A 107,739-nucleotide genomic window follows, 5' to 3' on the forward strand; every position below is an offset into this window, starting at 1 on the left:
AGGGAGCAGGGGAGCAGGGGAGCAGGGGGGAATGAAGGTACTCTCTCCCCTGCCCCTCTGCCCCTCTGCCCCTCTGCCAGCCACCACGCAAAGTTATCTTGGCAGACTACTAGTTTCTTATTGATTCCCTCTTTTGCCTTTGATAGTTCAGTCGCCGTGATTTTTTGGGCTTTATGTCAAGGAAGTCAACTGGTGTTATTAACTGAGGGTTTTCAACGAGATATTTGGCAAATAGCCAAGGTAATTACTCAACATCAAGTTTCACATTGGTTGAGTGTTCCTTCACTTTATAAAACTCTACTGGCTACTATAGACCCAGCACAACTTGTTTCATTACAAACAGTTATTGTTGCTGGAGAATCTTGTCCTACAGAATTAGTGGAACGCCATCGTCAACTACTGCCTGATACATCCTTATTTAATGAGTATGGCCCAACAGAAGCCACCGTTTGGAGCAGTGTATACAATTGTCAAAATCAGGATTTAAATCATTCTGTGCCAATTGGTCGTCCAATTACCAATACTCAAATTTATTTACTAGATACTCATCTGCAACCAGTACCAATTGGTGTGGCTGGAGAAATATATATTGGTGGTTTGGGTGTGGCGCAAGGCTATCTGAATCGACCAGAACTAACCGCCCAAAAATTTATTTCTCATCCATTGAAAAATTCAACATCAGAACGTCTTTATAAAACTGGGGATTTAGGGCGTTATTTGCCAGATGGCAATATTGAGTTTTTGGGACGTATCGACCGTCAGGTAAAGATGCGCGGTTATCGGATTGAACTAACAGCGATTGAGGCAATTTTACTCCAACATCCTGTGGTTCAAGAAGCGATCGCCACAGTTATCGAAGACTCAAATGGCAAACGCTTAATTGCCTACATCGTACTACAACAAAAACCAGCACCTACAACTCAGGAATTTCGTAGTTTCTTGCGGCAGAAGTTACCAGAATATATGCTTCCTAGTACTTTTGTCATCTTAGAAGAATTGCCCTTAACTCCAAGTGGCAAAGTTGACTATCGCCGTTTGCCAACATCCACACAGGTACAATCCGATGAGGAAAAAATTGCTTATATCGCACCCCGCACGGTAGTAGAAGAGATACTAGAAGCAATCTGGAGTCAGGTTTTAGGAATTGAGCAGGTAGGTATCTACAACAACTTTTTAGAGTTGGGAGGAGATTCAATTCAAAGTATTCAAATTGCAGCTAAAGCTTACGAAGCAGGATTGAAATTCAGTATTAATCAGCTATTTGAATATCCCACAATTGCAGAATTAGCCACAGTTGTGGAGATAATTTCCCCTCCCCAGGAAGAAGTAGCGCCCATTGCTAATTTATTGTCCAGCGATACATTAAACTTCAAACCTTCCGACTTTCCAGAAGCTGAATTAACTCAAGAAGAACTAAATCAGCTTTTTTTAAACAATAAGTAGAAAATTCAAGCTATGGAAGCGAAAAACATCGAGGATATCTACACACTCTCACCCACTCAACAGGGTATGCTGTTTCACATTCTCTCGGCTCCAGATGGGAGGATGTATGTAGAGCAAACAGTATGTACATTACACGCAAATCTCAACATCTCAGCTTTTGAGCAGGTTTGGCAACAAATAATAGACCGACATCAGAGTTTAAGAACAGCTTTTGTATTGCAAGGTGTAAATCAGCCAGTCCAGATAGTACACAGACAAGTTAAACTGGCGATCGCGCAATATGATTGGCGTGAGCTTTCCACAACTCAACAACAAGCGCAACTACAAAGTTACCTGGAAGTAGACCAAAAAAGCGGCTTCGATTTGGCTCAACCCCCCTTAATGCGGCTGACTTTAATCCAAACAGATGTAGATACTTACCAATTTATTTGGAGTATTTGTCACTTAGTCGTAGATGCGTGGTGTGTTAATACAATTCTCAAAGAGTTCTTGTCCTGTTACGAGGCACTTTGTCAAGGCCAAATTCTCCAGTTACCACCAAGCCGCCCCTATCGAGACTACATCAGTTGGCTAAAACAGCAAGATTTATCAGAGGCGGAGGTTTTTTGGCGAAAATATCTTCAGGGCTTCACAACACCAACCGCTTTGACAACAGATGGAAACAATCAACAAGAAGGTTTCCATCAACAACAAGTCCAACTTTCGCCAGCCACCACACAAGCACTGAAATCTTTAGCACAACAACATCATTTAACTCTCAACACCTTGATACAAGGAGTTTGGGCGCTGCTGTTAAGTTATTACAACAATGAAGCAGATGTGGTGTATGGCACAGTTGTCTCTGGACGACCACCAACATTATTGGGGGTTGCGTCAATGGTGGGACTTTTTATCAACACCTTACCAGTGCGCGTATTTGTTTCTGGTGAAGCATCATTGATATCTTGGCTGAAATCACTTCATGCTCAACAACTGAGTTTACTTAAATACGAATGTACCCCCTTAGTTCAAATCCAAAGTTGGAGTCAAGTACCTCCTGGCATACCTTTATTTAATAGTATTTTGGTATTTGAAAACGCCTCAGCCAATCTTGCTAATTTACCTACCAAAAACTTAAAAATTGCTCAAGTTCGCTCTTTTATCAACTCTAACTATCCACTGGTTTTATTAGTTAAACCTTGGTCGCAGTTATCTTTGAATATATTTTATGACTTACGTTACTTCAATCAAATGACAGTAGATAGAATGTTAAGTCATTTAGAAATACTGCTAAATAATATAGTTGCCAATCCTGACACAACACTAGCAAAGTTAACCCGTAGCATTGTTGATATTGAACAACAAAAACTACTTATTGAATTTAATAATACAAAAATAGATAATGTTAATGATAAGTGTATCCATCAATTAATTGAAGAGCAGGTAAAACGTACCCCAGAAAACATAGCTGTGGTGTTTAAAAATCAACAACTAACTTATAAAGAACTAAACACCAGAGCCAATCAATTAGCACAATATCTTCAAGCTTTGGGAGTTGCACCCGATGTATTGGTGGGGATTTGTATAGAACGTTCTTGGGAAATGCTAGTAGGGATATTAGCCATTCTCAAAGCTGGAGGAGGATATGTACCAATTGATCCTTTGTATCCTCAACAGCGATTGAATTATATTTTGGCAGATTCCCAAGTATCAATCATCTTGACCCAAGAACGGTTAGTGAAAAATTTACCTGATATTGAAGCGAAGGTACTTTGTTTAGATACTCTTTGGGATGTAATTACTCAAGAAAGTGATGAAAATCCTCAAAATCAAGTAAAGCCTGAGAACCTAGCTTACTTAATTTATACTTCTGGCTCTACAGGAAAACCCAAAGGAGTGCAAGTTACTCATCAAAATTTAGTTCACTCGACAACTGCTCGGATGCGTTATTATGAACAATCAATAACAGGTTTTTTGTTAACTTCACCTTTTGCTTTTGATAGTTCTGTCGCTGGGATTTTTTGGACACTTTGTCAAGGTGGTTTTGTATTTATTTTACCTGACAACTGGCAATTAAATATTCAACAGATAATAGAGGCGATCGCTCAACAAGAAATCTCTCATTTATTATGTCTACCATCTCTTTACAAGCTGATTTTAGAGCAAGCACAACCACAAAAACTACTCAGCCTCAAAACCGTAATTGTTGCGGGTGAATCTTGTCCCAAGGAACTTGTTAAGCAGCATCGTGAATTATTGCCTAACGTCGCCTTATTTAATGAATATGGCCCTACAGAAGCCACCGTTTGGAGTAGTGTATATAATTGTCAAAATCATGATTTAAATTATTCTGTTCCCATTGGTCGCCCAATTGCCAATACTCAAATTTATGTACTAGATGCTCATCTCCAGCCAGTTTCAATTGGAGTTGCTGGAGAAATATATATTGGTGGTTTAGGTGTAGCGAAGGGCTATCTGAATCGTCCAGAACTAACTGCTCAAAAGTTTATTCCCAATCCATTTAGCGATCAACCAAATGCACGTCTTTATAAAACTGGAGATTTAGGGCGTTATCTTCCAGACGGTAACATTGAATTTCTCGGTCGGATTGATCAGCAAGTAAAGATTCGTGGATATCGAATTGAGCTACCTGAAATTGAAGCTGTTTTGCATCAACACCCAGCCGTACAACAAGCGATCGCGATCGCCCCAGAAGATATCAACACTCACCGACGTTTAACAGCATATATTGTCCCCAAACAAGAGCAAGTACCCACAATTGATGATTTACGTAGCTTCTTAAAAAATTACTTGCCAGATTATATGCTGCCTTCAGTGTTTGTAATGCTAAAAACACTTCCACTAACTCCCAATGGCAAAGTAGATCGTCAAGCCCTTCCCATCCCAGACCAAGCAAGACCAAATCTAGAAGCAGTATTTGTCCCGCCCAGCACTCCCATTGAAGTAGCACTAGCAGAGATTTGGTCACAAGTTCTCAGCATAGAAAAAGTGGGCATTCACGACAACTTTTTAAAGTTAGGCGGAGACTCACTTCGCAGTATTCAAGTATTATCCAGAGCTAATAACCGAGGATTAAATTTTTCTTTACAAGAGTTCATTCAACATCCGACAATTTACGAACTTTCCCAAGTTATTAAAACTAATCAGGAACTACAAATACCTGCCATCAAGCCAGTATCTCGTGACCAATACCGATTGAAATAAAAAACCCTTTCCCCCTCTCTTAGCTTTGCGCCCTACCCTGCGGGAAGCCGCTATCGCGTCTATGCGCTCTTTGTGGTTCGTTTCCTAATTCTTCTATTCCTATCTAAGTATGACAGAAAAACTATTTATTTTTCCTACATCTTTTGCCCAGCAAAGACTGTGGTTTTTGCATCAGCTAGAACCAAATAGTTCAGTATATAACCTGCCTTATGGCTTACGAATCACTGGGAATTTGCAAGTAGAAGCTTTACAACAGGCTTTAGAAAGTATCATCAATCGTCACGAAATTTTGCGTACTAACTTTACCACAGTGGATGGAAATCCAGTGCAAATCATTGCCAAAAGCCAAAGTATAGTTATACCTGTAGTGAATCTGACTCAATGTTCAGAAATAGACCGTACAGCCCAAGTCCAGCAACTAATTACCAAGGAAGCAGAATACTTTTTTGATTTGGCACAGGACTCGTTAGTGCGTGTTACCTTGCTCCAATTAAGCGAAAATGAATATCTCCTGTTGCTAACCCTACATCACATCATCTTTGATGGTTGGTCGATGGGAGTTTTCATCCGCGAATTAATAGCCCTCTACACAGCCTTTTCAACTGGGACTGCTGCACCACTTCCCGAACTGCCCATACAATACGCTGACTATGCTATCTGGCAACGAGAGTGGTTGCAAGGGATGGTACTGCAAACTCATTTAGATTACTGGAAACAACAGTTAGCAGGTTCTTTACCCGTCTTAAAACTGCCCACAGACCGCCCTAGGTTAGCAGTCCAGAACTTTCAAGGTGCAACCGAGTCTTTTTCCTTGTCTGCTGATTTATCCCAGACACTCAAACACATTAGCCAGCAGGTAGGAGTTACCTTGTTTATGACTCTGCTGGCAGCATTTAAAACATTACTCTTCCGCTATACAGGAGAAGGGGACATCATCGTAGGTTCACCTACTGCTAACCGCAACCGCCCGGAAATCGAAGGATTAATCGGGTTTTTTGTTAATACGCTTGTCTTACGTACTTACCTTGGGGATAACCCTAGTTTTCGGCAGTTGCTTTTAAGAGTACAAAAAGTCACTTCCGGGGCATTTGACCATCAAGACTTGCCCTTCGAGAAGCTGGTAGAAGAAATACAGCCAGAACGCAGTCTTAGCCATACGCCACTGTTCCAGGTGATGTTTGTCCTGCAAAACGCCCCGATGCCACCCTTGGAGTTGCCAGAACTGATTTTGAATCCTGTGATAGTGGAGAGCAAGACAGCTAAGGTTGATTTGTCTTTATCGATGACAGATACACCGCAAGGACTAATTGGGAATTTAGAATACAACACTGATTTGTTTGAAGCAGCCACAATTAAGAGAATGGTCGGGCATTTGCAAACTTTGTTGACAAGTATTGTGGTTAATCCTGACCAGAGTCTCAGGGACTTGCCAATTTTGACAGAAACAGAATTGCAGACTTTATTGGTAAAGTGGAACAGCAAAAAAACAGAAAATTTGCCAGATTTGTGTATTCATGAGTTGTTTGAAGCTCAAGTAGCGCAAACACCGGATGCTGTTGCAGTCATCTTTGGAGAGCAGAAATTAACATATCGACAACTAAACGCCAAGGCAAATCAGTTAGCACGTTACTTACATTCCCTTGGTGTGAAACCAGAAGTGCTGGTGGGTATTTGTGTCGAGCGATCGCTTTCCATGATTATCGGGTTATTAGGCATTCTCAAAGCTGGAGGTGCTTATGTACCCTTAGATCCCACCTATCCCCAAGAGCGATTAACTTGGATGTTATCAGATTCACAAGTATCAGTCCTCTTAACTCAGAGTGATTTGTTGGTAAAACAAGAGTTTGCTGGAATGCACATAGTTTGCTTGGATACTGATTGGCAAGTAATTGCGCTTGAAAGTGAAGAGAATTTCATAAGTAGTGCGACACCAAAAAATCTGGCATATATCATCTATACATCAGGTTCTACAGGCAAACCAAAAGGAGTGATGATTCAACATCAGTCTTTAGTGAATTTCACTCTGGCGGCAATTGTTGAATATGGGTTTACCCAGTCTGACAGTATTCTACAGTTTGCCTCTATTAGCTTTGATACAGCAGTCGAAGAAATTTATCCTTGCCTCATCTGTGGTGGCAAACTGGTGCTACGTAATGAACAGATGTTAATTGATATCCCGAATTTTCTCAAACAATGTCAAGCATGGAAAATTAGAGTATTAGATTTACCTACAGCATATTGGCATCATTTGACTTTTGAATTAACGACGGCAAAACTCAAACTACCTGAATCATTGCGTTTAGTCATTATTGGCGGAGAACAGGCACTACTAGAACAAGTAAAAATGTGGCAAGAATATGTGGGTGATTACCCGCAGTTATACAACGGATATGGGCCTACAGAGTCAACTGTAGTGGCAACAATTTACAAGTTACCAAAAGCTCGATTTTCGTCAGAAAGTATATTATCAAGAGTGCCTATTGGTAAGCCTATTAATAATGTTCAAATATACGTCCTAGATAACAACTTACATCCTGTTCCCATTGGCATTCAGGGGGAAATTTATATTGGCGGTGCTGGTTTAGCCAGAGGTTACTTAAATCGTCCAGACTTAACTGAAGAAAAATTTATTCCTAACCCTTTTAAAAATTCAAAATTAGCATCAGAAAGTCTATACAAAACTGGAGATTTAGGGCGTTATCTTCCAAACGGTAACATTGAATTTCTCGGTCGGATTGATCAGCAAGTGAAGATTCGCGGCTTTCGCATCGAGCTTGGCGAAATTGAAGTGATGCTGACTCAACATTCAGAAATTAAGGAAGTTGTAGTCATCGCGCAACAAAATGCTACAGGCGACCAATACTTAGTAGCTTATGTGGTTCCCAAGCAAAATTCAGTTCCCAATAGCCGTGAATTACGTCGCTTTCTCAGGGATAGGTTGCCAGAATATATGCTGCCAAAATTCTTTGTCATGTTGGAGTCACTACCACTTACTCCTAATGGCAAAGTAGACCGGAAAGCGTTATCAATAGCTAACGAAAATCCATATAATGACGACACAATTTACTTAGCGCCACGGACATCAACTGAGGAGAAATTAACGGCAATTTGGGCTGAGTTACTAGTTCGGGAAAAAGTTGGTATTAATGATAACTTTTTTGAATTGGGTGGTCATTCTTTACTGCTGACTCAGATGATTTTTCGAGTACGAGAAACTTTTCAAGTAGAGTTACCCTTGCGTAGTCTATTTGAAATGCTGACTGTAGCCAGTCTTGCCGAAAGTATTGAGATGCTGCAAACAACAGGTGGTTCTAATACTATTGTTCGGGAAAATGTTGTGGATCTGCAAGCCGAAGCTGTTCTCGATCGCACAATTTTTCCTGAATCTCTCCCCAGAAATTATACAACCGAACCAGCTAGGATTTTATTAACAGGAGCAACAGGTTTTTTAGGAGCTTTTTTACTTGCTGAACTGCTGCAAAAAACTTCAGCAGATATTTATTGTTTGGTACGTTCTAAGGATGCTGAATCAGGTAAAAACAAGCTCTGCCAAAACTTGGAAATATATTCACTTTGGCAGGAAAATTTTAGTTCTAGAATTATTCCGATTGTGGGAGATTTATCTGAGTCATTTTTTGGACTGGCTCAGGAAGAGTTTTTGCTATTGGCAAATAATATAGATGTGATTTATCACAATGGTGCTTTAGTTAATTTTATTCATCCATACGAGCAGCTAAAGGCAGCTAATGTTCTCGGAACCCAGGAAGTTTTGAGATTAGCAAGTCTCATTAAAATTAAACCAGTGCATTATGTTTCTACCCTTTCTGTGTTTCCCTCACAAAGCGATTCTGAAGTGCAAGTATTTCGAGAACAAGACTATTGGGAACAGGGAGAAATCCTCGAAGGTGGCTATGCTCAGAGTAAATGGGTAGCAGAAAAATTAGTAGCGATCGCACTTTCGAGGGGACTACCTGTGACTATCCACAGACTAGGAAGAATCACAGGAAACAGCAAAACAGGCATCTGGAATACAAGTGATTTTATGTTCAATATGATTAAATGCTGTATCCAGCTTGGTAGTGTGCCGGAAATTACTGGTTTCGTGGATATGACTCCTGTAGACTATGTAAGTCAGGCGATCGTTTATTTATCTCAGCAAAAAGAATCAATTGGTGAAGTTTTTCATTTACTTAATCCCCAACCAATTAAACTGCAAGAACTGATCGATTGGGTACGTTCTTATGGCTATCCACTGCGGTTAGTGACTTATGAACAATGGCGACAAGAATTGATCACGGCTGCAAAACATTCTTCAGATCCAACCTTGTATGCCCTTTTACCTTTGTTTCCAGAAAACAGAGTCAACACAAAAATGGTACAGTTCGATTGCCAAAACACCCTTGATAAACTGGCAGATACCTCTATTGTCTGTCCGGCGATCGATGACGAACTTCTGAAAAACTACTTCTCTTACTTTACTCATCAAGGTTTCCTGAATCACCCACATCTCTAGAATGCGAATATTTACCCTGATTTGGTTTGGGCAACTTGTCTCATTGATTGGCTCTGGGCTGACTCAATTTGCTTTAGGTGTTTGGGTATACCAAAATACGGGGTCAGTCACGCAATTTGCTCTGATTTATTTGTTCACAATATTGCCAAGTATTTTGTTGTCACCCTTGGTTGGTGTGCTGGTAGATCGCTGGAATCGGCGTAATTGTATGATATTGAGTGATGTGGGAGCCGGAGTGAGTACCCTAGCGATCGCGCTGTTGCTGGTAATTGGTAAGCTGGAAATTTGGCACATTTACTTAGCTGTAGCAATCAGTTCCATCTTTAACGCCTTTCAGTGGCCTGCTTATGCGGCTGCAACTACAATGCTTGTCCCCAAGCAACATCTTGGTCGAGCCAGTGGTATGGTGCAACTAGCAGAAGCAACTTCACGGCTACTTGCACCGATGTTAGCAGGTGTGTTGGTTGTAACTATTCAGATTCAAGGCGTAATCTTGATTGACTGCGTTACTTTTCTCGTTTCCCTAGTGACGCTTTTAGTTGTTCGATTTCCTGAACCGAAAACAACCACAGACAATGAAGTCAAGAAAAGTTGGCGCTTGCAGGAGTTCACCTATGGGTGGACATACATCACCGCACGTCCTGGACTTCTGGGATTATTGATTTTTTTTGCTGTGATTAATTTCTTAACGGGAGTTGTCAGCGTACTAGTTACACCACTGGTATTAGCATTTGCCACTGCTAATGTATTGGGTACAGTGCTATCTATTGGTGGAAGCGGGATGCTGGTTGGTGGTTTGGTGATGAGCGTTTGGGGAGGCCCGAAAAACCGCATCCTTGGTGTGTTTGGTTTTAGCCTATCAGGTGCATTGTCCATCATACTTGCAGGGCTGAGACCTGCTGTGCCGGTTTTCTTTGCAGCTGCTTTCATCTACTATTTTGGGGTGTCGATGATTAATGGCTGTGACCAGGCCATCTGGCAGAGAAAAGTTGCACCCACTGTCCAGGGGCGTGTGTTTGCCGTGCGAAGTATGCTGGCTTTCGCATCACTACCGCTTGCTTATTTAATTGCAGGGCCTTTAGTAGATGGAGTTTTCGAGCCATTACTTGCCCCTCATGGTTTATTAGCTGGAAGTGTTGGCAAGTTGATTGGTGTCGGTCGAGGATATGGTATTGCTTTTTTGTTTGTTGTCGTCGGAATTTTGAATATGATCGCGATCGCTTTTGGTTATTTGTATCAACCTCTACGACGGCTAAACCAGCAACTACCAGATGCAATTGCTGATATTGTATGAGAAAGTTACAACTTCCTACCGCCGCCGACTGGAGATAAACCCAAGGGGCCACGAGTGACACCCAACTGATTTTGTAATTGCAACTCTCGCCAAAGTTGGGAACCGGAAATTTCGCCTTGGAGTAGCTGACGGTAACGCTGTATAGTTTTTGTCACTTGTTCTGGTGTTTCATTGACAAACTCAATGCGGAAGTGGCGTAAACCCAGTTCTATCAGACGCTGTACGTATTCGGCTCCAGTTTGGGCTGTACCATTAAATACGGTGTTTCGACAACCGGCATCAGCTTGGAGGATATGTTCACTACCAACGCGGTCGCGTAATTTGACTTCATGTTGCTCACAAGGTCTGCCACAGTTGGTATAATCAGTACCTTCAGAAAGAAAGGCACAAAAAACACAATGTTCCATGTGAAACATTGGTATACGCTGGTGAATTGTCACCTCAAACCATTGCGGTGGACAACTGCTCAGTAAGTCTTCTAATTGATGAATATTTAAATCGTAGGATGCAGTTAGTCTTTCTAAACCAAAGTGCTGCTGATAATAATCTGCGGTTAAAGGGTTGGCAACGTTGAGTGAGAAATCGCCAACGCATCTATCTGCACCAAAGAATTGTAACTGATCATAATTCCGCACCAAATAACCATCGGCATTTGCCGCCCGCACTTGTTGTAAAATCCAGTTTTCCCCAGGTTTGGTAATGCGGGGAGGTGCAACCCATATTTGAGGGAGTGGGGAGTGGGGAGTGGGGAGTGGGGAAGTTCTGTGTTGATGTACTAGTTCTACGGCCTGGCGGTAGGTGCGGGGGTCTTCAAATTCACAGTAGAGAGTTTCCACACCAGTATTCAAGGCGGCTTGGAGTTGCTTGAGGTTGCGGACTAGAACTATGAGTGCGGGAGATGTGGGAGATGGGGGAGAGACAGCCGGAAGTAAGTCTTGTAAAGATACATCCGGACGTAATTCCCAGGGTTTGGGTTGACTGCGTAACTCTTCTAACTGGGCGACAATTTCTCGACGCATCCGGTTTAACTCACTGACGGGAACCATGACAGCGCCCTGGAGATGATTAGTTAAAGTTCCCAGAGAAAAGGGGGTGTTACCCAAACGACCGAACTGTTCCCGCAAACGGTCTGTGTCTAAAGGTTTGGTGTGTGCCTCGACTAGTGCGATCGCAGATTCTACTTGTACGATATTACCAAGTTCATCGCGGGCGATCGCCATCAATAATTGCCCAACTTCGCCATAAATTTCCAACGATATCGGCCGCTGAAATTGGGGGTTGTCACCAGCAAAACTTTGACGCAGTTGTTTATCCAATTCTGGGTCGCTGGTTTTCCAAACTTTATCACCGATATGCACCCGCCGGAAGTTGAGGCTATCTTTGCCAAAAGTCAGTACAACTTCCTGACCTTTGGGTGTCACCGTGTAAACCCGACCGCCTTCTTCCTTCGCCTCTGGATGACCGCAATCAAATACAATTCCATCTCCTGGTTTCACAGGTGCTTCTAACTTAATCGTTACTTGTTCGTTACGAATGCGAGTAACTTCCCCCAAATAAACCCCGCGCTTTTTCCCAAACCGCGCATGAACTAATTCTTGATTATTAATTCCCTTAAACCAGCCAGTATATAGTCCACGGGAAAACGCCATTTCTAAGTTGTATTGTTCTTGACCTCTCCCCTCTCCGCTTCGGGGAGTTTTAATTCCCCCTTCCCTACTAGGGAAGGGGGTTAGGGGGTTAGGTCTTTCCAATTCCGCCATCACCTTATCTAATGCTTCTCGATAAACGCGGGTGACATTTGCAACATATTCCGGCGCTTTCAAGCGCCCTTCAATCTTGAGACTAGTTACCCCAGCCTTCACCAAATCTGGTAATACATCTAACCCCGCCAAATCTTGGGGACTGAGTAAATATTTGCGTTCTTGTAAATCAACAATTTCACCATCAACGATTAAATCATAAGGCATCCGACAAGCTTGGGCGCATTCACCCCGATTTGCCGAACGTCCACCCAAAGCTTCACTCGTCAAACACTGACCAGAATAGGCAACACACAAAGCACCGTGAACAAAAACTTCTAATGGTAAAGTGGTGGCTTGCTGAATTTTCTGAATTTCTTTAATCGAACATTCCCGCGCCAGCACTACCAACTGACAGCCGAGAGATTTAGCAAATTCCACCCCAGCAGCACTGGTAATAGTCATCTGAGTGGAAGCATGGATAGGAAAATCTGGTGAGAGGTGACGAATTAGACGGCAAATACCAACATCCTGGACAATTACTGCATTTACACCAGCCGCAATAATTGTACGGAGATATTGCTGTGCCTCGGCTAATTCTTGCGGAAAGATGAGAGTATTTAAAGTAACATAGCCTTTTACACCCCGCAGATGTAAAAACTTCATTAATTGCGGTAAATCAGCTTCAGTAAAATTTTGCGCCCGCATTCTGGCGTTAAACCTATCTAAACCAAAATAAATCGCATCAGCCCCATTTTCAACAGCAGCTTTAGCACATTCCCAGTTACCTGCTGGCGCAAGTAGTTCAGGACGTTGAACAGAAATTTGTGGGTTTTGTGTGCGATCGCTTTTCATCAGGCTGAGATAGATTTAAATATCACCATAGCGATTCTATCAATAAAAACTTGCAGCGATAGATCCCCAGATTTTGCTGTATTTGGAGGGTTAGCTAGTTTTTATCTTGCGGCACCATCTCGCAGTAGCGATGATAAAGTCAAATATATGTGGAAGTGGGAATTATGACTCAAACCCTACCCAAGTTAGCAACTTTTGAACAATTTATTGATTGGTATCCCTCAAACGGGGTGCAATATGAACTACATCAAGGAGTTATTGTTGAAATGCCGCCCCCAACTGGTGAACACGAAAATGTTGTTGGATTTTTGGCAGCACAGATTACTTTTCAGTTTTTACAAATGGGACTTCCGTTTCGCATTCCCAAAACTGCCTTGATCAAAATTGAGGGCAATAACTCAACCTATTCTCCCGACATTTTAGTATTAAATCACGACAATCTTGTTAATGAACCACTGTGGAGCAAGCAATCGACTGTGATTCAAGCTGCATCTGTACCAATTGTTATCGAAGTCGTTAGCACCAATTGGCGAGATGACTACTACGACAAGTTCAGGGACTATGAGGAATTGGGAATTCCTGAGTATTGGATTGTGGACTATGCTGCACTCGGTGGCAAAAGATTTACTGGTAATCCTAAACAACAAACTATCACCATTTGTAATTTAGTTGATGGAGATTATCAAATGACTGTGTTTAGGGGAGATGATGTGATGATCTCGCCTTTATTCCCCCAATTCAAATTGACAGCACAACAAATTTTTGATTCGGCTTTGTAAGCTGGCGCATCATGCAGACTAATTATATTGTCACGCAAATTGCTCAGTTTTTAGTTACAGTCGCATCCTTGTGACTAGTAGAAGGACGACGAGTCGCGTATTTTTTCATTAATTCTTTGACTTGAGTGGCTACTAATGGATGTGTATCTTGTTGTAATTTTGGCAGGAGTTCTAAAAGCACGCGATGGGAAACTACATTTAAATATGCGATCGCAGCTTCGCGCACAAAGCCTGTAGGATGACGTAAAGCTAGTAAAATTTCGTGACTAGTTAAACGGATGCGGCTAACTTGCGCCAGATGCAAACAGCAGGCAAAACACCAATCAGATAGGAAATTATCTAAACTTAGCATTCTCCGCAATCTTTCACTGACTGGCATTGGTTCATATTTTACCAATTCGGCTTCTACGAGATAATGCAGTTTTTCTTGGTGCGATCGCTTATCTAAAATATTCAACAACAAAGATTTGACGGGCAGTGTCACTGTATGCTCTAAAATTTCTAAACCCCGTGCAATATTCACCCCAGAATTAGACCTTAAATTAAAGGCGGCGGCTTGCATTTTTTCTGCTGAATAAAGCAATTTTAACAGCAACAGTAACCGTTCTCGTCCATCAATTTCTAGTTCTAACAACGCTTTTTGTAATAAATCACAAACAATGGCGGCTCTTTGGGATGTGTCATAATTATCGAGAGTTTGTGGTTTTTGTAAGTCCAAATACGCGGCGTAAATTTCTCCTAAAAACTTCAACTCTTGGTCAATTAAAGTTTCAACTCGCGTTTGATAAAAACGGTCTACTCTGCTGTTAGTTTCTGGTTGTTTTTGGACTTTGAGTAAACTACGCAAAATTTGATATCTCGTCGCACCCCAAGATTTTTCTAAATGTAACCAGAGAACTTCTGTTGCTTGTAGGGTGGGAATTTGGGCAATGGTTCGCCACGCATACATCCGTACTATTTCTGGCTTATAAGTATCCGTCGCCAACTGCAACAGCATATCCAAAGCATCATTTTCCAGTTTGGCTAAGGCACGCATCGCCGTGGTGCGAGTTGATTTATAGTAGAGTGCGGCAATTAAAGCAGAATAGTAATCTTCTAAGCGAGTGGCTGCAATCATTTCCAACACAGCACAGCGCACCCGCAAAGATTCATCCTGCAATAAATTCGGGATATGAATCCGCAAGGCTTGGAGGTATATTGTTTCTCTGAGGGCTTTGACTCCATTAATGCGTTCTCTTTCTTGTTTATGGGTCAACATTCTTTGCAGTGTTTTGGTGGCTGCTACCTTTTGAATTGGCGTTCCCTGACGCAAGATTAAAGCGGCGGCGGTGGCGCGAATTAAAGAATGGTGTCGCGCCTGTAAATATTCTTCTAATTGACTCAAGTTAGGATTGTCTTCCGCCAGCCACACATAACGCAACGCTAAAGCCAGCACTTCTGGATCAATTTTTTCTGGGGGTTGTTCAATTACCAACCGCACATCCCCAGCATAAGCAGGATTCGCCCCACCAATAAACATGACTTCCAAACTTTGGCGTTGTAATTCTGGCGGTAACTTTAACAGCAGTGGAGCTAAAACTTCGGCGGCTCCATGTGGATCAATTTGTGCTAAAAGTTCAATACAAGAATGTTTATCTGTGGTACTGCCTTTTTCGCCTAAAGCCTTGACTACCCCTTGTTTAAAGACACGTAAACCAACATTGGAAGCACTGAGTTCGCCTCGTTCTGCACTTAAAACTAACAAATCAACATAACGCGATCGCAGTACCCAAACTACCCTTAAACAAGTAGCAGCCGCCAATACTGTTTCGCCGACAAACACCCATTCTTGTAATCCAGGGGGAACAAATCGATTACATACAAACAAAGTCGCCAAAATCAGTAATCCCGCCCCACCTGTCGCAATTGCTTCGGCTGTTCCACCCGATAAGGCTTGTGCGTGGCTGCGTAGGCGTTCGGGGATGGGTTGGTATAATACTGGCCCACTACTGACAACAAAGGTGTAGCGCAGCAGTTCATCGCAGAATTTTAACCCCACCAATCCCCAGAAAATGCCATAGGAATGCAAAGCCGGGAATAAATTTAATAAAGCGATCGCACTAGGAACAACGAAACCAACACTAATTGGTAACAGTGCGGCGGTGAAAAATACACCAATTCTTTCAATCAGGCGGCTGGAAACAAACCATTGAGTAGCTAACTCACACAAACCGACGATTCCGCCAAATAGACCTAAAAAACTCGCCAGGTCGCGATCGCCTAAATTAGATTTCAGTTCGCGGAGATATTGAAAGTCAACCAACAATCCTATAACTTGCAACAGCCCCACAAAGGCAAATAACTGCCATGTGTAGCGGCGTAGAGGCGCTTGAATCCGCCGATATCGAGAAGCCTGTTCATGGGGAACTTGACGTTGGGGCGCATCAGGAAAGGCGGCGCGATATTGATTACTTAAATAAGCTAAGATAGCTGACCCTAAAACAATCAATGCACAAGCAATCAGGATGACTTTCTCTAGTTTGATGAATTGCAAAATCCACGGCAAACTAAAGCCACTCATCACATCCGCTACTAATAAGCCACTGCTAACTAGCGGGTAAGTACGTTTAATTTCGCGGATATTGAAAATTTGATTAGCAACAATAGAGGTGTTAAGGTCGTTGACTACATAAAGTGCATCGACCCACAGTCGCAGGATGAACACCAAAATTACTGCTAGGTATGAAAGATGTAATCCTTCACGCAATAATACCAAGAGCGTTAGTGGCACAACCATACAAGGTGCGATCGCCACTACCACCCAACGCAAGGGAAAAATCTTTTGTAACCAAGAATAAACAAAAACTAACCCTGCACCCATCGCCGCACTAGCAATGTACATCCAAGGTAACGGCCCCGCACCATATTGATCTAAAAACAGTGCAACCGTACTATCCTCAGCCCATCGCAACCCAATAGATACAGTTGTGTAAAAGGCAAACATGATCAAAGTCCGTTCGCCTTCCTCCGGCCGCAGATTTACCCACTGTAGCAGTCGTGAAACAACACCTTTATTGACAACCAACGAGTAGTTTTTCAGTTCCATGCAGTTTAGTTTTCTGATATCACCCTGCAACAATTCAATTAAAAATTGCACTCAGCTCTCAGCACTTAAAAAGCAAGAGTCCTGAGCAACTGAGTATTATGTTTCCCACTCAGCTCTCAGGACTATCAATTTTTGATAAACTTATTTGACCTTTAGGTCTTTATGCTGTTTTCAGCAGTGAATTGTCCGTTGTGTTTCGCAAAGTCAAAGGTTACTTTTTCGGCGAAATCAGCATCATCATATTTCTCCCCTCTTTTTTCGGTGCTTGTTGCACTTCACCAAAGGGTTCTAGGTCTGTCGCCATACGTTTGAGTAAATCTTCTGCTAAGTCACTGTGTTGAATTTCCCGACCCCGAAACATGACAGTCGCTTTAACTTTATCACCGTCCTTCAAGAAACGCTCTGCTTGTTTCACACGCACGTTGTAGTCGTGTTCCTCAATTTTGTAGCGCATCTTGACTTCCTTGACATCGGCCGTGTGCTGCTTCTTCCGGGCTTCCCGCGCCTTCTTCTCTTGTTCAAACTTGTATTTCCCGTAGTCCATAATTCGGCAAACTGGCGGGTCGGCCTTATCACTGAGCAGCACTAAATCTAGCTCTTTTTCTTCAGCTAATTGCAGTGCTTCCTGAGGAGTGATAATTCCTAATTGGGAGCCATCAGTATCGATGACTCTAATTTTAGGGAAGCGGATTCTTTCGTTGATTTGGGGCAGATCGCGAGTTCTTTTTTTCTCAATCACAGGCATTATGATTTTTGGAAGCTCTCTTTTTAGAATGTGGTTTGGTTTTGCTTGGTATGCCTCAGAAGCACAATACTTAAAATAACTGAGGACTTAACAACGGGTCTTGGGTAGTAACTAACCTATAGCCTAGTTACTAATGGCTGTATTTGTCATTCTACTCATAATGAAGAGAATTTCTCTGCAATAGTTAACTTAAATTACACAATCAAGCGAAGTGTTATCCATTTTAACAATTATTTTTTCGATTATTGACAAATTGGTATAAATATACATTTGCTAGAGTGAGGGAGTAGGGGCTAGGGGCTAGAGGCTAGAGCATGGCTTAATAAATACAGTTGTCCCATCAATCCTTATACCCTTACACCCTCACACCCCTCCACTCCCCACTCCCCACTCCCCACTCCCCACTCCCCACTCCCTACTCCCTACTCCCCACTCCCTAACATCAATGGAGGTAAACTTGACAACAGCGATACACTGGCAGCAACGAGTTGGTAATCAACGAGATTGGGTTTGGCGAGGTTGGCAAACACGTTATACCTACATCCGTCCTCGTGACACTAACCTTAATTCAACGCCTTTGATTTTGCTACATGGATTTGGAGCTTCCATTGGTCATTGGCGACATAACTTAGAAATTTTAGGTGAATCTCATACAGTTTATGCTTTAGATATGCTAGGTTTTGGCGCTTCCGAAAAAGCCCCAGCTAACTACAGCATCGAACTCTGGGTTGAGCAGGTGTATGAGTTTTGGCAAGCATTTATCAGACAACCTGCTGTATTGATAGGTAATTCTAATGGTTCATTAATTTCTTTGGCGGCGGCGGCGGCGCATCCTGATATGGTCAAGGGAATCGTAATGATGAGTTTACCTGATCCATCATTAGAACAAGAAGCCATACCCCCGATTTTGCGACCAGTTGTCAAAACCATCAAAAATCTTGTGGCTTCCCCATTGATATTGCAGCCAGTCTTTAAGTTTGTGCGTCAACCCAGCGTCTTGCGGCGCTGGGCGAGTTTGGCTTATGCAAATCCCGAAGCCATTACCGATGAACTAATCGAAATTTTGGCAGGGCCTCCCCAAGATAGAGGTTCGGCGCGGGCTTTTAGTGCCTTATTTAAAGCGGCGATCGGTGTGAATTTTAGTCCGAGTGTCAAAGCTGTATTGCCAACATTAACAATTCCAATGCTGTTAATTTGGGGACAAAAAGACCGATTTGTACCGCCTATATTGGCTAGTCAATTTGCTCAATACAACGAAAAACTAGAACTACTCAATTTAGAAAATGTCGGGCATTGTCCCCATGATGAGTGTCCCGAACAAGTCAACCAAGTCATTTTAGATTGGATGACTCGCTGTTTTGGCGATCGCCAGCCATAAAATCCAGGCAGCATATTTAGCCAATTTGTACTTGTGTCGTGTCCACGTTGGTGGCTCCATTCACCGCACGAGCTACAGAAACCATTTTATTCAGAATCTCTTGGCTCGGAACTTTGCCTTTGAGAACCACAGTACCACCAGTCTGAGCCACCCAAAGGGTATTGATATCATCAAGCTGCTTGTCTTGATCAAATGCTAAGGCGACACGCTTGGCTAAACCACTTTGGTCATATTCCCCATTCAAACCAATCCGTTCTGGAGGGATAGATTGAGTGGCTGTTGGTGCAGCATTAGCCGCCTGTGGTACTGGCTGCGGCGCTGGATTCACTTGGGCATTTTGTGGTTTTTCTAAGCCAAATAATCTTTGTAACCAACCCATAAATACTAATCTCCGATGAACATTCCATAACATTATGAAGATAAAGGGTTTTGTTCATCATCTTCATCTGTCAAGAAAAAGATTTGTCTTGCTCAGGCTTGCCACTTTGGGTATGATTTGCCGAAAACTTCTGTGTAGAACGTGTAGTGAGTGCAGGTATAAGTTTAAAATAGAAAATCACACTTATCAAAACATTTAATTTAACAGTACGTGTAGGGTAGCCATTAGCTAGTGTTTGCGTTAGTCATAATGCTACCTGAGCCTGTGTTGGCAAAGATGAAACATACCCTTTCTGTTCTGGTAGAAGACGAAGCGGGTGTTCTTTCCCGCATTTCTAGTTTGTTTGCCCGCCGTGGCTATAACATAGAAAGCCTTGCTGTTGGCCAAGCTGAACAGGGAGGAGTCTCCCGCATTACAATGGTTGTCGCTGGTGACGATCGCATAATCGAGCAGATCACCAAGCAACTATATAAGCTGGTCAACGTCCTCAAAGTTCAGGATATTACGGAAACTCCTTGTGTAGAGCGAGAGTTGATGCTTTTGAAGGTGAATGCTAGTAGCAGCAACCGTTCTGAAGTCATTGAACTGGCTCAGATTTTCCGAGCGCGAGTTGTAGATGTCGCCGAAGATTCCCTCACTTTAGAAGTGGTGGGAGACCCTGGAAAAATGGTAGCAATTGTCCAAGTGCTACAAAAATTTGGTCTCAAGGAAATAGCCCGAACTGGTAAAATCTCCCTGACTCGTGAATCTGGTGTGAATACTGAATTACTCAAGTCTTTGGAAGCCAAGGTCTAATTTTCTGCGATCGCATTGCTGTGTACTTGGTAGCTTAAATAATCAAACTACCCCAAAAATTATCGCAGCTATTACCCCGGCAACTTGGCGGGGTTTTTTCATGGTCTAGGTTAAAAGAGGTATGGGTGCAGGAGGGAAAGAATTAAAAGCCAATGAATTTGTATCAAGATTTTCGTGAAATGGTATTACTTATGAATCTTTTGAATCTTTTTTAATAGTTGCTCACTGATTTTTTTCGTAAATAGCCTTGTGTTTAAGATAACTTTTTTATAAAAAAAATACTTAAGTCAGTATACTTAAATCAATAACAGCTAGTATTAATACTTAAATCAGTCTTAACATAAACACATAAAGTTCACACAATCAATACAAATTCACGGTAGTCATTGATGAAATTTTCACTAAACTCCGTTTGTAAAGACTGTGATGACGAATGAATCTAAAGCAGTTAAACTGTTTCCCAAGAGATTAGAGATTAGGTAAAGAGCTGAAGTTGTAAGATATCAGCTTTTCAAATAGGGTTAGAGTTCAGTAATCTACATAGAAAACCGTAGCAGTTCCCCTACGGTTTTTTTATTATGTGAAATACTGCGTAAAAAGACTTAATTTGGCTTGATTTCAGATGTATCAAAAAGTCAATTTGACTGCTAAAAATAGCGCGGTTTTGCATATAAATAGATTTATATAAGCAAATTTTCCAGTGATTTTACCGCACCAAAAATCAAGTAAATGTGAATAAAAAAGAATATATAGTTCAACAAATTTACAGCCTATGTTTTTAAAGAGCTTTGGTGGCGTTGTAGTAGCAATGACATTGTTAGTAGGTAATACAGCTATTGCTCAAACTACTGATACCCAGTTAGCGTTTCATATACAAGTAGGCTCTGATAATGATGGTAATCCAATTATTTTAGATGCAGGATCAGTGCAAGGAAGTGAATACACGATTTTACAAAAACAAGGTAATGGTGTAACAAAAACTACTTTTCGTGCGTCTTGTGCTGAGGGACGCTTGTTTTCTGAAACTGCTGCTAACTATAGTGCAGACGGTCAGTTAGTTAGTGAAAAACCCACTAAGCAAGAAATTACACCCCAACCTGGAACTCCCGAAGCTAATTCGATGGAGATTGTTTGTCAAAGCGCCAGTAAAGAAGGTAATCAGTAAGCATCCATAATATGAAACTTTTCCGAGATTTCATCAGTCTGAAGTTTCAAATTCTGTAATAAAAATATCAATGTCATCTTCTAATCAGGGTATTCCTGGATTACCTGATCTGACTCATCCAATAGAACTACTCCAGTTTGGCGACCAACTGCTCAAAGCATCAATTTTATTAGTTTTTTTAGTGATAGCTTTGGGTATTGCGATCGCACTTATGAGTTTCGCCTTGCGTCGCCATCAGCAAGAAAATGTAATTTTTCTTGATCAGTGGGTGGTGCATTACTCCCAAATTTTACGGGGATTACAGCACCTCACCTTGGTATTAGTTCTATTGGTAGTCGGATTTTTTCTTTGTTCAACTTTAGGTAATCGCTATCATCACTGGGAACAAGCCAAGGTTGTGCAAGTTGCTCAAACAGTGGATGGGGATAAATTAGAACAAGTTGCACCCCAAATCCGCTATGTAATTCAAGAGCCATTCACCTATAACAACCAAGTCAACGGCAAAATCGTCAAGGTCAATGATACAAGGGAAGTTACCCGGTTTCTGGCCTTGGCAGGATCGCAGATTCAAGTCAAACTTGAGCAGAACACAGATGTGCAAGGTCGTAGCGCCGTTTATCGCATAGATTACAGCGCAGATTATAAAGTCGTCAATCGACTCAAAGATAATCAAAGTTTTTTCTTTGAAGCACCACCACCCGACGGCTATTCACTGCTGGCTAACTACAAAGTAGAACGTTCTGGAACTCGACTGGAACCGCCTAACCCTGGAGACTATGCCTTTCCCTTTCGTTTGTCACCAGGAGAAACTGCTAACTTTCGTGTTAGCTATCAAGCTCAAAGTGGGCCGCGCTGGGTTTACAATGCGACGGGACAAATGCTGACTAATTTCCGCCTGACAGCAACGGCGAATTTTGCACCTGTGGAATTTGCCAGTGGGATTGTACCTAATGAAATTAAAGCTGATGGTCGTAGCACTCAGTATAGTTGGATATTCAATGACAATGTTTCGGTAAAAAATCCCTTTGGCGTTTTTACCAACACTGCACCTATCCGTAATACGGGAATTATACCCAGGTTGTTATTATTAGCACCAGCAATATTTTTCTGGTGGATCTTGCTGTTATATTTATCAGTACCCATGAGCTTGAAAAATGTGGCGATCGCATCTGGGATGTTCTTTGCCTGCATTTTAACCTTGACTTACCTAGCTCGCTTCATGAATCCTGAACTAGCCTGGACAATGATTTCCCTGATTTTCCTCACGTTAAGTTGGGGATTAGGCTCAAACCGGATCGCTGCTATTGCAGTTATTATCTGTTCGATTGCTGGGGCGGTGTTACCTGTGTTTGGATTGTTAGTTCCATTTAGTGGTTTAACCTTAAGTGGAGCAGCTTTGTTGTCAGCAGTGTGGTTAGCAGTTCGTCACTGGTATAACTGGTACAGTTTTCCTCTAGAAGACAGAGTGAAGTAAGAGGAAATGGGACTTAGTGAACGAAACAGACAAGGGAGACAAGGGAGACAAGGGGGATGGAAGTTTGTGTGTAGGTGGGTGAATAAAAAATCTTAAACCCTTACACCCTCCTACGCCGTTCGGCTGATGCTCATAGCGAAGCCCTTACACCCATTCTTAACACGACTATCTTGGTGTGTCAGTCCTGGTTTTTCCAAAATTTCCCAGCAAAACACTTGACACTCACCCACCTCGGACTGCTATATTAACAGAGGTGAAGCGATGGGGCGTCGCCAAGTGGTAAGGCAGCGGGTTTTGGTCCCGCCATCCCTAGGTTCGAATCCTAGCGCCCCAGTAATTGAAAGGGTAGATTTTTCTACCTTTTTTTATGTTTAAGATTACTGACTAATATTATTTAGGCGACAGCTTGTGGCTGGTGTGATTTTTTCCAGAAACTTTAGCTTTCATACTTTTACCATCAACTGCCCACTAGTCTCCTGTATTTTTAGATATTTTTAACTTGATTCAAATCAGTTCTTAAATATCTGCTGTCATCCTGAGTTTGATTGATCATTCAGGGTGAGAATAGATGATTTGGAAAAAAGTTTTGCTGATGGCGATGGGGATGATAGTAGCAATTGCCCTTGGGACTTTAACAGAGTTGAAAGGAATTGCCCAAACTCCCACTGATTTAGATTTAGCGGCTTATCATGCGCCAATTCACTATCAAGATACGGACAGTACCAAATATAGCGGTGACTATATTACGCGGTTTAACTATGACGGAGATTGGCTCGGAACAAATAATTGGGATAATCTGGCGGCTTATCCCTTAAATGCTTATGCTTACTATTCTGTGGCTGAGACTTGTACTCACAGATTTATCACCTATTCTTTTTTCCATCCCCAAGATTGGACTGATACTCCTTTTGATCAAGAACATGAAAATGATTTAGAAGGTTTACTGGCGATCGTGCGTAAGGATGGTTCTACTTATGGCAAACTCGAAGGTGTTGTCACTGTCTTTCATACCGACTTTTATTCCTTTACGCCCAGTGGTAGTCCTTTAACAAATGGTTCCGAAAGTATTGATGGAAGCCTGACGCTAAGTAGTTATAACGGTTCTCTGCATCCGTTGACGACTCAGGAAGCCAAAGGACATGGCTTGAAAGCTTGGCCTTACGCCGGAAATTTTGATGGAAACAGCAGTGCAGATGGCATTATCTACTATCCTTCTAAAACTACTGCGGAAGTACCCGCATCGGGTAACGATCGCAGTGTACTTTATTCCTTAATTGATGTCTTTGCCTCTGGTGGTTTGTGGCAAAATCAATTAAATCAAGCCTCTAATTCTACAGGGATAACTTATGCCAACTGGGGAACTTTCAGAGGAGATTCTAGCGGTGGTTGTGGTGCTGGTTTACCAACTTGTAGCAATAATTCTGCCAATACACCTTGGGGTTGGGATGATTCCAATGATGGCGCAGTTTATAGAGGTGAAATGGCTTTAGATCCGGCTCACCTAACGGATGTATATTTTAATGGTTTGGGTAACTTTGATACTACTTATATTCGTAATCGCTATATTCAAGATTTACGCGATCGCGGGTACAATTCCAGTAATCTTCCTCTAGGCTGGCCTAGCCAAATCAATCTCAATACCTTAATTGGTAAGCTCAAAACTCAATGTTGATTTGACAGTATGAAACCCAACATGATTAAAAATTTGTTGGGTTCCTACATCTAGTGTATTAGGACTTACGCATCAAAACGAAAAATCAATGGTTTTGGTGAGGGTGTAGGGGTTCAGGGGTATAGGGGAGCCACTGGCGTGGGCGGGTTTCCCGACTTGAGCCAAGTGGCGTGTGTACTTATTCAAAATTCTTACACCCCAAACCCTTTCACCCAATCTCCACGAATAATCTTTGTGCATAAGTCCTGTGTATTTCTCAATTACAAATTAATTACCAATGACAAATGACCAATGACAACCTTGAGTAGTTAGCTTGATTTGTACCAACATACTTACAGAGGAATTTCAATTAACATCTCACAACCCTTTCCTGGTGGAGAAACACACTTGATGTTACCACCATGTTTATCTACAATAATTTGGTAGCTGATGGATAAACCTAAACCTGTACCTTGTCCTGGTTGCTTGGTGGTAAAGAATGGTTCAAAAATGCGCGATCGCAAATTATGGGGAATACCACAACCATTGTCCGCAATTTTGATTTGAATAGTATTTTCTTCTATAACTTTTGTCCGAATCCAAATTTTTGGCTTGTCTATAAGTTTGCCGTTTGTCACCGCATCTTCGAGCGCATCAATCGCATTATTGAGAATATTCATAAAGACTTGATTCATCTGCGCCGCATAGCAAACTACACGGGGTAATTCACTATATTCTTTAATAATTTCAATTCCTGAAGAATTTTCATTTGCTTGCAGGCGATGTTGCAGAATCAACAAAGTGCTTTCAATTCCTTCATGCAAATCCACAGGTTTTTTTTCTGCTTCATCCAATCTAGCAAAGGTGCGTAAAGATAAAACCAATTGCGAAATTCTATCTGCTCCCATTGTCATGGAGTTGAGCATTTTTGGCAAATCATTAGTAATAAAATCTACATCTATTTTTTCACCAAATTCTCTAATTTCGGCTTTGGCTCTGGGATAATGTTTCTGATACATCCCCAGCAAGGTGAGTAAGTCTTCAGTATAGTCGTGTAAATAACTAATATTGCCAAAAATAAAACTAATTGGGTTATTAATTTCGTGGGCTATGCCTGCAACTAACTGCCCTAACCCAGCCATTTTTTCACTTTGAATTAACTGGCTTTGAGTTTGCTGTAATTCTTGGAGAGTTTGCCGGAGTTCTTCTTTTTGCCTTTGAGTTTGTTCTAATAATTCTGCTTGCTGGAGTCCGACACCTAATTGATTACCAATTTGTACTAATAAATCTATTTCATCTTCTTTCCAATTGCGGGCGGCTGTGTTGTGATAAGCCGCTAGTAATCCCCAAAGTTTATCACCTTGGAAAATCGGCACAATCATATAAGAACGCGCTTCCATTAACTGACTCAAAGATATATATTTATGCGCCTCTTGATTGTTATAAATATCTCTGACTACCAGAGTGTGTCCTTTAGCAAAATCTCCGCCTTGGGTTGTTTGTAAGTAATCATTGGCAATCACACTTAAAAGTTTACGGACTGAAGCCCAGCCTGGGGCGGCTGACTCAGCCACAAATTCACCACTCCAATCAGGACGAAAACGATAAATTGTCACCTGATCTACTTCTAACAATCGCTGCACTTCTTTGGTACTGGTGACAAAAATGGTGTTCAAGTCCAGAGATTGCCGAATTTTTTCGACTGTAGTGGCTAAGGCTTTTTCTCTTTGGGCGGCTTTGCGTTCGCGTTCAGCTGCTTTTGCTAGTTGTTCAGCTTGCAACTGCACTTGTTTTAAAGCTTCTGCTTGCTGTAATGCAACGCCTAACTGTATACCAACCTGCGCGAGTAAGTTGATTTCTTCATCTTGCCAATAACGAGGGTGGGAGTTTTGATAAGCTACCAATAATCCCCATAACTTTTCGCCTTGGGATATTGGCACAAACACTTCATGACGAGGATATTTACCAGCTTGGGTTTCTTTTAATAAGACACGTTCTGTCACTGGCTGGGGTTTAACAACTGGTGTCCAACCATCCACAATTGAATCAGCGACAAATTCACCACTCCAGTCAGGGTAAAAGCGATAAATTGCGACTCTTTCCACATCCAAAAGTCTTCTCACTTCTTGGGTAGTGGTTTTAAAAATTGCGTCAATATCTAGGGATTGGCGAATTTTTTCGACGGTATTTGCCAGCGCCCTTTGACGTTCAGCCGCTTTACTCAGTTCTGCTGCTTGCAGCTGCATTTGTTGTAAAAATTCGGCTTGTTGTAAGGCGACACCTAGTTGAGTACTAACTTGAGTGAGTAAGTAGACTTCATCTTCTTGCCAATCGCGGCGATCGGAGTTTTGATAAACTGCCAATAAACCCCACAGTTTTTGACCGTGGTAAATGGCAATAATTACATAAGCTCTAGCTTGATAGCTTTCTAAAACTTTGATGTAACAGTCGGTGAAGCCATAATCATAAATATCACGACAAATACGATAGACTTCGCTTCTGGCAAACATCCCCCCTTCTGTATCTTGTAAATACGTATCCATGACGGGGGTTTCAGCTAAATCTTTGACGCTACACTCGCTGACATTTTCTTTTAATTTTGGTTGATTTGACTGTTCATCAATCAGCGAAATCCAACCTTCGGCTACTGATTCAAAGACAAATTCACCACTCCAATCAGGATTAAAGCGATAAATAGCGACGCGATCGGCATTTAGTAACTGTCTGATTTCGACTGTGCTGGTGTGGAAAATGCTGTCTAAATCTAGAGATTGACGAATTTTTTCGACGGTGATGGCAATGGTTTTTTGCCATTCTGCTGCTTTTGCCCTGGCTTGTGCTTGTGCTAGTTGTGTTGATTGTATTTTTACTTGTTCAAGATAATTGGCTTGTTGTAAAGCAACGCCTAAATGTGCGGAAATAAGTTGCACAAACTCAATTTCTGATTCTTCCCATTGGCGAGGGTTACTACATTGATGAATACATAACAATCCCCATAAATCTTTGCCTTTCATTAAAGAGGCTACAATGTTAGCCCGGACTTGGAATCGCTCTAAAATCTGGACATGGCAATCGCTCACACTCGCTTGATAGATATCTGCCATTGCATGAATTCGCCCTTCTTGATACAGTCCAGCAAATTCCGCAGCAAAGCAATGATCGCGTAGTTTAGCCGATAGTGCTGAAACCCATTCGGAACCGACATCTTCATAGATGAATTCTCCCTCCCATCCCAACTCAGGATAAAAACGAAACACACCCACACGATCAGTTTTGAGTAATTGTCTGACTTCTGTAACTGTAATTTTAAATATGGTATCTATGTCTAAAGTTTCTCGAATCCTGGCGATGACTCCAGATAAGGCTTTTTGCTTCTCACTCTGAACTGAGGAGAATGGGTTTTCTGATGAATATTCTGTTTGTTTGGAATCTGATTTTATGGTGTAAGAGTTTTCCATTCCTGGTAGGACTTTAAATATTGAAAGTCTTCTATTGTAGAGTTCCCTAATTTCTTAAAAAGATAACAGTCAAAGACTCAAGTTATTGCTAACTTCATTGATGATGATTTACGTGAATTAAAAGTTACTCAGTAAGAATCAAGTTGCTCATTTTAGCTTTGATTATCCAGTCTGAATATTGCTCAGAATTTTTTCGTGCGTTACAAGTTACTACAACACAGCCGAAAATTTAAGGTTTACTTAATAAATCATCTCTAAGTTGAATTTAATGATAGGACTCTGACTTGATTAATCAAAAAATCTGTATTACCAAAAAGTCATCTTTACAAGTCCTTCATCCTAAACTATACGAATAATTTAAACAATCAAAACAGATTTTAAGAGATTTTATGTCAACTTAACAAATTGATTAATAAGTTATGCAGTTAACCAGTAAAAGAGTAGGTTCACTATAAAAATTAAGATTTGTATTAGTTGATTTTGGTGCTAGTAAAGCAGTTTTGATTACTATCGAAATGGTTCAGGAATTTTGTTGGCGATCGCTATTTACATTGAAATACCTGCAAACAAGACAGGAATGCGATCGCTAATATCGCATTCCTGTAAGAAAATAATTCAACTGCGATCGCATTATCGCTTTTTGGGCGATGCGCGGCGTTGTTCGCGTTTTTCGACTTCCCGAAGACGGCGATCGCGCCAGTCTGCCAAGGTTAAGTAGCCAACGCCACCAGTAACTGCGATTAACAGTACTAACGCCAGTAATGCCAGAATACTCAGAAATGGACTTTCCACGATTCCCCTATAGTCCGTTGCGTCCCCAAACTACCATTGCGATCGACCAAGTGAACACAACTAACAGTGATACCCATCCCAATGTCAAAATTCCCATAGTCTTAAATTTGGCAAATCATTACAAAAGGTCTCTAATATTTATCATACCTGGAACTGGATACGAGGAAGTCTGAAGTGTGAAGTCTGAATCAGATTCTCCCTACTCCCCATTCCCCACTCCCCATTGAGACAATGAACAGAATTTCCGATCCACTACTGATGACTGAACGCTTAGAGTCTCTCAAAGCAGGGATAATTGGCGGTTTAACGTTGGGTGTTATCTGCTTGATGACAAGTTTACTCAACACTCTGGTGTTGGCAAGATATTTTGAGATATTGATTAGTTTACAAGTGAAGTGTGATTGGCAGTTGTTGATCAGTTGGGCGATCGCCACGTTCTCTGGTTTACTGTTTGGTGTTACTTACCGTTATATCATTCGCCAAGACCAAAATCTGCAACTCAAAGCTGGTGGGGTGATGGCTTTTGGTTTAGTGCGGGGGTTAGCACAGCTAGAACTTGACTGGAGTTTGGCGGGTGTTGTGTTAGCCGGGGAAAGTGTGCTGTGGTTTATTGTAGCTGCGATCGTTTTAGATCAAGCTATTCAATTAGGCTGGGTTAAAGCTTTTCCATCTACGTAAAGATATCCAAGATTTATGAGCCAAATTTTGTTCATACGCGCTACCTCAGCGTTTACCAGGAAGAATCTTGTAAGTTTATAAATTTTTCACTTAACTCATGAGTCACAATAACTAAAAATTAACTCTTTTTAGCGATCGCTCGTAAAAAATAGAATACACGGTTATTAACTAGTTATATTTTTTCGAGATAATTACTATATTTTTCTATACAAATAATTGTAATTTGCAAATGTTAGTAAAAGATATTTTTACAACATTGAACATCGAATATTTTTGTTTTTTACTTAGCCAAACCAAGTCTGATATTAGATATTAAGCTTATTTTACTCATGTTTGAGTGAGATATATAAGTATTGTTATTTACTCGGCTTAACTCAAATTGACAGCAATATATTTTGCTACTGTAATACCAGCATTATTTATCACTACCAGGATATTGTGATTTAAATTATCCTAGTTGTAGCAAAATTTTCATTAGTAGCATCTAATGAAGATTTAGCGAGAGTATTGACTATTGGCTTTGAATTATTTACGCTCAAAAAATATTTTATTGAATCCATAGATTCATAAGTGTCGAAAACTCTACCAAATTAAATTACATAAGTTGATTCTTTGCTTGATGAGAATCAAACGTTTTTGTAATTACTAAAAATATTCCTGGATTTGATTCTGGTGAATTGATTAAATAAGTAAATATTTCGTAGAGGCTAAGATGATTTTTAATCAACAGCAAATTACTCTAAACTTACCATTCCACAAATTTAATATTAAACAAGTATCTGCTATTTTGCGTCGTCGGCGCTATTTAGTATTAGGTGTTTCTTGTGCAGTGATGTCTGTGATTAGTTTAGTTGCGATTAACACTAAAACTAATTACCAAAGTTCTATGCAGTTGCTTGTGACTGCTGATGCAAATGCAGGTAACACAGCTAATAATATTATGAATCTTGCTGGTAGTGATATTGTGGGATTAAACTCACCAGTTGTAGATTACACAGCACAGATGAAAATGCTGTTGAGTCCCCAACTCATTGCAGAAGCTGTATCTTTACTAAAAGCTGAATATCCAGATATTACAATCGAAGATATTAACGGCAAGCAAGCCAAGCTTTCGATCACAAAGTTAGATGAAAAAACAATCTCTAATAATCTGCCCTTACAAATATTAGAAGTGACCTTCAATGATGAAGATCCAGTTAGAAGCCAGAAAGTTTTACAAGCACTACAGCAAGTTTATCAGAATTATCAGATCCAACAACAAAAAGAACGTTTAAATAAAGGTCTGGCTTTTATTAATGTTCGTATACCGCACATGAAAAAAGAGGTGAATCAAGCAGAAAAAAACTTAGAGCATTTTCGCCGAAAACATAATCTACTTGATCCAGAAGTACAAAGCAAAATTTTAATTGAATCTTTGGCGGCGGTACAACAGCAACTACAAATCACCCGCGCCCAAATTCAAGATGTCCAAGCTCGCTATAATAACTTACAGCAAGAAGTTGCTACTTCATCGCGCAAAGCGAGAATGGCGGCTCAACTAAATCAATCAAGTAGCTACCAAACACTATTAGATGATTTTAAAAAGACGGAACTTGCTTTAGCTAGAGAGCAGAAACGTTATACAAATGAGTCTCCCATCATCCAACAACTGAAAGAACAACGCCAAAATCAGTTAGTACTCTTAAAAAGAGAGTCAAATCAATTATTAACAGATATCAGACAATCTACTGATAGTTCAGTACAAACAGAAGGTGCTGATCCGCAATTATTACAAGAGTTAATTCAAGTCCAAACTACAGCTTTAGGACTAATAGCTAACGAAAAAAGTTTAGCCGAAACCGAACAAAAACTCAGATTTGAATTTAGCCAATACCCAAGTTTATTGGCACAATATAACCGTTTATTGCCAGAAGTACAGGCTAAACGTAAACAACTAGAACAATTATTACAAGCTCAACAATCTTTGGGTTTGAAAATTGCCCAAGGTGGTTTGGGATGGGAAGTATTAGAGGAACCGAGTTTAGGCAAACTAACAGGAATTAACAGATTATCACTGTTGTTAGGAGGTGTCGTACTGAGTCCAATTTTAGGAATTGCGATCGCCTTAAGTTGGGGAATGTTTACCCGCACCATTTATTCTACAAAAGAATTACAGCAGTCAACCAATTTACGGTTACTAGGTTCTGTGCCGAAACTAGCCCCCAGAGGCTTGACAAAATGGCTACCAAATATTTCAGGTCATAAACAAAATAATATTGCTTCTACTTTTACCGAAACTGACAGTTGGTTGCCTTGTCATGAAACCTTAGATATTCTCTATCAAAATCTGCAAATATCTAAGTCTCCTTTGCCTTTTAAATCTTTGATGTTTACCTCTGCTTTATCAGGGGAAGGAAAAACGACTGTGTTACTCGGATTGGCGGCTAGTGCAGCCAGAATGCACCGACGCATTCTCTTAATTGATGCCAATTTGCGGTATCCCCATTTACATAAAATGCTGCAATTATCCAATGATTGGGGTTTATCTCTATTATTACTGGATGAAACAAGCAACCACATTCATAATTATATCCAGCCTGTTCACCCGTCAATTGATGTGTTGACGGCTGGGCCAAAACCAGATGATACTATCAGATTACTCAATTCTCAACGAATGAAAGAACTGATCAAGGGATTTGAGCAAAGCTATGACTTAGTGTTAGTTGATGCGCCGCCAATTTTGGGTACAGCCGATGCGAGAATTTTAGCTGGATATTGCCATGAAATTGTTATGGTAGGACGAATGGGTCAACTAACTCAAGGTGATTTAATGCAAGCTCAAGAAATTTTGAGCCATTTAAATTTAATTGGTATTATTGCTAATGGCGTAAGAAGCCACCAGCAGGTTTAATTATAGTCATTTACCATTAATTTTCTGCTCTGTGCTTTTTTGGTTGCCTACTAAAAATACATTGCATAATTGATAGGAGGCGGCAACCTCCTATGTTGGAGAACTGTCTCATCTTGAGTGGTAGATGCCAAAAGCGTCAAGCAGATACTAGTGTGATTAGATGATCAGCATGAAATTCCAACTGTTTTTAGGCTCTTTATTTTCTCAGTTTAAATTCCGGCATTGGTGGATGGGTATCCTCTTGTGGATTGTTTTGGTTGCTCCTGCTCAAGCATCAGTGATTTTACGAGTGGCGATTGAGAGGGGAGTTAATCAAGTTAAAGTCGGTAGTTCTACGGCTGCCTTGGTAAAGGATAGTACGGGAAAGACTTTAGGACAATTGCCCGCTATGAGCGCCTATTACGCCCAGTCAGTTCCGGGGGGAGTGGCTTTAGATAAGTGGCAATCTGGTTTATTTTGGATTGAGCCAACTGGTAAAGGATTTGTTTATATTGGCGATCGCTGGTATCGTGGAAGAACCTTAGTTGCCCCCACAGAAAAAGGTTTAACGGCAGTTAACTGGGTAGATGCGGAAGAATACCTCTACAGTGTTCTAGGCGGCGAAATGGATAGCAGCTGGCCCCAGGAAGCTTTGAAAGCCCAAGCGATCGCAGCTCGCACCTACGCTCTCTACGAACGGGAAAAACAACGCAATAACCCCATCTACGATTTAGGTGATAGTCCCGATCGCTGGCAAATTTACAAAGGAGTCATGAGTGAATCTCCTTCTACTTACGCAGCAGTTGATAATACGGCGGGACAAGTCCTAACTTATAACAACAAAATTATTCTCTCTGTTTTCCATGCTTGTTCGGGCGGACATACCGAAAATGTGGAAGATGTCTGGGGAAATACTTTGCCTTACCTGCGGGCTGTGCAGGACTACGATCAAGATATCAAAGAATGCAATTGGGTAAAAACTTTTTCCCCTGCGGAAATTAGCGCCAGAATTTCTGGTGTCGGCAATGTTAAGGAAATCATTCCCGAAAAATTCTCACCTTTCCGCAGTGTCAAAGCTTTAAAAATTGTGGGTGATAAAGGTACAAAAGTCTTAGAAGGTGAGGCGGTACGTACTACACTCAAGCTAAGAAGTACTCGTTTTAATGTCAGTAAAAGTGCAGATGGTAGTTTTGTGCTGCAAGGCTTAGGCTTTGGTCATGGATTAGGAATGAGCCAATGGGGCGCATACAACCTAGCTCGACGCGGTATCAACCACCTGCAAATTTTGGGTCATTATTATCAAGGTGTAGCCCTCACACCGATTAAAGCGAAGTAATGAGGGAGTAGGGAGTGGGGAGTGGGACAGGACTATTGTCTATGAAGATTGGGTGTAAGGGTGCAAGGGTGTGGCGTAATATATATACCCCTACTCCCCACTCCCCATCTTAGTTTTTTCTTACCCTACTCCCTATTCCCGACTCCCGACTCTCCATCTTTAGCAGCTTCGATTTGGGCAGAGTTCTGAATTTCCTGTTCTAATAAGTCGGTTTCGGTGGTATATACTAAATCTTTGTTTTCGATGATTTTTTCAGTGGCAAACTGTTGGGCAAAGTCAATTTTTTGCTGTAACTTGGCATCTAAATCGGTTAATAGTCTGGCACGAGATAAGCGATCGCGGTTACGTGCTGTAATTTTTTGATTACGCCACTGAATCCAGAAATAACGTACTAGTGGTACGCCCAAAAATCCTATACCATAAGCCAACAGCAGCCAATAAATTCCTTGGACAAAAGCAACTAATCCGCCTAATTGTGCAGCCGCAATCCCATCTCTGATTAAATTTCCCAGGATTAAAGCACCGACAAAATTGAGGACTCCTAAGCCAGCACTTAGCATAATTTGTCCAGAATCAGCTTGACTAAAACGCCAAGGTGATTCTTCTAAATAAGGTTGTACTGACTGACGATTTTTTTGACTGGCTTGAACTTGTAATTCGGGAAAATAGTAAATTATTTCCCCTTGGGAACTCACTTTTGGTTCCCCGTTAAAGCGCAACAGTACAGGCAGCATATAATCTTCGTACTCTTGTCTATAACTGGGGCCAAGGTCATCTAAATATGGCGCAATTTGTTCTGCTGCGACTGCACCACCCTGACGGCGAATGACAGTGGCTATTTCTTGCCAACGGCGTTCTTCTAATTTGGCATTAGGATTACCATCACCAAATAAAAAGGAAAACACCGCTTCAAAGAAATTCATTTCACTACCTCTACCTTGGCGGCTGTTTTGTCGCCTTTGTTGGTAGGAAGTATCGTAGTAGTTGGGACTAAAATACCAAAATAAATCGGGGAAAAAGAAGAAGCCGCCGCCGCGATCGCTACTGCCGCGATTGTCGTTATCGCGATCGGAATTAGCCGCAGTGATAATTATAATGATGCTAATAGTAATTAGCGCGATCGAAACAACTAAAAATATCCCAAAAGAAATGCGAATCAGGTAGAAAAGAACTTTCCAAATTTTTTGCCACCATTCTTGCAAACGTAACTGAAAATATTTATTCCGTAAAATTGCTCTAAAATTTTGTGGAAATAGGTAAACAATATCACCTGTTTCTGCTACTTGCAAATGTCCACCAGCATCAGTAGCTAAAGCCAATAAACCTTGATTGGCTTCTGCAATTTTTAAGCCTGCTTGGGTGGCAACATCACCAATGGTAACTCGATAACCCAGTTGCTCCACAGCATTCATGATCGCTGGATTTGGAGCCATCGCTCTCCCCTCCTGTTTCAATTTATTCTATCTTTCTCTAGTATAAAGTTTTATTTTTGGAGACTTGAAAGAATACTGATTAACTCCTGATTGATTCACCCAACCAACAACAAGAATAATTAATTTTTCAATCTAAAAGATATTAATCGCCACTTTTACCATGTTAAAATTATTTGCCTTGGCTTGGTTAATCAGCAAATTTTCTGTCCTCAAATATGGTTCAGTACACTCTCGCCCAAAGCCCAGAAATTATCCTTTCCGTTCCTGGCAAAGATTCTGCTAAAGCTCGTGATAAAGCAATGGATCAGTTGATGGAACTGATGGATGCGGGTAAACTCCCCACGGAATTAGAAGAAGGATTCGGCCCGCAACAATTAATTGAGGTCAAAGAATCAACCAGTGACCATAACAATAGTGAAGATGCTATTACTCAAGCAGTCCAAGTGTTAAGTAATTTAGCGACACTCAAGTTAAAAGTGCAAGAATCCCGCACGGAAGCCTTAGAACTTCGCAAAGCTGTTGATATTTTGTTCTCTGATAACTCTGTCACCGAAGAAGAAATTACGCGTCTGAAAGAAGGCTTTAAAGTTCTGAAAAATTTCGCTCAAGCAAATCTGCGTTACCAAGAAGCACGAGCTAAAGCAGAACAGGCGAGGCAAGTCTTAGACCAAGCTTTAAAATCGCCAGATGCGTAAATAGTTGCTGAAGTTGTCATTAGTCATGGGTATGGACAAAGGACTAATGACAACCTTTAATTTAGCGTCGTCTGATGCCTCTAAAAACAGAGTTAGCTTGTTCGTCGCTATTTGGTGTTTCTACTTCGACAATTTCAGCACTGGTACTCTTTTTGTAATATTGCTGATAGTAGTCATGGGAAACAGGTGTGGAATCTTTTGATTTGTTGGCTATCATCCCTAACAGGGGTGTACCAGAAATTTGAATTTCTTCTAATACTTGCTTGAGGGCAGTACGTTTCAAATGACCCAAGCCAGCTACCATAACAATACCATTGGTGTTAGATGCTAACAGGTAAGCATCAGCAAATCCTAGCAATGGGGGAGTGTCATAAATTACTAAATCAAAGTTGCTTTGCAGTTCGTTCATTAAATCCTGCATTTTCTTAGAAGCTAGTAATCTGACAGAATCGGGAGGTGTCGGCCCCGCAGTCATCACAAATAGATTATCTTCTATTGGCGATCGCTCAATCACATTTTCCCAATCTAAATCTTGGGCAATGACATCAGTCAAACCTTGAACATTCAATACACCCAGACGCTGGTGCAAACTAGGACAACGCAGGTTAGAGTCTACTAATAACACTCTCTGACCCATTGCCGCAGCGGCCTGTGCTAAATGTACAGCCACCGTAGATTTACCATCTCCCTGGCCAGCAGAGCTAATTACCAACGAGCGAATCGGGTCATCAGAACCCAATAACATGATATTGGTGTAGAGCGATCGGTAAATTTCAAAGAAAGAAGCCCGATTAGTTTGTTGTAAACCTCTAGATAAAGTTGATTGTGGTGCTGATTCTAGTTCTTTTCTTAAAGGTACAATTCCTAGTAATGGCAACTTAGCACTGTTCTTCAACTCTTGAACAGTGTAGAAAATATTACTCAATTTATCAACAATCAAAGCTGCCCCTATACCCAACACCAACCCTAAAATGCCACCAATAGCTAAGTTTAGCTTGGCATTGTTAGAAATTGCACTTGGTTTATCAACTGATGCTAATTTAGGATCAAGTAATCGCCAAGGTTGTTGTTTTTGAGCTTTTTCAATTTCTAGTGCTTGTTGTTTAGTAGTAAATTGCGTCAGAGAACTGTTAGAAATTTCTAATTGTTGCTGAATATTACTATAGGTACGAGTCAGAGTCGCTAAGTATCTGACATCGTTATTCAGAGTTGTGATTTTGTCATACAAAAATTTATCACGGGCGGAAACAGACCGAATTTGGCTTTGCAATTCTTTTTGCAGACGCATTTCCTCACCAGCCAATAAAGGAAGCAAATAAGCTCTCCTATCTGTTAGCGTCACCATAGCTGGGTTATCTGGTGTATATACTGCTGCCTTTTGGGCAATTTCAATATCAACGGCTTGGATTTGATCTAGTATCTTTTGATAACGCCCATTTTCACTCAGTAAAGAATTACCCGCCTTTTCACCAGGGTTTCTGGCTAATTCTCTTTGTAAATCCTGATATCTGGCGACTAATTGTTCTAGTTGTAGGCGATTTTCGATGCGCTGTTGTCGCAACCCAGCCAGTTGACCAGCTAATTCTTGCGCTCTTTGGGCTGGATCAATTAAATTATTTTCTACTTGTAAATTGCGGAGTTGATTTTGCCAATATTTGACTCTCGCTTCTATTGGCTGTCTTTGTTTATCAACAAACTCAATTGCTTGATCAACATCTAACTGACGTTCTTGTAAACTATAAGCTAAATAAGCATCAGCTAGTAGCTTAGAAACATCACTTACTAGTTGTTTGTCTGGGTGCGTATATTGAACAGTTAAAATGTCTGGTGATTCTGAGCCGATAATTAAGCCAGAAACTAGCAAATTATAATTAATGTATGGATATTTGGGCTTAAGCTTTTCCACAATCGGATCAAGTACTCTGGGACTACGTAAGACTTGAATTGTGGTATTACCGTTGCTTCCACCCTTGCCTGATGATACCGAAACACTGGGAGTTGCGTCTTCATCAGAAATTGTTTGAGGCACACTAGCTATTACCTTAGTTTCACCCGTTACCTGCCTCGTTAAAATATCAAACGAGCCGAGATATACTGGAGGGTCGGTTTCGGCCTTTAACACTGCTGCTGTAGCTACTAAAGCAGTTATTCCAGAAATTAACAGCAATCGACGACGCAAAATGGCAAAAATCTGACCTATATGCAACTCGTCATCATCATTGTTGTTAAACTGAGCAGATTTAGCTTGTGACAGGTAAGGGTGTTTTTCTGACTTCAGCATAGTGTTTGTAAATTAAACGACTGGGTTTTGATGCAGTAAAAACTATTTTCGCAATTGTGGTAAAGATGCTGGGAATGCTTATAAGTTACCTTGTCTGTTGCTATGCCCTGGCAAATTTTGGACTTGACTAACTAACTAATACGTTAGTCAATTTTCAGTACACAGGTATTGTGAAGAACTTAGTTCATACACTTACTATTGTGGTTAAAGTTTTACAAATACAGTTTAGTCAAGGATAACGCAATACAAATACAGTAACATTGCGTAGCATAAATTTGTTAACTTTGGTGAACATTCCTGTTGAGCTATACAAAACTTTTACTGAAACAGCACGAAATTTTTAACTTTCGACTCTATAGAAGTTATCTACGCTTCAAAGTAGAGACTTTGTATACAAAATCTCTACTTCGGCTAAAATTTGGGATTAATTAAACCAAGCTGCGAACTGGAAGAATTGCCCTCGGAACACTTCTAACAACCGCAACCAAGTATTTGTATCTGTGAGTTTACCTAACTCTAAATAAGGTGCAGGGGCAGTTCCTTGCACCCATAAAACTAAATCAAAGGTTTGCGGCTGAGTAAAGACCTTGTTGAGATTAATACCTCTAACTTCGCGTTTTCTCCAGAGTGGGACTAGTTTTTGACCTGTTAATAACGCATCGGTCTCATTTAAAAAATTCAGCCACTCATCAATCATGGGTTTAGTAACGACTGCATTGGGAATTACCCCTTTTTGTTGAGGATTGGGTAGCCATTCCCGGTCATTATCAGTTTCGGCTAAAATCAAATCCCAAGATTGACGACTTAAGGCTGTGACTGTGCGTAAATTTTCCATTGCAGTGGTTAAAAGTTCTGGTTCAGCCACGGGAAAATTCATTAAATGAACGAACGCAACGATGTCGGTAATAATATCAAAGTCAAAACTACCAGATGGGCTTCTACCCTCAACCAGAAAGGGATAAGGGGTTTTTGGTTGAGCAAAAATTAAATGAGCCGTGGCATCAAAAAGTTTACTTTCATCGTAAGCTAAAACGATCTGAGCGATCGCAGATAGTAAATTGCAGTATCCCCTCAGCCAAATTACATCACCTGCATCAAAAGCGATCGCTAAATTTTGGGCAGCTTTTTCGCTGGCTGGTATCCCTGTCAATAAGCTAAAAGTCTTCCAGAAAGACTCATCCTCTACTAACTTACCATCTCCGTTGATATCCAACCTTGTTAAACCCAGCCTTAGCGGTAGCTTAACTTGATTATCTTTGATTGGTTCCAGGGTATTCTTGACTTGAGTTAAATCATTGAGTAAGTTCTGTAAAACATTTCTTGTATCTTGATAAGTGACTGGCTCTGGTTTAGGATTTATCGGTACAGGCAGACGTAAAATTGGGAAAAACTGAGTAACAAAATTTTGCTGCACACCATAACGGTAAAGCGACTGGGTTAACCTTTGAGTTGCACCCATCAACTGCACAACGCCCAACTTAAATCGCGTCAAGTCATCATTGTTGTTTTCTTGAAGTTTAGCTGTAAAAGCTGCTTCTCCCTCCTGAAATTGAGCATTTATCAGATATTCCTCAATATCAGAAGAAGGTGTCGCCGATTTTACCAGTGGCGTAAATGAGAATAATAGGCTGAGGACTAGTAAAAGAGAACAAACAAAAAGGCGCATAAGCTTTCACCTCATAAATACATTTGTTTGCGCTACTTTAACCTAAATCATCCTCAAGTCTGCTAAAGAATAGCTAAAAGTCTAGTTTAGACTTCTTCCTAAACTTCCACTGCACCGCAGGCAGAGTGCTTTTTGGATAGGGGCAATGGAGTTTTGGGCTGATTTAGCTCATGATTTAATGCGTTACTTAATGCACAGAAAAAAACGGTGTGTTACGACTAATTTTTACTATCTTAAGTGCTGAGTCTTTACATAGACGTAACACATCTTAAGTGGCAAATATGGTTTACCAACAAATTAATTCTGAGTTCTGAGCCAATGTTTCTAAGATAAAGAATCTAAATCAAGGGATTGCATTCCTTGAGTTTTGGCAAAGGTGAGCATACTGCTTAATTGCAACCATACTAATAAGCCAGTCAACAAACTTATTGGTAAACCAACTCCTAATGCCAGAATAGGAGGAAAGCCAAAGATAGCTAAACCTGAATAAAGAAAAAGACTAATACCAAAAGTAATACCGATAAATGGTACTAATAATTGCTGAGAATAAACACGAGATTCGGATTTCTCTGTACTATTTTTTTGCCATTTCTGCACAATAATTTTAAGTGTGCCAGATAAACCAACACCAGAAGTTACAGCGATAAATAAGCCAATAGCTAGAAGAAAATAAGGTGGTTGTTCTGGGAAGTAGTACATGAAAACTCCGAATTATATTAAAAGGTCAGAAAATTTACTGTTTGTAATAATGCGCTATCAAAATGATAGGAGGTAATTTTACCTCCTGTTATCAGATGGGAGTTTGCAGGTTTTAGTGCGTGATACCTGATGCCGAATCTCCTAAATTAACAAAAGCTGTAGCTCTTGGTAAAATAGCGGCTACTCCTTCTCTAGAAAATTCGGTTAATAAGCGAATTGCGACATCTATTAAACGATTGGGTTTGATGTCATCTTTGACTAAATCCCACAGGCGTTGTACTTCTTCTGTATGCAGACGGTCATCTTCTGTGAGGGCTAATACTAATTGTCGCCGCAGAAATTTACCTTCTTCTGATAACAAAAATTGCAATCCCATTTGGGCTGTAGGTAATACATCAAAGTTACCATCTGTGCGGGCGATCGCAATTAAGTTTTCCAATCGCTGCCACTGGAATTTACCATCTTTAAACAGCACGTTCAGCAACCGTCGCCGCAATTGGGGAGACTCGCCTGTAAGTAAGCGTCGGGCAATGTAAGGATAACCAACCTCCACAATTTTAAAATTGGGGTTAAGGCTGAGGGCAATTCCTTCTTGTGTGACTAATGAGCGAATAATTAACGCAAACTTAGCCGGAACTCGAAAGGGATATTCATACATTAATTCCGAAAATTCATCGGTAATGGTTTTGAAGTTAAAATCCCCAACGTTCTTACCAATTGCATCGCCTAACACAGTTTCTAATGCTGGTACAATTGGCACAATATTTGTGTCGGCAGTCAAAAAACCCAAATTGACAAAATCTGTGGCTAAGTCCAGATAGTCTTTGTTGACCAAATGTACTAAAGCATCAACTAAATTTTCTTTGCTGGTTTCTTCTAACTGATCCATCATGCCAAAGTCGATGTAAGCCATACGACCATCGGGCATAGCAAATAAGTTACCAGGATGGGGGTCAGCGTGGAAGAAGCCGAACTCTAGCAGTTGACGCAAACCAGAAGTGACAGCAATTTGGATAATAGTTTCAGGATCTAAACCAGCAGCACGGATACTTTTTGTATCTGTTAGCTTCAAGCCGTTGATCCATTCTAGGGTTAATACCCGACTGCTAGTGTAACGCCAGTAAATTGCCGGGACTTTTACCTGGGGGTCGTTGCGGAAGTTGTTGGCAAATTTTTCGGCGTTGCGACTTTCGTTGATGTAGTCAATTTCTTCAAATAATTTTGTCCCGAACTCGTCCACAATTAAGGTCAAATCGTGACCGAGATTTAGGGGTAGCAAAGGTGCAAGCCAACTCGCAGCCCAACGCATTAAATAAAGGTCTAAGGTGAGAAGTGGTCGGAGGTTGGGGCGTTGTACTTTGACTGCGACTTCTTCACCACTAATCAAACGTCCCCGATAAACTTGACCTAAACTTGCTGCCGCTACAGGTTCTGGTGATAATTCACTGTAAACTGCTGATATGGGACAATCAAGTTCTTTTTCAATAATTGTGTATGCGATCGCACTATCGAAAGCTGGCAGTTGGTCTTGTAATTTTACCAACTCTTCTAAGAAATCTTTGCGAATCAGGTCAGGCCGGGTGGAGAGGGCTTGACCGACTTTAATGAAGGTGGGGCCTAGGCTTGTTAGTAGTTGACGCAACTGGGTAGCTCGCTTTCCCCGATTCTGCTCTACTTGATTTTGCCATTCATCCCACTTTAGACTCAAAACGAATCCAGCAAAAGACCAAATAATTCTCAGCAAGCGTCCCCATGCTAACCAGGGGCGGTAACGATAGTGACGAGCGATCGCTTCTGGATTATACCGCTTTAGCTGAGCAGGTTGATACTGACCCACGCTTTTTGTTGCCTCTTCAACTGGGAAATCTACACTGTTGTTTTTGTTTTTTGGCATCCCCAAGTACAAGCTGATTGCTCGTTAGGATAACCTTAGCTTTTTATAAAAAACTATTAAACTTTACCTTTTTTCGGGTACACACGCAGCCATAAAAGCTTACCGTGCTTGCCTCTTTTTTTTATCTTTTTCTTAATTATACTTTATAAAAGTACAAATAATTCCCGAAAATCGGTCAAAAACCAATCCGCAATGGTTAAAGAATTGTTAAGAAAAAGCTTTTTCTGGGTATATTGTTACTGAGCTTGGATGTGATTATGTTTATCTGCTACAAGTTATCAAGTTTGGCGGATGACTTGTAGCGATCGCACTTGCTCACTAGTGGTTTTTGTCGTCTTTAGATCGGGCTTGGCTGACAAGTTAACAACTGTTCTGCGCTTCTTGTTCTAGTCTGCAAACATCGCGTCTAAGTCGCAGTTACAAGACTTGGTATGGTCTTTAGGGTTTTTATGAATTTCCTCTAGAATGTTATCTGGCAACATGGCTACATCTTCTAATAGTTCGTGCTGCTCAATAAACCTCGTCATGGCTACCGATATCTACAAATACAGCTTTGCCGTCTTCTGTAAAGTAGAACAGTACTCTTTCATCGTAATCTACACTAAAACTCCAAAATTCTTGAAGCTTTCCCGATAGTTTGTGCGTTTTCAAGCTTGGATCAAATGGATCTATAGTGAACTGTTCCAGTTTTTGCCAAAACTTTGCTTCTAAATCTATGTTGCCTTTGATGCGCTTTTTAAAAGCACGTTTAAATGCGGAACTGAAACTAACTTCCACGATTACTCCTCTATCAGTTGTCTCAGTTCATTGATGTTGGAGGAAAACTTCAGTTCACCTTTTTGCTGTTCCATTTTTGCCGACTGAAAATTGTCGTATATTTCTTCACGGCGCTCTTCACGGAGGTATTGCTGCAACAAAAGTTGAAGTTCAAGCTTCTCATCTACGGAGAGACTTTTGATTACTTCGACCACATCATTAAAAGTCATCGATTGCAAGACCTCATTCTACTCACTAATCATTCTAGCTGGCGAGAAACCAAGCTCTCAATATTCAAAAGGTGCGTGACATTTCATTCACGCACCCTACAGGTATAACTAACCGCTAACCCCCAGCCTCTAGCCTCTACTTAGATTTCGCCTCTAAGTTTTCTAAGCGGCTTTTGAGTTCTTGGTTTTGTTTTTTGAGTTGGTCGAGTTCTTCGCGCAATTGACGCAGGGCGGTTTCTGGGCCGATGTGTTTTTGGACATTGGCAATTTCTTCGTCAGCATAGCGACGCACGCGACCATCGGGGGTTTGTTCAGCAAGCGATCGCAAAATGTCAATTGCTTTGGGTGTTTCCATTTTACCCAAGGCTGTCACTACTGCTACTTGGGTTAAGAAGAAGGTTTCTTTGGCGAGTTCGGCTAATCTATCTAAAATCCGTTCTAAGTTAACTGGTGTTTGACCAACGGAAATTTTACCTAAAGCCTTGATTGTCGCTAACCGCAAGGCTTGGGGAACTCCTTGTTTGGTGTATTCTAGCAACAGATTTAAAGCGGCTTCGGAAGTTTTGAGTTCTGCTAAACCGTTAACTGCACCACTACGAACTACTTCATTCCAACCAGCTTTTTCTTCTAAAACTGATTTCAGTAGCTTGATGACTTTTTCTTCCTTGGGCTTTTCATCCAGATTAGCAGATGCGATCGCGCCGATGGCTGTAGCGGCTGCGGCTTCTACATAATAACTGCGATCGCCATCTTGCACTCTCTCTTTCACAGCCTTATAACTATCATAGGTTTTGATGGTCGCCAGTGCATTCACAACCGCACGCCGCACATAAGGACTTTTATCTTTTAATCCCACCACTAAACCATCAAAGGCTTGATCTAACTTGACTTCTGCTAGTTGTTTGGCAACTTCCACCCGCACGCCCCAAAATGGTTCTTTTGTCAATGCTTTAGATAATGCTTTGGTTGCTTCCAAACCGCCTTTTTTCGCTAAAGCTGTCGCTGCATAAATGCGGGAAATTGGGTCAGGGTCAGATTCTAACTGCGCTTTCAACTCAGGAAGGGGATATTCCAAAGTGACAGTTTTTAAGAAATGATTGCCGACATCAAAGCTAATAAAATCTGGCTTGGCTGATAGTGGGAAGTAGAAGCTTTGTTCTGCTTCATTTACCCGGACTGTAAAAGTGCTGAGTGCTGAGTGCTGAGTGCTGAGTTTTTCTGTGGAGTCTTTTTGGACGTAGCCGAAACCGATGGGGATTTTTAAGTCAAATAAATTTTTACTGCTATTTTTATCAGCTTGAGTTTGGGTAACTGTGACCTTGGCTAAATTTGCATCACCATCCCAAGAGTAAGCCACTTTAAAATCAGGATGACCGCCACGATAAACATATTGGTCGAATAAGAAAGCTAAATTTCTACCTGTGGCTTTATCAATGGCGCGGAGTAAGTCTACTGTTTCAACAGTTTTGTGGGCATTATCCTGCACAAAGGTTTGAATGGCGTGCCAAAATAATTCTTCACCCAATTCCGCCCGAATCATGTGATAAACACAAGACCCTTTTTCGTAGATGTGGCGGTCATACAGTTCAATGGCTTCGCGGTAAACATGAGTTACCATTGGGCGGCGGTAACGGCTGCGATCTTCGCTTAAATAACTCCGCGCTTCTATTAACCGATAGTATGCAGCTTCTTCAGCACTATATTCATGTTCTGTCCACATCACTTCGGAGTAAGAAGCCATACCTTCTTTAATCCAAGCATGAGACCAATGCTTAATTACTAGCAAATCACCAAACCACTGATGCGCCAGTTCATGAACAACTAGACTTTCGGTGTTGCGGTTATCTAAAGCAGCGCGTTCATCTAAAAGACAACGGTCTGTTAATAAGGTGGTGGAAGTATTTTCCATCCCCCCAAAGATAAAGTCATCAACGCAAACTTGGGCATATTTAGGAAAAGGATATGGATAACCATACTTTTCACTCAAAAATTCGACCATACGGGGAGTTTTGCCCATGCTGCGTTTAGCATCTGCTTCCCGGCCTTTTTCCACGTAGTAAGTCACTGGTTTACCTTGCCATTCATCTTGAATTTCGGCAAAGTCAGCCACAGCGAGAGTCATTAAATATGTAGGATGAACTTGCTGCTGTGACCAATGATAAATTTTTTCGGAACCTTCCTCGATGGTTTCGATTAATTCACCGTTAGAAATCGCTACTAATGCTTTGGGAACCCGCACACGAATTTCTGAGGTGGAGAGTTGTCCGGGATAGTCAAAGCAGGGAAACCAAAAACGGGAGTCTTCGTCTTCTCCCTGAGTCCAGACTTGAGTAGGTTTGTGGGGATAGTGTTTGTCTGGTTGGATAAAGTATATACCGCGTTGGGGTTTTTCGGCGGAGTAGGCGATCGCAATTAAAATTCTTTTCCCTTGTTCTGTCGGTTGGTCAAGCTTAATAGCAAGCTGTTCACCGTCGTAGTCAAATTTTTGCACCACCTCATCTACTTGTACAGACTGGATATTTAAGTTGACTGCATCCAGCACTAAACGGTCAATTCCACTACGAATGGGTAATAGGCGAATACTACAGCTACCGTGATAACTTTGCTTGGGGATATCTAAGTGCAGGTCAAGAAAAATATGCTCTACCTGTCCAGGACGATCTGGATTATAGTGTGGTCTGGCTCCCGGTAACTCAAAAGATTTGCGTCCGTTATTTTCTGTATCAAAATATGAATGCGACATTGATGCTGACTGACCCTTTAATCTTAAAAAATTTAAGTAAATTTTCGAGAATGCTGCTATTTGTGATGTTTACTCATCCGAATAGCGGATAGAAAATATGCCATCTTTGCAATTTTGGGGAGATTCCCATGAACCTTTCTCTGCTGCTGTGGGGATGTTCTTGATAATTTTTCCTTGAGTACCAAGACTCGGCAAATTTGCTGATGAGATTAGGATAGCTTGCAAATTTACCACAGGCTATCTCTCAAGATGAATAACCATTTACGGATTTTGCTTTGATTTCATTGAAGTATTTCTTTGGTGTTTTTTTTACTGCTTGTGTGTAGATTTACTAATTTTAACAGTGAAACCCTAAGAAATCGTGAAGTTTATTTAATGGAATTCAGGAGTCTGGAGTCAAAATCCAGTATATAAGCACCTAGTAAATTTCCGTGGCGTATTTTGTACTAAGCCGCATATAAGTAAATGGGTGAAGTACCATACTCCATCGGATATCTGAAGTAGGCTGCAAAAGGGTGGTGAGGAATTTTCTCCTCATTGATTCTGAATTCTTCTTGAATAATTCCGAGAACTCAACAATGACGTTTTTACTACCCTCGGTAAAAATCTGAGGAAAATGAGGAAAGTAACAATGCCTGAAAGTAAATTAAAGTTTTTAGTACCTGCAATTGGCGCAGTTGTGGCGGTGACAGGGGGTATAGCAGTCTATACCTATTTGTTCAAAGGGCCATCTGGAGATATTTCCGGGGCTATTGGTAGTGCTAAATTAGTTCCTGAATCAGCCCTGATGACTACTTACATTTCTACTGATGACCAAGTTTGGGCAAAATTACAGCAGTTCGGTACACCAGAAGCCCAAAAATTACTGGTGAAAAGTTTAGAGGATTTCAATAAAAATACTTTTAAAGGTAGTGATATTTCTTACGATAAAGATATTAAACCTTGGATTAGTGGTGTGATGATTGCTGTTTTACCACCAAGTAAAACTCAACCTGCTCAGTTAAAATTTCCCACCAATCGAGCCAATCCACCATTAAAAGTGCAACAAAGCACAAACATGCTAATGGTGATTGGGATCAAAGATAAATTAACTGCTTTGAATTTTGCCAGTAAATTAAAAAATCAAAAAGGAGTGAAAAGTCAAGAAATTGACTATAAAGGTGAGAAGATTACAGAAACTACTGAGGAAAAGGGTAGACCAACATATAGTGTAGTTGTTAATAATAGTCATTTAATTTTATCTCCTGACAAACAAGCTGTAGAAAAAGCAATTGATACCTATAAAGGTCAACCTTCTTTTGCTAGTAAGGAAGGTGCTAATCGTTTACTCAGCCAAAATGTAAATCTGCAAAATACCCTTGTACAAGTTTATGTACCAGACTATTCTGGGATGGTAGAACAATGGGCAATAAACAACACCCAAGGTAAAGCCTTGCCGCCCCAAACCTTGTCACAGTTGAAGCAGGTAAAATCAATGGTGGCTGGTGTGGGTATTGATGATCAGGGAGTGCGGGTAAAAGCGATCGCTAATTTAGATCCGCAACTCAGCAAGTTTCAGTATCAAAACACACCAGCTAAAATATTGTCCCAGTTTCCTGGCGATACCTTTGCATTAATTAGTGGTAACGGTATCAGCCGTGGTTGGCAAACCTTCACAGAACAATCAAAAGATTATCCTGAAGTTCAGCAAACACTCCAACAAATCCGCACTCAGCTAAAATCTGCCGAGATTGACTTAGATAAAGAAGTTTTTGGCTGGATGGATGGCGAATTTGGGATTGGTGCAGTTCCATCTAATCAAGGTGTGTTAGCGAGTGTGGGTTTTGGTGGGGCGCTGGTGTTTGATACAAGCGATCGCAAAACCGCAGAAGCCACCTTCACAAAACTTGACAACATAGCCAAAGCCCAAGGAGTTAACATCGCCACCCGCAACATCGGTGGTAAAGATGTCACAGAATGGCAAATACCTAAACAAGGCGCATTATTATCTCATGCTTGGTTAGACCAAGATACCGTCTTTTTAGCTGTTGGTGAACCTGTAGCCGAGGCTTTAGCTGCTGCTAAAAGCCCATCCCTCGATCAAAGCGATACCTTTAAAAATGTCACAGGTTCATTGCAACAACCCAACGGTGGTTATTTCTATGTAGATATGGATAAAACTGTGACTTTAGTCAACCGCCTTGCAGGTCAAGGTAGACCAATTCCACCTGATGTTAATGCTCTTTTAAGTTCTATTCGTGGTTTTGCTGCTACCGCTACTAGTCCAGATAAATCAACCAGTCAGCTAGAAGTTTTGTTAGCACTGAAGCCGAGTCAGAAGTAGGGATTGGGGAGTGGGTGTGAGGGCAGAATCAAGTCAAAAATTCTCTGACTTTTGAATTTTGACTTCCCCTTTAGGATGTAGGGAAAGATTACTAATTTGTAAATAATGCTCGTTTTTATTCTTTCCCTTATACCCCTACCCCCTTACACTCTTACACCCACTCACAACTCCCTACTCCCTACTCCCTACTCCCTACTTAACTACTGTTTCACCGGGATTTGAATTTTAAACTCAGTTCCTTCACCGAGAGTAGAGACACAATCTAACTTACCGTGATGCTTTTCGGTAATAATTTGATAACTAATTGCCATACCCATTCCTGTACCTTTACCCACAGGTTTAGTAGTAAAGAAGGGGTCGAAGATGCGATGTTTGACTTGTTCAGACATTCCAGGGCCATTATCTGCGATCGCAATTTCGATCCATTGAGTATCAAAGGCACAAGTGCGGATAGTAATTTGTGGTTTTGCGGCTGTGGAGTTTTGACTATTCAAGAATGACTCTTCTAAAGCATCCATCGCATTGACTAATATATTCATCAACACTTGATTTAGTTGTCCAGCAAAACATTCGACCAAGGGTAAATTACCATAGTCACGAATAACTTCAACTCCTGGATAGTCTGGTTTTTCTTTAAGACGGTATTGCAAAATTAATAATGTACTTTCAATCCCTTCATGAATATCAACTGTTTTAAAATCAGCTTCATCCATGCGGGAAAAGTTTCGCAGTGATAAGACAATATTGCGAATTCTTTCAGTTCCCATTTTCATAGAAGGCAGAATCTTATCTAAATCTGCAATCATAAAATCTAAATCAATTTCTTCAGCTAATGCTTGAATTTCTGGGTCTTCATCAAGATAGCGTTCTTGGTAAAGATGAAGTATTTGCATCAGACTTTGAATATATTCGCTTAGGTGGGTAATATTACCATGAATAAAATTGACAGGATTATTAATTTCATGGGCAACTCCTGCTACTAGTTGACCAAGACTCGACATTTTTTCATTTTGAATAACTTGCGCCTGGGTGCGTTGTAATTCAATTAATGTTGTTTTTAATTCAGCAGTACGTTCTTCTACTCGGTCTTCTAATTCTGTCTTACTCGCTTCTAAAGCACTAAAAGATTGACGCAGTTGTTCAGCCATATAATTAAAAGACTGAGCTAATGTATTGAGTTCTTCTATTTTGCTAATATTTAAAGTTTGTTCTAAATCACCTGATGCCATTGCCTGACTAGCGCGATTGATTCGCAAAATTGGTTGAATGACCCAACCGGAAGTCAAATAACCAATAAGAGTTGCCACTATTAATGCAGCTAAACAAAGAAGAACTGTAATTTGAGTGTTCGTAATAATCTTAGCCATAAAGGCTTTTTCTGGCACACTCATAACTACTAACCAATCTAGTCCATATTGATCACGCCAAGGTGTGACATATACAAACTTCGTCTCTTTTGGCAGTTGCAACTGAATTTTTTTTTGTTCAGTAATTGACTGAAAGCCATTAAATTTATTTTCGATATATTTGGCAATATTTTTAATTACTGGATCTGGACTTTCTGTAGCTTTGATTCGTTGGGCTTCATCCTTAACTATTGCAAAAGTATCTTGCTTAGTAGAACTGGCAATTAACAGACCATTACGTTCGACAATAAACACCTGTCCAAAATTGCTAATATCTAAACGCCGCAAAAATTCACTCAACTTCAACAAATGAATGTCTGCGCCAACCATACCCAATAATCGCTGATTTGCGTCATATATAGGACGACCAGCAGAGGCAGTTATATAAGCACTATCAAGAGAATTCCAGGCGTAAATCCGCGACCAAATTGGTTTACCAGCTTTGATTGGTTCGGTATACCAACTTTCTTTAAAGTTATTGTATTCAAAAGTGTAGTTGGTGCGGATGCGATCGCCATGCGAATCAGTGGCGTAGTTTAGTCCATTGTTGGGTAATTTAGCATTCCAATCATCAATAGTAACTGTTTTACCATCGTAGCGGGCGGCTCCGACTCCCTCACCTGTGGTTAATCCCATACCAATGTAAGTGAGGTGATAAGCCTGCATTTCCTTCCAGAAAAACTTACCAATGGTTTTGCGATCGCGCACATCTAACAATCCCATTGCGATCGCATCTGCATTAATCTGATTTACCTTGTGGGGAATGGATAAATAAGCATCTAAATGCTGTTGTACTATGCTATTGGTTCGATTCATTAACTGATCTGCCAAGTCATTAACTGCTTGTCGTCCATTTTTAAATGACAAGTAGCCGACTAAACCCACCGCACCAAAAATTTGTAATGCAAAAGGAATAATCAACACTAGTTGCAATGGAAAAGCTTTAACTTTGGGAGAGTCAGTCTTACTCATTCAATTTCTTTCTTCCAACCTTGGATAGAGGTAAATTTATACTTTGTGACCTAGTATTCCCACAGGTGATGACTAACTCAACATTTAGGGGCAAAAATTTAGTTTTGTAAATTACGGATGAGAAGATGTAGCATCTTCCAGAATCATCTAGGACGGTTATTCCCACCAGAAATTATCAACAGGATTTGTCAGAATGAAAGGTAATTTGAGGGCTAAAAAATGAAATTTTCCATTGACTCTGTGTACAACTGGTATCGCAATTTAATTCGTAATCCGAAGTATCGCTGGTGGGTAATTTTAGGAACACTAGTTTATTTCATCAGCCCTATTGATATTGTTCCTGATATTTTTCCTATCGTTGGCGAACTTGATGATGTTTTACTGATGACACTATTAGTAACTGAAGTATCTGGGTTAGTCATTGATGGTTGGAAAGCACGTAAAGGTGTAGAGACTACTACTACAAATCCTACTGACAGTTCCAATGATGTTGATTCCTCTGCAAAAACAGTTGATGTTGATGCTGTGTCAGTTAAATAGCTTTTTACAAATAAATAAATCCTCTGTTTGGTTGAACAAACAGAGGATATTTTTTTACCCTATATCCCGCATTAGAGCTAAATTCCCAAATCCTTCATTGCTTGCAACCATTTATCTGGTGTTTGTAGAGTTTGCTGGAGAAATTTGGTTGTCAAATTACTGGCATTAGCTTGATATAGCAGTGTGGCATAAGTAAAACGACTAGCTGGTTTTTTGAAATTATCTTTGCCATAAATAGAAATTAATTCCGCCAGCTTTTCTTCTACTTTTAAGATTGCTTGCGGCGCGAGGTCAAGTAAATTTTGTATCCACTGTTCTTTATGGGCAATAAAAGCTGATAATTCTGGATTTGAGGAATTTCTAAACTCATCACAAATCGCCTGAATTTTTTCCCATTTATAACTACTCCAAGGTTTAGCCATCATCACAGGCAATTGCCATTTAACTATTTCTTCTTGCCAATAGTCTTTCGGTGCTGGCACTTGTACAATTTCAAAATTAGGTAAAATTAGGGCGGTCAATTGTCCACCATGACAAGCGCCTGTGTCGATACCATAAGCTTTTTGTGCAATTATGAGTGGGGAATCGCCAACCACACGATGACCAAAAATTATTGGTTTAATGCCAGTATACAATTGACTCCAAGATATATCTCTATATTTTTTTTCTAGATGCTTTTCACCTGCGGTACAACCACATAAAACTTCTTGTTTTTGTTCTTCAATGGGTATGCCATCTTCTACCGCCGCATGAACAAAAATTGCCTGATCAGTTTCGTAATAGTAAGGTAAATTACTAATCCATTCTAAAAATTCGCCATAGCGATCGCCAAATTGTAATTTAACAATTTCCTGGGAGTAAGAAAGAGTTTGCTTCAAATGTTTGCGTTCGTGATTTCCCATTAACACCACTGTGTTGGGGCGATTTCTGAGAAAGTCATATACTTTGACCGAGTCAACTCCCCGATCAACAATATCTCCTAAACTGATTAAACAATCTTCCTCTGTAATTTCTACTTTGCTTAATAGCTGAAGCAGTTCTTCATAGCAACCATGAATGTCACCGACTGCAATTGTTCGCATTGTCCCAAATTCAATCGAATAATTTCATTATACTACAAGTATAACTTTTGTAGTATGTAGTCGCATAGGATTTAGAACAGTGGAAGAGTGATACCATTTTGGATTTTAGATTTTGCGAAAAGTTGCGTGGGCGGGTTCCCCGACTTGAGCAAACTTTTCAAGACAGATTTTGGATTGGGTAAGGGTTGATCGGTAAGCTTTTGAGCCATCAATCTGTCGCAATCATTTTTTAATTTGGTATGAGGTTTGAATTTTGACTTCCCAGTAGGAGTGTATCTATCTAAAACCCTTATACCATTTCACTTTAAAAATGATACGGATATGCAAGTAGCGCCTCGACTTCTCCTGACGGAGACGCTGCGCGAACGCTCGGCGACCAGAAGCAGAGTTACAGAGGAAGCGATTTCTATCAGTAATTTCGTGAAATGGTATTACACCCATTCTTTTCAATCCCGACATTGGCTGATGCTCAATTTGGTTAAAAATCTCACTGATGGCAGAAGTTTTACTGAGTCAACTTCTCTAAAATCAGTTATGCAATAACTGAAACTAGCTAACAATGCGAATACTTCTGGTAGAAGATGACACCGCCCAATTAGAACCCTTACAAACAGCATTGTCTCAAGCTGGACATATTGTAGATGGTGTAGAAAATGGTGCGATCGCTCAATGGGCAATTACCCAGCGAGATTATGACTTATTGATATTAGACTGGATGCTACCAGAAATCAGTGGTTTGGATTTATGTCGGCAATATCGCAAAGCAGGTAAAACCGCACCTGTATTGATGTTGACAGCAAAAGATACCACTGGCGAAAAAGTCACAGGTTTAGATGCTGGTGCAGATGATTATTTAGTCAAACCTACAGATTTATTTGAATTATTAGCTAGAGTGCGGGCTTTAGGTAGGCGATCGCCTGTTTGGCAAGGTGATAAACTCCAACTGGCGGATCTGCAACTGCACATTTCCACACAGATTGTAGAACGAGGTGCAGCCCAGGTGGAATTATCTACCCGCGAATTTCAACTATTAGAATATTTAATGCGTCACCCTTGTCAAATTTTAAGTCGTAATCAAATTGAACAAGCTTTATGGGAATGGGGTAGTGAACCGGAAAGTAATGCTACAACTACTTTAGTACGCCGTTTGCGCCAGCGTTTACAGTTACTAAATGCAGCAGATTGGCTAGAAACCGTTTATGGTATGGGTTATCGTCTCAATCCTGAACGGCAAAAATAAAGTTTAATTTTTCTGAGTTATGTTCAACCGTAGCCGCCGTAACTTGGCTAGTTGGTTTACTCTCTCAATGGGTAGTATTCTGGTAATTTTTGCTGGGATTCTTTATTATCAAGAATCAGTCCAGCAGCTAGAAGTTGTAGATTTGATTCTCTACAATAAATCTAAAGTAATTACATCTAGTATCAAGTACAAAGATTATCAAGGCGAAAAACAAGTATTTCTGAAAAATTTACCAGTTTTAGGAAATAACCCACCACCAGAAGATAGTGATATTATTTATGCTCGGTGGTATGACACTCAAGGTAATCTCAAGCGTTACTTTGGGCAAATTAACCAGAAAAAATTAACCCAAAGATATGCTTATCGTACATTAAAAATTACCCATAAATCTGATTTAACATCACCAGAAATTTGGGTAAGAGAAATTACTTTACCAGTAGAGTATCAAGATAAGTTAATTGGCTATTTGCAAATGGCAATACCAATGACTCGTGTCCAAGAATTACTTCATAGATTTTTAATTCTACTCATATCCACAGTATTCATTGCTTTAGCAATCACAGGTTTAACAGGATGGTTTCTTAGTGGTATAGCAATGCAACCTATCCAGCTAAGTTACAGACAACTCGAACGTTTTACTGCCCATGCTTCCCATGAATTACGTACTCCCTTAGCGGCAATTTTGAGTAATGCTCAAGTTGGTTTACTCGCGCCAATAGAAGATAGTAATAGTAAACATTTACGCCTAGAAAAAGTCGCGGAAGTTGCCAAATCAATGAATACATTGATTGGCAATTTACTATTTCTGGCACGCCGGACAGGGCGATTAACTCCAGAGTCTTTAAAAGAAGTTGACTTGAGAAACTTACTAGCGGAATTATTCAATTCTCCTTCTGTAAAGACTACCGCTAAAGATTTAAATCTCAAGAGTGATTTACCAAAATCGCCAATTATGGTAAAAGTAGATGCTGATTTAATATTTTTAGCTGTGATGAATTTGCTGGGTAATGCTTGTAAATATACTCCGGCTGGTGGGATGGTAGAGTTACGTTTATTTAGTAGATATAATCAGGCATTCATTGAAGTAGAAGATAATGGAATTGGAATTGCTGCCGCACATTTACCACATATCTTTGAGCAATTTTATCGGGTAGAACAACATCAGACAAATTCGGCGAGTGGCTTTGGACTGGGATTAGCGATCGCACAACAAATCATTGAAGCACATGGCGGACATCTCAGTGTGAAAAGTGAACAAGGCAAAGGTTCAATCTTTCAAATTAAACTGCCACTTTAAGAGTAAATATAAATCGATAATTTTAGATCCCCGACTTCTTGAATAAGTTGGGGATCTTTTCATTCACAAAAGGTGAACAATGATGATGTTTGTCACTTTTATGTCACATTTATCCTGAATCATAAATAAGTAATTGGTAAGAATTCAGCACTCAGGAGTCAAAATTGAAAAGCAATCTAAAATAATTGAGGCTTCTATTTATCAATTTTTTCTGATTTATCTAGCATTCTGACTTCTGAATTCTGACTCCTGAATTCTTCTTCAATACCCAACATTGCTCATTACACTCAAGACTAAGCAGGAGTCGATGTGAGTAGACATGAAAAGTACAAGTTACTGGAAGGTTTAGCAACTACAGAAACCGCACCTAAGCAATCACTGACATTATCAGATGCTGTGGCGTTGATTGTCGGTATTGTAATTGGTGCAGGCATTTTTGAAACTCCCGCTTTAGTAGCAACCCAAGCAGGTAGTAGTCAAGCAGTATTGCTATTTTGGTTCATCGGTGGTGTGGTTTCTTTGGTGGGTGCATTGTGCTACGCCGAGTTAGCCACGACATATCCCGATGTAGGTGGAGTTTATTATTATCTTAAACGTGCCTTTGGGCGAGAAATTGCCTTTTTATTTGCTTGGGCGCGGATGAGTGTAATTCAAACAGGTTCTATTACCTTGTTGGCATTTGTGTTTGGTGATTACGCTTCGCAGATTTGGCAGCTAGGCAACTTTTCACCTTCAATTTATGCCGCAATGGCGATCGCATTTTTAACAGCTTTAAATATTATTGGCTTGCAACAAGGTAAGTGGACACAAAACTTACTCACGGTGGCGAAAGTCCTGGGTTTGTTGCTAGTGGTGTTAATTGGCTTAACCACCACCGCTAATACTCCCACCCCTGTGGAATCTACTTCTACCGGAACTTGGGGACTCGCAATGGTGTTTGTTTTGTTGTCTTATGGCGGTTGGAATGAAGCCGCTTATATTTCCGCCGAAATCCAAAATCGTCAACGCAACATAGTGCGATCGCTTTTGTGGAGTATTGGCACAATTACGGTAATTTACTTACTGATCAATCTGGCTTATCTGCGGGGATTGGGATTAACAAACATGGCTAATTCCCAAGCTGTCGCCGCCGATTTAATGCGGACATTTTGGGGCGAACCGGGCGCTTTATTCATCAGCTTGTTAATTGCGGTTTCGACTTTGGGCGCACTGAACGCCACTATTTTTACTGGGGCGCGGACGAATTACGCTTTAGGACAAGATTTTGCCATCTTTGGTTTTATGGGAAAGTGGCGGCAACGTCCCAGTACACCTAGCTATGCTTTAGTATTGCAAGCTGCGATCGCCTTAGCATTGGTTTTATTAGGTACGTTCACCCGCAAAGGCTTTGAAACAATGGTGGACTATACCGCCCCCATATTTTGGTTTTTCTTTTTACTTTCAGGCGCATCGCTACTAGTGCTACGTAATCGAGAACCACAAATTCCGCGACCATTCCGCGTGCCATTTTATCCCTTGATACCATTGCTGTTTTGTTCAGTTTGCGGTTACTTGCTTTATTCCAGCTTGGTATATACCGGCGTGGGCGCGGTTGTTGGCGTTGTAGTTGTCGCCGCAGGTATTCCGCTACTGCTGTGGAATCGTTACCGCCAAGTTCCCAGAGGTTAGGGATTTTTTCACCATTTTTGCTTTAGGAGTAGATTCATGTTTCAAAAAATGTTGCTTTTATTAATTACAGGCGTTAGTGTCACCACTTTAGGAATTGCTGGATGCACCGCCCAACAACAAGACTCCGCCGCAGAAGTAAAACCACCTGTTTTAACTTCTCAAACCGAAACACCAACTACCACGACAACTCAACCGCAAGAACGCCCTGGTGATGTTCCTTATGTACCCACACCACAGCCTGTAGTTGATGCGATGTTGCAAGTAGCCAAGGTAGGTAAAAATGATGTACTTTATGACCTTGGTAGTGGTGATGGACGAATCGTAGTCACAGCCGCCCAAAAATATGGTACACGCGGCGTAGGTATAGATATTAGCCCTGAACGCATTCAAGAAGCGAACGCCAACGCCCAAAAAGCCGGAGTTACAGACCTTGTAGAGTTTCGTCAGCAAGACTTATTCAAAACTGATTTGAGTCAAGCTACTGTAATTACACTTTACCTATTGCCGGAAGTCAACCTCAGACTCCGCCCCGAATTATTAAAACTCAAACCCGGTACAAGAATTGTTTCCCACGCTTTTGATATGGGCGACTGGAAACCACAACAAACACTGCAAGTAGATGGAAAAACTATTTACTATTGGGTAGTTCCACAAGAAATACCAGCAAATTTGCGATAGTATTTAGCACTTAAATAATCAAGGGGTTTTGGGTATGAGAGTGTAAGCATGAAAAACCTTACACCCTCATACCCTTTCATATACCAAGCATGTTGCTTTGGAAACCGAAACTATAGCGATTAACTTAGAAAACCCGCTATTTCAAATACTGGTTATTACAATATTCCAGAGTTTCTTTAACAGCCACAACTTCTACTGTAACTGGTTTGTTGTTAGTACCGTTGATGAGAAATTCACTAGCACCAACATGAGGCTTTTTTGGATTTCCCCAATCGTATGTATAACCTAAACCAGTCCAAGGATAGTATTCTTGTTTGTCATTCTCAAAAGAGTTTTTATAGATGTCGTGCAGCAGAGAATTACTTTTAGGTACAGGAACAGGTAAAACATTACAAGTCGAATCGTTGATTTCTGGGTCAATACATGGTCTACTTAAGTCCTCTGCTTTGACCCACATTTCTACAAAGTGAGTTTTATTAGCACTTTTATTTAAAATTAAACCTAAATACTGCTGTAATCTTAGAGCTAACATTACATTCCCAGGCAAATTAATGCCTGTTCCTTTGCAGTTTTGGCAAAATTCTTGGACTTGGGGAAATGCGGTTAACCAAGTTTGGCGGCTGATTTGTTTTGTACCTACAGGCCAGTCTATGTTGGGATTTGATGAATATAGCCAACTCACCATCAAAAATTCTGTTTTACCGTCCCGTTCTCGTGTTTTAATTTTGGGGTTAGTAGCGGATAATGCCCAAAGGTTATTAATAACTTTATCTTGACTTGGCTTTTTGGCATCTTGAATAGATGCGTTTAGTTGCTTTTTCAAAAATTCGTAACTTTCATGTTTATTTTCATCTAAATATTTATATACATAAGGAATAGTTTGGGACTGTGCCAATAATTGCTTTGGTGAATTAGTCGCTTGCTGAAGATTATTTTCAGTGGCGAATAAGCTCGAATAACTGACAGATAAACCAACGGTAGTCAAAGTTAACAATATAGATTTATTAATTTTTCTCATAGCAAATTTCCTGCTATTAAATAGCAATATTGGCATCCACATAAAGATTGAGTCTGATTTTATAGTGGGTTTGGAGAATGCGCCACTAAATTCAAACTTTGTAATTTTATTTACTGGTATAAAAATTTTGCAGTTTGCGGGTAGTCTTCCTGAGAGTTGGGTGAACTACGAAATAGCGATCGCCTGAAAAAATAGATTAGCAAAATCTGAGTATTGAGGATGATACAAAACTTATCAATATTTACAAGTGCTGCTGTTGCAATCACGAATTGTTTACACCGTAATTTCACGATTATTGACTGTTACTTGGCTTAAGTATTTGGGTAATCTAAAATGACAATTATTCTGAACAAAGCATTGGCTGACTCACCATGAAAATTATTACTACTCGAATTCTCTTAGGACTAGTCGTGTTAGGACTTTGTAGTTGTAATTCTGTCAATTCAACTAGTACGACAAATAACAGTCCAATTACCAGTCAAAATAATCTCCAAACCCAGCCACCAATCAAACTAGCTCCTTCTAGTTCATCTGTCACCCTTTTAAAAGTACTCACAGAAGCGTATCAAGCCAATAACAAAACGGACACATTTGAGTTTGTTTCCCAAAGTCAATCAGAAGGAGTGATCGCCGCCCTGAAAAATGGTATTGTCGATATTGCTGGTAGTAGCCACAAACTCAAGCCAGAAGAAGATGACGGTAAAATTCAATATCGAGAAATTGCACAAGATTTGCTTGTCGTTGCTACCCACAACAGCGTTAAAGGTGTAACAAATTTAACAACTGATCAGTTAAAGTCCATTTACGCTGGCAAAATTACTAATTGGAAAGAATTAGGCGGGCCAAATGCTAAAATTGTGGTCTTGGATAGACCAGAAGATGAATCTGCGAAAAAACTACTCAGAAAATACTATCTAGGTCAAGATAAAACTACAACTCAAGCTGTGATTCTCAATAAAGAAGGAGAGTTAATTGATACTATCCAAAGTACTCCTTATTCCATTGGTGCTTTTTCTCTAGCTTATTCCTTAATTAATCAATTACCAGTCAATCACCTCAAGCTGAATGGTAATGCACCAAATAAAGAAAATTTCAATAGTGGTAAATACCAAATGGTACGTCATCTCGGACTGATTTGGCAGAAAACACCTACATCTAATACCCAAAGATTTATCGATTTTGTCTTTAGTCCAGAGGGTACTAAACTACTGCAAGATAAAGGCTTTATTACCAAGAATTAAATAGATTTATAACTGTCATGCGAAGAAATTTTCGCTTTCGTCTTAATCTCAGCCAGAAAATAGTTTTCTCATTTCTGGCTGTATTTTTGAGCATATTTATATTTTGTTTGTTGATTATTGGACATTGGTTTACTAATAGTCTGGAACAGAATCTTCGCCAAGAAGTTGCAATTTTTGCAGCCAGAGTCCATACAGATTTTCTGCATGAACAGGAAGATTTAGAAACTCAAGTGAATTTAATAGCCGGACGTGAAACAATTCACTTAGCTATTGAACAAAAAGATACAGCAAAGCTACTACAAGATTTACTACCAATCAGAACTGCCTTAGAAATTGATTGGATCAAAGTAGTTGATCCTAATAGTGATACCTTAGTTGAAATCAAACATGCAAGTTTGAATAATTCTAGGTTATTGGATAAAGCTATTACTAATCTTGCCAGTAGTGGCTCTATTTTAAATGATTTTGTTGATGTAGAAGGTAGTTCACAAGTATTACAAGTAACCATTTTGCCAATTAAATCTGCTAAAAAAATTATTGGCGGAATTATTATTGGTAATTTAGTAGATGAGTCATTGTTAGAACAAATTGCTATTGGTTCTACTAAACAAATAGTCAGCACAAAAAATGACATAATTATTGCGTCAACTATACCCGAAATTAAGCTGGTAACATGGCAACCGCCTTCTCCTGACTCATCCACCAGCAAAGTAGTTATTAATCAACAAGAATATTTCGCTAAAAGTATCTTATTCAAAGGAGGTAGTCAGTCTTTAACTACCACTGTACTTTATCCAATCTTGAAATTAGAAACAACCCAAGATGCGCTGTGGATACGCTTAGAAATTTTGTTTTTCTTAGGAGGAACACTTGTTACATTGATAGGCTATTTCATTAGCCAAAAAATCACTCGTCCTTTGCAGGCTGTGACCAAAATTGCCAAAAAAGTCACAGAAGATGCAGATTTTGACTTACAAGCACCAGTCACTACTCAAGATGAAGTAGGTGTTCTAGCGATTTCTTTAAATCAGCTAATTCAACAAGTCAAGCAGCTTTTAACAGAACAGTATGCCGCTAAGGATAAATTAGAAGCATATAGCCAAAATTTAGAAGAGAAAATCAAAGAACGGACACAAGAAGTTGAACGCAAAAATCGTGATTTAAAAAATACTTTAAATGCGTTAAAGCAAACTCAGGCTCAACTCATTCAAACTGAGAAAATGTCATCTTTAGGACAATTGGTTGCTGGTGTTGCCCATGAAATTAATAATCCCGTGACTTTTATTTATGGTAATGTGGGACACGCGGAAAATTATGTTAACGATATCTTGAACTTAATTCAACTTTATCAGCAATCCTATCCCTACCCAGAAGCTCATATTCAAGATGTCATGGAAGAGGTTGATATTGAATATATCCTCCAAGATTTACCCAAAATCTTAACTTCCATGAAGGTAGGTGCAGAACGTATTCATCAAATCGTTCTTTCTTTGCGAATTTTTTCACGTTTAGATGAAGCTGAATTTAAAAGTGCAAATGTGCATGATGGTATAGATAGCACTTTGTTAATTTTACGCCATCGCCTGAAAGCCCAATCTCATCGTCCCGAAATTCAAGTCATTAAAGATTATTGTGAAATGCCTGAGATTAAATGTTTTGCTGGGCAATTAAATCAGGTATTTATGAATATATTAGCCAATGCCATTGATGCTGTAGAAGAAGCTTGGGAAAAAAGTCTCTGTTCACAGCCAATAATTCGCATTTCTTCTGAATGTGATCAGGAAAATATTAGGATTCATATTGCTGATAATGGGACAGGAATTCCCCAGGAAATACAAAGACGTTTATTTGATCCCTTTTTTACTACTAAGCCAATTGGCAAGGGAACTGGTTTAGGCTTATCGATTAGTTACCAGATAGTGAATGAAAAGCATCGTGGGTCATTACAATGTATTTCATTACCAGGCACAGGTACAGAATTTGTGATTACAATTCCCATCCGCTAAATTTTGATTTTGCAATTATCAAAATTATTTTTTTTGCAGACGAATCAAGGTGTTGTAAATTTGCCTTTTTAAGTTATCGTCGTTTTGAATTTCTATAGTAATCTTATTAAACTGCTCAATGGTTAAACCATTTTCTTCCACGATTTTTTGGGAGCGATTACAGTAGTTGATGGCAATATTTCTGGCTTTGCGTGGTAGATTGTTAATGCTTTTAGGGTCGTTACAAACAATCTGGGGAATTTCCCCGCCACCGATTAATTTTTTGATTTCGCTAAAGGCTTGTTGACGCGATGGTTCCATTGCTAAGACAGCTTGGGCGTAGCTGACAATTTCATTATTATTGACGGTGGGAGTTTGAGCGTCGGCTTTGGCTGTAAATGTTAATGTGCTGGCTAACAAACTTGCACTAGCCATAACTGTGAAACAAAAGTTTTTAGGTAATAAATTTGCCAGTGTATCTCGGAAAAACAAGTTAGTGATGTTGTTCATCATGTCTGTGACACAGGACTCAATCGTAGGGGTGCTTTATTGATTGTGAATTATTTTGGGAGTGAGAAGTTCCAATCAAGATTTCAGTGTACCGAAATTTTATATGTATTTTCCGTTGCCTTTACATATTTGACAAAGTTCAATTACTTTGGTTTGGAGTGTGGATATTTCTCCAGATCCTTGCTTAAGGCTGACTTCTAACTCCAAGAGTAACGGTAAACACGAAATTAGTTGCTGCACAGACAGAAATTTGACTTCTTGTTGTAAAAAGTAGATACGTTTAGGGTTGTTGACATCAGCAGCTTGAGCGATCGCCTGCGGGTTACGCTCACCGCTATCTGTGACAATTTTGACCCATAACCAAGTGCGAAATTGACCAATTAATGTTGCCACTATCCGCAATCCTGGTTCTGCCGCATTCAGCAAGTCAGTCAACACAGTTAAAGCTTTGCCTGTATCGCCTGTTCTAATTGCTGCTGCTAATTGTAAACTATTTTGCGTAGTATTTCTGACTAATTTACTAACAGTCTCGACATCTAAAGGCTTTTTGTTATCAAGATGATACAGCCGCAATTTTTCTAACTCGTTGTAAAGCAGCCTTGTATCATTACCCACAGCTTCGGCTAACAGTTCGGCAGTTTTCGGCGCGAGTTGCACTCCTACTGTTTGCGCTGCTTGCTGTACAGCTTGCACAATTAATTCGGTTTTCCACGGGGGAATCAGCGAAAATTCCCGAAACTCTGTGGCGGATTGTTTCAGCAATTTGGTAGATTTCAGCCGTTCATCTGGTTTATTGCGACTGGTAAGCAGTAAATAGGAATTTTCGGGAATGACTGGTAAGGTGCGCGTTAACTCCGCCAATACATTTTCAGGACATTGTTGACAAAGGTTAGTATTCATCAGCCAAACCAAACGTCCACCAGCGCCAAAAGCCGGAGTCATGGCTTGATTTAAAGCCGAAATCGCCGCATCAGATTGATCAGGCGCAAAATAAGAATAGTTAAAATCTGTCCACAGGGGATCTAAAATGCGATCGCGCAACGAATTAACCGCTTTTTCCATAACAAAGTCATCTTCACCCCAGTAAACCAAAACCGGCATATATTAACCTCGTATCTGTGAAGGGAATGGGGAGTAGGCAAAAATGAAGAACAGAGCCAAAAATTAGTCCCACTTTCACCCTACACCCTCACACCCATCTCAATATTTTCTCCCCACTCCCTTTCCCAAATCCTCAATACTTTTTAAGTCAACTTAGTCACAACTGGATAATTTTCCCTAAAATCTATCAAGTAAGAACGTGAGGCTATTGAAGATTGGACGACAACTACCAAACTTACCTGAACCGGGTAGCAAGAATGATGCTACCAGAATCATATAAAACCCAAGTTCAGCATATCCAGGAGTCTTCTAAATTCCTACCTGCTTCTGGAACAAGACAAGCAGCGCCTTTTCCTGGTTATACATTAATTACCCCAACCGCAGAGGAAGCGGCGGAAAACGCTGCTTTCTATGCAACCTTAACAACTTACCAACAGCAACTTTTACAGTTACCTGTCAACCAGGATTTGATTGTTCCTGTACCACCTGCCAGCTTTCATTTAACTTTGGCAGATTTAATTTGGGATCATGCTTATCTTGATGCTTGTGAGAAAAATCCCAAGTTTGAGGAAGAATTACACCGTTACATCGGGGAAACATTTCAACAATATCAACAAACCATAACATCAGGAACTAACCCAATTTCCTGGCAAATGTTGGGATTAGTTCTCATGCCAAGAGCTTTGGCGGTTTGTTTAGTCCCCAAAGATGAAAGTTCTTATGAACAGATAATTCAATTCCGCCGCACAATTTATCAAAATCCCCAATTGATTGCATTGGGAATTGAACAACATTATCACCTCACAGCCCATATTACATTGAGCTATTTTGGTGATATAGCGCCAGATTTAGACCGCAATAAATTCAGTGATTTACTTGCGGAGTTAAATCAACAGTGGCTAGGAAATTCGCCAGAGTTTCTGGTTAACCGAGTTGAATTGCGGAAGTTTGATGATATGACACGTTATTATCGTGAACCAGACTGGCCGAGTTTAAATTTTTAAATCAGTTATCAGTTTTTTATGAAGAAGAATTCAGAAATCAGGAGTCAGAATCCAGTATGAATTCTGTATGAAACTTCTCCTGCCGGAGATGCTACGTGAACGGCAAGCTCAGTGCATCGCTGGGTGATGAATATGGGTGGAAAACCTCGTTCCTCGTGGGCGAAATCAAAATAAAACTTTCTTCTTGATTTCAAATCTATTCCTTTATGGTTGGAGTATTCACTAATTCTGAATTCTGAATTCTGTCTTCTGACTCCTTTTTATTGATGACTGTTCACTGTTAAATTTGTATTTCTTAGACTGGAGTTTAAGGCTACACAAACAGCGACTTACTAGCGTCTTAGTGGGTTTTGCCTGTGTAGCCAAGCCAGTATTTTTTTAGTAACTGGCCTGTGACTTCAGTCTTTTAATGGAAGATTTGAGTTTATACACTCCTTGATTGATTAGGAGTCAACGCTCAGATGATTCTTCTCCGAAAAAGATATCATTGACACTGATTACCCAAGGAACGCCTTGGTTAACTGGAGAACTAATACTGATTTTGGCTTGGTTAGCAAATTGCTTTAACTTTTCGGCTAAATGCGGCACAGTCATCATAATGTTCTGATAACTTTCGATATCATGGCAAACCATAATTAATATGAGAATACCGCTATTGATTTTGAAATACCAATGACAACTAGATAATAAAAGACGGACGGTGCGATCGCAAACTGCAAAAAACCTTTGTTTGATTGTCTCTTCTAACTGACTAAGTAATACTTCACTAATTAGTGTTGTTTTATGAGAAGGTAAATCATCGGGAGAAAGATATGGTTGATTCATAGAAATTTTCCCTAATTCTAAAGGGTTAATAACTGATACAAACTGAATAATTTTCCTATACTTGCTTGATGAGATTCCCTTTATTCAGATATATCAGCTTGTAAAACAGGCTAATCAGATATCCATTCACTCCTCGTACAACTTTTATATAATCTCATTTGCCTGTGGTTGGAGTTTCATCATCTTTCTTTAGCAATTGCTCTACAAAAATATATATTTTGTGTTTTTTCTTCAAACAACAATAAATCGCAGATAACTTCTCTGCTCTACTCTAGAGCATACATTAATACTATAGCAGTTATAAATAATTTGTGAAAAATTAGCTCCCCACTTTTTGAATAAATTAGGAATTTAAGCTGATTATTATTTACGTTTCGCAACAATTCAGTAGATATTTATTTCCTATTCCATCTGTTATATTTCTCCGAAATATTCAGGAAGCTGATTTAAATTACAAACACCCATGTAATTACTTACAGCGTTTTTCGGTTGAGTGCAGTACGAAAATTTATTTTCGCGTTCATTTAGTAACAAGTAATAAGTAAATACTCATATTAATGTTAATTAATCAACTTATGAATATTTTCTTCCCAATTCATCCCATCAAAAGGCACAATTTCAAAATTGGAGATAACATCGCCATCTAAGCATCGGACATTAACATCTATGCAATCAGGATGGCTGCGGGGAATATAAAAAGAATGTATTCCGCAAGTCTTACAGAATTTATGTTGAGCAACGCCTGTATTAAACTTGTAAGTTGTTAACTCGGTTTCACCTTGTAATAAAGTAAATTGTTCCCGTGGGACTATTAAATGTAAAAAACCCTTCTTTCGGCAAATCGAACAGTTACAATCATCAACTTTGTGGTTGTTAACAACAACTCGAAAACGTACCGCGCCACAATGACAACCACCCTCGTATGTCATTGCATCTGAAATATTTGCTGTCATATTAATTAACGGGATTCTAACTTAGTAATACGTTGTTCTAGAGTATTTACTTGTTGTTTTAATTCAACCACTAAAGTCGCTAAACGGTCAAACATTTTATCCCGTTCTGCTTGTGATAAATTCCGTCGAGTTGACTGTGGGACGGTAATCGTTGTACGCGAGTTAGGAGACTGGCGAGTGTTTCCGAGTTGAGATTCTATTTGGTTTAACCGCGACTCTATGCGATTAAAATCGGCTTGTAAGTTATTCAGACGAGATTCGACTTGCTGTGATGATGCAGTGTTAGAGAATAAACTAGCCCAGAGGATAATGGCTAAAACCACCGCAATTCCTAATGTTTGAGTGCTTTTCATTGTAAGTTGTTTCACGCCCAGACGCATACTTCGACTACGCTCAGTAACCGGAGGCGTAGAGAGTAAAAAAGGTTGGTTAGGTGGTGCGATCGCACCACCTAACCAAGTATGCTGATATATTGATCAATCTATATAGCAGCCCTAAATGAATTACAAACAAATCTACTCCCTACTCCCAGCTTCAACCAATAATTTAAAAATCAAATAGGATTGCTACAGTTGATTTATTTATCAGGTTGTAAACCAGAAAATAGCGTCTCCCAATTACGAGAGTTAACTTTATTTTCTGTTGCTTTGATTTCAAAAGTGACATTATGCACTTGACTTTGTTCTAACGCTTGTACGCAAAGTTCTGCCACATCCTCACGGCTGATTTTGCCCCGAATGTTATCACCTTGTTCTAAAATTAACTCCTGTCCACCACTTTCTTCAGTTAAGGCACAAGGTCTAATAATTGTGTAAGGAATACCACTAGCTCTTAAACTATCCTCGCCTTTTAATTTCCAGGTTAAAATACCACCTAACTGGTCATTTAATCTGACTGCGGGAGGTTCTTCATCTAAATTAATTCCTGGTCTTCCGGGACGGGTGACACCTGCGGAACTAACCAGCACAAATTTTGGTAAAGTCTTCTCTCCATAAGCTTTAATAGATTCCACCTGCAAACAAAAACCACCAGGGCTAAATTTGGGATTTAACGCCCCATCATATTCAAATTTGCTCAACATCAGTTGAAATGAGCTAATTTTACTATTATTTAATGGTGGAGCATCTTTAACAGTTTTGGCGCGAAATACAGGTGTTAATTCTGTAAAAGGAATGCGAATATTTATCCAAGTATTAGCTACCGTATCAAAAGAATAGCTGTAACCTAAACCATCCCAAGTTGCATCAGGGCGGAGAAAGAGTTTATAACGTTGTCCATCACCTTTAACTCGTAGTTCTACACCTGTGTAACCAGATAAATTAAACGGTGGGTCAAAGTTTTTAGTTCTCACAGATGCAAAACCGCCGGAGTTGGCTGTAGAAACATTACCAGCAAACAAAGCAGCATTGTCTATGAGTTGAATATTACTAGAACTCACTCCACCCATCACCACATCATCTAACGCACCCCAAATATTTTTTAATTCAGCAGAGGGATGAGTAAAATCAAAAATTAGTTTTTCATTTGCGGCGGGGAGATATGTGGCGGCTGCGGCGACTAAGTTTTTCACACCTTGATATTCGACATTTTCGGGAGTGTCGCCAACAATTTCCGGCTGGTAAAATTTCACACCTTGATAATATTTGTCTCTATTGGCGGTGTCGCCTTCCACGGGTTGGACACGCACTGCTGTACAACAAATCACGGCTTGAATATTCGCCATGACTAATGCGGTTAAAGTTTCAGGTTTGGTGATGTCTGCAACTACTAAGTCAACATCATTACCCAAAATTGACCGTGCTTGATCAATATCACGTACTAAACCGCGCACTTGATAACCTCGTTCTCTCAGTCGCCTGACGACTCGCTTACCAAGTCCACCCGTTGCACCTGCTACTAGTATTACACCCACGCTTTTTTCTCCATTAGGTCTATGTTGTGTTTCTTGGGAACGACCTTGGATAAGTTTTTTGATGCAGTTGAGAAAAGGAATAACCTCGAAGTAAGACAGGGTATTGATAAACCTGCCTAAGTCCCATTGATAACGATTTTTGTCATTCACAATTACGTCCTCATTAAAATTTTTTTGAGTGACTAGAGGTGAATAATAGTTTACAAGTTAAATTATAGAAATAACCCGTAAGGAAGTTTTACGAGCCAAAAATTTTAATACAAAACACTGTTTAATCCACGGTTTTTTACTAAGTGCAGTAGCTTAAGAGATGCTCCACTAGGCTTTTTTTGTCCTATTTCCCATTTTTGAACTGTTGAAGGACTTATATTCAAAATACGTGCAAAAACAGCTTGGCTGACTTGAGATGATTCCCGTATTTCTTTAATTTGATTAGGTTCTAGTGGCTCAATAGGAGGTATACATAAGTGTTCAAAGTCGCGCAATGTAGTTTGATTCATTAGTCCAGCTTTGTGTAGGTCTTTTGCTGTCTCATGAACTGCTTCCAGAATTGCTGATTTTTTCTTCCGCATTACAAATCACCTCTATTAACGCATTACTATTTTTTGCCTGTTCAAGCTCTTCTAGTGTATAAGCAAGTAATTGCTTAGATAACATTTTCAGAGCTTCTTCTTCATCTTTGTCAATGTTACTGCGTTCGTTTTTTGAAAAGCCAAAAATAAAAAACCAACGATCTTCATTATTAGTAGCTACTAGTGTCCGAAATCCACCACGTTTACCTTTCCCTGGTTTTGCTATGCGTTTTTTAAACAACCCATCTCCTAAATCAGCATCATAAAGCCCTGCGGCCATTTCGTTTGCAGCGTTACAGAGACTAAGGTTGTTTAACTCTTCCTTCCGCGCCCAACGGTCAAAAGTACGGTTTTTGTAAATTTTCATTTGATAGTCTCTTTGGTTAAAGTATAGCACTAGGTACTATATTTTAGGATGGATATCGTGTAGGCACATCTATGGAATAATGGTTTTTTCAATCTTGCTAATCACTGATAGGATTTTGGCGATGTCTGTAGCTAATTCCGATTTGGTCTTCAAGATGAGGAAGTAGGTACAATAAATTGGTATTTTTGCGATCGCTCAAAACGCTAAAATACTTACCTAACTGTTATTAATAATACAAAAACTTACCTATGAGCCAACTAGAAAACGCTCAAGCTGAATACGCAAATTTTCTGCAAGAGTTTCAAAGTGTCATTATTAGCACTGTTAATCCAGAAGGCATACCTAATAGTAGTTATGCGCCTTTCGTCAGTGATGCAGCCAAAAATATTTATATTTATATCAGTGACTTGGCAGCCCACACCCAAAATATTTATGCTAATCCCCGTGTGAGTATTTTATTTATTGAAGATGAAACAAAAAGTAATAACATTTTTGCTCGTCGTCGTTTAACTTTTGATTGTACTGCGACGTTAATAGAACGAGATACAGAGACTTGGAATAAAATTGTTGACCAACTGCAAGAACGCTTTGGTGAAATGATTGAAGTCTTAAAAAGCTTGGGGGACTTTCGCATTTTTCAACTTATTCCCAGTTCCGGCCGTTTTGTCCTTGGTTTTGGTAATGCTTATAAAATTAGCGGTGACAATTTAAATGAATTGACTCATATTACGAGGGATAATCGTTAGGTTTTTGATCATTTTGTTGGAAGATGAGGAGGACAAGGGGGACAAGGGGGACAAGGGGGACGCGGGGGACAAGGGGGACAAGGGAGACAAGGGGGACAAGGGAGAGAGATGTTTGTAAATTATTTAGGACTATAGGAATCATATTTGATTTTTGAAAAAAATCAGTACACTCATATCAGGCTTCTTTCCTACTCCCCATTCCCTATTCCCTATTCCCTATTCCCTATTCCCTACCTACACCAATAAATTCAGAAATCAAACCGGATTCTTATACTTCATATTATGCTTCAATTTCAACCTCCTGGCTTTGGGCAGAAAGTGATTCATACTTCCTTGGGAGCGATGGTGTATTATACTCAGACATCTGCACCTTGGTTGAATGCTGACAGTGAAGATTTACCGCCACTATTATTTCTGCATAATTTTGGGGGTGGGGCTTCGGCTTATGAATGGTCGAAGGTGTACCCAGCATTCGCGGATAAATATCGCATTTTAGCGCCTGATTTAATTGGTTGGGGCGATTCTGCACACCCAGTACGCGATTATCAAATTAAAGATTATTTGACGACGCTGGCTGAATTTATTACTCAAACTTGTCGCCAACCTGTAAAAGTTATTGCATCATCACTGACGGCTGCTTTAACTATTCGTTCGGCTATTACTCAGCCGCAATTATTCCAATCATTATATTTAGTTTGTCCTTCGGGGTTTGATGATTTTGGGCAAGGTGCTGGACGCAGGCTACCACTTTCTGTGATCAATACACCCCTAGTAGATAGTTTAATTTATGGGTTGGGTGCAGAAAATGAATTGGCAGTGCGGAATTTTTTACAAAGTTTTTTGTTTGCTAAACCCGGACGTGTTTCGCCAGAAATGGTCGCTGCTTATTTAACTTCAGCACAACAACCTAATGCGAGGTTTGCCGCCTTGGCATTTTTGCGGGGTGATTTATATTTTGATTTGAGTTTGTATCTGCAACAGTTAACTATCCCAACTGTATTTTTTTGGGGTGAAGAAGCACAATTTACGAGTATTAAATTAGGGCGGAGGTTAGCAAATTTAAATTTAAATGCTGTATCTCAATTTTATGCGATCGCTGATGCTGGAGTCCTCCCTCATTTAGAATTACCCGAAGTCATCATTGGTTTATTACAGCAGCATTTATCTAATAGGTAGCTCAATGACAAACTCTAAACCTTCGCCTAGCTTGGAATTATAATATAATTTGCCATGATGATTGTTAACTACGATTTGGTAAGAAATTGATAGACCCAAACCTGTGCCTTTGATTTAATTGCACATTGAATTTCATTGGGCGGTTCAGGCAGATACTTTTGATAAAGTTGGAGTAAAGTAACTATCTCTTGAATATACTGTTCGACAAAACTTAAGTTACCAGCAATAAAATTAATCGGATTATTTACTTTATGGGCGATTCCGGCTGCTAATTGTCCAATATTCTTTAGTTATCAGAGTTTGTTTAAAAAGTACTATTGTTCACATCAAAATCTTAAAAACCTAACCTCCTAGCCCTCTTTACCTACGCTATCCATGAAGCCAAGCATTTCATCAACCTACTGAGAAGCCAATTGTGAAGAAAGATGTTTATAATGGTTAGTTTAAAAAGGGGGTTCGTTTTCAGGTTATACAACTAAAATTTGACGAATTAAAATACTCATCATTTCCCCAGAGTTGACTATAGGTAATAATAGACTTTAGTCACTAACACTTACATAACCTTGTTATGCTAAATTTTGACTGATAAATTCTGATTTCTATTCATAAAAATTATGAGCCAAAACCATTCTGTCTTAATTACCCTGGAACAAAAACTCAATCAAATTGTAGTGGGACAATCTAGCCTCATCCAGCAGTTGCTAATAGCCTTGTTAGGAGGTGGACACGTAATTTTAGAAGGTGTACCCGGAACAGGTAAAACACTTCTAGTCAAAGTTTTAGCCCAGTTAATTCAAGGTGATTTTCGCCGCATTCAACTTACACCAGATGTTTTACCCTCAGATATTACCGGAACAAATATTTTTGACTTAAATAGTCGCAGTTTTACCCTCAAAAAAGGGCCAGTCTTTACCGAAGTGTTACTAGCAGATGAAATTAACCGCACTCCTCCTAAAACTCAAGCGGCACTGTTAGAAGCAATGGAAGAAATGCAGGTTACTTTAGATGGTGAAAGTTTACCTTTGCCGGATTTATTTTGGGTAATTGCAACACAAAACCCTTTGGAATTTGAAGGGACTTATCCTTTACCAGAAGCGCAGTTAGATAGGTTCTTATTCAAACTATTAGTAGATTATCCCGATCAAGCCGCAGAAAAACAAATGTTACTCAATCGTCAAGCCGGATTTGCCGCGCGACGGATAGATATTTTTAGTTTACAACCAGTAGCAACAGTCGCAGAAATTTTACAAGCACGCCAAGAAGTGAAACAAGTGCAAATATCTGAAAAAATTATCGATTATCTTTTAGCTTTAGTGAGAGCATCACGCCAATTTCCTGATTTAGCTTTGGGTGCGTCACCCCGTGCGGCTGGTGCTTGGTTGCAAACATCTCAAGCCGCCGCATGGTTAGCCGGACGCGATTTTGTCACACCAGATGATGTGAAAGCCGTAGCTTCACCTTTGTTACGTCATCGTTTGCTACTTAAACCAGAAGCTATGTTAGATGGTTTACAAATTGATGCGATTATTGCGTCGGTAATTAATCAAGTTAAAGTCCCCCGATGAAATGTCAATGATAAAAATTGATAAGCTAATCAATATCTTACAATTGGATAAATGATTGAGGTAAAAATGAAAATCAAAGAACAGATTAACCAAGAACTAGAGAAATTGCCTGAACCTTTATTACAGGAAATTTTAGATTTTATTCAGTTTTTGCAAGCCAAACACCAGCTAGAAAATATATCAGTAAATAACCAAGTTTCTCAACCACTCAAAGCAGAACATAATGTTACTAATTCTACTGCCGAAGATTTATTAGAATTTGTCGGGAGTTGGGAAGGTTCAGATATCAGAGAATGTCTGCAATTAGTTCATGAAAATCGAATACAACTTGAATTTTAATCATGTATCTTCTTGATACCAATCATTGTTCCTTCTTGATGGAGGGTGTACCTGGTGTTGCCAATCACCTGCGATCGCTTGGTCAAATACAACTGTCTACTAGTGTTATTGTTGCAGGAGAATTACGCTTTATGGCGCAAAATTCCCAACAGAAAGCTGCTAACTTAATCAAAGTTAATGCGGTATTGCAGCGAATTAACTTATATGGAATCGATAAAGAAACTACAGAAATTTACGGTGACTTTAAATCTGAATTAATCAAGCATTTTGGCCCCAAAGAAAAAACTAAACGTAGCACAACTCAATTAAATACTATCGGGATTAGTGAAAATGACCTCTGGATAGCTGCGACAGCCTTACGCCATTCATTGATTATCGTTTCATGCGATAGTGATTTTGAGCGAATGCAGCAATTAAGAGAAATTGCTTGGGAAAGTTGGGTTTAGATTTCTAAAAAATACTTACAAAAATTAGCAAAAAACTAAATAAAACATGGTTGCTTCTCAAAGAGTTTATTTTTTATTAGGATTAGGAATTGCGATCGCACCCATCCTATCCTTATTCCTCACCATTCCCGTTAGCATCGCCATCACTTTATTATTTGATGCCATTATTCTGATATTGATGATGGTGGATGGGTTGCGAGTCCGTCCTTTGCGGGTGCGAGTTAAGCGCGAATTACCGCAACGCTTATCAATTGGACGAGATAATCCGGTGATGCTGGCGGTAACAGCCGCAAACACTGACGCAATTATTCAAATTCGTGATTACTATCCCCCAGAATTTGGCGTATCTACCCCGACACTCACCGCCACTATTCCCGCTAACACTACCCAAGAATTAACTTACACTGTCCACCCCAGACAACGAGGGGAATTTCCTTGGGGAAATATTCAAGTGCGACAGTTGGGAACTTGGAGGTTAGCTTGGCATAATTGGCAAATACCGCAAAATGTTGCAGTCAAAGTTTATCCTGATTTAATTGGGTTGCGATCGCTCTCGATTCGCCTCACCTTACAATCATCAGGTTCCATCCGCCAATCTCGCCGCATGGGTATCGGTACAGAGTTTGCAGAACTGCGGAACTATCACACTGGTGATGATTTACGTTTTATTGATTGGAAAGCCACCGCCAGGAGAACTACTGGGAATACTCCACCTTTGGTCAGGGTGTTAGAACCAGAACAAGAACAAACCTTGATTATTTTATTAGACCGTGGTCGGCTAATGACAGCACAAGTCAAAGGCTTACAGCGATTTGATTGGGGTTTAAATGCGACTTTATCATTAGCGTTAGCCGGATTACATCGGGGCGATCGCGTCGGGGTGGGTGTATTTGACCGCCAAATGCACACATGGGTATCACCAGAACGCGGACAATCTCATCTGGGTAAATTAATCGATTATCTCACTCCCATTCAGCCAGTTTTACTCGAATCTGATTATTTAGGGGCTGTGACCAATGTAGTACAACGGCAAACTCGCCGCGCCTTAGTAGTTGTCATCACCGATTTAGTTGATGTCACCGCTTCTACGGAATTATTAGCCGCACTTTCCCGGTTAGCGCCCCGTTATTTACCCTTCTGCGTCACTTTGCGAGATCCGCAAGTTGATCATCTAGCGCACACATTTACTCAAGAAGTTACAGCCGCTTACAGTCGTGCTGTGGCTTTAGATTTATTAGCACAACGCCAAGTAGCCTTTGCTCAATTAAAGCAAAAAGGAGTCTTGGTACTTGATGCACCAGCAAATCAAATTACTGACCAGTTGGTTGAAAGATATCTACAACTTAAAGCCAGAAATCAGTTATGAATGGTCATTTGTTATTTGTCATTTGTCATTTGTTGGCGAAAGTTATTAGCGTTTGTTCTCTCAATGTGAGATTATGCAATGGATAAATTAATAGAGTATCCTAAGTTAATTAAGCGCATTTTAACTGAGTATGTAGAATTTAGTAACCGCCATTCCAACTCAGATATAGAGAGATTTTTGATTGTGGATGAATCACAGAATAATTATATTTGGATGAATCTGGGTTGGCAAAATGGAGAACGTGTTTCTGGTATAACAGTCTATGTGCGGATTCGTGATGGCAAATTCTGGATTGAAGAAGATTGGACTGAAGAAGGCATTGCAACTGATTTAGTTCGTGCCGGTGTTCCTAAAGATGATATTGTACTGGCATTTCATGAACCGCAGATGAGGCAGTATACAGACTTTGCTGTAGTATCGTAATTTTTTTCATCTTTGCCCCTACTCTGCGAGTTCCGCTTGCGGTATGCGCGAGACTTAAAATTCGTGTTTTATAACATTCATGCAAGAGGTCTAATAATTACTGATTGAGACTGAAAAATTATGGGGAGTTCAAATAATCAGGGAATTTGCTGGTGGTTTCTTGCACAGTTTACCCGCTACAGTTTAACTTTATTCCTAAGTGCGGTAATGCTTGTTGATGCTGTGGCGGCGACACCGAAAAACCAAGGGTTGCAGATAGAACAGCAAACCACTCAACAAGATACCTCTCGCGCTACTGCGAAACGCCTTTTTCAAGAGGGAATGCAGTTTTATCAACAAGGAACAGCAGAATCACTGCGACAAGCAATTGGTAAATACCAAGCAGCTCTGAAGCTTTGGCAAAAACTGGATGAGCCAAGCCGGGAAGCCGAAACCCTCAATCAAATTGGCTTAGTCTACGACGATTTGGGAGAAACACAAGAAGTACTCAAATATTACAACCAAGCTCTACCAATACTCCGCGCAGTGGAGGATAGAACAGGGGAAGCCGCCACCCTCAACAATATTGGCAAAGTCTACCTCTCATTAGGAGAAAGGGAAGAAGCACTCAAACACTTCAACCGAGCTTTACTGATCAGCCGTGCAGTGGGGGACAAAAAAGTGGAAGCCCTAACTCTCAACTATCTTGGTGTTATCTACAACTCATTAGAAGAACTGCAACAAGCTCTCAAATACTATAACCAAGCTTTACCAATACTTCGTGCAGTCGGGGATAGAGAACAGGAAGCCAGCACCCTGAAAAATATTAGCTTAGTCTACGCCGCTTTAGGAGAAAAGCAAGCAGCAATCAAATACCTCAACCAAGCTTTATCCATAGGCCGTGCAGTGAAAGACAAAAGAATTGAAGCCCGTACCCTCAATGATATTGGCTTTGTCTACGCCTCATTGGGAGAACCGCAAGAAGCTCTCAAATATTTTGACCAAGCTTTACCCGTACTCCGTGCAGTAGGCGAGAAAAGAAGGGAAGCCACTATCCTCCACAATATTGGCGGTATCCACAAATCATTAGGAGAACAGGAAGAAGCCCTCAAATATTACAACCAAGCTTTATCTATACGTCGTGCAGTGGGGGACAGAAAAGGGGAAATCCTCACTCTCTCTAACATAGCTTCCCTAGAATACGGACGGGGTAATTTACAACCAGCCCAAACACACATTCAAGCAGCTATTGAAATAATTGAAGAGTTACGCGCCAAAATCACTAATGCAGAACTACGTGATGCTTATTCTGCATCAGTGAGAGGCTATTACGAGTTCAACACCTATCTATTGATGGAACTGCAAAAAAAGGATTTATAAATTAGCAGTGAAAGTTAGCGATCGCTCCTATCTTCTCATCAAACTACTTAATTAAAGTGTTTGGAAATTCTCAATTGTCAAGAACAATTCCTCGTCAGCTGTTTGAAAGCTGTAGTCGATGCTAATTTGGGTGGGATAACCACGCCGACTGTTGTATGTTACATCAACATTATCTGCTCGACGGGCGATCGCATCTGCAATCACATTAAACAGTTTGGGAATTGTTTTGTATCTTTCAAAAAATTCTGGGTTACTAACTGGCTGACCTGTAGTTGTGGTGATGGATGCTGTAATCCCATTTCTAACAGTAATAATTACTGGCCCTCTGGCAGCAGGCGCACAAAAACAACTCCTTGATAGTGTATAGCGATAATTGCGGATATTTTGCTGATTCCACAACTTGCGATTAACTACTAATTGTTGTAAATCGTTAGCTGCTGGTCTTTGTGCTATCTTTACAGTTGATTGAGATATTGCTGGTGTATTAAAACTTAAAGGCATTAATAATGCTGTGCTGATCATAATTGGCCAGCGCAACTGCATCAAGTGAGTTTTGAAATTCCTCGGCATTGGATTATTCCCTGGTGTATTTGCGGTTACAGTGCTTTATGTAACACTTAAAAATTTAGGGCTTAATCCTTGACTTGTCAAGTTACTCAGACTACATATCAACTCTTAATTTAGGGCTTTTTCGACACATCCCAAATATCTTGTTTAATTTGCTCTTTTGCAATTAGCAACTGAACTTTAATCGGTAATTTTAAAGCTGGTCGTATAGACCATAATTCTTCATCTAATAATTCTCTTTCTAAATTTATATAAATCATTAATTTATCCTTGATATCGCCAAAATTAGCAAGCAAACTTAAAGTCTGCTTTTTGGTAGATGAGTTTTATCAAAAGCCGATAAAACATTTAATAAATACAGCTTATCTATTTATAAAAAATAACTTTGATAATTTATTTTTTATAAAAAACGTTAAATCGATAGACAAACCGTATATTATTTAAATAATCTCTCATAGACTGTTCTAAAAATCAAGCTATTAGCAAGACAAGGCAACAATTTATTGATGAGCAATGTAGCCGTGAACTGTTAATTGGGATAAATATATGGCAGGTAAATTAGAAGGAAAAGTAGCAATTGTTACTGGAGCTTCTGCGGGGATAGGTGAAGCAACTGCGATCGCCTTAGCCGCAGAGGGAGCGCAAGTAGTAATTGCAGCTAGGCGTTCTGACCGACTAGATGCAGTAGCGCAAAAGATTACTGAAAATGGCGGCAAAGCATTACCGATAGTTACAGATGTTACCGATGAAGCCCAAGTCAAAAATTTGGTAGATAAAGCGATCGCTGCCTGGGGAAGAGTTGATATTTTAGTCAACAATGCCGGAATTGCTGTTATCGGTGAGATTGATGGTGGTAACACAGCAAATTGGCGACGGATGATTGATATCAACGTTTTAGGTGTGCTGTATGCAACACACTCTGTTTTGCCAATTTTGAAAGCCCAAAATTCTGGACATATCGTTAACATCTCTTCAGTAGCGGGTCGTACAGCTAGAGCCGGGATTGGAATTTACAACGCCACAAAATGGGGTGTCAATGGTTTTTCGGAAGCATTACGTCAAGAAGTTTACCAACATAATATCCGCGTCACGATCATCGAACCCGGTTTAGTGGATACAGAAATCAACGACTTGATTGACGACCCCATTGCCAAGCAACGTAGTGAAGAACGACGTAAAACCGTCACCCCACTAGAAAGCGAAGATATAGCCGCAGCCATTGTCTATGCAGTCACTCAACCGCCACGGGTGAATGTCAATGAAATTCTCATCCGTCCCACACAACAGGGATGGTAATCAATTCTGCAACATTATTGGAAATTACAAAAATATGACAACTCCAACTACAGCATCTACCTGGGAACAGTTATCGGAAATTGCTCAAAAACACACCCCAGCGCGGCGGGTACGCCGACCAGGACAGTCTCCATCTACTGCACCTATTCCTAGCAGTCTGCATAAACTACCGCCAGACACCACACCACCCGTATTGCTTTACCGCGATACAAACTCTTGGTGTCCTTTTTGTGAAAGAGTGTGGTTTGCTTTAGAAGAAAAACAAATTCCCTTTGAAACAGAGTTTATTGACTTAAGCAATAAACCCAAATGGTATACGGATTTAGTTCCCACAACCCTTGTCCCAGCCGCCAAAATCGAGGGTGAGTTAGTCTACGAATCTAAAGATATTCTCTTAGCTTTAGAAGCCAGATTTCCTAGTCCGTCACTACTTCCTGAAGACCCAGAAGAAAACGCTGTAGCTAGACAGTGGGTAGAAGATGCAGAAACTAATGGTTTTCGCAATCTTGCTTATAAATTCTTGCGGGAAACTCCGACAGATGCGGATGAGTTAGCTAACTTACAAGCTACCTTTGCAACCAGTCTAGATGAGCTTGAGCAAACTTTAGGCAAATATCCAGGCCCCTACTTTTTATCAACCTTTAGCTTAGTTGATATTATGTATAGCCCCCATTTAGATAGACTGGCGGCGAATTTACCTGTGTATCGGGGCTATCAAATCAAAGGAAATCCCCGCTTCCCACGGATTAATGCTTGGTTTGCAGCGTTGAATGAACGTCCTGCTTATCATCGAGTCAAATCAGACGACACCACTAATAATTTACTGCTGCGCCGGAGGTTTGGTATTGAACCAACAGGAAACGCCTTACCTTTAAATACAGCAGATAGTAATGCTATTCAATATCGCGCCGAAGCAGCAGAAAGACTCAGCGATAACCATGAAGTTGCGATCGCAGATATTATCAAAAATTCTGGTGTGCAAGCATTAGCTGTAGATGGTGATATTACCACAGTTAAAGAAGCAGTAGACTTGCATTTAAGACTGTTGGCAGAATACCTGATTCATGGTGATAGCGCCCCCTTACCAGGAGGTCGGACTGGTGGCAAAAATAGTATAGAAACAACAGTATCAGCAGTTGGCGCGATCGCTCTTGCCTACGTCAGAAATCGCGTCTGTGCGCCCCGTGATATGAGTGCTGGTGCAGCCACCGCATTCCGCGCCGCAGTGGATCAGGTTTTGGCTTCTCTGTATTAAGTTGATCAAAGGGAACAGGGAACAGTGGAGATTTTACTTGGTTTTAAACCTTGCTTCGGGGCTAGTTTTTTCCCTGTTCTCGCCCCCAAAGGCTTAATAAAAATGGGAAGCAGAAATTTCTACTTCCCAAATCACCGAACCGCAAATTTAATCACTTACTCAGAATTATGAAGAGTGAGAGTAGGTGAAAAAAGCTAAATATTACTTTTGAGCAACTGCAACACCATTAGGTTCACCAAGAACTTTAGCGAATCTTTCTAAATAGAAATTCACAGGATTTGCTACTGCTTGAATAGACTCACGACTTTCTACTGCATTCCACCATTGCAGCAAACGGGGTGTTTCTGCTGGTAAGGTGAACTTACGGAAGTGTTCGAGGACGGGTAAACGCTCAAACCAAGGATAAAAGCTGATATCAACTAAACTAAACTGTTCACCCAACCAATAAGGGCCGTTACCAGATAGCTTACCTAATCCTTCTTGTTCAATATACAAAAGTGCCTCGATAAATTCTTGCCGCCCTTGTTCTTGTTCTTGAGCATCTTTACCACGCAAGAATTTGTTAAACGCGGGGACAAAACGACTATTGGCGTAGTCAATCCAAATCCGCGCGATCGCTTTTTTGGTAGGATCATGAGGTAACAAAGCTGGCTCTGGAAAGACTTCTTCTAGATATTCATTAATTACCGCAGATTCATAAAGTTCTACATCCCCATGCTTAATTGCCGGTACTTTACCATAACGGGAAACCTGCGTGAAATCTGATGGCTTGTTCTGTAAGTCAATTTCAACTGGGGTAAAGTCAATTTTCTTTTCTAGCAGAACCACGCGGGTTCTTTGAGAGAAGGTAGAGGCTTTGGCGAAGTAAAGTTGTAGGTTACTCATGAATTTTTTCCTTGTATGGCAGTTTAAATTGCACCTTAAAGTTCCAGCAAACAGAAGTTTACTCAACCTTAAAGTACGATAAACCTATAGAATTACCGTAGAATACCAAGAGTATTACATATCCTTTGGGAAAATACAACACTACTTTCCGCAAGTCTCTTTTGTTCATCTATACAAATAGAACTAGTAGTGTACCAACCCAGAATTGCTGTGTAGACGCAGCAAGGGAGCAGGGGAGCAGGGGAGCAGGGGGGAATGAAGGTACTTTCTCCCCAGCCCCTCTGCCCCTCTGCTATCCACCATGCAAAGTTGTCTTGGCAGACTACTAGAACGGCTAGATATGTAATACTTAGTAATAATGATTGTTAGTAAATCTAACTATCACCAGTCTGTTAGGTCACTTTACAGCACAAAACATCAGACCAAGACCAAATATCAAGACAATGAAAGAAATATCACGTCGCCAATTTATCACCACAGCCACCCTAACAACAGGCTTTGTTTTAGCAGTACAGCCTGTATTTGCTAAAGTAATTACCACCGATAGCAAGGGCTTAACGGCGGGTGCAGTGAAAATTCCGGTTAAAGATGGCGAAATTCCTGCTTATCGAGCCGTACCTGCAACTGGCAGAAATTTCCCGGTGGTTTTGGTAATTCAAGAAATTTTTGGTGTCCATGAGCATATTCAAGATGTTTGTCGTCGCTTTGCCAAATTGGGGTATCTAGCGATCGCACCAGAATTATTTGTGCGTCAAGGTGATGTGTCAAAATTAAGCAACATAGACGAAATCCGTCCGATTGTCAGCAAAGTTCCTGATGCACAGGTGTTATCAGACCTAGACGCAACAGTCAATTGGGCAGCAAAATCAGCCAAGGGAAATACCAAGAGAATTGGAATTACAGGCTTTTGCTGGGGTGGAAGAATTACTTGGCTCTATGCTGCACATAATCCCCAAGTCAAAGCAGGTGTAGCATGGTATGGCAGACTTGTGGGTAACTCTACAGAACTCACACCCAAACATCCCGTTGATATTGCTGCAAACTTAAAAGTACCTGTCTTGGGACTATACGGCGGTAAAGATACAGGCATACCTGTAGATACAGTAGAACAAATGCGCGATCGCCTCAAATCCAGTAGCAGCAAATCAGAAATTATCGTTTATCCAGATGCACCCCACGCCTTTTTTGCAGATTATCGCCCATCTTACCGCGAGCAAGAAGCCAAAGAAGGCTGGCAAAAACTCCAAGCATGGTTTAAACAACATGGGGTGTAATCATCTCTTGTGCAGCCAAAGACTCATCATTAGACTTGCGAAAGAGCAAGGAGAAGTTGAAAGATGAAAAAGTTCAATTATTACGACAATATTGCACCAATCTATGACCAAACACGTTGGTTATCAGAAACAATAGCAGAAGAAGTAGCGGACTTTATTCTTCAACTTGTTTGTGCCACACCTGAGACATCTTTTTTAGAACCTGGTGTCGGCACAGGATTAAATATTATTCCTCTCGTCAAACGAGGCTATTCTGTAACAGGAATTGATATCTCAGTAGAAATGCTCAATCAGTGTCGTCAAAAATTAAATGGTACTCCTGAAAATTTGCGGTTGATTCAAGCTGATGCGTCACAATTACCATTTTCAGATCACAGTTTTGATGTTGTATTAACTGTTCATATGCTCCACACGGTTGCTGATTGGAGAGCATTTTTAGATGAAATTGAGCGAGTGCTGAAGCCAGGAGGTTTTTATCTCAATTGTCAATGGATTACTCCACCAGCTAGAAGAGAATTTGAAGGCTATTTCCGCAGCATTCTATCTAAATATGAAGCATCAAAGCCGATTTCTCAACCAATACATGCAATAGATGTAGAAGGATATTTACATCAAAAAGGTTATATTTCCAATTATTTAGTAGCTAAAGAATGGTTAGTCAGCAACACAATTGATGATTTAATCAGCTTTTTTCAATCACGAGCCTACGGTTTATGTTGGGGGTTAGCAGATAATCAATATCATTTAGCTATCAACGAATTTAAAGAATTTTGTCTCAATCATTATGGTTCATTAGACAAAATTTTATCTTCTCCAGCAAAGTTTGAAACCTGGGCTTACAGAAAAGCATGAAATGATGCCGAAATTAGCTGAATTAGCGAGATAAACACTAGTAAATTAAACTTGCAATCTGAATTGGAGAAATAAACTCAATGACAACCACTGCATTAATTGTTGGTGCTGGTAATGGACTGAGTGCATCCTTAGCGCGTTTGTTCGCTGCTGAAGGGATGAAGGTTGGGTTAGCTGCAAGACAAATTGATAAGCTGAGTACATTGTCTCAAGAGATTGGCGCGGTTAGTTTTGCCTGTGATGCTTCTCAACCAAACGATGTCAACCAACTGTTCAACAATGTAGAACAAAAGTTAGGAGCGCCAACCGTTGTAGTTTACAATCCAAGTTTCCGAGTTACAGGTAAGTTAATTGACCTTGACCCCAGCGAGGTGGCAAAATCTCTGGATATTACTGCTTATGGTGGCTTTTTGGTAGCACAAGCCGCCGCTAAAAGAATGTTGAAATTAGGCGAAGGGGCAATTTTCTTTACAGGTGCGTCGGCTAGTGTCAAAGGTTATCCACGTTCTGCGCCCTTTGCGATGGGGAAATTTGCTTTGCGGGGTTTAGTGCAGAGTATTGCGCGGGAACTCGCACCGCAGAATATTCACATAGCACACTTTATTATTGATGGTGGGATTCGTTCAGACATACGACAAGAAGCCCCCGATAAACCAGATAGTTTACTAGATCCTGATGCGATCGCTCAAACTTACCTTAACATTCTCCGTCAACCCCGCAGTGCTTGGACATGGGAAGTAGAATTACGCCCTTGGGTGGAAACATTTTAGTATGGTGAATGGACAGTTATCAGCCGCATCTACATAAAAAATTCGTGCTTGCAGAGTTCAAATTTTCACAGTTGGTTACTGACTCATTCACTCCATTACCGTCATAAATATTTCTGTTTTGTATCCTACACACCTTAACAACAAGTAATTTCTAGGGTAAAAGTGGATACAGCTAAGAAGTATAAAAAATTATCGTAGAAATAGTATGAGTGAATTAGCGGTAATCAGCTTTAATGATAAATATAAAGCAGATGAAATGCTTCTAGAACTACTAAAACTGGAACAAGAGCATTTAGCTGATTTAGAAGATGCGGTTGTCATTACAAAAAATGCACAGGGTAGGATCAGGGTTAAACCCTATCATGATTTAGTTAAACCTGGTGATCTGAGTAATGAGCTTTGGGGTGGGATCATTAGCGCAACTTTTTTTCATCGCTCTCTTACCATTAAAGAAAGTGTGTTTAACAGTAGTTTTTTAACCGAAGTTGAAGCAGCTTTAACCCCTAATTCATCGGCTATATTTGTTTTGATTAACTATGCCGATACCGAAAAAATCATTGCAGAATTTCATCGATTTGAAGGTAAGTTAATTAGAACAACTCTATCTAAAGAGCAAATTGATTATCTAAAGAAAACTCCTCAAAAAGTCTAACTAATTCTACTGGGAAAGACTAGTACAGTTCGGCGTAAATAAACCGACCATAAGAAATTGCTAGAAAGCTTGTGTTATGAATATTCTTTCTTTTTCCTTTTGACCTTTTACTTTTGCCTTGTTGTACTAGTAGTCCAGTAAACCAATTATCAAAGCTCACACATCCCCGACTTTTCAAAAAGCCGGGGATTTTAATAATTGCAACCCCTTAAAAACAAAAAATAAGGGACGTTTTGCAAACGTCCCTGTAATTCAATCTTCAAACACTCAATGTCAGATCAAACAAAGAGGCCTTACAACTGTCTCAAGAAAGCGATAATTGCTCTTTGATCATCGCGTGTGAGAGAACGGAAGCGAGCCATAACTTCTTTTGCTTCACTTCGGTTAGTGTTGGAAAGCGCACTGTTATATGGTGGGCAAATGACATCTTGAGGTCTTGTGCCGTAGTCGATAACAATGGGATCACTGCTGGTCAGACTGCCATCATAACTAATTTGGTTAGAGTATTTACCACCTACATTTGGAGGTACAGGACATCCGCCACCTGGCAGAGTAGAAGTCCTAGCATCATCAGGTGCAGGTAAATCATGTAATTCAATTGCAGCCAGCAGTGCTTCGTCTACGTTGCGAACAACCAAAGGTTCATTAGTCACGTCTCTGTTGGTTGTTACAGTACCCGCAGGTGTAGTGTCACGGTTAAGTGCGCTCAAGAAGATACGCGCATCGTGCATGAATGGAGGGCCAACTCTACCAATACCAGCCAGAGGAGGTGTACGGAACTGATCACCAAGAGCAGTACCTTGTTGGTTAGTGAAGGAATCACTAGCAAAGTTCCGCATCAAATCATAGGTCATGAAGGTAGCAACGTTACCACCAGATGTTTGACCAAAAGCCTCAGCACGGCTAACCAGGAATGGATCGCGTGGAATTGGGGAGAATCTTTCAGCGTCAATGACTGGGCCTCTGTGGATGTTGATATCAGAGAATAGAGGAGCCCAACGGTAGCTGAGAGCATCCACAAGTGCTTGGGCATCTGGCCCCAAGGATGGGTCGCCATTAGCAGGAGATAAACCAGTTCTTTGAATGGGAGTGTGGCAGTTAACGCAACCAACCATGCGATCGCTCTGGTTAATCGCATTCGGATCTAAACCATCGCTGCCGCTTCTAGGCATCTTACCGGGAATCGTCCGGTTAGCAAAGGCAACTAAGTCGATACCAAACAATTGCGCCCCTCTTTGGACTCTAGCAGCTGGATTGTTACCAGGTAAAGGTCTAGAAGGATCTTTAGCTCTCAGGACAGCCAACAAGTCTCTACCAAATTCTGGGGGAGCTGTTGAACGGATAAAGTTACGTTCGTTAAATGGTGTGGCAACAGATAGCTCAAACTGATCAGGTGCAGGCCCATCAGCTACTTCATTTCGACAGTTGCGATTGTAAGGAGCAATAGCTGGGTCAGCAATAACTTGTTCTAGAGGAGAGAACACGTTAGTCATGCTCAAACTACCGAACATACCACCCAAAATAAACTGCAACATCTCGGAACCATTCGCCCGTAGACCAAAACGACCTACCCCTGTAGCGAGAAGTTCGTTTTGTCTTTGTTGCTGTTGTGCTGCAGGTATATTGCTAGGAATTGTATTGACCTGACCTGTAACGCAATCACCGGTACATTGGAATAAAGCGGTTTTCAGTGAGGATCTGTCGCCTCTGGCATCGGTGGGGTCAGAAGCGGCTGTAATATCTACGTTGGGAATCGCTTCTATCAACCCACGACCAATATATGGAGGCCCTGCGAACTCACTAATAGCACGTCTAAAGCCACTTGCACTTTGTTGTGTAGTCCGGTTGAAGTTAGCGAGGTTTCTATCTTCCGAAACACTAGGAATAGCATCTGGGAAGCAATCTATCCCAAATCTTGCTCTTAGTTGTTCCGTTGCTGGGCGGACGTGTTGCAAGAAACCACTATAGTTCTGACCAAACCCTGTTACACGGTTGATATTTCCATTCAGGGGGTCGAAAACGTTCGCTGATGCGGAATAGTCACCAAATACCGTAAAGGCTGCGGTTCTTCCTGTGTTGTTGACTGCATCTAACTCGCCACTAGAGGCTAGACTTAGACGACTTAAGTCAACAGAACCATCAGGCTCAACCGGATCTAAACGGCTTCCAGGCGCTCTACCACCTGTTTGGGTATTACCTGATACGATACTGAACCGAGTGGGAGTTGTTCTGCCAGCTCTACTAACGTTAGAAGTACCAGTCAATAGTCCTTCGTTGGGTACTGCTTCAACGTTATTTAAGTGACAACCCGCACATCGAGTTTGCATAGAGGTTGATCCAAAACCATCCTCAATTCGGTTGGGAGTAGTAAAGAAGGTAGAACCTTCCACAATTCTTTCCCGAATTGATGTTGGGATGGACGGATAAACCAATCTATCCAACTCTTCCAAAGTATCTACTGGGTCAAGCCCTACATCGCCAAAGGTATCACGACGTACACGTTCTACTGGACGCAGAGTACGAGTAGGAGGTTGAACTACGAAGTTTGATGCAACTTCTTGTCTGCGCCGTGCAATTAAAGTTGCATCATCGGGCAGAGCAATCTGACCAAAGACTTTTTGTGGGTTGATATAGCCTATCAGTACCGACAGACCTAACGATAAACCCACTATTAATAAAAGGAATCTTCGTTGTTTTCGCATTAACTAAGTTCCAAGCTTATTTAATATTTGAGTAATACAAACTCAAGGCTATCTATTTCGCATTAGGAGTAATACAATTCCAGAGCTACAGATTCCGCAGAGGAACTGTAACTTTTTCGTCACCAAGTACGAAGAAATCAAGCAAAGTATTGATCCCAATACTTTAGAACTTAAGTTCGCAAATAGTTGAGTAACTAATTACACTGTATATTACTACAACTTCAAACTAAAAGGAAATTTTTATTAAGTATATACTGTTAAATATTTCTACATAAACTGTCTCAAATAAATCAAGACACTATGAAGTTAATGTGACGCTAAAGCCTAGTTTATGTAATCTTTAAAATTCAGTTATTTTCATCATGAAGTTAAAAAAAAGTTTAAAGAAAGCATCATTAAGAAAGAGTTATGCAGCTATAGAGTAAATGCTTATGTGCTTGACATTTACTCTGGGCATTAGGCTATGATGCTTCAAAATCAAGGCTCTGAGCTAATATGCCTTGCCTTTATATAACTTCATTGGGCCAACTATATGACCTGCCAGACAATAGTTTTATCAAAATTAAATGAATTACCTCAGTACATAACATAACAGAGATAAAGACACTTTATCCCTAATTGTTGGTGAATTTCTTCAAGCAATATAAGCACACAATAAAGCTCATATACTCAGCTTCAATATTTAAACTTTGTATATCTTTAGGTTGACTTGTCATCAATATTATGTGTTATCAAATTTGATACATTTTGCTGATCTAGAATTAATTTGCTCAACAGCACATAACTTTCTATTAGTAAATAGATTTAACAAAATTTCACTACTAAATATTTAGTAATAGTTAATATTAGGAAGGATTCTCAAGAAGTAATTTGAGGAAAAGCTAGTAGTGAAGAAGTTCAATCTTTTCTAGATTGCGCTTGTAAAGATAGAGATTTAAAACCAAGCTGCATATATTCTCAATCAAATCTCTGTTGTATGAGACGGCGATGTTCTCACACTGTTGAGAGATTTAAACTTGAATGTTTGCGTTAATACTATTGATGTAGCAAATTTGGGGTGTTCAATATTTGCTATTTACCCCAAAACGATAGATGTCAGAGTCATCAATATATTTAAAATCAGGACTTATATGCAGAGTGCGAAAACCTTAGATGCGCTAGAGGCTTCGCTTACTCTACAGGAATACCCAATAACTGGGGTTTGATAGAAGACACAGAGGCAACGGAGGGAATAGAGTTGAAAAAGCTGTTTACTTAAGTCCTAACGATAAAATATCATACCAAACTTCTTGGGTGATGAAATTAAACTTTACATTAAGTTAAGATGTGTTCGATCACTGGGGTAAGTGAAAAACATGCAAAGCTACAGAAATTAACGTCAGGAAAGTTAAAAAGCCGATAGTATCTAGCATAGTTGTGACTAACGGCCCACTCACTAATGCAGGGTCAAGCTTCAGGCGTTTTAAACCCATTGGTAAAAGAGTACCGAGAGTCACAGCCACTAGTGTATTAGTCGCCATGACTGTACCTGCAACCACACCAACCCAGCGTTCTTGAGGTTTCGCCCAAATCATTGATAGTGCCATCATGGTGATAGCTAAAACGACTGCTGTGCCTAAACCTGCCAGCACTTCTTTACGGAGAATTTTGAAAGTATCTCTGGGTGTGACTTCGCCGACACCCAAGCCTCTAATTGTCACAGTTAAGGCTTGAATACCCACAGTCCCGCCTGTGTTGGAGAAAATTGGCATAATGACAGCTAAGACTGGTACAGCCGCGATTACCGATTGGAAAGGAGCGATCGCACTTGCCGCACCAATGTATAATCCCATAATTGCCAATAACCACGGTAGGCGCTTACGAATGGTAACTAAGGGCGCAGATAAAGCTTCTTCATCACCACTCACCCCGGCTAATTTCTGGATGTCTTCGGTGGCTTCTTCTTCTAAAATATCAATTACATCATCAATGGTGATGATGCCGACTAACCGATCTTCCCTGTCAACTACTGGGATAGCGATTAAGTCGTAACGCTTCATGATTTGGGCGACTTCTTCTTGGGGCGTTTCGGTTTTAACTTTGATGACGCGATCGCTAGATATATCACGAATATAAACATCAGGAAAAGTAAACAATAACTGACGCAACGAAACGACTCTGACAAGTTTGCGGTTATTGTCTGTAACGTAGGCGTAGTAAATTGTTTCCTTATCTTCGTCTTGACGGCGAATTTTGCTTAAGGCTTCACCAACAGTTAAACCTTCTTGCAAACGCACATATTCTGTAGTCATTACCCGGCCTGCTGTACCTTCGGGATAACCCAGAATTGTAGCGGTTGCTTGTCTTTGTTCGGGACTGAGTTGTTGTATTAGGCGTTTAACTACCCCAGCCGGCAATTCATCAAATAATTCCGCCCGTTCATCAGGACTCATCGCCTCCATAATTTGCGCTACCTGGACATTATGCAGAGAGTTAATCAGTTCTTCCTGCACTTCTGTGGGTAGATATTCAAACACGTCAATTGCCTGGGCTTTATTTAACAGCCGAAAAGCGATCGCCCTCTGTTCTTCTGGTAATTTTGTAATATATTCACCGACATCTACGGGTTGTAACCCATTTAAGTCGCACTTCAACTGATTTAAATCAGAGACATTGAACAGTGAATCACGAATGTCCTGTGTAAGCATGAATACCTCCTATGTGCCTCCCCCGCGCCGAGAGACACGCTCACTAGCTTAGAGGAGGTTCGTACTGCCGTCTTGTGGACTTTTGTCCATAAAATTTCAACAACTCAATATCGATTGCCAAATCAAGGCATCGCTAACTGATCATCCTAACTTGGAATAGTGCGATCTGAATCAATTTTCAGTAACCACGTACTAAGTTTGTGATATTCAGTACAGGTACACTATTGATTACCCTGATTTTTCGTTAACTAGTGTCGATTGTACTATTGCTAAAATTTGTGTCAAGCAAATGTAGAGGTTTGCTGGCAAACTTCACAAAGTCAAAATATTTACATCGACTCATTAGTGTTTGTTTGAAGACTCAGGGTAGAGCTATCATAGGAGGCAGGAGGCAGAAGGATCAAGCTATTTCTGTAGGTTGAGTGAAACGCAGTGTAACCCAACACAGCACATTTTAAGTATTTTTACAACAGTTGGGTGACGGCGCAATCATAGATTTACCTTGTTACCAATATCTTTTGTGCGCCTCCACCCAACCTACTCTTTATTATTCTTCTTCTGGGATAGGTAAATCTAAGGCTATCAACAAAGCCTGAGATAAATGAGCCATTACCGAATGCGAAACTGCGCCTCTTAAACGCAAAAAGCGGGTTTTAGATAGTACCCGCACTTGATCTGCCATTGCGATCGAATCTCGCTTGAGTCCGCCATCGGGTGCTAAAATTAACACCTGGGTTGGATAAACTCGCTTACCTGATTGATACGTAGTGCAGGGAACGGCTAAAACAACTGGACTCGACGAATTAATTGCATCACGACTGACAATAATTACTGGGCGAGTCCCTCCTTGCTCTGAACCTTCAGTTGATTCTAGGCGAGCATCATAGACCTCACCCCTTCTCATTACAAGGATTCCTCTAACAGAAAAGCCTCCCACTGAGCAGCAGCAAACTCAGACTCTAGTTTGAGTACTTCTGCTTGATAGTCAGGATCGCAGGCCATTTCTGTTAAAGCAGCGTCAATTGCGGCTCGTTTTTGTGCTGCTAATTCTCGACGTAACGCTTGCACCATAAAATCATTACGACTTCTTGCTTTGCCTTCTAAAACTGCCTTGTCAGTTGCTTCTAAAAGTTCTCGTGGTATTGCCAGTGTAGTGCGAACGGATTCGGCTTTCATGTAGTGATGATTATTTTGATGTCTTCAGTGACGACTTCTATGATATCACTCTTAATCGCACTCCGACCCTTGGAGTTCTACCGAAGACCATGTAGCAACCAAAATTTTGCGCCCACAGTAGTACCGAATCAGTAATAGAAAAGACTTTTTGTCTCCGCAAAGGTATGTTCACATTACACATTGATTTACAAAATTCAGCCATAACTAAAAGTCCCGATTCCATCGCTATCTTAGGCATCTGGACGAGAAATCCACTTCTATGTACTACTTAAGTAGGAAGAGTTATTTGTAGGTGATAGTCAGTAATTTGGCAGAAAATAAAATTTTTTTTGTGACTTTGCCTGAAACACTCACTTTTTTGGGTGAACCATCGGCATAAAGTTCAAGGCGTACTATTCTAATTTGGAGGAAGGCTAATGCTAGATGTCACATTCTACTCACAAGCCAAAGAAACAATTGATACAGTGGATGTTTCAGACGATTTTTACGAATGGCTGCAAAAATCAGGCTTTGCCAACATTGCTAAATCTCAAGAAATAGAGATGAAACCTGACGGAGAAACTGTGAAAGTTTCTGCCATTGTTCTTGAGGGTGGAAACCGGAGAAAGTTTAGTGACTTCTTGCGAGACGCAATTGTTCAAGAAAGTGATGATGTGCTGAATACGTTGGGTAATTCACCGTCGAAGGAAGAATACATAAACACCACCTATAAACTCAAAACCTTACAGAGTTTGCGTAAGTTTGTGGAGGATGAAAAATGTAAATATCTAGAATGGGAGTAAATAGAGGGGCTTAAATGGTGGTAGTTGGAATAAGACTGGCGATTCATATCGACTTACTTACAACATCGAGTTGCGATCGCAGTATAATAAAATTGTCGTGTAAACAGTGTAAATCGGCAAAACTTGATTCTGTCTTACCACAATTTCTTTCTAGAACCTAAGATTTTAAGTCTTTCCCTTCATTTTCACCAGATGCCTTACCAGTGAAAAACATTTTGATTCAGTGAGAATTCATTCACAACTGTGTAACTAAATGGCTACTAACGCGAGATAATAAGTAGTCTCTGCTACTCTTGGCTGTAAATCCCCGCGTCCATTACAAAACCCTTCTCTTCACAACTATAGGTTGGAATTCTGCAAGCATCCCTTAATGAGTATGAAAACAGCTACCGAATTACAAACTCGACTAGAGCATTACTACCAGCAAATCAAGACAATTATCTTAGTGCGGCAAAATCCGATTACTGGTTTGCTACCTGCGAGTACAGCCATTACGGCTCACGGTGATTATACAGATGCTTGGGTGAGAGACAATGTTTACAGCATTTTAGCGGTTTGGGGTTTGGCGCTGGCGTATCGCAAAGTTGATGAAGACAAAGGACACACTTACGAATTAGAACACAGCGTGATTAAGCTAATGCGTGGGTTGCTGTTTGCAATGATGCGACAGGCGCATAAAGTCGAACGCTTTAAACATACCCAGTCACCTTTGGATGGGTTACACGCCAAATACAACACGGCGACTGGTGATATTGTAGTCGGTGATGATGAGTGGGGACATTTGCAACTGGATGCCACATCTATATTTATATTGATGCTGGCGCAAATGACAGCTTCGGGATTGCAGATTATTTATACGATTGATGAAGTAAACTTTGTGCAGAACTTGGTTTACTATATAGGCCGCGCTTACCGCACACCAGATTATGGTATTTGGGAACGGGGAAATAAAATCAATCATGGTAGTGCAGAGTTAAACGCTAGTTCTGTGGGAATGGCGAAAGCTGCACTAGAGGCGATTAATGAACTCGATTTATTTGGGTTGCGGGGAAGTCAAGCATCGGTAATTCATGTGCTACCTGATGAAATTGCCCGCGCCCGCAGTACTTTAGAATCGTTATTACCGCGAGAATCGGCTTCTAAAGAAATTGATGCGGCGCTGTTGAGTATTATTAGCTATCCGGCGTTTGCGGTGGAGGATATTAATCTGCGCGAACGCACTTTTAACGATATCATCAACAAACTCCAAGGTAAATACGGCTGTAGACGCTTTTTACGTGACGGACATCAAACTGTTTTAGAAGATAACCAGCGTCTACACTACGAACCTTGGGAACTAAAGCAATTTGAAGATATTGAATGCGAATGGCCGTTATTTTTCACTTATTTATTACTTGATGGACTATTTCGTAATGATCAAAAGCAAGTCCAAGAATATCAAGAACTTCTGGAATCATTATTAGTAGAACGGGACGGTTATCATTTATTACCAGAACTATATTATGTGCCTGCGGAAAACATCGAAGCCGAAAAAATCACGCCCCAAAGTCAAAAGCGTTTACCTAATGAAAACATCCCCTTAGTCTGGGCGCAAAGTTTATATTTTCTGGGGTTAATGTTAAGTGAAGGTTTACTGGCGGTTGGGGATATTGACCCATTAGGGAGATATTTAACTATTGGTAAAAGCCGGGAAGCTCTTGTCCAAATTGCTTTGTTAGCCGAAGATGATGACTTACAAGCAAAACTAGAAGTGCATGGCATTGAAACTCAAACCCCCAAGCAAATAGAACCAATTCAAGTTAGAAAAGCTGAAGAACTATCAACTATTTACACCCAAATTGGTCGCAATGATAAACTAGGTTTAACAGGAAGACCAGCCAGAAGATTGCGGAGTTTAAACACATCGCGCATTTTTCGTATATGTGGTGAAACCGTAGTATTTTTGCCATCATTTTTAGATGCTCAACAGTTTTATTTAACCCTTGATTACCATTTCTTAGTTGATCAAATCAGAAGCGAACTTGCTTATATTCAAAAATATTGGAGTGATTTAGGTCGTCCAATTTTAACTTTAATGTTGACTCACACCATGTTAGAAATTGGTGCGGAAGCATTATTAGAATTAATGCAAGAACTCAAAGATGGTGTTTGCAATGGTGTACGTGTCAAACTAGGCAGACTGAATCAATTAATGCTGACAGGTGCTATTCAAAGAATAGATTTTCTGCAAGATGCGGAATTTTATCAGTCAGCAATGCACGATGCTGCACCCCATTGCTGTTACTTGGCTTATCATCCTGGAAAGAGTGGGCGCTTAGAACATACCCAAGAATTTCAAATGGAGTGTGAAACCAATTTGGGATTATTGCTTTCCTCGCTGCGGGGTTCAGAAAATCTTTATGAACAAATTGAGTTATTGCAGACTTTAACCCGTTTGCAAGGATTAGACTTTGATACAGGATTTGGCGGCCCTAATACTCGCGTCACAGTCGGAGATTTGCTAAATGAAGTGTATATCAAAGCCGGTGATTTAGGTATCTGGGCAATTGTCCGTCGGGCTGCGGGTTTATTGCAAATGGTGGATATTGCTTTATCAGATGCAGTCACCAGCATTTTGATTCGGGGTAAGCAAGCAGCTGTGGGGAGGGCGTACAGCGAAGCATCATTAATTACTGTACCAATGCCTCCCAATGAAATTGCCGAGAAAATTAATAACTTCTGTCGTGAGGATATCCGCGATCGCGTACTGACACAAGAAATCATACTGTATCTGGGGACTTTGATTCGCTCAGAGTCGGAATTATTTCAAGGACTGTTAACCTTGCGTGTCGGCTATCTCATCTTATTAATTACCAGCGAACTAGCACGAGAATTACGTGTCACCCAAGATGAAGCCTACGAACAGTTAATGGAAATTTCGCCCTTTGAAATTAAAATGCGCTTGCGTCAGGTGTTAACTGGTTACACAGGGATGAGTAACTTGTTACGCCAGCAAGAATCATTACACGTCAAGCAAAAAGAAAGTGATATTGAATGGGTAGTGCAACCAACCATTACTGAAGAAATCGACGAAGTTCCGGTGGGTGGTTGGCGACGCTTCCGCAAAGCCGAAGGGGCTATTAACCGCGTCCCGAAAAACTTCTTTCAGCAAGTTTGGCTATTAATGCAACATTGTAAAGGCTTAGTCATTGGTGACAAACTAGAACGCCGTAATCGTTTAGATAGCGAATTGATGTTATCGGAAATGACGGCTGGTGAAAAGAACTTTGCTTTGCGAGTGGAACATTTATTAAATAAAATCGAAGCGCCAGAATATCGCCAAGTTAATATTGAAGCATTAATGGAACTAGGTGCGATCGCCGCAAAAAACCCCAACTTGCAAATCGAAGAATATATTGTCTTAGATGTGTTAATTGGTCATGCTGTACGTTTAGCATGGTTAGATGCACATCCCGAACGCGGCGATCGCTATGATGAAGATAAAGCAAATGCGTGGCGGTCTTTTTACAATACTTCACCACAAGATTGCGCGACTTATATTCTCAAAGCCTTTAGATTCTTAACACAATTTGGAGAAGTTAAAGCTAGTTAATTGGTAATACAGCAAACCCAACAAATACTCTGAAAAAAACCGCAAAACTTTCAACAACGAAAATATCTCAATTCAATGAGTAAAATTCACAACGCAATTATTTCACTTGTTGAAATATCCTCCAAAAATATGATGATTTTGTGTTGGGTTATGGCGCGATTTATATTTATCATGTTGCTGCCAATATCTTTTGTGCGCCTCCACCCAACCTACTCATCACTCAGCACTGTAGTTTGCTTTTAACGATTGAGTGGTGCGATCGCTGATTTTATGTAAAATGTTGCATAAATACGGGATGAATTTTCTCACGCAGAGGCGCAAAGACGCAGAGAGAATCAAGAGTTTTGTAATTATTGTGTAGGTTGGGTGAAACGCACGAAAAATCTTGAGACTAAACAGACAATTCAATTTTGCGTCGTAACCCAACATCAATGATTTTAGTAAACAATAAATTCTTGTATAGAAGTTTAAGAATGGTAAATTAACTACAAAATAATATTGGTTTACACTGCGTTCCAGCTAATCTATAGAAGATAGCAATTTTACTAATATCAATCATCCTATTGAGGATAACAAAAAAATGCCTAAGTAGGTCTGTTTAAATAATTATTGTTGGAATAAGGTAGGGAGTAGGGGAAGAAAGCATTTGAGCCTGATTTACTTTTCTTTACATAGTTTGGTTTTATTGCATCGACTGACTTAAGTTTGTTATTGCTATTTTTTAGTCTTTATGATACATAATTAACGTATGTGTTAACTATTCAATGTTATTGCGATTTGTAAAAATATTTATGAATATCACAATAAAATCATCTAGATTAATGCTAATATTGCTTGTTTGTATTTTAACTCCTACTATTTCTTCATGTCGCGGAATAGTTAAGTTTTTAGCAGCAACAGTTGGAACATATGTTGTCACAGAAACTCTTGATTGTGCAGTCAAGAAAAAAGATGAGTGTTCAAGTGCAAATGCTGAGTCAAAAACTGTCAAGCATAATGAAATTTCTCCAAATAAAGCTGTTCAAGAATATTACGAACTTATCAATAATCGCCAGTATACAGAGGCCTGGGCTATGCTCAGTCCTGAGTTTCATATACAAAGAAGTAATATGAATTACAGCAACTATACAGAGTGGTGGAATACGGTTGATTCTGTAGAAATTGAGTCTATGGAAGTAGTTGAAAACGGCAAATATGTTGAAAACGGCAAATATAAAGCTATTGTAGATGCTAAATTAAAGTATCTAAAGAAAGATGGTAGTAAGCATTTTGATAAATATGGGCGAATTACACTTGTACGTAATTCAGACGGTAAATGGTTAATTGACGAGAAGAATTGACTATTTATTTTATATAGTGTTTCCCAACTAATCAAATAAAGCACTTTTTTCCATAAACTCCAATATTAAAAAATTCTCAAATGCAAAAATAGCTAATCGCTAGTTTGAAATCACCAGCAATTAGCTATTAGTTGTAGTTAAGAATTGACTTGTCCCTAACTCAGTGCTTCTGCACCGCCGACAACCTCTAGGAGTTCCTGAGTAATAGCAGCTTTGCAGCAAAGACGCTGTATGAAGATTATTAGCTTGCTGGTTGCATCGAACTCATTTGTCCTAGCTCAAGACTCACAGCATCAAAGCGGTTATCTCCAGGACGGTAAGACAAAACTTCTAAACCAATTGGCTCACCACTCACCCCATCTTTAATCAAAATTACCCCGTCTCCAAGCTCCGTGGCAATTTGGTTTTTTCTTGGCACTTGCCAAAATACGCTTAATAGCTCGGTTTCTGGTTCGTAAAACACCTTTATTTGAGCCACACTGTTTCCCCTTCCTTAATTGCATCGGTTTGGTAGGCTGTTATCAGGAAACCATCTCCATTTAAGCGCCGCGCAACCGCAACAACCCAACGTTTTTCTCGTAGTACCCGATAAAACAATAATACTTCTGCATCTCGGCTACTGCGTCGAACTTCATCCGGTGTAGCAACAGCTGATTTGATTAGCTCCTCCAATTCTTCAATATCAGGATGCTTGATAATCAAACGTTGCCAATATTCTTCGGATGTTCTCACTGTAAAGCCAAGAGGCGTAGAAATTTCAAACTTCATGGAAATGTTTCATTTTTATGAAAATCACAGAGATTCAACCTAACTGATAAAACTTGTAATCACACTCTAAAAATATTGTATTTTTGCTAAAAACACTAACACTCTTTTATTCACACATCCTCAAAAACACAAATAGCTAATCGCTAGTTTTAAAATTACCAGCAATTAGCTATTAATTATAGTTAACAATTGAGTTCTTCCTAGGTCAGTGCTTCTGCACCGCCGACAACCTCTAGGAGTTCTTGAGTAATTGCGGCTTGTCGGGCTTTGTTGTAAGACAGCGATAGGTTTTTAATTAGTTCACCAGCGTTATCACTGGCGTTACTCATAGCTGTCATCCGCGCTGCTAGTTCACTTGCGGCTGACTCTTGTAATGCCCGTAGTAATTGGTTGCCCAAGTACAGGGGTAGCAAGGCATCCAGAATTTGTACTGGGTCTTGCTCAAAAATCATGTCGCTGGCTAAAGGCTGAACTTGAGAAGTGACTTTCTGCCGTTCGACTTCAAATTGACCACCACGAGTTGTCAACCGGAAAATTTCATCGTCGGCTGCTTCTAAACCTTGGGTATCAAGAGGTAACAAGGTTTGAACTACAGGACGAGAACTCACCAAGGAGACGAAACGAGTGTAGATTAATTCGATGCGGTCTACTTTTTCGGAAAGGAACAAAGACAGCAACTCGTCAGCAATTCTATTTGCTTCCTCTGCGGTGGGGATTTGTTCTAAGCCACTGTAGGTAGCATCGATAGGCTGGTTGCGGCGTTGGAAGTATTGGGTAGCCTTACGACCAACCAATACAAATGTGTAGTCGATACCTTCTGCCTTGAGTTCCTTGGCGCGGTTTTCTGCACGACGGATGACGTTGGTGTTGTAACCACCACACAAACCTCTGTCGCCAGAAATTACTAACAAGCCGACTGATTTGACTTCGCGTTTTCTCAGTAGAGGTAGGTTTGCGTCTTCAAACCGCAGGCGGGTTTGCAAACCATATAAAACTTGCGCTAGTCTGTCAGCGAAGGGGCGAGTTGCCAGCACTTGTTCTTGCGCCCGACGTACCCGCGCTGCTGCTACTAGCCGCATGGCTTCGGTGATTTTTTTGGTGTTTTTGACCGACTGAATGCGATCGCGTATTGATTTAAGATTAGGCATATTTTTGTCCTTTGTCCTTAGTCATTTGTCCTTTGTCATCAGTCATTAGAGATTACCAATGACCAATGACTAATGACTAATTACACTGATGCTTTGAAGGTCTTTTTGTAATCGTCTAAAGCAGCCTTCAATGCGGCTTCTTCATCATCACCTAGTACTTTCTTGCTTTGTACTGCTCCGTAATAAGTAGACTTACCAGTCTTCAAGTATTCGCGGAAGCCTTTGGTGAAGGTGGTTACTTTATCTACAGGGATATCATCTAAGTAACCGTTAATACCAGCGTAAAGAATTGCCACTTGTTCAGCTACAGACAAAGGCTCGTTTTGAGACTGCTTGAGCAGTTCCCGCAGGCGTTGACCCCGTGCCAATTGGTCTTGAGTAGCTTTATCTAAGTCAGAAGCGAATTGCGCGAAAGCTTGGAGGTCATCAAACTGTGCGAGTTCCAGCTTAATCTTACCCGCAACTTTTTTCATTGCCTTGGTTTGTGCCGCAGAACCCACGCGGGATACGGAAATACCAGGGTTTACAGCTGGACGGATACCAGCGTTGAACAAGTCAGAAGATAAGAAAATCTGACCGTCGGTGATGGAAATTACGTTGGTGGGAATGTAAGCGGATACGTCACCTGCTTGGGTTTCGATGATGGGTAGCGCAGTCATGCTACCAGTACCCAACTCATCACTGAGTTTAGCGGCTCTTTCTAACAAGCGAGAGTGAATGTAGAATACGTCTCCGGGGTAAGCTTCCCGTCCGGGTGGACGACGGAGTAGCAAGGACATTTGGCGATAAGCTTGTGCTTGCTTGGACAAGTCGTCGTAGATTACCAATGTAGCTTTGCCTTTGTACATAAAGTACTCAGCAATGGTAGCTCCGGTGTAAGGAGCCAAGAATTGTAAGGTAGCTGGGTCACTGGCGTTAGCTGCAACTACTACTGTGTAGTCGAGTGCGCCTTTTTCTTGTAAGGTTTGAACTACGTTAGCTACGGTAGAAGCCTTTTGACCAATGGCTACGTAGACGCAAACTACATCTTCACCTTTTTGGTTAATGATGGTGTCAATTGCGATCGCAGTTTTACCTGTTTGACGGTCGCCGATGATTAACTCGCGCTGACCCCGACCGATGGGAATCATGGAGTCAATAGCGGTAATCCCGGTTTGCATAGGTTCGTGTACAGAACGACGCGCAATGATACCGGGTGCAGGTGATTCAATCAAGCGGCTTTCGCTGGATTTGATGTCGCCTTTGCCGTCGATGGGACGACCCAAAGCATCAACAACCCGTCCAATTAAGGCTTCACCGACACCGATTTGGGCGATTCTACCAGTAGCTCTCACAGAACTACCTTCTTGGATACTATTACCTGTACCCATGAGTACCGCACCCACGTTATCTTCTTCTAAGTTTTGGGCGATACCAATGGTGCCATCTTCAAATTCCAAAAGTTCCCCAGCCATAGCCTTTTCCAGACCATAAATCCGGGCAATACCGTCACCTACTTGCAGAACGGTACCAACGTTAGCAACTTTGACTTCTTGGTCGTATTGCTCGATCTGCTGTTGAATAATGCTGCTAATTTCGTCAGGTCTAATTGATATGCTCATGGTGTATGTTTTTCTTTTGCAACACGGAAGAAATAGTAATCAATATCGAAATGCTGAGTGAATCAATTTTGGATTTTAAATTTTTGATTTTAGATTTAGAACAATCTTCAATCTAAAATCGGCAATCTAAAATCTAAAATTTTCTGCCCCTAGCCGTTAGTCAAACGCAAAGACAAGCGACGTAGTTGACCACGTAAACTAGCGTCGATTACCTGTGAGCCGACTTTGATGATCACACCACCAATCAATTCGCTGTCTACTCTAGTTTCAAGTTCTACTTGACGCGCATTGGTGATAGCAATGACTTTCTGTTTAATGGCTTCTTCTTGCTCTGGTGAGAGTGCAACAGCAGAAGTTACTTCTGCTAACACAGTTTGATTCAGCTGCCGTAGCAATGCCAAGTACTGTTTTAAAATCTGGTCTAAGAAGAAGATGCGTCGTTTGTCTACTAAAAGTAGCAAAAAGTTGCGTAAATAAGGATTACCACCTTCACCCGTTACTTGGCTGATCACCGCTTTTTTGGTTTCAGGCACAATGAAGGGGTTATCAATAAAGTTCCGCAGTTGTTGAGAATTTTGCAACAAGTCTAGTAAGGCACGCGCATCGTTACCGAACTCTTCTGTCAGATTTTTAGACTGTGCTACTGACATCAGTGCCTGTGCGTAAGGCTGGGCGATTTCGGCTGTTTCTATGTTACTTTTCATTACCGTCCTCCCACCTGAGCGATGCTACGGTCAATTAGTGCCTGTTGAACATCGTCACTTACACCAGAGCGCAGCTGTGATTCAACTTGCTGTAGTGCCAAAGCGGCTACTCGCTGCCGCAATTCGGTTAACGCCCGCTCTCTTTCGGTATTCAAGTCTGCTGCTGCTGTTTGTTTCAAGCGTTCTACGTCTTGTGCTGCTTTATCTAACAGAGCTTGCTTAGTTGCCTGGGCGCTGTCTGTGGCTGCTTGGCGAATGCGCTGTGCCTCAGCTTGAGCCTGGGTCAACTGTTCTTGTGCTTGTGAAAGAGAAGCTTGTGCTTCTTTTAAGCGTTGTTCTGCTTCCTGAATGGCAGTTGCGATATTGGATCTGCGATCGTTCAGGATATTGCTTAAAACTTTGCGTCCAAAGTAGAATAGTATGCCAATCAGAATCACTAGGTTTATGAGATTGGTTTCTAAAATGTCTAGGTTTAGACCGAAACCACCTTCTGCTGCGCCTTCTGCCAATTCAGAGTGAACAGCTTGAGCTTCTGTGGCAAGTAAGAAGAAAATGCCCATGATAGCCATTTACAGGTGCGCTGCTCGCTTACTAATTAAGTTTTGTCTTCCCGTAGGAAAAAAGTGCTACGAATTTTAGATTTTAGATTTTAAATTTTAGATTTTTTGGTTTATCACCACCTAAATTTTAGATTTTCATTTTTGATTGAGTAATTTATCAATCTGCAACCTAAAAATTGGCACTGTAAATCCAAAATCGGCAATCTAAAATCCAAAATTGGCTGACACTTAAATTAGGCGCTCTGGGACAAATGCCCAGTTGCGCGTAGATTTTGCCAGACCAGTCATTTTTAGCTTATCTAGCTAAACTCGGCCCTAATAGTTTTTCTAGGATCTGCCTGCTGAGAGCATCAACTTGTTGTTCTAAGGAACGCATAGCTTCCTGCTTTTGTTGCTCTATTTCAATAGAAGCTTTTTCTCGTTGAGCTTGAGCTTCTTGTTGCGCCTCAGCAATTTTCTGGGCAGTAATTTTCTTAGCTTCAGCCTGAGCCGCTTCTAAAGTCGCTTGCGATTGTCTGCGAGCTTCTGCTAGTTGTTGCTCATATTCTTGAGTTAGGCGTTCGGCTTTGGCTAAACGTTCCTTGGCTTCAAGGGTATTGGTGCGGATGTAATTATCGCGCTCATCCAGTACCTTGGTCAGTGGCTTATAGAAAATTACATTCAACAAGGCTGCCAACAGCAGGAACTGCAATGCCATAAAGGGCAAAGTAGCATCGAAATCAAACATTTCTCTCCTCTTTGGCTGGAGTAGCAGTTTTCATGGCTAGCAACGTTATCCAACCTTTCGTATTTTAGAGACCCATAGCCACAAGGGTCAGCCTACATCAGAACCAATTAATCCCCAAAATTTGGTTTGTAGAGACGTGATAGCTCACGTCTCTACAAAACAAAAACTTTCAGGTCTTATGCGAAGGGGTTAGCGAACAATAGTACTAACGCGATTACTAGACCGTAGATGGTCAAAGATTCCATGAACGCCAAGGTTAATAGCAGAGTACCGCGAATTTTACCTTCTGCTTCTGGTTGACGAGCAATACCTTCTACTGCCTGACCAGCAGCGTTACCTTGTCCAATACCAGGGCCGATCGCAGCCAAACCAATTGCTAAAGCAGCAGCCAGAACTGAAGCAGCAGAAACTAATGGATCCATTTTGATTTTCCTTGCTTTAAGTACAGAACTACAAAAGTAAATTAACTAGTAAAGACGTGTTTTTTCACGCTGCACCGAGTTCTCGCAAATCGCAGTTTGCGACGTTTTGAGCTTTGATGCTCGTCAGAACTGTGCTAACAACTGAGGGCTTTAATGATGCTCCTCATGCTCTTCGCCGCCGTGTCCTTCCATTGCCTCATGAATGTATGCCCCTGCTAGGGTAGCAAACACTAGAGCTTGAATGGCACTGGTAAATAAACCCAAGGCCATTACAGGCAGAGGTACAAATAAAGGCACGAGCAGCACTAATACCGCCACAACTAATTCATCCGCCAAGATGTTACCGAAAAGACGGAAGCTTAGGGAGAGGGGCTTAGTGAAATCTTCGAGAATGGCGATCGGCAACAATACGGGTGTTGGCTCTATATATTTCTTGAAGTAGCCCAAACCACGTTTGCTGAAACCTGCATAAAAGTAAGCAAGAGAAGTCAGCAGTGCCAATGCTACCGTCGTATTAATGTCATTGGTAGGAGCCGCTAATTCACCAGATGGCAGCTTGATGAGCTTCCAGGGAATTAAAGCACCTGACCAGTTCGATACGAAGATAAACAAGAACAATGTACCAATAAATGGTACCCAAGGGCGGTACTCTTTCTCACCAAGTTGGTTTTTTGCTAGATCACGAATAAATTCCAGAGCGTATTCCATTAAATTTTGGATACCACTGGGAACTTTTTGTATGTTCCGAGTAGCAGCTAATGAAGCTATTACCAGAACGCCAATCACGAACCAGGAGGTGAGAAAAACCTGCCCATGAATTTTGAGGTTGCCTAATTGCCAGTAGAAATGTTGACCTACTTCTAATTCGGCGAGGGGAAAAGAATTAAAGGCGTTTAAAACACTAAGCATTTGCATTCTTCAAGCATTTTCCCCAACGAGCGAGGATGGGTGTATTGTCTTTAGTGAGCCTGACTGTTAAGCAGTTATCAGTTGTCAGTTATCAGTTGTCAGTTTTGTCTGTTGGGTTAAAGTCCCTTACATCATTTGTGTGCGCTTCTACACACACCACAACCCTGTTCACTGTTCACCCTTACGGGTTCGCCAGTCGCTCATGAGGGAGACCCCCAAGACTGCGCTGGCTCACTGTTCACTGTTCACTGTTTTAAGAATCAGGAAGGAACGCAGTTTGCACCGTATAGACGAGGAGCGTGGCCTTGTATGTAAGAAATCCCAAAAAAATGGGCATTACGTGTAGATCGTTCCATTGAGTTGCTAGTATAATCAACCCAATAAATAAAGCAAAACGATTTTTGCTTAGACGATTTTTCTCAGCACCCAATCGCTCAACGTCGTTAGCCAGCATCTTTAAGTAAACCACACCTGTACACGCCCCAATTAAATAATTCAGGGCAATGTTTAGTGAATAAAAAATCCACACAGAGATAAATATAATCCCCGTCAAAACAAGTGTGATTACCAACAACTTCTGATAGAGTTGATAGAACTCCTGCATAGAAGTGTTGACTGGTTCTGTGTCCTCAAAACCAGATGGAGCATCTTGTTGTGTTGTCGGAGGGGGCGCAATTGGTTCTTCTGACAAGCTCACGGGACTTGAAACCAGTACAGCTAACTTATTATGACTGCACATTCAGTCAGCTGAATCATATCACGATCTGGTAACAATACTTTAGAAAAAAACAATTAACTTCTTGTTTTTTACCCAAACGCAACACAAACAGACTCTCAGCACACGCAAAGAGTGAATTTAGGAACTAGGCCAAGTGAGGATGTCATACGATCGCCTAAAAAATCCCTAATTATTGCAGAATTGCCTTTCCTTCAGATAATTAAGTGACCTCCAGAAGCGTTGTGTAATCACCTATTGAATGTTTCGGAAAAGCTGGCGTTGAGAAAATTAGTTGGTGCTTGAAGAGCGTAGACGCAGAACGTCTTGTCGTTAGACATCACACCAAAGCTGAATTTAGCTAAACTCCAGCCTGTTGAGTTTGTACTACCCACTGAAAAGGGCATTGCTGTGTACATTCTTAATTTACATTAGATTGGCCAAAATTGCTTGCTTGCTCATTCCGCTTCGCCGATGAAAGTAAACGTGACTTCTTTAATTCTCTATGTACATAGGATTACTGGCATTTTAGAGGACGATCGCCTGGGACAAAAACAAAATCACTAGAATTGCACTTGCGCCGGATAGAAAGTATTGTGACTGTAGCATTTTGGCGATCGCTCCCCTCAAATTGAATTATGCCAGTCGCCCCCATAACCGCAAAATTCTTGTCTGCCAAAATTTGCTGAATACCTAACCGAGTCGGTTTTTGAGCTATGGCTTTACTGATTACCATGACTGCATCGTAGTTAGTTGCAGTTCGCCAAGTGATTTTTGTATTACTGGAGAAGGTTTTGTCATCGATTCGCCAGATGGTTTTAGCTTGCTGTGCAAACGGGGAGTTAATGTTATTTATGGGATGCCAGGCGATCGACCATACTGTTTGTTCGATTGCTGGTGAAGATATAACTTTACTTGGTGTCAGTAAGTCTGATCTGTTGAGACTATCACCTACAACAATTTGCAATCCGTTGACATTTGCTTCAATTACTTGTATTGCATGGGGAATTGCATTATACAATCCGACCCCAGCATCAGGAATTAATAAAATGGCGGTTGCACCTTGGTTTTGGGCTTGATTTAAAGCTTTTTCGGCATCAAAACTATCCGTTGCGAGATTAAAGCTGGATTGGTGGTCAAGAACTTTACCTTGAAGAGATTTTACCTCTTCTCGAAAAGCTTTTGATAGAGATTGGGTATACTCGCTCTCTTCACTCAGAAAAATTGCTACTTTCGGTTGTTTGAATTGCGAGAACAAAAAGCCGGCAATTTTTTGGGCGCTAATGCGATCGCTAGGGATAGTACGGAAAAAAAAAGGACTTTTGAGATTAGTGGAAGTACTACTACCAGAGATTAAAACTATTTGTGCTAGGCCGTAAATAGGTAAAGCTTGTTTAGTTGTGTCGCTACTGTAATGACCTAAAACTCCCAGTAAGTCTTCGTATTTTACTAAATTTTGGGCAACTTTGCGAGCATTATTCCCGGCTTTGCTGTTATCTCGATTACTGTCATCAGCAATGATAATTCTTAAAGGTAGGGAGGGTTGTTTATTTAGTAGCTCAGTCTGAGCTTGAGCTATACCTCTCAGTATTTCTAAACCAACATTAGTACTACGTTCTAAGGGGACTACTGCTGCGATGGTGTGAATTTTACTGCCTGGAAATTGTGTTTGAATTTTGGCATTATTCCAGTAAATGAGAGTTTCTGGATCGGTTTCTTTATTGAAGGCAATTTCAAATAAACGCGCTGCTTCTGCAAAATTTTTGCTCCGATATTCATCAATGGCTAATTGCTTGGTTGCTGGAGGTTGATTAGATTGCCAAAAACTTTGAGGAATTAAGCTTTCTTCCCCACAACTAAGATGATCGCCTTCGATATAGTCGCAAGTCCGCAGTGTAGTAACTGCCTTATAAAGCCATTTTGTTCCCAGAATGACTAAAGCGCCACAAGCACCAATTAGTAAAAATTTTCGCCATTGAATTTGTGAATTTGTCTCAATTTGACTAATTTTATTAAGAATAACTTGAGTTGTTGCCGGACGACGATGAGGATGAGAATTTGTCATCGTCTGAATTAACTCGATTAATCTTTTTGGGGTTTGTTTATCTTTGATATTGTTATACCAATTGTGTGATTTATGATCAGCCTTAGTTGGGTTATTACCTGTTAGTAAATAAACGCAAGTTTGTCCCAATGCGTAGAAATCTGACTGAAGTACAGCATGACCTTCGCATTGTTCAGGTGCAGTATAACCCGGAGAAATAATTACGGTTATTTCCTGATTATTAATCACAGTTTGTGTTAATTGACGGGCAGTGCCAAAATCAATTAAAACCAGTTTGCCGTTGGGACAAAGCATAATATTTGCAGGCTTGATATCCCGATGAAAGAATTGGTTATCATGAACGAATTGGAGAATTTGTGTTAATTGCTTCAGCCAATTAATGACAGTTTTATAAGATTTTACATAATGATTGCGAGATAACCAGTTTTGCAAATTCTCTCCAGGTATTTTTTCCATTACTAAACAGCGTAATTGACGACCTGTATTTAAAACTAAGGGAAATAAAATTTCTCCAACAGGTAAGCCAGGATGCCGCAAACTTATTAGTATTGATGCTTCTTGTTCAAATAGGCGTAATAATTTTGGCGTAACTTGCTTTAAAGATTTCAGAATCTTAAGTTTATTATTATCAAGTAAATCTTCAATTTCAAATATTTCTGTATAGCGATATTTGTCAACCTGCAACGGCTGTTTAATTATGTAGCGATTTTGCAGGATGAGCGGCGTTTGACAGTTTTGACATACCGCACAATTATCAGGATTTTCTCGCTGTGAACAATCGGGGTTAATGCAGTACAACATAAATTTAGGTGAGAAGCAAATAATTAGATATAGACCGAATTTAAATACGGGTTATCCAGAAACCTTGTAGAGATGGAGCGTTGCTTGATCTCTACATTATTTTTCGGAAATTTCTAATGCTATTGATCTTCTAAAATCCCATAATCATTGTTGCCTGTAAATTAAAACACTTAAAATATTTGAGTTTAAGTAAGTCGGCACAGTAAAAATAAACTGCGTGAAGAAAAGTAAACAAGACTCAAAACCTTGCTACCTCAGCTAAGAAACTCCCTGTTCTTTGCTTTATTTCAATGATAATTATTCACGCCGACCTGACTTGAAAAATGGGTGTAGGGGTGTAGATGTGTAAGGGAAAGACTTTTTCATGTTTTCTTGTGTACGCAGTTCATGATGGCTACTTATCTAAAGCACATATTATTTAGCTTTTGTCAAGTTCAGATTTAGTCCAGTGAGAAGAAGAACCGAAATTGAACTGGCTTGACTGAAGTTGAATACCTTCTAATTGGGTTATTCCAAGTTCGATGTGAAATATGAGCCAACTCACCAAAAAGTCGCTTTCATGGCAGATTGCGATCTTAGTCTTTGGCATTTTCGCCAAAGCTGGGCTAGATTTTGTCAAAAAATATCAATGAAATATTTCATCTCAATATCTCTTCTTTTGAAAGCTATGTCAAAACGTAAAATGGCTGCGGGCGTATTGTTTCCTCTGCTGTTATTGGAGTCTGTTTTTATTGCTCCAGTCAATGCTTTAAATGCAAAAAAGTTATACCAACTATGTTCTAGTTTTCCCTTAAATTCTCGATGTCAGGGTTACGAAGTACCTATATCTTTGGATGATCGCTCAGGAAAAAAAGGTGACTGTATTTTAAATAAAAATGACCTAGAAAAACGAGGAAATTGCAAAGTTAACGTGAATGAAATAGGAGTTACAATCTACCAAGAAATGGGCGAGAAACTAGAAATAATCAATGATAAAAAATCTACTCAAATAATACAGATTTCTCCCAAAGAAATTAGCCGAATTGAATATCGGGAAGATGAAAAAGATAATACTGATGCAAGGGTTGTCAATACACTTTTATTTGGAATTACTGGGTTCCTATTAACTCCAAATAAAAAAATTTCGGAAATTCAAATTAATTACGCATCAGCTACTCCCGAAGATACGAGCCAGGAACAACGAAGTATGGATTACTTAAGGATATTTGTTGGGCGAGGTACTGGTAGAGAAATGCGATCGCAGTTAGAAAAAATTACTGGTCTTCAAGCAGAAACTCCACAAGCCACGAAACTTGCCAATTAAACAACATTTAGTAACGCACATCAGATAAAACTCAATAGGCTTT

90 protein-coding genes and 1 tRNA gene are annotated in these 107,739 nt (G+C 40.4%); 43 read left to right on the plus strand and 48 right to left on the minus strand.

Annotation, left to right across the window (positions count from 1 at the left end):
* From H6G79_RS22900 to H6G79_RS22915, 4 genes are all read left to right on the plus strand, one after another.
* Positions 1 to 1,443: non-ribosomal peptide synthetase (locus H6G79_RS22900; protein WP_206758804.1), on the plus strand; the 1,443-nt coding region annotated here is incomplete at its 5' end.
* A gap of 12 nt (positions 1,444 to 1,455) precedes the next feature.
* Entirely contained in the window at positions 1,456 to 4,647 is a 3,192-nt protein-coding gene (locus tag H6G79_RS22905) for a non-ribosomal peptide synthetase (RefSeq protein WP_190590660.1), read from the plus strand.
* Between the two features lie 109 nt (positions 4,648 to 4,756).
* On the plus strand, positions 4,757 to 9,160 hold the full coding sequence (locus H6G79_RS22910; protein WP_190590659.1) for a non-ribosomal peptide synthetase: 4,404 nt from the start codon (positions 4,757 to 4,759) through the stop codon (positions 9,158 to 9,160).
* 1 nt (position 9,161) lies between these two features.
* The gene (locus H6G79_RS22915) at positions 9,162 to 10,454 is read left to right on the plus strand and encodes an MFS transporter (protein ID WP_190590658.1); all 1,293 of its coding nucleotides are present in this window, start codon (positions 9,162 to 9,164) and stop codon (positions 10,452 to 10,454) included.
* A gap of 5 nt (positions 10,455 to 10,459) precedes the next feature.
* On the opposite strand, the gene H6G79_RS22920 is transcribed toward H6G79_RS22915, so the two are convergent.
* Positions 10,460 to 13,048, minus strand: a complete 2,589-nt coding sequence (locus H6G79_RS22920; RefSeq protein ID WP_190590657.1) for a U32 family peptidase — start codon at positions 13,046 to 13,048, stop codon at positions 10,460 to 10,462.
* A 164-nt stretch (positions 13,049 to 13,212) separates the two neighbouring features.
* Here H6G79_RS22920 and H6G79_RS22925 point away from each other — a divergent pair, with 164 nt between their 5' ends.
* Entirely contained in the window at positions 13,213 to 13,827 is a 615-nt protein-coding gene (locus H6G79_RS22925) for a Uma2 family endonuclease (RefSeq protein WP_190590656.1), read from the plus strand.
* A gap of 43 nt (positions 13,828 to 13,870) precedes the next feature.
* Here the strand turns inward: H6G79_RS22925 and H6G79_RS22930 are convergent, their stop codons facing one another.
* Positions 13,871 to 16,912: an MFS transporter gene (locus H6G79_RS22930; protein WP_190590655.1), complete on the minus strand. Its 3,042-nt coding sequence runs from the start codon at positions 16,910 to 16,912 to the stop codon at positions 13,871 to 13,873.
* Positions 16,913 to 17,123: 211 nt separating this feature from the next.
* Positions 17,124 to 17,657, minus strand: a complete 534-nt coding sequence (gene infC, locus H6G79_RS22935; RefSeq protein ID WP_015111888.1) for a translation initiation factor IF-3 — start codon at positions 17,655 to 17,657, stop codon at positions 17,124 to 17,126.
* A gap of 457 nt (positions 17,658 to 18,114) precedes the next feature.
* Here infC and H6G79_RS22940 point away from each other — a divergent pair, with 457 nt between their 5' ends.
* Complete coding sequence (locus H6G79_RS22940) at positions 18,115 to 19,035, plus strand: alpha/beta fold hydrolase (RefSeq protein ID WP_190590654.1); 921 nt, start codon at positions 18,115 to 18,117, stop codon at positions 19,033 to 19,035.
* Between the two features lie 16 nt (positions 19,036 to 19,051).
* Here the strand turns inward: H6G79_RS22940 and H6G79_RS22945 are convergent, their stop codons facing one another.
* Positions 19,052 to 19,414 carry a BON domain-containing protein gene (locus H6G79_RS22945; protein WP_190590653.1) on the minus strand — a complete coding sequence of 121 codons (363 nt, stop codon included), beginning with the start codon at positions 19,412 to 19,414 and terminating at the stop codon, positions 19,052 to 19,054.
* Positions 19,415 to 19,690: 276 nt separating this feature from the next.
* Between H6G79_RS22945 and ilvN the strand changes: the two genes are divergently transcribed.
* From ilvN to H6G79_RS22970, 5 genes are all read left to right on the plus strand, one after another.
* Positions 19,691 to 20,209 (plus strand): acetolactate synthase small subunit, encoded by a 519-nt coding sequence (gene ilvN / locus H6G79_RS22950; protein ID WP_190590652.1) that lies wholly within the window; start codon positions 19,691 to 19,693, stop codon positions 20,207 to 20,209.
* Between the two features lie 772 nt (positions 20,210 to 20,981).
* Positions 20,982 to 21,374, plus strand: a complete 393-nt coding sequence (locus H6G79_RS22955) for a hypothetical protein (protein WP_190590651.1) — start codon at positions 20,982 to 20,984, stop codon at positions 21,372 to 21,374.
* 70 nt (positions 21,375 to 21,444) lie between these two features.
* Positions 21,445 to 22,848 (plus strand): hypothetical protein, encoded by a 1,404-nt coding sequence (locus tag H6G79_RS22960; protein WP_190590650.1) that lies wholly within the window; start codon positions 21,445 to 21,447, stop codon positions 22,846 to 22,848.
* Positions 22,849 to 23,110: 262 nt separating this feature from the next.
* Positions 23,111 to 23,182 (plus strand) — tRNA-Gln (locus H6G79_RS22965).
* A 234-nt stretch (positions 23,183 to 23,416) separates the two neighbouring features.
* A complete protein-coding gene (locus tag H6G79_RS22970) occupies positions 23,417 to 24,520 on the plus strand; it encodes a hypothetical protein (RefSeq protein WP_190590649.1) in 1,104 nt (367 codons plus the stop codon).
* Positions 24,521 to 24,852: 332 nt separating this feature from the next.
* Here H6G79_RS22970 and H6G79_RS22975 read toward each other — a convergent pair whose 3' ends face one another.
* The 3 genes from H6G79_RS22975 to petN all read right to left on the minus strand — a co-directional run bounded on the left by H6G79_RS22975 (position 24,853) and on the right by petN (position 28,846).
* On the minus strand, positions 24,853 to 27,957 hold the full coding sequence (locus tag H6G79_RS22975; RefSeq protein ID WP_190590648.1) for a GAF domain-containing protein: 3,105 nt from the start codon (positions 27,955 to 27,957) through the stop codon (positions 24,853 to 24,855).
* Positions 27,958 to 28,587: 630 nt separating this feature from the next.
* On the minus strand, positions 28,588 to 28,749 hold the full coding sequence (locus H6G79_RS22980; RefSeq protein ID WP_190590647.1) for a hypothetical protein: 162 nt from the start codon (positions 28,747 to 28,749) through the stop codon (positions 28,588 to 28,590).
* Between the two features lie 7 nt (positions 28,750 to 28,756).
* A complete protein-coding gene (gene petN / locus H6G79_RS22985) occupies positions 28,757 to 28,846 on the minus strand; it encodes a cytochrome b6-f complex subunit PetN (protein ID WP_083468698.1) in 90 nt (29 codons plus the stop codon).
* A gap of 161 nt (positions 28,847 to 29,007) precedes the next feature.
* On the opposite strand from petN, the gene H6G79_RS22990 reads away from it, so the two are divergent.
* From H6G79_RS22990 to H6G79_RS23000, 3 genes are all read left to right on the plus strand, one after another.
* Entirely contained in the window at positions 29,008 to 29,427 is a 420-nt protein-coding gene (locus tag H6G79_RS22990; protein WP_242048520.1) for a hypothetical protein, read from the plus strand.
* Positions 29,428 to 30,139: 712 nt separating this feature from the next.
* On the plus strand, positions 30,140 to 32,317 hold the full coding sequence (locus tag H6G79_RS22995) for a tyrosine-protein kinase domain-containing protein (RefSeq protein WP_190590645.1): 2,178 nt from the start codon (positions 30,140 to 30,142) through the stop codon (positions 32,315 to 32,317).
* Positions 32,318 to 32,486: 169 nt separating this feature from the next.
* Positions 32,487 to 33,632 (plus strand): SpoIID/LytB domain-containing protein, encoded by a 1,146-nt coding sequence (locus tag H6G79_RS23000; protein WP_190590644.1) that lies wholly within the window; start codon positions 32,487 to 32,489, stop codon positions 33,630 to 33,632.
* A 125-nt stretch (positions 33,633 to 33,757) separates the two neighbouring features.
* Here H6G79_RS23000 and H6G79_RS23005 read toward each other — a convergent pair whose 3' ends face one another.
* Positions 33,758 to 35,065: a hypothetical protein gene (locus H6G79_RS23005; RefSeq protein ID WP_190590643.1), complete on the minus strand. Its 1,308-nt coding sequence runs from the start codon at positions 35,063 to 35,065 to the stop codon at positions 33,758 to 33,760.
* Between the two features lie 215 nt (positions 35,066 to 35,280).
* Between H6G79_RS23005 and H6G79_RS23010 the strand changes: the two genes are divergently transcribed.
* Positions 35,281 to 35,760 carry a hypothetical protein gene (locus tag H6G79_RS23010; protein ID WP_190590642.1) on the plus strand — a complete coding sequence of 160 codons (480 nt, stop codon included), beginning with the start codon at positions 35,281 to 35,283 and terminating at the stop codon, positions 35,758 to 35,760.
* Between the two features lie 61 nt (positions 35,761 to 35,821).
* Here the strand turns inward: H6G79_RS23010 and H6G79_RS23015 are convergent, their stop codons facing one another.
* From H6G79_RS23015 to H6G79_RS23055, 9 genes are all read right to left on the minus strand, one after another.
* On the minus strand, positions 35,822 to 38,041 hold the full coding sequence (locus H6G79_RS23015; protein WP_190590641.1) for a polysaccharide biosynthesis tyrosine autokinase: 2,220 nt from the start codon (positions 38,039 to 38,041) through the stop codon (positions 35,822 to 35,824).
* 424 nt (positions 38,042 to 38,465) lie between these two features.
* Positions 38,466 to 39,707, minus strand: a complete 1,242-nt coding sequence (locus H6G79_RS23020) for a hypothetical protein (RefSeq protein WP_190590640.1) — start codon at positions 39,705 to 39,707, stop codon at positions 38,466 to 38,468.
* A gap of 324 nt (positions 39,708 to 40,031) precedes the next feature.
* Positions 40,032 to 40,406: a hypothetical protein gene (locus H6G79_RS23025; protein ID WP_190590639.1), complete on the minus strand. Its 375-nt coding sequence runs from the start codon at positions 40,404 to 40,406 to the stop codon at positions 40,032 to 40,034.
* 112 nt (positions 40,407 to 40,518) lie between these two features.
* Positions 40,519 to 42,300, minus strand: coding sequence for an AarF/ABC1/UbiB kinase family protein (locus tag H6G79_RS23030; protein ID WP_199331391.1), 1,782 nt, complete (start codon positions 42,298 to 42,300; stop codon positions 40,519 to 40,521).
* A 386-nt stretch (positions 42,301 to 42,686) separates the two neighbouring features.
* Entirely contained in the window at positions 42,687 to 42,827 is a 141-nt protein-coding gene (locus H6G79_RS23035; RefSeq protein ID WP_190590638.1) for a hypothetical protein, read from the minus strand.
* Positions 42,811 to 43,077, minus strand: a complete 267-nt coding sequence (locus tag H6G79_RS23040) for a type II toxin-antitoxin system YafQ family toxin (RefSeq protein WP_190590637.1) — start codon at positions 43,075 to 43,077, stop codon at positions 42,811 to 42,813. The genes H6G79_RS23035 and H6G79_RS23040 overlap by 17 nt, the downstream gene beginning before the upstream one ends.
* Positions 43,078 to 43,079: 2 nt before the next feature.
* Positions 43,080 to 43,286 carry a hypothetical protein gene (locus tag H6G79_RS23045; protein ID WP_190590636.1) on the minus strand — a complete coding sequence of 69 codons (207 nt, stop codon included), beginning with the start codon at positions 43,284 to 43,286 and terminating at the stop codon, positions 43,080 to 43,082.
* A gap of 136 nt (positions 43,287 to 43,422) precedes the next feature.
* On the minus strand, positions 43,423 to 46,029 hold the full coding sequence (locus H6G79_RS23050) for a M1 family metallopeptidase (protein WP_190590635.1): 2,607 nt from the start codon (positions 46,027 to 46,029) through the stop codon (positions 43,423 to 43,425).
* 69 nt (positions 46,030 to 46,098) lie between these two features.
* Positions 46,099 to 46,263 (minus strand): hypothetical protein, encoded by a 165-nt coding sequence (locus H6G79_RS23055; protein ID WP_190590634.1) that lies wholly within the window; start codon positions 46,261 to 46,263, stop codon positions 46,099 to 46,101.
* Between the two features lie 397 nt (positions 46,264 to 46,660).
* On the opposite strand from H6G79_RS23055, the gene H6G79_RS23060 reads away from it, so the two are divergent.
* Positions 46,661 to 48,352 (plus strand): DUF3352 domain-containing protein, encoded by a 1,692-nt coding sequence (locus H6G79_RS23060; protein ID WP_190590633.1) that lies wholly within the window; start codon positions 46,661 to 46,663, stop codon positions 48,350 to 48,352.
* Positions 48,353 to 48,552: 200 nt separating this feature from the next.
* Here the strand turns inward: H6G79_RS23060 and H6G79_RS23065 are convergent, their stop codons facing one another.
* Positions 48,553 to 50,730, minus strand: coding sequence for an ATP-binding protein (locus H6G79_RS23065; protein WP_190590632.1), 2,178 nt, complete (start codon positions 50,728 to 50,730; stop codon positions 48,553 to 48,555).
* 219 nt (positions 50,731 to 50,949) lie between these two features.
* Here H6G79_RS23065 and H6G79_RS23070 point away from each other — a divergent pair, with 219 nt between their 5' ends.
* Positions 50,950 to 51,270, plus strand: a complete 321-nt coding sequence (locus H6G79_RS23070) for a YkvA family protein (RefSeq protein ID WP_190590631.1) — start codon at positions 50,950 to 50,952, stop codon at positions 51,268 to 51,270.
* A 77-nt stretch (positions 51,271 to 51,347) separates the two neighbouring features.
* Here H6G79_RS23070 and H6G79_RS23075 read toward each other — a convergent pair whose 3' ends face one another.
* Positions 51,348 to 52,352: a metallophosphoesterase gene (locus H6G79_RS23075; protein ID WP_190590630.1), complete on the minus strand. Its 1,005-nt coding sequence runs from the start codon at positions 52,350 to 52,352 to the stop codon at positions 51,348 to 51,350.
* A gap of 321 nt (positions 52,353 to 52,673) precedes the next feature.
* Between H6G79_RS23075 and H6G79_RS23080 the strand changes: the two genes are divergently transcribed.
* The 5 genes from H6G79_RS23080 to H6G79_RS23100 all read left to right on the plus strand — a co-directional run bounded on the left by H6G79_RS23080 (position 52,674) and on the right by H6G79_RS23100 (position 57,235).
* Positions 52,674 to 52,895, plus strand: a complete 222-nt coding sequence (locus tag H6G79_RS23080) for a hypothetical protein (RefSeq protein ID WP_190590629.1) — start codon at positions 52,674 to 52,676, stop codon at positions 52,893 to 52,895.
* 16 nt (positions 52,896 to 52,911) lie between these two features.
* Positions 52,912 to 53,592, plus strand: a complete 681-nt coding sequence (gene rppA / locus H6G79_RS23085; RefSeq protein ID WP_190590628.1) for a two-component system response regulator RppA — start codon at positions 52,912 to 52,914, stop codon at positions 53,590 to 53,592.
* Between the two features lie 19 nt (positions 53,593 to 53,611).
* Positions 53,612 to 54,889 (plus strand): cell wall metabolism sensor histidine kinase WalK, encoded by a 1,278-nt coding sequence (locus H6G79_RS23090; RefSeq protein ID WP_190590627.1) that lies wholly within the window; start codon positions 53,612 to 53,614, stop codon positions 54,887 to 54,889.
* Between the two features lie 309 nt (positions 54,890 to 55,198).
* Complete coding sequence (locus H6G79_RS23095) at positions 55,199 to 56,557, plus strand: amino acid permease (protein ID WP_190590626.1); 1,359 nt, start codon at positions 55,199 to 55,201, stop codon at positions 56,555 to 56,557.
* A 36-nt stretch (positions 56,558 to 56,593) separates the two neighbouring features.
* Positions 56,594 to 57,235, plus strand: coding sequence for a cyclopropane-fatty-acyl-phospholipid synthase family protein (locus tag H6G79_RS23100; RefSeq protein WP_190590625.1), 642 nt, complete (start codon positions 56,594 to 56,596; stop codon positions 57,233 to 57,235).
* A 136-nt stretch (positions 57,236 to 57,371) separates the two neighbouring features.
* Here H6G79_RS23100 and H6G79_RS23105 read toward each other — a convergent pair whose 3' ends face one another.
* Complete coding sequence (locus H6G79_RS23105) at positions 57,372 to 58,253, minus strand: hypothetical protein (protein WP_190590624.1); 882 nt, start codon at positions 58,251 to 58,253, stop codon at positions 57,372 to 57,374.
* Positions 58,254 to 58,624: 371 nt separating this feature from the next.
* Here H6G79_RS23105 and H6G79_RS23110 point away from each other — a divergent pair, with 371 nt between their 5' ends.
* On the plus strand, positions 58,625 to 59,494 hold the full coding sequence (locus tag H6G79_RS23110; RefSeq protein WP_190590623.1) for a substrate-binding domain-containing protein: 870 nt from the start codon (positions 58,625 to 58,627) through the stop codon (positions 59,492 to 59,494).
* A 17-nt stretch (positions 59,495 to 59,511) separates the two neighbouring features.
* A complete protein-coding gene (locus tag H6G79_RS23115) occupies positions 59,512 to 61,500 on the plus strand; it encodes an ATP-binding protein (protein ID WP_190590622.1) in 1,989 nt (662 codons plus the stop codon).
* Positions 61,501 to 61,524: 24 nt separating this feature from the next.
* Here the strand turns inward: H6G79_RS23115 and H6G79_RS23120 are convergent, their stop codons facing one another.
* Together H6G79_RS23120 and holA are read right to left on the minus strand one after the other, a co-directional pair.
* Positions 61,525 to 61,989, minus strand: coding sequence for a DUF4168 domain-containing protein (locus tag H6G79_RS23120; protein ID WP_190590721.1), 465 nt, complete (start codon positions 61,987 to 61,989; stop codon positions 61,525 to 61,527).
* Positions 61,990 to 62,088: 99 nt separating this feature from the next.
* Positions 62,089 to 63,090 carry a DNA polymerase III subunit delta gene (gene holA / locus H6G79_RS23125; protein ID WP_190590621.1) on the minus strand — a complete coding sequence of 334 codons (1,002 nt, stop codon included), beginning with the start codon at positions 63,088 to 63,090 and terminating at the stop codon, positions 62,089 to 62,091.
* 215 nt (positions 63,091 to 63,305) lie between these two features.
* On the opposite strand from holA, the gene H6G79_RS23130 reads away from it, so the two are divergent.
* On the plus strand, positions 63,306 to 64,094 hold the full coding sequence (locus tag H6G79_RS23130; protein ID WP_190590620.1) for a DUF1868 domain-containing protein: 789 nt from the start codon (positions 63,306 to 63,308) through the stop codon (positions 64,092 to 64,094).
* A gap of 450 nt (positions 64,095 to 64,544) precedes the next feature.
* Here H6G79_RS23130 and H6G79_RS23135 read toward each other — a convergent pair whose 3' ends face one another.
* The 6 genes from H6G79_RS23135 to H6G79_RS23160 form a co-directional block, all read right to left on the minus strand.
* On the minus strand, positions 64,545 to 64,919 hold the full coding sequence (locus H6G79_RS23135) for a hypothetical protein (RefSeq protein WP_190590619.1): 375 nt from the start codon (positions 64,917 to 64,919) through the stop codon (positions 64,545 to 64,547).
* Positions 64,920 to 65,479: 560 nt separating this feature from the next.
* A complete protein-coding gene (locus H6G79_RS23140) occupies positions 65,480 to 65,872 on the minus strand; it encodes a GFA family protein (protein WP_190590618.1) in 393 nt (130 codons plus the stop codon).
* Positions 65,873 to 65,877: 5 nt separating this feature from the next.
* The gene (locus H6G79_RS23145) at positions 65,878 to 66,225 is read right to left on the minus strand and encodes a hypothetical protein (protein ID WP_190590617.1); all 348 of its coding nucleotides are present in this window, start codon (positions 66,223 to 66,225) and stop codon (positions 65,878 to 65,880) included.
* A gap of 224 nt (positions 66,226 to 66,449) precedes the next feature.
* A complete protein-coding gene (locus H6G79_RS23150) occupies positions 66,450 to 67,934 on the minus strand; it encodes a CIA30 family protein (protein ID WP_190590616.1) in 1,485 nt (494 codons plus the stop codon).
* Between the two features lie 104 nt (positions 67,935 to 68,038).
* A complete protein-coding gene (locus tag H6G79_RS23155) occupies positions 68,039 to 68,356 on the minus strand; it encodes a DNA-binding transcriptional regulator (RefSeq protein ID WP_190590615.1) in 318 nt (105 codons plus the stop codon).
* Positions 68,316 to 68,723, minus strand: coding sequence for a type II toxin-antitoxin system RelE/ParE family toxin (locus tag H6G79_RS23160; RefSeq protein ID WP_190590614.1), 408 nt, complete (start codon positions 68,721 to 68,723; stop codon positions 68,316 to 68,318). Before H6G79_RS23160 ends, H6G79_RS23155 begins: the two co-directional genes overlap by 41 nt.
* A gap of 248 nt (positions 68,724 to 68,971) precedes the next feature.
* Here H6G79_RS23160 and H6G79_RS23165 point away from each other — a divergent pair, with 248 nt between their 5' ends.
* Positions 68,972 to 69,469: a HugZ family protein gene (locus H6G79_RS23165; protein ID WP_190590613.1), complete on the plus strand. Its 498-nt coding sequence runs from the start codon at positions 68,972 to 68,974 to the stop codon at positions 69,467 to 69,469.
* A gap of 282 nt (positions 69,470 to 69,751) precedes the next feature.
* Entirely contained in the window at positions 69,752 to 70,645 is an 894-nt protein-coding gene (locus tag H6G79_RS23170; protein ID WP_190590612.1) for an alpha/beta fold hydrolase, read from the plus strand.
* On the opposite strand, the gene H6G79_RS37760 is transcribed toward H6G79_RS23170, so the two are convergent.
* Positions 70,631 to 70,744, minus strand: a complete 114-nt coding sequence (locus H6G79_RS37760; RefSeq protein WP_396019815.1) for a hypothetical protein — start codon at positions 70,742 to 70,744, stop codon at positions 70,631 to 70,633. The two genes, H6G79_RS23170 and H6G79_RS37760, sit on opposite strands and share 15 nt — an antisense overlap.
* 515 nt (positions 70,745 to 71,259) lie before the next feature.
* Between H6G79_RS37760 and H6G79_RS23185 the strand changes: the two genes are divergently transcribed.
* From H6G79_RS23185 to H6G79_RS23210, 6 genes are all read left to right on the plus strand, one after another.
* Positions 71,260 to 72,210: a MoxR family ATPase gene (locus H6G79_RS23185; protein WP_190590611.1), complete on the plus strand. Its 951-nt coding sequence runs from the start codon at positions 71,260 to 71,262 to the stop codon at positions 72,208 to 72,210.
* 66 nt (positions 72,211 to 72,276) lie between these two features.
* Positions 72,277 to 72,549 (plus strand): DUF2281 domain-containing protein, encoded by a 273-nt coding sequence (locus tag H6G79_RS23190; protein WP_190590610.1) that lies wholly within the window; start codon positions 72,277 to 72,279, stop codon positions 72,547 to 72,549.
* A gap of 2 nt (positions 72,550 to 72,551) precedes the next feature.
* Positions 72,552 to 72,995 (plus strand): type II toxin-antitoxin system VapC family toxin, encoded by a 444-nt coding sequence (locus H6G79_RS23195; RefSeq protein WP_190590609.1) that lies wholly within the window; start codon positions 72,552 to 72,554, stop codon positions 72,993 to 72,995.
* A 46-nt stretch (positions 72,996 to 73,041) separates the two neighbouring features.
* Positions 73,042 to 74,361: a DUF58 domain-containing protein gene (locus tag H6G79_RS23200; RefSeq protein ID WP_190590608.1), complete on the plus strand. Its 1,320-nt coding sequence runs from the start codon at positions 73,042 to 73,044 to the stop codon at positions 74,359 to 74,361.
* A 78-nt stretch (positions 74,362 to 74,439) separates the two neighbouring features.
* The gene (locus tag H6G79_RS23205; protein ID WP_190590607.1) at positions 74,440 to 74,784 is read left to right on the plus strand and encodes a XisI protein; all 345 of its coding nucleotides are present in this window, start codon (positions 74,440 to 74,442) and stop codon (positions 74,782 to 74,784) included.
* Positions 74,785 to 74,904: 120 nt separating this feature from the next.
* Positions 74,905 to 76,143 carry a tetratricopeptide repeat protein gene (locus tag H6G79_RS23210; protein WP_190590606.1) on the plus strand — a complete coding sequence of 413 codons (1,239 nt, stop codon included), beginning with the start codon at positions 74,905 to 74,907 and terminating at the stop codon, positions 76,141 to 76,143.
* 51 nt (positions 76,144 to 76,194) lie between these two features.
* Here the strand turns inward: H6G79_RS23210 and H6G79_RS23215 are convergent, their stop codons facing one another.
* Both H6G79_RS23215 and H6G79_RS23220 read right to left on the minus strand, forming a co-directional pair.
* The gene (locus tag H6G79_RS23215) at positions 76,195 to 76,713 is read right to left on the minus strand and encodes a DUF6174 domain-containing protein (protein ID WP_242048522.1); all 519 of its coding nucleotides are present in this window, start codon (positions 76,711 to 76,713) and stop codon (positions 76,195 to 76,197) included.
* 110 nt (positions 76,714 to 76,823) lie between these two features.
* The gene (locus H6G79_RS23220) at positions 76,824 to 77,006 is read right to left on the minus strand and encodes a hypothetical protein (protein ID WP_190590605.1); all 183 of its coding nucleotides are present in this window, start codon (positions 77,004 to 77,006) and stop codon (positions 76,824 to 76,826) included.
* Positions 77,007 to 77,256: 250 nt separating this feature from the next.
* On the opposite strand from H6G79_RS23220, the gene H6G79_RS23225 reads away from it, so the two are divergent.
* Entirely contained in the window at positions 77,257 to 78,006 is a 750-nt protein-coding gene (locus H6G79_RS23225) for an SDR family NAD(P)-dependent oxidoreductase (RefSeq protein WP_190590604.1), read from the plus strand.
* Between the two features lie 34 nt (positions 78,007 to 78,040).
* Positions 78,041 to 79,261, plus strand: a complete 1,221-nt coding sequence (locus H6G79_RS23230; RefSeq protein WP_190590603.1) for a glutathione S-transferase family protein — start codon at positions 78,041 to 78,043, stop codon at positions 79,259 to 79,261.
* A gap of 201 nt (positions 79,262 to 79,462) precedes the next feature.
* On the opposite strand, the gene H6G79_RS23235 is transcribed toward H6G79_RS23230, so the two are convergent.
* Positions 79,463 to 80,146: a glutathione S-transferase family protein gene (locus tag H6G79_RS23235; protein ID WP_190590602.1), complete on the minus strand. Its 684-nt coding sequence runs from the start codon at positions 80,144 to 80,146 to the stop codon at positions 79,463 to 79,465.
* A gap of 443 nt (positions 80,147 to 80,589) precedes the next feature.
* Between H6G79_RS23235 and H6G79_RS23240 the strand changes: the two genes are divergently transcribed.
* The 4 genes from H6G79_RS23240 to H6G79_RS23255 all read left to right on the plus strand — a co-directional run bounded on the left by H6G79_RS23240 (position 80,590) and on the right by H6G79_RS23255 (position 83,694).
* A complete protein-coding gene (locus H6G79_RS23240; protein ID WP_190590601.1) occupies positions 80,590 to 81,420 on the plus strand; it encodes a dienelactone hydrolase family protein in 831 nt (276 codons plus the stop codon).
* Between the two features lie 63 nt (positions 81,421 to 81,483).
* Positions 81,484 to 82,272, plus strand: a complete 789-nt coding sequence (locus tag H6G79_RS23245) for a class I SAM-dependent methyltransferase (RefSeq protein ID WP_190590600.1) — start codon at positions 81,484 to 81,486, stop codon at positions 82,270 to 82,272.
* An 80-nt stretch (positions 82,273 to 82,352) separates the two neighbouring features.
* Entirely contained in the window at positions 82,353 to 83,042 is a 690-nt protein-coding gene (locus H6G79_RS23250; protein WP_190590599.1) for an SDR family NAD(P)-dependent oxidoreductase, read from the plus strand.
* Positions 83,043 to 83,247: 205 nt separating this feature from the next.
* Positions 83,248 to 83,694 (plus strand): DUF1269 domain-containing protein, encoded by a 447-nt coding sequence (locus H6G79_RS23255; protein WP_190590598.1) that lies wholly within the window; start codon positions 83,248 to 83,250, stop codon positions 83,692 to 83,694.
* A gap of 293 nt (positions 83,695 to 83,987) precedes the next feature.
* On the opposite strand, the gene H6G79_RS23260 is transcribed toward H6G79_RS23255, so the two are convergent.
* From H6G79_RS23260 to H6G79_RS23275, 4 genes are all read right to left on the minus strand, one after another.
* Positions 83,988 to 86,396, minus strand: a complete 2,409-nt coding sequence (locus tag H6G79_RS23260; RefSeq protein WP_190590597.1) for a di-heme oxidoredictase family protein — start codon at positions 86,394 to 86,396, stop codon at positions 83,988 to 83,990.
* 1,334 nt (positions 86,397 to 87,730) lie between these two features.
* On the minus strand, positions 87,731 to 89,083 hold the full coding sequence (gene mgtE, locus H6G79_RS23265) for a magnesium transporter (protein WP_190590596.1): 1,353 nt from the start codon (positions 89,081 to 89,083) through the stop codon (positions 87,731 to 87,733).
* Between the two features lie 547 nt (positions 89,084 to 89,630).
* The gene (locus H6G79_RS23270) at positions 89,631 to 89,987 is read right to left on the minus strand and encodes a type II toxin-antitoxin system PemK/MazF family toxin (protein ID WP_190590595.1); all 357 of its coding nucleotides are present in this window, start codon (positions 89,985 to 89,987) and stop codon (positions 89,631 to 89,633) included.
* A complete protein-coding gene (locus H6G79_RS23275) occupies positions 89,987 to 90,259 on the minus strand; it encodes a ribbon-helix-helix domain-containing protein (protein ID WP_190590594.1) in 273 nt (90 codons plus the stop codon). The genes H6G79_RS23270 and H6G79_RS23275 overlap by 1 nt, the downstream gene beginning before the upstream one ends.
* Before the next feature lie 416 nt (positions 90,260 to 90,675).
* Between H6G79_RS23275 and H6G79_RS23280 the strand changes: the two genes are divergently transcribed.
* The 3 genes from H6G79_RS23280 (at position 90,676) to H6G79_RS23290 (ending at position 95,973) form a co-directional block, all read left to right on the plus strand.
* Positions 90,676 to 91,041 (plus strand): hypothetical protein, encoded by a 366-nt coding sequence (locus H6G79_RS23280; protein ID WP_190590593.1) that lies wholly within the window; start codon positions 90,676 to 90,678, stop codon positions 91,039 to 91,041.
* A 376-nt stretch (positions 91,042 to 91,417) separates the two neighbouring features.
* Positions 91,418 to 94,633, plus strand: a complete 3,216-nt coding sequence (locus H6G79_RS23285) for a glycoside hydrolase family 15 protein (protein WP_190590592.1) — start codon at positions 91,418 to 91,420, stop codon at positions 94,631 to 94,633.
* Positions 94,634 to 95,424: 791 nt separating this feature from the next.
* Positions 95,425 to 95,973, plus strand: coding sequence for a hypothetical protein (locus H6G79_RS23290; protein ID WP_190590591.1), 549 nt, complete (start codon positions 95,425 to 95,427; stop codon positions 95,971 to 95,973).
* 241 nt (positions 95,974 to 96,214) lie between these two features.
* On the opposite strand, the gene H6G79_RS23295 is transcribed toward H6G79_RS23290, so the two are convergent.
* The 12 genes from H6G79_RS23295 to H6G79_RS23350 form a co-directional block, all read right to left on the minus strand.
* A complete protein-coding gene (locus H6G79_RS23295; RefSeq protein WP_190590590.1) occupies positions 96,215 to 96,451 on the minus strand; it encodes a hypothetical protein in 237 nt (78 codons plus the stop codon).
* Complete coding sequence (locus tag H6G79_RS23300) at positions 96,439 to 96,741, minus strand: hypothetical protein (protein WP_190590589.1); 303 nt, start codon at positions 96,739 to 96,741, stop codon at positions 96,439 to 96,441. Before H6G79_RS23300 ends, H6G79_RS23295 begins: the two co-directional genes overlap by 13 nt.
* A 200-nt stretch (positions 96,742 to 96,941) precedes the next feature.
* Positions 96,942 to 97,889: a F0F1 ATP synthase subunit gamma gene (locus H6G79_RS23305; protein ID WP_190590588.1), complete on the minus strand. Its 948-nt coding sequence runs from the start codon at positions 97,887 to 97,889 to the stop codon at positions 96,942 to 96,944.
* Positions 97,890 to 97,969: 80 nt separating this feature from the next.
* A complete protein-coding gene (atpA, locus tag H6G79_RS23310; RefSeq protein ID WP_190590587.1) occupies positions 97,970 to 99,490 on the minus strand; it encodes a F0F1 ATP synthase subunit alpha in 1,521 nt (506 codons plus the stop codon).
* 149 nt (positions 99,491 to 99,639) lie between these two features.
* Entirely contained in the window at positions 99,640 to 100,194 is a 555-nt protein-coding gene (gene atpH, locus H6G79_RS23315) for an ATP synthase F1 subunit delta (protein ID WP_190590586.1), read from the minus strand.
* Positions 100,194 to 100,763, minus strand: coding sequence for a F0F1 ATP synthase subunit B (locus H6G79_RS23320; protein WP_190590585.1), 570 nt, complete (start codon positions 100,761 to 100,763; stop codon positions 100,194 to 100,196). The genes atpH and H6G79_RS23320 overlap by 1 nt, the downstream gene beginning before the upstream one ends.
* Before the next feature lie 286 nt (positions 100,764 to 101,049).
* Positions 101,050 to 101,481 carry a F0F1 ATP synthase subunit B' gene (locus tag H6G79_RS23325; RefSeq protein WP_190590584.1) on the minus strand — a complete coding sequence of 144 codons (432 nt, stop codon included), beginning with the start codon at positions 101,479 to 101,481 and terminating at the stop codon, positions 101,050 to 101,052.
* 176 nt (positions 101,482 to 101,657) lie between these two features.
* Complete coding sequence (gene atpE, locus H6G79_RS23330; protein ID WP_015112744.1) at positions 101,658 to 101,903, minus strand: ATP synthase F0 subunit C; 246 nt, start codon at positions 101,901 to 101,903, stop codon at positions 101,658 to 101,660.
* Positions 101,904 to 102,053: 150 nt separating this feature from the next.
* A complete protein-coding gene (gene atpB / locus H6G79_RS23335) occupies positions 102,054 to 102,818 on the minus strand; it encodes a F0F1 ATP synthase subunit A (RefSeq protein ID WP_190590583.1) in 765 nt (254 codons plus the stop codon).
* A gap of 247 nt (positions 102,819 to 103,065) precedes the next feature.
* The gene (locus H6G79_RS23340) at positions 103,066 to 103,551 is read right to left on the minus strand and encodes an ATP synthase subunit I (protein WP_190590582.1); all 486 of its coding nucleotides are present in this window, start codon (positions 103,549 to 103,551) and stop codon (positions 103,066 to 103,068) included.
* A gap of 227 nt (positions 103,552 to 103,778) precedes the next feature.
* A complete protein-coding gene (locus H6G79_RS23345; RefSeq protein ID WP_190871195.1) occupies positions 103,779 to 103,934 on the minus strand; it encodes a hypothetical protein in 156 nt (51 codons plus the stop codon).
* 110 nt (positions 103,935 to 104,044) lie between these two features.
* The gene (locus H6G79_RS23350; protein ID WP_190590580.1) at positions 104,045 to 106,393 is read right to left on the minus strand and encodes a bifunctional serine/threonine-protein kinase/ABC transporter substrate-binding protein; all 2,349 of its coding nucleotides are present in this window, start codon (positions 106,391 to 106,393) and stop codon (positions 104,045 to 104,047) included.
* 667 nt (positions 106,394 to 107,060) lie between these two features.
* Between H6G79_RS23350 and H6G79_RS23355 the strand changes: the two genes are divergently transcribed.
* Positions 107,061 to 107,696, plus strand: coding sequence for a hypothetical protein (locus tag H6G79_RS23355; protein ID WP_190590579.1), 636 nt, complete (start codon positions 107,061 to 107,063; stop codon positions 107,694 to 107,696).
* Positions 107,697 to 107,739: the final 43 nt, after the last annotated feature.

The organism is Anabaena sp. FACHB-83, from assembly GCF_014697485.1.
Lineage (GTDB): Bacteria > Cyanobacteriota > Cyanobacteriia > Cyanobacteriales > Nostocaceae > Nostoc_B.

Bases quoted from the DNA above. Each gene is read 5' to 3' on its own strand.
- H6G79_RS22905 (WP_190590660.1), top strand. From the start codon at position 1,456: ATGGAAGCGAAAAACATCGAGGATATCTACACACTCTCACCCACTCAA.
- H6G79_RS22910 (WP_190590659.1), top strand. From the start codon at position 4,757: ATGACAGAAAAACTATTTATTTTTCCTACATCTTTTGCCCAGCAAAGA.
- H6G79_RS22915 (WP_190590658.1), top strand. From the start codon at position 9,162: ATGCGAATATTTACCCTGATTTGGTTTGGGCAACTTGTCTCATTGATT.
- H6G79_RS22920 (WP_190590657.1), bottom strand. From the start codon at position 13,048: ATGAAAAGCGATCGCACACAAAACCCACAAATTTCTGTTCAACGTCCT.
- H6G79_RS22925 (WP_190590656.1), top strand. From the start codon at position 13,213: ATGACTCAAACCCTACCCAAGTTAGCAACTTTTGAACAATTTATTGAT.
- H6G79_RS22930 (WP_190590655.1), bottom strand. From the start codon at position 16,912: ATGGAACTGAAAAACTACTCGTTGGTTGTCAATAAAGGTGTTGTTTCA.
- infC (WP_015111888.1), bottom strand. From the start codon at position 17,657: ATGCCTGTGATTGAGAAAAAAAGAACTCGCGATCTGCCCCAAATCAAC.
- H6G79_RS22945 (WP_190590653.1), bottom strand. From the start codon at position 19,414: ATGGGTTGGTTACAAAGATTATTTGGCTTAGAAAAACCACAAAATGCC.
- ilvN (WP_190590652.1), top strand. From the start codon at position 19,691: ATGAAACATACCCTTTCTGTTCTGGTAGAAGACGAAGCGGGTGTTCTT.
- H6G79_RS22955 (WP_190590651.1), top strand. From the start codon at position 20,982: ATGTTTTTAAAGAGCTTTGGTGGCGTTGTAGTAGCAATGACATTGTTA.
- H6G79_RS22960 (WP_190590650.1), top strand. From the start codon at position 21,445: ATGTCATCTTCTAATCAGGGTATTCCTGGATTACCTGATCTGACTCAT.
- H6G79_RS22970 (WP_190590649.1), top strand. From the start codon at position 23,417: ATGATTTGGAAAAAAGTTTTGCTGATGGCGATGGGGATGATAGTAGCA.
- H6G79_RS22975 (WP_190590648.1), bottom strand. From the start codon at position 27,957: ATGGAAAACTCTTACACCATAAAATCAGATTCCAAACAAACAGAATAT.
- petN (WP_083468698.1), bottom strand. From the start codon at position 28,846: ATGGGAATTTTGACATTGGGATGGGTATCACTGTTAGTTGTGTTCACT.
- H6G79_RS22990 (WP_242048520.1), top strand. From the start codon at position 29,008: ATGACTGAACGCTTAGAGTCTCTCAAAGCAGGGATAATTGGCGGTTTA.
- H6G79_RS22995 (WP_190590645.1), top strand. From the start codon at position 30,140: ATGATTTTTAATCAACAGCAAATTACTCTAAACTTACCATTCCACAAA.
- H6G79_RS23000 (WP_190590644.1), top strand. From the start codon at position 32,487: ATGAAATTCCAACTGTTTTTAGGCTCTTTATTTTCTCAGTTTAAATTC.
- H6G79_RS23005 (WP_190590643.1), bottom strand. From the start codon at position 35,065: ATGGCTCCAAATCCAGCGATCATGAATGCTGTGGAGCAACTGGGTTAT.
- H6G79_RS23010 (WP_190590642.1), top strand. From the start codon at position 35,281: ATGGTTCAGTACACTCTCGCCCAAAGCCCAGAAATTATCCTTTCCGTT.
- H6G79_RS23015 (WP_190590641.1), bottom strand. From the start codon at position 38,041: ATGCTGAAGTCAGAAAAACACCCTTACCTGTCACAAGCTAAATCTGCT.
- H6G79_RS23020 (WP_190590640.1), bottom strand. From the start codon at position 39,707: ATGCGCCTTTTTGTTTGTTCTCTTTTACTAGTCCTCAGCCTATTATTC.
- H6G79_RS23025 (WP_190590639.1), bottom strand. From the start codon at position 40,406: ATGTACTACTTCCCAGAACAACCACCTTATTTTCTTCTAGCTATTGGC.
- H6G79_RS23030 (WP_199331391.1), bottom strand. From the start codon at position 42,300: ATGCCAAAAAACAAAAACAACAGTGTAGATTTCCCAGTTGAAGAGGCA.
- H6G79_RS23035 (WP_190590638.1), bottom strand. From the start codon at position 42,827: ATGACGAGGTTTATTGAGCAGCACGAACTATTAGAAGATGTAGCCATG.
- H6G79_RS23045 (WP_190590636.1), bottom strand. From the start codon at position 43,286: ATGACTTTTAATGATGTGGTCGAAGTAATCAAAAGTCTCTCCGTAGAT.
- H6G79_RS23050 (WP_190590635.1), bottom strand. From the start codon at position 46,029: ATGTCGCATTCATATTTTGATACAGAAAATAACGGACGCAAATCTTTT.
- H6G79_RS23060 (WP_190590633.1), top strand. From the start codon at position 46,661: ATGCCTGAAAGTAAATTAAAGTTTTTAGTACCTGCAATTGGCGCAGTT.
- H6G79_RS23065 (WP_190590632.1), bottom strand. From the start codon at position 50,730: ATGAGTAAGACTGACTCTCCCAAAGTTAAAGCTTTTCCATTGCAACTA.
- H6G79_RS23070 (WP_190590631.1), top strand. From the start codon at position 50,950: ATGAAATTTTCCATTGACTCTGTGTACAACTGGTATCGCAATTTAATT.
- H6G79_RS23075 (WP_190590630.1), bottom strand. From the start codon at position 52,352: ATGCGAACAATTGCAGTCGGTGACATTCATGGTTGCTATGAAGAACTG.
- H6G79_RS23080 (WP_190590629.1), top strand. From the start codon at position 52,674: ATGCAAGTAGCGCCTCGACTTCTCCTGACGGAGACGCTGCGCGAACGC.
- rppA (WP_190590628.1), top strand. From the start codon at position 52,912: ATGCGAATACTTCTGGTAGAAGATGACACCGCCCAATTAGAACCCTTA.
- H6G79_RS23090 (WP_190590627.1), top strand. From the start codon at position 53,612: ATGTTCAACCGTAGCCGCCGTAACTTGGCTAGTTGGTTTACTCTCTCA.
- H6G79_RS23100 (WP_190590625.1), top strand. From the start codon at position 56,594: ATGTTTCAAAAAATGTTGCTTTTATTAATTACAGGCGTTAGTGTCACC.
- H6G79_RS23105 (WP_190590624.1), bottom strand. From the start codon at position 58,253: ATGAGAAAAATTAATAAATCTATATTGTTAACTTTGACTACCGTTGGT.
- H6G79_RS23110 (WP_190590623.1), top strand. From the start codon at position 58,625: ATGAAAATTATTACTACTCGAATTCTCTTAGGACTAGTCGTGTTAGGA.
- H6G79_RS23115 (WP_190590622.1), top strand. From the start codon at position 59,512: ATGCGAAGAAATTTTCGCTTTCGTCTTAATCTCAGCCAGAAAATAGTT.
- H6G79_RS23120 (WP_190590721.1), bottom strand. From the start codon at position 61,989: ATGAACAACATCACTAACTTGTTTTTCCGAGATACACTGGCAAATTTA.
- holA (WP_190590621.1), bottom strand. From the start codon at position 63,090: ATGCCGGTTTTGGTTTACTGGGGTGAAGATGACTTTGTTATGGAAAAA.
- H6G79_RS23135 (WP_190590619.1), bottom strand. From the start codon at position 64,919: ATGAATCAACCATATCTTTCTCCCGATGATTTACCTTCTCATAAAACA.
- H6G79_RS23140 (WP_190590618.1), bottom strand. From the start codon at position 65,872: ATGACAGCAAATATTTCAGATGCAATGACATACGAGGGTGGTTGTCAT.
- H6G79_RS23145 (WP_190590617.1), bottom strand. From the start codon at position 66,225: ATGAAAAGCACTCAAACATTAGGAATTGCGGTGGTTTTAGCCATTATC.
- H6G79_RS23155 (WP_190590615.1), bottom strand. From the start codon at position 68,356: ATGCGGAAGAAAAAATCAGCAATTCTGGAAGCAGTTCATGAGACAGCA.
- H6G79_RS23160 (WP_190590614.1), bottom strand. From the start codon at position 68,723: ATGAAAATTTACAAAAACCGTACTTTTGACCGTTGGGCGCGGAAGGAA.
- H6G79_RS23165 (WP_190590613.1), top strand. From the start codon at position 68,972: ATGAGCCAACTAGAAAACGCTCAAGCTGAATACGCAAATTTTCTGCAA.
- H6G79_RS23170 (WP_190590612.1), top strand. From the start codon at position 69,752: ATGCTTCAATTTCAACCTCCTGGCTTTGGGCAGAAAGTGATTCATACT.
- H6G79_RS23185 (WP_190590611.1), top strand. From the start codon at position 71,260: ATGAGCCAAAACCATTCTGTCTTAATTACCCTGGAACAAAAACTCAAT.
- H6G79_RS23190 (WP_190590610.1), top strand. From the start codon at position 72,277: ATGAAAATCAAAGAACAGATTAACCAAGAACTAGAGAAATTGCCTGAA.
- H6G79_RS23195 (WP_190590609.1), top strand. From the start codon at position 72,552: ATGTATCTTCTTGATACCAATCATTGTTCCTTCTTGATGGAGGGTGTA.
- H6G79_RS23200 (WP_190590608.1), top strand. From the start codon at position 73,042: ATGGTTGCTTCTCAAAGAGTTTATTTTTTATTAGGATTAGGAATTGCG.
- H6G79_RS23205 (WP_190590607.1), top strand. From the start codon at position 74,440: ATGGATAAATTAATAGAGTATCCTAAGTTAATTAAGCGCATTTTAACT.
- H6G79_RS23210 (WP_190590606.1), top strand. From the start codon at position 74,905: ATGGGGAGTTCAAATAATCAGGGAATTTGCTGGTGGTTTCTTGCACAG.
- H6G79_RS23215 (WP_242048522.1), bottom strand. From the start codon at position 76,713: ATGCCGAGGAATTTCAAAACTCACTTGATGCAGTTGCGCTGGCCAATT.
- H6G79_RS23225 (WP_190590604.1), top strand. From the start codon at position 77,257: ATGGCAGGTAAATTAGAAGGAAAAGTAGCAATTGTTACTGGAGCTTCT.
- H6G79_RS23230 (WP_190590603.1), top strand. From the start codon at position 78,041: ATGACAACTCCAACTACAGCATCTACCTGGGAACAGTTATCGGAAATT.
- H6G79_RS23235 (WP_190590602.1), bottom strand. From the start codon at position 80,146: ATGAGTAACCTACAACTTTACTTCGCCAAAGCCTCTACCTTCTCTCAA.
- H6G79_RS23240 (WP_190590601.1), top strand. From the start codon at position 80,590: ATGAAAGAAATATCACGTCGCCAATTTATCACCACAGCCACCCTAACA.
- H6G79_RS23245 (WP_190590600.1), top strand. From the start codon at position 81,484: ATGAAAAAGTTCAATTATTACGACAATATTGCACCAATCTATGACCAA.
- H6G79_RS23250 (WP_190590599.1), top strand. From the start codon at position 82,353: ATGACAACCACTGCATTAATTGTTGGTGCTGGTAATGGACTGAGTGCA.
- H6G79_RS23255 (WP_190590598.1), top strand. From the start codon at position 83,248: ATGAGTGAATTAGCGGTAATCAGCTTTAATGATAAATATAAAGCAGAT.
- H6G79_RS23260 (WP_190590597.1), bottom strand. From the start codon at position 86,396: ATGCGAAAACAACGAAGATTCCTTTTATTAATAGTGGGTTTATCGTTA.
- mgtE (WP_190590596.1), bottom strand. From the start codon at position 89,083: ATGCTTACACAGGACATTCGTGATTCACTGTTCAATGTCTCTGATTTA.
- H6G79_RS23270 (WP_190590595.1), bottom strand. From the start codon at position 89,987: ATGAGAAGGGGTGAGGTCTATGATGCTCGCCTAGAATCAACTGAAGGT.
- H6G79_RS23275 (WP_190590594.1), bottom strand. From the start codon at position 90,259: ATGAAAGCCGAATCCGTTCGCACTACACTGGCAATACCACGAGAACTT.
- H6G79_RS23280 (WP_190590593.1), top strand. From the start codon at position 90,676: ATGCTAGATGTCACATTCTACTCACAAGCCAAAGAAACAATTGATACA.
- H6G79_RS23285 (WP_190590592.1), top strand. From the start codon at position 91,418: ATGAAAACAGCTACCGAATTACAAACTCGACTAGAGCATTACTACCAG.
- H6G79_RS23290 (WP_190590591.1), top strand. From the start codon at position 95,425: ATGAATATCACAATAAAATCATCTAGATTAATGCTAATATTGCTTGTT.
- H6G79_RS23300 (WP_190590589.1), bottom strand. From the start codon at position 96,741: ATGAAGTTTGAAATTTCTACGCCTCTTGGCTTTACAGTGAGAACATCC.
- H6G79_RS23305 (WP_190590588.1), bottom strand. From the start codon at position 97,889: ATGCCTAATCTTAAATCAATACGCGATCGCATTCAGTCGGTCAAAAAC.
- atpA (WP_190590587.1), bottom strand. From the start codon at position 99,490: ATGAGCATATCAATTAGACCTGACGAAATTAGCAGCATTATTCAACAG.
- atpH (WP_190590586.1), bottom strand. From the start codon at position 100,194: ATGAAAAGTAACATAGAAACAGCCGAAATCGCCCAGCCTTACGCACAG.
- H6G79_RS23320 (WP_190590585.1), bottom strand. From the start codon at position 100,763: ATGGCTATCATGGGCATTTTCTTCTTACTTGCCACAGAAGCTCAAGCT.
- H6G79_RS23325 (WP_190590584.1), bottom strand. From the start codon at position 101,481: ATGTTTGATTTCGATGCTACTTTGCCCTTTATGGCATTGCAGTTCCTG.
- atpE (WP_015112744.1), bottom strand. From the start codon at position 101,903: ATGGATCCATTAGTTTCTGCTGCTTCAGTTCTGGCTGCTGCTTTAGCA.
- atpB (WP_190590583.1), bottom strand. From the start codon at position 102,818: ATGCAAATGCTTAGTGTTTTAAACGCCTTTAATTCTTTTCCCCTCGCC.
- H6G79_RS23340 (WP_190590582.1), bottom strand. From the start codon at position 103,551: ATGTGCAGTCATAATAAGTTAGCTGTACTGGTTTCAAGTCCCGTGAGC.
- H6G79_RS23345 (WP_190871195.1), bottom strand. From the start codon at position 103,934: ATGCCCTTTTCAGTGGGTAGTACAAACTCAACAGGCTGGAGTTTAGCT.
- H6G79_RS23350 (WP_190590580.1), bottom strand. From the start codon at position 106,393: ATGTTGTACTGCATTAACCCCGATTGTTCACAGCGAGAAAATCCTGAT.
- H6G79_RS23355 (WP_190590579.1), top strand. From the start codon at position 107,061: ATGTCAAAACGTAAAATGGCTGCGGGCGTATTGTTTCCTCTGCTGTTA.